This is a genomic window from Anaerofustis sp. LCP19S3_F7, assembly GCF_052119445.1.
GTDB lineage: Bacteria > Bacillota > Clostridia > Eubacteriales > Anaerofustaceae > Anaerofustis > Anaerofustis butyriciformans.
The window spans coordinates 1-114,902 of sequence record NZ_JBQKFF010000003.1; the positions used below are offsets into that span (position 1 = coordinate 1).

Here is a 114,902-nt window from a genome sequence, read left to right on the forward strand (position 1 = left end):
CAAGTATATATATTATTTATAAATAAGTTTTTTTAAGAATATCTTATTTTTAAGCTACTTATATTTTAAATAAGATTTGTTTAAAATATAATGAATAATTAAAAAAAAAGGAAGTTTGTCATGATTAGGCTAAATTTAAAGTATTTACTACAAAAAGAAAACAAAACAAGATATTGGTTAATGAAGCAGTTAAACAGTAACTATACAACTGTAAACAAACTCGTTGAAAACGAGACTACAAAAATTACTTTCGATATGCTTGAAAGATTGTTAAAAGTATTTGACTGCAAAATTGAAGATTTGTTAATCGATGATGAAGAAAACAAAAACGAATAAAAAACTCCTTATGGAGTTTTTTTATTTACTGTAAGATATCAATATCTTTTAAAAATCGTTTAAACATGCTATAATAAACCATCAAAACATATATGAGGAAAGAATATGAAAGATTTAAAAAAATATTTATTTGAAAATATTTTACCTTACGTAGAAAAACCATCAAGATATATCGGAGATGAATTTAACAGCGAAAAGCCAAAGGAAAATCCTGTGGTTAGATTTGCTTTTTGTTTCCCTGATATATATGAAATAGGAATGTCACATCTTGGAATGAAAATACTTTATGAAGTATTAAATAATATGGATGATGTAATGTGTGAAAGAGTATTTGCTCCAAACATGGACATGGTTAACCTTATGAGAGAACACAACTTCCCATTATATACTTTGGAAAGTTTCTCAAAAGTATCAGACTGTGATTTTGTAGGTTTTACAATACAATTTGAAATGTGCCTTACAACAGTTCTTTTAATGCTTGACCTTGCAGGAATTCCATTCCTTGCAAAAGACAGAACTGAAGATGATCCTCTTGTTGTTTGCGGAGGTCCCTGCACATGTAATCCAGAACCATTTGCAGACTTTTTTGATTTGATGATGCTTGGAGAAGGAGAAGAAGTATTACCTCACTTAATGGAATTATATAAGAATTCTTCTTCAAAAAAAGAATTTCTTATAAAAGCCAGTGAAGTTACGGGAGTATATATTCCAAACATTGAAGAAATAAAACAAGAAAAAGTAGAAAAATCTATTATTGAAAGTATGAACAACGTATACACAATAAAAAAGCCGGTTGTTCCATACACTCCGGCAGTACATGACAGAATAACACTTGAAGTAATGCGTGGATGTTTCAGAGGATGTAGATTTTGCCAAGCAGGAATGATATACCGTCCCGTAAGACAAAAATCTCTAGAAAACTTACAAAAAGAAGCAAAAGCTTTAATAGAAAATACAGGGTATGAAGAAATGTCTCTTTCAAGCCTTAGCACAACAGACCATTTTCATTGTATGGATTTAATAAAACATCTTGTTTCAACTTATAAAGATAAGAAAGTAAATATTTCTCTTCCATCTCTTAGAATGGATCAATTCTCTCTTGAATTATCTGAAGAACTTGGAAATCAAAAGAAAGGTTCTCTTACTTTTGCCCCTGAAGCAGGCAGCCAAAGAATGAGAAATATAATAAATAAAAACTTAACCGAAGAAGAAATCTTATCAACAATAAAACAAGTATTTGAAACAGGATACTCAAAAATAAAACTTTATTTTATGATAGGCCTACCATACGAAACAGACGAAGATATAAAAGGTATTGCAGACCTTGCACAAAAAATAATTGATGTATATTACAGCATAGATAAAAAGAAAAGAGCAAAACCATTTAAACTTACGGTAAGCACATCGTGTTTTGTTCCAAAACCTTTTACGGCATTTCAATGGTTCCCTCAAAATACAATGGAAGAATTTCACAGAAAACAACAATATCTAAAATCTGTAATGCCAAAGCAGGTAACATATAATTACCATGACAGCAAACTTTCAATGCTTGAAGCAGTGCTTGCAAAGGGAGACAGGAGCTTGTCACAGGCCATAATAAACGCATATAATAACGGATGTGTATTTGACTCATGGTTTGATCATTTCAACTATGAAGGCTGGATAAAAGCCTTAAAAGATATGGGAATAGATGCACAGGAATATGCATCAAGAAAGCTTAGTTATGAAGATGAACTTCCTTGGGATAAATTCGATTATCATGTAGATAAAGAATTCTTAATAAGGGAAAATGAAAAAGCAAAAAAAGAAACCACAACCCCGCCTTGTCATAAACAATGTTCGGCTTGTGGAATAAGCAAAGCATATGGGAGGTGTAAATTTGAAGTATAGACTTAAATATATAAAAGTAGATAATCTCGTTTTTATATCTCATCTTGATATACTAAATGTAGTACAAAGAGCATTTAGAAGAGCAGGAATGGATCTTGAACATTCAAAAGGTTTTAACCCTCATCCAAAAGTACACTTTGCCCCACCGCTGCCTTTATTTACGTCTTCTAAGGGAGAATATATGGATGTTGAAACTAAAGAAGATTATGAAACTAATGAACTAATGGAAAGATTAAACAATGCTCTTCCTGATAATCTTCAAATAATAAAGGCAGAAAAACTTGAAGAAGGTTCAAAAACACTCGGGAAAGTTCTTGACAGTGCCATATATCAAATAAAAATATATATAAGTGAAGCAAATAATAATCTTGATGATAAAATAAATGACTTTATAAAAAATTCCAGTGAATTAAATATAACAAAAATAAATAAAAAAGGAAGAGAAGTAACAAGAGACATAAAACCAAATATATTTGATTTTACATGTGAACAAGAAAATAATGTATTAATTATAAACACTACTCTTTCTTTAAGAATAAATGAAATTTTATCACCAAATGATTTATTAAAACTTTTAAGAGAAAACTTTGAAGAAATCGAAAAAGCAAACAAAGTAAAGTTGGAAAAAAAAGATACAATACTATTTCCAAACTAAAATATGTATGCTATAATAAATTGAATATGTGAAAAATAATAGGTTACAAAATATATGGAGGTATATAATTTATGATTTCAGCAGGCGATTTTAGAAATGGTGTAACATTTGAAATGGACGGAGACGTATTTACAATTGTTCAATTTCAACATGTAAAACCAGGAAAAGGAAGCGCTTTCGTAAGAGCAAAAATAAAAAACATTAAAACAGGTTCAACTGTAGAAAAAACATTCTCACCAAACGAAAAATATCCAAAAGCAGAAATTACAACAAAAGAAATGCAATATTTATACAACGATGGTGAATTATACTATTTCATGGATGGTGAAACTTTTGACCAAATTCCACTTAACTACGACCAAGTAGCAGATGCTATTATCTACTTAAAAGAAAATGATAATGCTACAATCAGATTCCATGCGGGAGAAGCTTTCAGCGTGGCACCTCCATTATTTGTTGAATTAGAAATAACTCAAACAGAACCTGGTTTTAAAGGTGATACAGCTCAAGGTGCAACAAAACCTGCAACTGTAGAAACAGGCGCTCAAGTTAACGTTCCTTTATTCGTTGAAGAAGGAGATATCATCAGAATCGATACAAGAACTGGTGAATACATGGAAAGAGTTAAATAGTAAAAAATATAAGACCGCAATATGCGGTCTTTTTTAATTAAAGAAATTACCATTTAAAGATAATAAAAAACAATTTACTTGATTTTATAGACCTTTTTAGATATTATTAATAAGTAAATAATTAGGAGTGGTATCGAAGTGGTCATAACGGGATTGATTGGAAATCAATTGTACTCTTATCGGGGTACCGTGGGTTCGAATCCCACCCACTCCGCCATAATTTATAAGCCTTAGGGCTTTTTTTATTTATCATAAAAACATAAGAAAAGACTGTTAAGAATTCTTAACAGTCTTTTTTATTTTTATAAATATATAAACTTTCTATTGCCATTAAAGATATTATAAACAAAGTAACATAAGCTATAACATTATTCTCATCTGATGTATTAACAGAAGAAGCTGTTGTTTTATCGTTTCTATCACCGTTTGAGATAATATAATCAGGGTCTTCGTATCCACAAACACTGCATTTTCCGTTTACATAATTATGAGCTTCAAATACAGCAGTAATTATAACATCACTATTTGGCATTGTAAATGTAGTTTCTACTGCATTTATATTTAAAAAAACAATATCGTTTCCTCTCGTTATGCCCCATGAAGTAAAATGTCCGTTCTTATTATTATCATTTGCTTTTATGCTTACTATTTCACCTTCTCCAAAATTACCGCTTTCACTTCCATTTTCAACGGTTAATTTATATATTCCTTTGATTATATCTTTATAATTGATCCAGTCATTTGAGCTTTTATATTCTTCAACCAAAGCAGAAGGAACATAAATAACAGAAAGACTATTACAATTATAAAAATATCATCTCCAATAGATACAGGAGTTTCACTCAATAAATAAACCTTTTTAAGCAAAGTACAATTTTCAAATGCATATCTTTCTATTGATGTAACATTCTTTGGAATTGTTATTTCACTTAAAGAACTACATCCATCAAAAGTATATTTACTAATTGATGTAACTCCATCCGGTATGTTTATCTTTGTTAATGAATAGCAATTTTTAAATGCAAATGTACCTATTGATGTTACACTATCTGGTATATTTATTTCTTCTAGTGCTTCGCATGATTGAAATGCATAATCGCCTATTTTCGTTACATTACCTAAAATGTTTACTTTACTTAAGGCTTTACACTCAAAAAATGCATAATTACTAATAGAGGTTACCCCCTTAGGTTAGGTATTGTTATTTCATTTAATAAGATACACCCTTGAAATGCACTTTTCTCAATAGACGTTATATTATCAGGTATAGTTATTTTATTAAGCCCCGTACAAGAATGAAAAACTCCTTCACCAATTAATGTTATACTACTAGGGATACTTACTTCTGTTAGCCTGATACAATTATAAAACGCCCAATCGCTAATTGATACAATCCTATATTCTTCTCCTGAAACATCCTTTATTTCTCCTGTTAAATCAATAGTAGTAAAACTTCCATTTTCATTATTCCCAATTGTAAGCTCGTTGCCATTTGCCGTTACATTGTTTATTACTGTACCTTCTTCATTTGTTAAAGTTGCAGCCTGTTCATCATAAATCTAGTCTCCTGAAGCAGCAAAACTCTCCCTTGGAATAAATACAAAAGCAAAACATAAGACAAACATAAATAAATATTTGAGAATTTTCTTTTTCATGGCTTTCTCCTTAAATTTTAACGTTATAATTATTTTATCATGTTTAGTACTTATTTGTATATTACCCATTTTTTGCCAAAAATGGGTAATAATAACTATATAACTTTTCTTAATTTAATTATTATTTCTTCATTTATTAAATAAGTTTAAAAACAAAACTTATTTCTACAAAAAAAGAGCTTATAATAAGCTCTTTTTTATTGTTTTTTTCTTCTGTTAAATTCTTTTAAAGGAATAGTACTTCCGTCTTCTCTTTCAACAACAATATTATCAACGGTATTTTTGAAATTTCTTCTAATATTACCAAGATAAATTTTATATAGTTCTTGTTGTTCTTTTAATTCTTCATCTGTAAGTCCAACAGTTTTCTTCTTTTTTGCAAGTTCGTTTATTCTATCAATTTGTTTTTTATCCATTATTCTTCCTCATCAACAACTTCAATGCCTAGTTCTTCAAGTTGTTCTTCACTTACGATACTTGGAGCATCTGACATTAAACAAGAGTGGTTTTGAGTTTTAGGGAATGCAATAACGTCTCTTATGTTTTCTGTTCCAACTAAAAGCATGATCATTCTGTCTAAACCAAATGCTAAACCACCATGTGGAGGTGTTCCGTATTTTAAAGCTTTTAACAAGAAACCGAATTTATTTTCAGCTTCTTCATCAGAGAAACCAAGAACATTGAATACTCTTTGTTGTACATCGCCTGAATGAATTCTGATACTTCCTCCACCCATTTCAACTCCATTTACTACAAGATCATAAGCTTTTGCTCTTACACTTGCAGGATCACTTTCAAGTTTATCAAGATCTTCATCCATTGGAGCAGTGAAAGGATGATGCATTGCTTTAAATCTCTTTTCATTTTCATCATATTCAAACATTGGGAAGTTTGTAACCCATAAGAAATTAAAGCCTTCATCCATTTTAATATCTGCTTTTTTAGCAATATGAAGTCTTAAGTTTCCTAAAGAATCGTAAACAACCTTATTTTTATCTGCAACGATAAATACGATATCTCCGTTTTCTGCTTTAGCTCTTTCTAAAATACCATTTGTTTCTTCTTCACTTAAGAATTTTGTAATTTGAGATTTAATTGAACCGTCTTCATTTACAGCAATCCAAGCAAGACCTTTTGCACCATATGTTTTAACATAATCAACTAATGCGTCAATATCTCTTCTAGAGAAGAAACTTGCAAGACCTTTTGCGTTTATTGCTCTTACGCTTCCGCCGTTTTTGATTGGACCTGCAAATACATTAAATTTACAATCTTTTAAAATATCACTTAAATCAAAAAGTTCCATTCCAAATCTTGTATCAGGTTTATCAGAACCAAATCTATCCATTGCTTCTTGATATTCCATTCTCATAATAGGAGTTTCAATATCATAATCAATGATTTCTTTGAAAATCTTTTTAACAAGTCTTTCATTTACGTCAATAACATCATCAACATCAACAAAACTCATTTCAAGGTCAATTTGAGTAAATTCAGGTTGTCTGTCTTGTCTTAAGTCTTCATCCCTGAAACATTTTACTATTTGATAATATCTATCCATTCCAGCAATCATTAAAATTTGTTTAAATAATTGTGGTGATTGTGGAAGTCCAAAGAATTTTCCTTTTCTTACTCTACTTGGAACAAGGAAGTCTCTGGCACCTTCAGGTGTAGGTTTTCCAAGGAATGGAGTTTCAATTTCTAAAAATCCTTCACTATCTAAGAAGTTTCTTACAATAGAACATGTTTTTGCTCTTGTAATAAGATTATTTTTAATACCTTCTTTTCTAAGGTCTAAGAATCTATATTCAAGTCTTGTTGACTCGTTTGCATTATCTGTTTCATCGATATAAATAGGTGGTGTATTTGCTGTATCAAGAACTTCCATTGTATCAAGTTTAAGTTCAAGTTCACCTGTTTCAATATTTGGGTTGAAGTTTTCTTCATCTCTTAAAACAACTTCACCTGTTACTTTAAGTACATATTCATTTCTAATGTGTTCTGCTTTTTCAAATACTTCTTTATTAAGTTCACTGTTTGCAACTAATTGCATAATACCGCTTCTGTCTCTTAAATGAATGAAAATAACCCCGCCAAGGTCTCTTCTTCTTTGTACCCAACCTGCAAGGGTAACTGTTTTTCCTAAATCTTCTTTTGTTATTTCTGCACACATGCATGTTCTATAACTTGTTTTTCTCTTCATCTTACTCTCCTAATTTTTCTTTTATATATTCAAATAAATTTTCTATATTAACTTCTTCTTGTTCTTTCGAGCGCATATCTCTTAGAGTATAAACTCCTTTTTGAAGTTCATCTTCACCTAAAATTGCAGTATATTTTGTATTAACTTTATTTGCATATTTCATTTGAGCCTTTAAGCTTCTATCCATAACATCGATACTTGCTTTAATACCGCTATCTGTAAGTTTCTTAAATGTCTTAAAAGCAACTTTTGAAGCTTCTTTTCCAACAGGAGCCAAATATACATCAATCTCATCATCTTCTAAGTCATTTAAAAGTCCTTGTTCTTCCATAATAAGCATTAATCTTTCAAGTCCAAGTCCAAACCCAACTCCAGGAGTATCAGAACCGCCTATCATCTTAACAAGACCGTTATATCTTCCTCCGCCACATACTGTTCCTTGTGAGCCTAAGTCAGTAGAAACAAACTCAAAAGCCGTTTGTGTATAATAATCAAGTCCTCTTACTATTTTAGGATCTACAACAAACTCAATTTCAGCATTTGTAAGATAATCTTTTACACTTTCAAAATGTTCATTACATTCTTCACATAAATAATCAACCATTAAAGGTGCATCTTTAAGAAGTGTTTTACAATGTTCGTTTTTACAGTCTAAAATTCTCATTGGATTTTTATTAAGTCTATCTCTACAGTCTTCGCAAAGTTCATTTTCAAATGGTTGTACATATTCTTTTAACTTTTCATAATATGCGCTTCTGCATTTTGGACAGCCTACACTGTTTATTCTAAGTTGTAAGCCTTTTATTCCAAGTTTTTTAAATAAAGTGCTTACAAGCATTATTACTTCTGCATCCATACTTGCAGAATATGAACCTATTGCTTCAATACCAAATTGATGGAATTGTCTTTGTCTTCCTTTTTGTGGTCTTTCACTTCTAAAACATGATGTAATATAATATAGTTTAGTAGGTGTAATTCCACTTGACATACCATGTTCAATATAAGCTCTTATTACTGAGCTTGTTCCTTCCGGTTTAAGAGCAAATACATCTTTACCTCTGTGATTTAGAGTGTACATCTCTTTACTTACAATATCTGTACTTTCTCCTACCCCTCTGTCAAAAAGTGCATAATGCTCAAAATCAGGCACTCTGATTTGCTTATAGTTAAATGTTTTGCATATTTCTTTTATTTTACCTTCAACCATTTCCCAAGCTTTTACTTCATCAGGTAAAAGGTCTCTTGTTCCTTTAGGTGCAAATATTTTACTTCCCATTTTATTTCCCTTTCTATATAAAATAAGCCCCTGACATAAAAATTATGTCAGGGACGAGAATTCATTTCCCGCGGTGCCACCCCTATTGGTATAATACCCGCTTTTTATTAAATTGTTAAGCGTATGTGTAAGTTGTTTTTCAAAGTAACAGAGCATAAAAAATGCTTCCAGTCACGGCATTTTCTCCCTGATATGATGTTAAATCTACTCTTCTTACCACTTATAATCAAGTATTTTTATTATAGTTTTATTAAGCCCTATTGTCAACAAATAAGAATAAAATTATAGAGTTATTTTTTATTTATATTTAAAATTAAAAATTTTACTTGTAAATAAATCCTTTTAATAAATTAAATTATTTTGATCTGATGTATTAACAGAAGAATTATTTTGTGTAGTTTCACTTGTATCAGAACTTACAATATCATTATTCTTATCATCATCTTTTGTTGGAACATAATTAGGGTCTTCATACCCGCAAACACTACATTTTCCATTAACATAATCATGTGCTTCAAAATTTGCCAATACAGTCGTGTCATAGTTAGGCATTGTAATAGTTGTTTCTCTTGCATTTTCATTTGCAATAATACTATTTACTATTACTTTTAGGAGAAGCAAATACACTCCAAGATGAAAAATGTTCTTTTTCATTATCTTCATTTGCTTTTATTGTTACAATTTCTCCATCTCCATAATTTCCGCTACCTGTTCCATTTTGAACTGTTAATTTTGTTTTTATGTAATCTACACTATCTATGTATTTAGACCACATAGGATCATTTTTATATTTTTCTAAATTACTATATGGAATATAAATTTTTGCTTCATTAAAAGAACCTAGTATTTCATCTACAATAAAAGGTGGATTTTCACTTAATAAATAAACAGCTTTAAGAGAATCACATGAAGAAAAGATATCTATACCCATATTTGTTACACTTGCAGGAATAGTTATTTCTTCTAATGAATCACAATAAGTAAAAGCACACATTTTTCTATTGTGGTCAAATTATCAGACAAAATAACTGTAGATAATGAACTACATCCAGAAAATGTCCATTCTCTAAGTATTGTTATATTATCTGGTATTGTTATTTTTTCTAATGATGCACAAAATTTAAAAGCTCCATCCCCAATGGATGTTAAGCTATTAGGCAAATTTATTTTATTTAACTTTTCACAATTATAAAATGCACTACCACCAATTGAATTTATACTTTCAGGTAAAACCATCTCTTCCAATAAACGATAATTAAAAAAAGAATTTTCTCCTATTTCTAAAATTTCATATTCTTTTTCAGGATTAGAAGCATCTGTTATTTTTCCCGATAAATCAATGCTAGAAACAGTTTTTAAATTATCATTAAAACGATTATCACCTATTGTAAGCATTCCTTCATTTTCTGTTACATTTTATATTACTACTGACGAATCTTCACTATTTATTAATGTTCCATTTTCATATTTCCAATCATTAGTTGCCGCAAAACTTTGCGTAGGCATAAAAAGAAATATAAATAAACTATTATTTCAATTTATTATAACAAAAAATTATACATTTTTTTATTTAAAATTAAACAATTTTATTTAAACGTTTAAATAAATATATGATATAATATAGAAAATAAACTAAGGGGAAAATTATTATGCCAGAAGTAAACGAAATTTTAGTATGTACATTTGCAGCAGAATGCCCTATTCCTGCGGATGTATAAGAATTACTTGTAGAATGAGAACAACCTGTAGCGGCATATAAAACAATAAGAGACAGTGCTGTTTTTACAACAAAAAGGCTTATTGTAAGAGATGCTCAAGGACTTAAAGGGAAAAAAGTAGAAATATATTCTCTTCCTTATACATCAATAGACATGTGGAGCACAGAAAATGCAGGCGGATTTTTAGATATGAATGCTGAAGTAGAATTATGGACAAAAGTCGGACATATTAAAGTTAATTTAAAAAAAGGTGTGGACATAAGAAAATTTGACAAATTAATATCAAATGCAGTTCTAAAATAAATTTTTTTATGTTTATTGACAATATTTTATTATAATGATAATATTTAATAAAATAATAAATAGCAGGGGAGCTTACGCGTAGGCTGAGAAAAAAAACGATCGAATTTTGACCCTTAACTTCGTATGGATAATGCCATGATATGTATGCTAATAATATTGTTAATTTTAAGCTTATCCATTTGGATAAGCTTTTTTATAAAAGGAGAAAACAAATGAATTACACAACACAAATGGATGCGGCAAAAAAAGGTATCATAACAAAAGAAATGGAAATCGTCGCAAAAAAAGAACATATGGATATTAACAAATTAGTTAAGCTTGTTGCTGAAGGAAAAGTTATAATTCCATGCAACAAAAACCACAAATGCATTGATCCAAACGGAGTAGGCTCTATGCTTACAACAAAAATTAATGTAAATCTTGGAGTATCAAGAGACTTTAAAGATATGGATCTTGAAGTTGAAAAAGTAAACAATGCTGTAAAAATGGGTGCAGAATCAATCATGGACTTATCTTCTTATGGAGATACAAGAAAATTCAGAAGAAGACTTACAAGTGAATGCCCTGCAATGATAGGTACAGTTCCAATTTATGATGCGGTTGTATACTATCATAAACCTCTTATAAAAATTACTGCAAAAGAATGGCTTGATATTGTAAGAATGCATGCAGAAGACGGTGTTGACTTTATGACAATACACTGCGGAATTAATAAAGAAACAATAACTAAATTTAAAAGAAACAAAAGACTTACAAATATCGTATCAAGAGGTGGTTCAATCATCTTTGCATGGATGGAAATGACAGGAGAAGAAAACCCATTCTATGAATATTATGATGAAGTTTTAGATATTTGTAGAGAATATGATGTAACTATGAGTCTTGGTGATGCTTGCCGTCCAGGTTCAATAGCAGATGGAACAGACGCAGCTCAAATCGAAGAACTTATAACTCTTGGAGAACTTACAAAAAGAGCATGGGAAAAAGATGTTCAAGTAATGATTGAAGGTCCTGGACATATGCCTCTAAATCAAATAGCAGCAAATATGGAGATACAAAAAACACTTTGTCACGGTGCACCTTTCTATGTACTTGGACCTATAGTAACCGACATAGCTCCTGGATATGACCATATAACATCTGCTATAGGTGGTGCAATAGCTGCTACATACGGAGCAAGTTTCCTTTGCTATGTAACACCTGCAGAACATTTAAGACTTCCTAACTTGGATGATGTTAAAGAAGGAATAATCGCAACAAAAATCGCAGCTCATGCTGCTGATATTGCAAAAGGAATTCCTCATGCAGCTGACTGGGATAACGAAATGAGTACAGCAAGAAAGAAACTTGATTGGGAGAAAATGTTTGAACTTTGTATAGATCCTGAAAAAGCAAGAAGATATAGAGAAGAATCAAAACCGGAAAAAGAAGATACATGTTCAATGTGCGGTAACTTCTGTGCTGTAAAAAATACAAACAGAATTTTGGAAGGCGAAATCGTAAGTATCTTTGATGAATAAAATAAAAAAGACAGTTTAAAAACTGTCTTTTTTTATTTGGCTTTTCTTTTTACATATACTAATAAACCTAAAATACAAACGCTGGCAGAACAAAGAATTGCACTCCATAAGAACAGTTGACTATTGTCACTTGTTTGAGGATTTAATGTTGTATCATTTGTTTCATTGAAATTATCATCAACAGATCCAGTATTGGATGATACATTTTTATCATTATACCCTAAAGCATATGTTGAAAATTTAGAAGTACTAAATGTAATTACATCATCTTTTGTTATAGAATCCAACTTTTCAGCAACCCCATCATGTATACGAACAATAAAGAATTCTCTACCTTCTTTAATTAATTTTTGAGGAATGACAATATTGAAATCTGTAGATTTATTTAAACTATTAATCTTTCCAATTATTTCATCATCTGCTCTTATTACAATTGAAAAATCAAAATATTGTTCAATTACTTCTTTTCCTTCTAACGTACCTTTAATTAACTCTTTTTCATCATATGAAACATTATTTTTTTATCAATTACTACGTCAACAGAAATATCTGCTCCATCAGCTATTGCATTTTCTAATTTTACAATAGTATCTTTATCTACAGAAGTAATCTTATCCAAATTACCATTTTCAATATTATTTATAATATCTGAAATTTCATCTAATACAATATTTACATCACTTTTATCTATTCCAACTTGAATACTTTGAGATGGTTTAGAAGTATCTATAGAAGGAGTTTCTATTTGTATTTTTTCATTACATATACTGCAAACTCTATCTACATAAGAATGACCTGTAGCTGGTATTATAACTTCACTTTTGGTTACTTCTTCTGTACAATTTTTGTCTAAGAAATATTTATCTAAAGCTTCTACATACCAATATTCTCTATTTCCATCTTGTGTGCAACTAGCAACTTTTTCTGAAACTTGTTGTACACCATATACATTATAATTATTACCATCTTTAAAAGAAATTTTCTGCTAAAAAGTTTTTTGCTGGATTTTCAGTTAAACTATTTGAAGGATCAAAATTTTCAAATGTTCCACCTTTAACTGCGATTGTGGCATTTGAATTATCAATAAGGTTTAGATGCCAGTATGTTCCACTATACTTTACATCTGCTTTAAATGTTCCTCCATTTATTATAACATAAGAATCACTACCTGCTTGTACACATGTAAGTCCTGCATGATATACATTATCTTCAAGAATAACTTTGCTGCTTCCATCTATTCTTATAGCATAACCTAAAGAGTAATTACTATTCATATATCCACTATTGTCATCTGAATTATATGTTATTGTACCATTACCTTTTATTGTTACATCCGCATTACCAGATATATCAATAAGACCTGCATCCTTAGTATCTTTAATCGCACCATAAGTTAATGTATAACCATTTAAATCTAATATAACATTATTATCTATATTTAAAGATTTACATAATGTTATATCATTACTTAATACAACTTCTCCACCATTTTTAACAGCATCTATCAATTCATCTTGTGTCGATACACTCGTTGCAGCAAAAACATTACAAGGCAATATTGATAATACCATTAATATTACAGTAAAGATTGAAAAAAGTTTTTTCTTTAACATAAATTTCTTCTATTAATCCTTAAAAATGTTTTATAAATTATATAATAATAACAAAAAAAGCAGAAAACTGCTTTTTTTGTTAAAATTTTAAACTTTATTTAAAATTGATATTTTTATAAACTTCTTTTTTTATTATAAATAACTGTTCCTCCGAAGCCAACTAGGCCTACACAAAGGATAGCAACCCATAATACAATATTATTTTCATCTGATGTTTTTGGGCTTAATGTTTCATTTGCATTTGTATTATCATCAACATCACCTGATCCTGTGCTATCAGAGATAACAGGGATTTCAACTGCAGCTAATTTATATCCGCAAACAGTACATTCTTGATGTTTTGAACCTTTTTCAGTAGTAGTTGCTTCTTTATCAATTACCCATTTATATGTATGAGCTGCAAATTCTGTTTTTTCATCACAACCATTACACTCTTTCCAGTGATTTGTTTCATCATTTTTCCATTCATTTGAATATTCATGTTCATGAATTACATAATTACCATCAGAATCTTGAACAAGTCCTGCATTTTCTGGATTTTCAAAAGTAACATTTGCTTTTTCATCTTCTCCTACAGTTGGATAAATTGCCAATGGAACAAAATCTTCAATATCAGATTGTAAAGTTACATCTTCAACAAAGCTTACTGTTACATCTGTTTTTGCTGAATTTTCAACAACGATTCCAGCAGGATTTGTTCCTTCAAATGTTACGTTAGAACCTGCTACAAAAGAAAGATGACCTTCTACAAAACTACCACCTATACTTCTGCTATCAACATTAACTGCATACCAAGAAGTATTACCAGTAATTAATTTAAAACTTCCATCTACAGTTACATTTGAAGCTCCTACAATTAGAGGTGCACCACCAAGAGTAGCATTAGCACCATTAAGAGTTAAATCAGAAAGAGCTACATTTTGAGCATTCCACACATTTAATGTATGGTTGTTCTTTTCCCCTGCAACTAAAGAACCATTTTTAACACTTACATTATTAGCTGTTATATCTATTAAGTGAGCAGAATTACCACTACCTGTAAAAGAATCTGAACCAGAAATTTCTTTACCGGCTAAATCAAGAGTAACACCTTCTACATTAATTGTTAACATAGATTCTAATTCTACATTTTCAAGTAATGTAATTGTTTCATCTGCCTTTACAGCTGCAACAGCATCTTCTAAAGTTGCATAAGTAGTTTCCCCAATTTGGGCTTCATCTCCTTCAGCAGCAAAACACCTGAAGGTAAGATTGTCATTACCATTAAAATGGCAACAAATACAGAAAAAATTTTTTTCTTTAACATTTAAACATCCTCCCTTTTATTTATCGGGAAGACTTTCTGCACCTCTTCCAGTATTAATACCTTTATCTATATCAAAAGGTATCTTTTTGTAACTAGTAAAAAATATTTATTAGATTTTCTTATTATTTTTTTATCTTTATTATGCAAAATAAAATATATATATATTATTTTTTACAGTTACAACGCCGTATTTTGTTTATCCCATATTTTTACGAAATATTCAAGTCTATCATTAAAATTTTACATATCTAATCCACTTATAAAAACTAAATATACATTTTAAAATTTCTATAAAAAAACTATTATTATTTTATCAAATTATTTTCTTTTTATTTTAAATATAAAAAGTTTTTACTGTATTATTTTCTTCATTTTAGCTTTAGTAATTTACCCCATAACTTTTCTCTATTAATATCTTTTCAGCAATATTATTATATCAAAATCAGAATATAAGCTTACAGCTTCATCCAATGAATTATAACGTTTATTATCTATTTTATTTCATGCTATTGCGCATAAATAGAAAAATAAAATAAACACATTATAATAAATATAACAGAGTAATAATTTTTTTATTTTCGATATAAAACTTTTTTATAAATTTTTTATAATTAATTAACTTGTTGATTTTATATAAAATTTAAAACAATTCATCATTTTTTTATAAAGAATTTTATTTGATAATTTTTAGCATAAAAAAAGAGATATACATTAAAATTTATATCTCTTTATAATTTAAATTTTATTCAAAAATAGATACTACACTACCATCATATTTTTCATCAATGAAATTTTTAACAGTATCTGATTGAAGCGCTTTAAGTAAAGCTTTTGTTTTATCAGTTTCTTCATTTCCGGCTTTTACACAAATAATGTTAGCATATGTTTTAGCAGCTTCACTATCAGCTGTTTCAATTGCAATAGCATCTTTATTTACGCTTAAACCAGCTTCCATTGCATAATTACCGTTAATTACAGCAAAGTCAACATCTTGTAAACTCTTTGGAATTTGAGCAGCTTCTAATTCTTGAATTTTTACATTGTGAGGATTGCTTTCAATATCTTTAGCTGTTGCATTTAATCCAGCATCTTCTTTAAGTGTGATTACATCATTTTTTTCAAGAAGAAGTAATGCTCTTGCTTCATTTGTTGTATCATTTGGAACTGCTATTGTTGCACCATCAGGAATATTTTTTAAATCTTTAGATTTTCCAGGATAAATTCCAAGAGGTTCATAGTGAACTGTTCCTACTGATACAAGATTTGTACCTTGTTCTTCATTGAAAGAATCCATATATGGTTTGTGTTGGAAGAAGTTTGCATCCAAAGAACCATCTTCAACGGCTTTGTTTGGTTGTACATAATCAGTAAATTCTGTAATTTCTAGTGTATAGCCTTCTTTTGCTAAATCTTCTTTAACTGCATTTAAAATTTCTGCATGAGGAACTGCTGTTGCTCCTACTTTAATAACTTTGTCATCTGAACTTGAACTACTTCCGCATCCAGCAAATAAGCCGAATACTAAAGCTCCGGTTAATAATACCGCAAATAATTTTTTCATATCTTTTCTCCTTTTTCTTTTAAATTTTATATTCTTTTATCAATCTTCCTTGCAATAATTGTTCCCATTGCCTGAAGAACTTGAACTATTAAAACTAACAATACAACGGTAATAATCATTATTGTTGATTCATATCTGTAATATCCGTAACGTATTGCTATATCACCAAGTCCACCGCCTCCTACAAAACCAGCAAGAGCAGAGTAACTAAGTATAGTTGTTATAGAAATTGAAAATCCTACCATTAAAGAAGGCATTGCTTCTTTAATTAAAACCTTTGTTACTATTTGGTAAACTGATGCACCCATTGAAAGTGAGGCTTCTATAACCCCTCTATCAACCTCCTTAAGTGAAGATTCAACTATTCTTGCAATAAATGGTGCCGCTCCTATAACAAGAGGAACGATTGTTGCTGTTGAACCTATTGTTGTTCCAACGATTAATCTTGTAAAAGGAATTAAAACTACAAGTAAAATCAAAAACGGAACACTTCTTAAAACATTTGTAACAACGTCAAGTATCTTAAATATAACCTTGTTTTCTTTTATTCCTCCTTTTGCGGAAGTTACAAGCAACACTCCCATTGGAAGACCTATAATATATCCTAAAAATGTGGAAACAATGGTCATATATAGTGTTTGAAGAATACCGACACCTATCATTTGCCATTCAGCACTGCCTAACATATTAATCTTCCATCCTTTCCACTACTAAATTTTTACCTTCAAGATATTCCATAACTTTTCTTTTCTCTTCTTCATCTTTTGGAATTTCTATAACAATTTGTCCAAGAGCTTTTCCTTCTATATCTTTTACGTTTGCATAAAGAATAGAAACTTTAACTCCTGTATCTAAAATCATGTTTGATATAACCGGTTCATGTGTTGTACTTCCGTCAAATACAATTCTAAGAGAATTATTCTTCAAATCTTGACTCATTTTTTTACTGTCAGGATTAATTGTATTTTTAGCCCAGTTACTCTTTGGATGTGTGAATATTTCTTCAACACTTCCTGTTTCTGTAATCATTGAATTTTCGATTACAGCAACATGAGTACAAATTTCTTCAACAACACTCATTTCATGAGTTATTATAACTATTGTTATACCAAGTTTTTTATTTATGTCTTTAAGCAAATCCAAAATTGACTTTGTTGTATTCGGGTCAAGAGCTGATGTTGCTTCGTCACAAAGTAACACTTCCGGATTTGATGCAAGAGCTCTTGCTATTGCAACTCTTTGTTTTTGACCACCACTTAATTTTGCAGGATAAGCATTTTCTTTTTCACTTAAACCTACCATTTCAAGAAGTTCTAAAGCTCTCTTTTTTGCATCCTCTTTTTTTACTCCTACAATTTCAAGAGGAAACATAACATTTTTTATTACTGTTTCTTGCATTAAAAGATTAAATTGTTGAAAAATCATTCCAACATGATGTCTTGTTTCTCTAAGTTCTTTATCACTTAACTTTGATAAATCTTTACCTGAAATATAAACTCTTCCTTTTGTAGGTTTTTCAAGATAGTTTATACATCTTACAAGGGTACTTTTTCCTGCACCACTCATACCAATTATTCCGTAAATATCACCTTTGTTTATTTCAAGGTTAATATCTTTTAAGGCGTTTACTTCTCCGTCTTTGGAATAAAAAGTCTTATGTAAGTTTTCGATTTTTATAATCGGACTATTATTTTTTTCTAACTCCATATCTTCCAATTCCTCATTTTTTTATTAAATACGCGCTATATTATACCATAAAATTTTTCAATTTTATTTTAAAAATAAAAAAACCTTATCGGTAATTTCTTATAGTATAACACATCTTTTTATTATATGATAATTCTTGTTTTTCATAGCTTGTTATAACTAAAAGTTATACAATAAAAAAAACGCCTTAAGGCGTTTTAATATTCTTTAAACTTATTTGCTATTTTCCCTATTGCCTTTTTTTCTATTCTCGAAACATATGACCTTGAAATATTATACTTCTTAGCTATTTCTCTTTGCGTATAATTTTTACTTCCTTTTAAGCCATATCTTAAATATATAATTTCCTTTTCTCTTTTAGTTAAAACTTCATCTATAATATTATATAACCTTTCACTTTCTACTTTTAAATTTACTTTAGAATTAACATCATCTTCATCAGTTGATAAAATATCTATAAGGGATATGTTATTTCCCTCTTCATCAAAACTTATATAATCTTCTAAAAAAACATTTGATGATATTTTACTTTCACTTCTAAGTGCCATTAATATTTCATTATCTATGCACCTTGATGCATATGTTGCAAACTTTGTTCCTTTGCCATAATCGAAAGAATTTATTCCTTTAATGAGACCTATTATCCCAATTGAAATAAGATCATCTTTGGGAATATTTGAAGAAGAATATTTTTTACTTACATGAGCAACTAACCTTAAATTATGATTAATAAGTTTTTCTTTTGCATTATTATTATTCTCTTCCTTAAACTGCTTGAAATACTTAAGCTCTTCATCCTCTTTTAGCGGGTTTGGAAAAGATTCGTTTGAAGATAAGTAACCAAGAAAAACAAGGACTTGTTGAAGTAAATCAAGAATACCTAAAAATCCTAACATAAAACATCACCCCCATAAAATATATGAGGGTAAAAAATAAATTTGCTTGTACTTTTAAATATATTTTTTTATCTCCATCCATTCATTCAAAAGCATCTCAAGAGAATATCTTGCATTTGCGGGGCTTGTGGAAGGTAATTTTTTATAGCTTATATCAATATCCTTATTATATTTTTTATAAAGATTAAAAGCTGTTCCACCATTTAAAAATATATTTTTTATTTTTGAATTATCAATAATAACTTTTAAATCGTTTGCCTTAACATTTTTTATTGAACTGTCAGAAGAACCTACAATATCACAAGATTCTATTACATCAAAAACAGCTATATGACTTTCTAATAACATTTCTTTCTTTTCTTTTACAGTTTTAGGAAGTGGATAATTTATAATAGTACTTATAACCTTCCAAAACCTGTTTTGAGGATGTGCATAAAAGAATTCCTCTTCCCTTGACTTTACAGAAGGGAAAGAACCTAAAATAAGTATTTTTGAATCTTTATTATATACAGGTTTTATATTATGAAATTCCATTTTAACTCCTCTAATCAATCAAAATAAACTCTTTCTCTATCTGGATGTTCTCCTGACCATCCTATTTGCGGAAGACACATTAAATAATACATATCGTCTCTTTCAATACTAAAATCAAATATATCCAAATTTTCTTTCATTCTATATGTAGATGAAGATTTTATTATTGGCATTATTCCTAATTGATATAAAAATCTAATACAAAGCTGTGGTACTGTTTTACCATATTTCTCTGCCATTTTCATTAATGATTCTTCACCTAAAACTCTTCCTCTGCCAAGAGGTGACCAAGCCTGAACTAAAATATCATTTTTCACACAAAAATCTAATGCTGTTTTTTGCAAATATCCTATATGCGACTCAAGCTGATTTACCATAGGTTTTATTTCGCAATTCTCCATTAAATTTATAAGATGGTGTGGAAGAAAGTTACTTACTCCTATTACTTTAATACGACCGGCTTTATATAATTCTTCCATTGCTTTCCACGTTTTTATATCCTTTTGTTTCCAACTTACATCAAAGGGATTTTCTTTTGGCCAATGAATTAAATAAACATCTAAATAATCGGTATTTAATTCTTTTAAAGATTTCTCAAAGGCTTTCATTGTTTCATCATATCCAAGATCTTCTCTCCATACCTTTGAAGCTATTATTAAATCTTCTCTTTTTACGTTTGAGTTTTTTATTGCTTTTGCAATATCACTTTCATTTTTATAAAAAGCAGCAGTATCAAAGTAGGTATATCCCGAATTTATTGCATCAATAACCGCACTTTCACAATTTCCATTTCCTGCTTTATAGGTTCCAAATCCGATTTTGGGTATTGTAATTCCGTTTGTTAGTTTAAAATTTTCCATTTTTCTCTCCTTTTAATAACATCTTTTACAAGGAGTAAGTCCCTTTTCTTTTGCTTCTTTTAAAGTAATTTTTTCTGCATTCTTCATATTTGAACAATCTGCTTTAGAATGATATTTACTTCCAGACTTTGAAATATAAACATATGTTTTTTCTTCGCTGGAATCATCGGCATTATTATAATTAACATCTTCTTTTACATCTTCACTTTTTTCTTTATTATTCTCATCAATGACTTTTATATTTATTTCATTACTTTGTGTTTTACTATTTTTAGAAATTATTTTTAAAGTTGCATTTCCTTCTTCATAACTTTTTATATAAAATTTACCCGCCTGTTTATATATAGTGGCAACATCTTCATTTGAAGAATAAAACTTTATATCATCTTTGAAAAAAGTATCAGGTGAAATATCCACATTTATTTGATAAGTAGAATTAATATTCATTTCTTTTACATTGGAAGACATTTTTATCGAGTTAATTTTTGGAGTAAAAATAACAAAAATATTAATTACAAAACATACCAAAATACATAAAATTATCAATATACTTCTCTTGTTTTTTAATTTATTATCATCATCGCTTTTCTTTAAATAAAAATATAGAAATACTATAAGAGGTATCCATGAAAATGGAAATATTAATATTAAAAACAAAATGCCAAGCATCATAAACAATTTAATTTTATTATTTATTTTCATTTCTTTATCCTTATGATTTTATATACATTATTTTACTACAAAAAATAAAAATACAATAAAAAAACTATGGATTATTCCATAGTTTTTTCATCATTTAAAATCTTCATAAATTCTTCACCTGTAATTGTTTCATGTTCATATAAATATTTTGCAATTTCATGAAGTTTCATAATATTGTCATTAAGGATTCCTTTTGCTTTTTCATATTGTTTATTAATTACTTCAACGACTTTTTTGTCAATTTCTCTTGCTGTTTCGTTTGAACAAGCAAGGGAAGTATCTCCACCAAGATACATATTGTTTTGTGTCTCTAATGCAACCATACCAAATTCTTCACTCATACCAAATCTTGTAATCATCGCTCTTGCAAGCTTTGTTGCTTGTTCGATATCATTTGAAGCACCGGTTGTTATTGAATTAAATATAATCTCTTCACTGGCTCTTCCACCTGTAAAAGTTGCAATTTTATTTTCAAGCTCTTCTTTGCTCATTAAGTTATGTTCTCCTTCATCAACTTGAAGTGTATAACCAAGAGCCCCTGAAGTTCTTGGAATTATAGTGATTTTTGTTACAGGAGCAGAATTTGTTTGTTTCGCAGCAACAAGTGCATGCCCTACTTCATGGTAAGCAACAATAAGTTTTTCTTTGTCAGAAAGAACTTTATTCTTCTTCTGATATCCTGCAATTACAGTTTCAATGCTTTCTTCCAAGTCTTGTTGTGTAACTTCGCTTCTTCCGTTTCTAACCGCATGAAGTGCAGCTTCATTTATTATGTTTGCAAGTTCTGCCCCGCTTGCACCTGCAGCGGTTCTTGCAATAACTTCAAAATCAACATTTTTTGCTATCTTGATATTTTTAGCATGAACTTTAAGTATCGCTTCCCTGCCTTTTAAATCTGGAAGCTCAACAGGAATTCTTCTATCAAATCTTCCGGGTCTTAATAGTGCAGGATCAAGAGAGTCAGGTCTGTTTGATGCTGCCAATATGATTACACCTTTTGAAGAATCAAAACCGTCCATTTCTGTAAGCAACTGATTAAGAGTCTGTTCTCTTTCATCATTACCGCCTATATTGGCATTTCCTCTTTTCTTTCCTATAGTATCTATTTCATCGATGAACACTATGCAAGGAGCCTTTTCATTTGCCTGTTTAAACAAATCTCTTACTTTTGCAGCTCCCATACCTACAAACATTTCCACAAATTCTGAACCGGAAATTGAGAAAAATGGTACGTTTGCTTCACCTGCCACAGCTTTGGCAAGAAGTGTTTTACCTGTTCCTGGAGGTCCTACAAGCAATGCACCCTTTGGAATCTTTGCTCCGATTTGTTGATATCTGCCGGGATTATGTAGGAAATCTACTATCTCTGTTAAAGCTTCTTTTGCTTCATCTTCTCCCGCAACATCCTTAAATTTTACTCCGTCAGTTGATTTAACGTATACTTTTGCATTACTTTTTCCAAACTGCATTGGACCAAATCCACCGGAACCCATACGTTTTACCATCTTTTTATTTAAGAAGTTAAAGAATATAGTAAATATTATTATAGGCAATATAAACCAGATAAAAAAGTTAGAAAAAGCAGAATTTTGTTCTACAATTTCACTACCAAACTTTGCACCGCTTTCTTGTAATCTCTCAACTAGCTGTGTATCTGTACTTATAATACCTGTTTTATAAATATGCTTTGGTTCAGACTTATCTGTAAATAATATTTTATTTGATGTAATTTCTACTTCGTCAATTTGCTTTTTTTCTGTCATAGTAATAAATGTACTGTAATCAACTTCTTTAATCTGTTTTGCACTTAAAGAAGGAATTACAAACATATTCATTAAAATAATGAAGATAAGTATTGCACCATAAATTTTTAAAGTACGTTTTGTTCCATTATCCATTTTTTTCATAATTTTCTCCTGTCATTTATAATTTATATATAATATTTTCACATAAAATTTTAAGAAGCCTTTCTAGCTCAGATATTTCTTCATCTGATAATAAACTTTTTATATGCTCTTCTATTGCATTTTTTTTCGCATACATTTTTTCTTCTGAATCTGTTACTTTTTTTGTAAGAATAATATTTCTTTTCCTTTTATCCTTTTCACTTCTTTTAATTATAATTAAATCTTTTGATTGTAGTCTTTTTAATATACCTATTACTGTTGGATGAGAGAGGTTAAAATGTTTTTCAATATCCTTTTGATATATTTCTTCATTTTTTCTTTCACATAAAAACTGTAAAATTTCCATTTGAGAAAAAGTTAAATCTAATTCTTTAAGTTCATTGTTTACATAAGATATTAGTGCGTCATTTATTCTTTTAAAATAAAATTCTAAGTTTTCTTCTTTCATAATCTTCCCTCTTTATATTATGTACCATGCTACACATTTTAATCTAATATTTATATAAAGTCAATAATTCTAAAGATTTCTAATGTAATTTTAATTGACAAACAAAATATAACTTAATATAATATATTTAGATTGTGATTACCACAAGAAGGGGTACACCACCACGGGTGTAGATTCTTCTTGTGGTATTTTTTTTACGAAAAAGGAGGAAATATGATAAAGATAAACGGTCAAGATACAAAATTCTCTGATATTTCTTTAAAAGAACTGCTGGAAAAGTGCAATTTTGATAGTGAAAAAGTAGCAGTGGAACTTAATGAAGAAATAATAAGCAAAAAAGATTTTGATAAGATCAAAATAAAAGACAATGACAAAATAGAAGTAGTAAGTTTTGTAGGAGGAGGCTGATGAATAAAGTACCTACAAAAGAAGAAATAAACCAAATAATAGACATAAGATTTTCAAATGAAATACATGAAAAATTAAAAAACGCAAAAGTCGCAGTGGCAGGACTTGGAGGACTTGGTTCAAATATAGCAATAATGCTTGCAAGAAGCGGAATAGAAAATATTCATATAGTCGATTTCGATAAAGTAGACTTAAGTAATTTAAACAGACAAAATTATTATATAAAACATCTTGGTATGAAAAAAACAAAAGCAACAATAGATATATTAAAAGAAGTAAATCCATACTTAAATATTAAAGCTGACGATATAAAGATAAACGAAACAAATGCAGCCGAAATATTTAAAGATGACGATATAATATGTGAAGCTTTTGACAATGCAAAAAATAAAGCTATGCTAATAACTGCTATTCTAAGTGAATATAAAGACAAAAAAATTATTTCAGGAAACGGTATGGCAGGATATGACAGTTCAAATCTCATAAAAACAACGAAAAAAATGAAAAACTTATATATTTGCGGTGATGAGAAAAGCGATATAAATAATGGTATCGGACTTATGGCACCAAGAGTAAACATATGTGCAGCACATCAAGCAAACATGGCAGTAAGACTTATTTTAGGAAAAAAAGAAGTGTAAAGGAGAAAAACAATGCAAAACAAAGAAGACAAACTTATAATCGGAGGAAAAGAATTTTCTTCAAGATTTATCCTAGGTTCAGGAAAATACGACTTAAACTTAATTGATGCGGCAATTAAATACGCCGACGCACAAATAATAACCCTTGCTTTAAGAAGAGCAAACACTGTAAAAGGAGAAAATATACTTGATTTTATTCCAAAAGGAGTAACTCTTCTACCAAACACATCAGGAGCAAGAAACGCAAAAGAAGCCGTAAGAATAGCAAAGCTTGCAAGAGAACTTGGATGTGGAGACTTTATTAAAATAGAAGTTATACATGAATCAAAATATCTTTTACCTGATAATTACGAAACAATAAAAGCAACGGAAGAATTAGCAAAAGAAGGATTTATTGTAATGCCTTATATGTATCCTGACTTAAACGCAGCAAGGGATATGGTAAATGCGGGAGCAGCTTGTGTAATGCCTCTTGCTTCTCCTATCGGTTCAAACAAAGGACTTTCAACAAAAGAATTCATAAAAGTACTTATAAACGAAATAGATGTTCCGGTAATAGTTGATGCAGGTCTTGGAAGACCAAGTGAAGCTTGTGAAGTAATGGAAATGGGAGCAGATGCCGTAATGGTAAATACTGCGGTAGCAACAGCAAAAGATATTCCTCTAATGGCAAAAGCATTTAAAGATGCAATAAATGCCGGCAGAAATGCTTATCTTGCAGGTCTTGGAAGGGTTATAGAAGACGGAGCAGTTTCATCTTCTCCACTAACAGGATTTTTAAGAGACTAAGGAGGCAAAAATGAAAAGCATCGAAGAAATGAGAAAAGTAAGTCATATGGAATATATGGAAGATATGGAACAAATACCTTCCGATATTATGGATAAAGTAATAAACGAAATAGAAAATACAAATTTTGATATATATACAAAAGAAGACGTAATAAGAGCTTTAAATAAAGACGAAAAATCCATAGAAGACTTTAAGGCTCTATTATCTCCAGCAGCTCTTCCTTTTCTTGAAGATATAGCAAAAGCTGCTACAAAAGAAACAAGAAAACATTTTGGGAACTCAATATATCTTTTTACTCCTCTTTATATATCAAATTACTGTGAAAACTATTGTATATACTGTGGATTTAACTGCTACAATAAAATTAAGAGAGCAAAACTTCCATATGAAGATATTGAAAAAGAAATGGAAGCAATAAGTAAAACAGGTATAGAAGAAATACTTATACTAACAGGCGAAAGCAGAAAAATGTCTGATGTTGAATACATAGGTAAAGCCTGCGAAATAGCAAAAAAATACTTTAAAAACGTAGGTATTGAAGTTTATCCTATGAATAGCGATGAATACAAATACTTACACGAACACGGTGCAGATTTTGTAACGGTATTCCAAGAAACATACAATTCAGATAAATATGAAACACTTCATTTAATGGGGCATAAAAGAATTTTCCCTTATAGATTTAATGCACAGGAAAGAGCCTTAATGGGTGGAATGAGAGGAGTTGCCTTTGCAGCATTGCTTGGTCTTGATGATTTTAGAAAAGACGCTCTTGCAACAGGACTTCATGCATACTATCTACAAAGAAAATATCCTCATGCAGAAATATCTTTCTCCTGTCCTAGACTTAGACCTATAATAAACAACGACAAAATAAATCCAAAAGACGTACACGAACCACAATTACTTCAAGTTATGTGTGCATATAGATTATTTATGCCTTTTGCAGGGCTAACTATCTCAACAAGAGAAAGAGCAGGTTTTAGAGATAATGTTCTTGGAATGTGTGCAACAAAAATATCAGCAGGAGTAAGTACGGGAGTTGGAAGTCATACTGATGAAGTAGAAGAAGAAGGAGACGACCAATTTGAAATCAGCGATTCTAGAACTCTTGATGAAGTTTTAGACGCAATTAAAAATAGAGGTCTTCAACCCGTAATGAATGATTATGTATACTTATCATGATTTAATCTGCATCACAAACAGACATTTATGCAATATAGATTTTTTACAAAGAATAGAACAAATATGTAAAAAAAATCCTAAAGCTATAGTTTTAAGGGAAAAAGACTTAAAAGAAGACGAATATAAAATACTTGCTATGGAAGTAATAAAAATATGTGATAAATACAGCACAGATATAATACTTCATAATTTCATTGATACAGCAATATCCTTAAATCAAAAGAAAATACATCTTCCTCTTTGGAAAGCAAAAGAGGAAAAAGAAAAGCTTAAATATTTTGATATTATTGGAATTTCAACACACAGCACTAAAGAAGCAATAGAAGCAAAAAAGTTTGGAGCAACATATATAACAGCAGGACATATTTTTGAAACGGACTGTAAAAAAGGTCTTAAAGGAAGAGGTCTTGACTTTTTAAAAGGAGTAACAGAATGTGTCGATATTCCTGTATATGCAATAGGCGGAATTAATAAGGAAAATATTGATACAGTTATTAATATGGGTGCAAAAGGTGCTTGCATAATGTCAGGATTTATGAAAGGCATGTTCTAAAATATATTATAAAAAAACAGCTGATTATTCAGCTGTTTTTTCTATTAAATAGTTCTTTTCTTTTAATGCATTTTCAACAAGATCCAATACTTCTTCGCTGTCACTTTCCACTGTATGGTAATGATAGTTTGAAGTAGTATTTTTAAGGGGCGCAGATTTACCTTTGTTTATTCCGTCAATAAAATTCATTACATCCCTTCTGGAAGAAACATCAAGTTTTGCTGTTAACTTTCCGTAAACTTTATGATTTACAAACACATCTAAAACTCTTGCTCCAAGGTCTACAATAGTATTAAGTTCATCTATTATTTCATCATCGCTGTGATAGACCTTAAAAACTCTTTTAAAAGTGTTTCCTCCGTTTATGATATAACCTCTGTGTGTAGAAATAATATCGTTATTTTCGGCTCTAAGGAGCGCTATATCCTGAACTATAACCTGTCTGCTGACATTTAGCTTTTTTGCTAACGCACTGCCTGAAACAGGTTCCATATTATATTTAATTATATTTAATATTTCTTTCCTTCTGGTTTTTGCATCCATTGTTTTTTCCTTTATAAAGCTCTCAAATTTTTCATAGACAAATCAAGAATTTTTGCCGAATGAGTAAGAGCACCACTTGAAATATAATCAACACCAATATCAGTTAAATTTTTTATATTTTCTTTTGTTACATTTCCAGAACATTCTGTTTCGGCTTTTCCCTTACACATCTTTACAGCTTCTATCATATCATTTTTTTCCATATTATCAAGCATTATTATATCGGCTCCAGCATCTAAGGCTTCCTTTAACATATCCAAATTTTCAACTTCAACTTCAATTTTTCTTACAAAAGGAGCATATTCTTTTGCCATAATAACAGCTTCTTTAACGCCGCCTGCAGCTGCAATGTGATTGTCTTTTAAAAGTATACCATCTGAAAGATTGTATCTATGGTTATATCCTCCCCCAACTTTAACAGAGTATTTTTCAAATATTCTCATATTCGGAGTTGTTTTTCTCGTATCTAAAAGTTTTGTTTTTGTTCCTTTAAGCATTGATGCGACTTTATTTGTATAAGTTGCAATACCGCTCATTCTTTGAAGATAATTAAGTGCTGTCCTCTCCCCTGAAAGAAGAACTCTTATATCTCCCGTAATTTTACCTATAAGTTGTTTATTCTTTACTTCTTGTCCGTCTTTTACATAAAATTCAACTTTTGTATCTTCATCTAAAAGTTCAAAAGTTCTTTTAAAAACATCAAGTCCGGCAATAATCCCGTCTTCTTTACATATAAGCTCAACTTCACCTTTTTTATATTCTTTCATTACGGCATTTGTAGTTATATCTTCACTTGTTATATCTTCTCTTAAAGCCTGCATGATGAGATTGTCCATATTTAATTTCATACTAATTTGCTCTTTCATGTTCTTTCTTGTTCCTTTCGACTTCTTTAAGCACCTTTTCTTTATATTGTTGTTTTAATGAAGTATAATCCTTGTAATTATCTAAATTGATATTTATATCAATTTTATTTAATTTTTCATCTTTTTCAGTTATTTCCTTTGCTGCTCTTTTGGCAAAAACCAAACTTTCAAGCAACGAATTACTTGCAAGTCTGTTCTTTCCATGAACTCCGTTACAGCTTGTTTCTCCGACTGCATATAAATGTTCCATAGAAGTTTTTGAATTATAATCCACCTTTATTCCTCCCATGAAATAATGCTGAGACGGAACAACAGGAATAGGCTCTTTTGTAACGTCATAACCTTCTTCAAGGCAATGTTTATATATATTAGGAAAATGTTTTTTTATTACCTCTTTATCTATCGGTTTCATTGATAGCCATACATAAGGCATATTATCCTTTTTCATTTGTTTTAAAATTTCTTTTGAAAGAAGATCTCTTGGTAAAAGTTCATTTGCAAATCTTTCCATGTTTTTATTTAAAAGAATTGCCCCTTCCCCTCTTACTGATTCGGAAATCAAAAATCTTCTTCCTTTCTTCTTAGAATAAAGAGTGGTTGGATGAATTTGAATATAATCAATATTCTTAAGTTCTATTCCCCTGTTAATTGCAATGGCTATTGCATCAGCTGTAATGTGAGGAAAATTTGTGGAGTTATCATAAAGCCCACCAATTCCTCCACAAGCAAACACAGTATAATCTGCATTTATAAGAAAAACTTCATTTTCTTCATTTCTTGCTACAATACCATAACATATATTATCTTTTGAAATAACATCAACCATTGTAACATGTTCCATTATTGTTATGTTTTCTCTTTTTTCTGCTTCTAAAAGCAGCTTAGATGTAATTTCTTTTCCCGTTGTGTCTTCATGAAATAATATTCTTTTGGAAGAATGAGCACCTTCTCTTGTATATATATAATGATTACCTTCTCTTGCAAAATCTACATTATATTTTTCCAAATCTTTTAATATATCAATAGAAGATCTTATCATTATATCAACGGACTTTTTATCATTTTCATAGTGTCCGGCTTTCATTGTATCTTCAAAATAATTATCATAATCATCTTCACTTTTTAAAACACACATTCCGCCTTGTGCCAAAAAAGAATCGCTGTTTTTTGCATCATCTTTAGTTATTATAATTATATTTTTTTCTTTAGGTAAATTAAGTGCGGCAAAAAGTCCTGCCGCACCTGTACCCACAATCACTATATCTGTTTTCATTATCTCTTCCTTATTTCCCAAGTTCAAGCATTTTTTCCAAAGGTAAATATGCTTCCTTCATTAAATTTTCATCTAGTACTACTTCACCACTGCCATTTTCAAGACAGTTAAGTATTTTATCAAGAGTAATTTTTTTCATATCAGGACAAATTTGTTCACATGAAATAGTATAGAATTTTTTATCTTTATTCTTTTCTTTTAACTCATATAAAACACCGGTTTCTGTTACTACAATAAATTCATTACATGAAGAATTTGTGGCATAATCAATAATACCGGCTGTACTGCCTATGTAATCAGCAAGTTTTAATACATCTTTTGTACATTCAGGATGAACCAAAACTTCAGCATTTTCATGAAGCTCTTTTGCCTTTAATAAACTTTCTTTATCCATTTTTTTATGTATAGGACAATATCCGTCATTTAAAATAATGTTTTTATCTTTTACTTTTTCTGATACATATCTTCCTAGATTTTCATCAGGAATAAAGAAAATATTTTTATTTGACAAACTTTCAACAATTTTTAATGCATTTGAAGATGTTACGCATACATCAGAGTGTGATTTTAATTTTGCACTTGAGTTTACATAACATACAACTGCCAAATCATCGTATTCCTTTTTCATTTGTTCTATTTTTTCTACACTTGCCATATGTGCCATTGGACAATCTGCACTTTCATCAGGCATTAAAACTTTTTTATTTGGATTAAGTATCTTTGCACTCTCTCCCATAAAAGATACTCCGCAGAATACTATTATTTCTTCTTTTATTTTTGTTGCTACCTTTGCAAGATAAAATGAATCTCCAACATAATCTGATATTTTTTGTATTTCATCATCCACATAATAATGCGCCAATATAACTGCATTTTTTTCTTTTTTTAATTTCTCGATTTTACTAATAACTGTATCTCCCATTTTATACTCCTTAATTGACTTGTCACATATTATAGCACCAAACTTTACATATGACAAGACAGTTGTAAATAATATTAAAAATACTTTATTACTATTAGAAAAAAACAATTTTTATTATATAATTATGGTAGACTTTTTATGTTAATATATGTTACCATAAACTAACATAATACAATTTAAGGAGAGTTACATGCTATTACATTCTTTGGAACATGCTTTTACCGACAGCATTAAAATATTTCCGTTCTTACTTATTACATATATAATACTTGAATTTATTGAACATAAAACAGAAGATAAATTTAATAAGATAATTGAAAAAGCTGGTATATTCGGTCCAATTGTAGGGGCTGTGCTTGGAGCAATACCACAATGCGGGTTTTCAACCGCTGCATCAAATTTTTATGCAGGAAGAATAATTTCTCTTGGTACCTTAATTGCAATCTTTTTATCAACATCAGATGAAATGCTTCCTATAATGATTGCAAGTGCTGCTCCTATTTCTTTAATACTTAAGATAATTTTTTCAAAAGTAGTAATCGGAATATTTTTTGGTTTAATAATAGATATATTACTTAGAAAATCAGACATAGATCATAAAGTTAATATGGGACACAGCGACAACCATATGCATGATGATTGCAAAGAAGAAGAAAGTTTTTTGTTTTCTGCAATTAAACACACTATAAATATTTTTATTTTCATATTTATATTTACATTTGTACTAAATATTTTTATTGAATTTATTGGAGAAGAAAATCTTTCAAACATTATTTTAAATAAACCTATAATAGGTTCATTAATTGCCGGTATTGTAGGACTTATACCTAACTGTGCAGGTTCAGTAATAATAACAAATTTATATTTAAGTGGAGGACTCGGCTTTGGAGCCATGATGTCAGGACTACTGGTAAGTGCAGGAGTTGGTCTTTTGGTTTTATTTAAGGTTAACAAGGACAGAAAAGAAAACATTAAAATTCTTATTCTTCTCTATCTAATAGGTTCACTTTGTGGAATAATAATTGATTTATTTTCAAACTTTATATAAAAAAAGGTATATCAAACTGATATACCTTTTTATTTTTATAGTGTAAATATAAATTTATGTGTTATTGCAACTTCAGTAAAAAACAAAAGAAAGAGCTAAAAGAATATATATTAATCGCTGTAGAATTCTTCTTGTGTTTCTATGCAATATGCCGCCAACTTTCCTCCATATACACAACCGCAATCTATGGCAATATGCCCATTTTGTTTGTATATATGAGGTTTTCTGTCATCATTAATTAACATAGTCGGAGTATGTCCGCTTATAAAAAAAGTATTTTCATCTTCAAGATATCTTTTTGAATAGTCACTTCTTCCTTCTATATAATCAAATATTTCATATTCACCGATTTCTTTATCTTTATCAAAATTTTCAAGTCCGGCATGAGTAAGAATATAATGTTTATTGTCATGATATATTTCTTCATATAAACTTGCATTTTCTATATAATCAGCCAATGCTATCTTTTCTTCTTTACTCATCTTTTTAAATTCATTCATTGTTATTTCCCCGCCGCTTTTGCTCCATACAAAATATAAATCAATATCGGCAGAAGATAAATTTTTCTTATCTTTATCTTTTAAATCATTGTCAAATTTTTTTATCATTTCATAAAAAAGAAAATCATGATTTCCTAAAAGATAAACAACATTTTTCCTATTCATTATATCTTTAAATACATACATTGGTTTTGATCCTCTGTCCACTACATCACCTAAAATATATAATGTATCTTTGTCTTTCAAGTTTATTTTATTAATTAAATCCATGTACTCATCATAACAACCATGTATATCACTTATTATATATCTCATAAAAACCCTCTGATTTTATTTTATATAGTAATTTTATCATAAAATATAAATTTATAATGTTTTATAATATTAATTTTTTTTAATAAAAAAACACCCTTAATAAAGGGTGTTTTAATTTCGTTAATCTTAAATTACATCATTGGAGGTGTCATTTGAGGAGCATTGTCTTCTGATTTAATATCAGCAACACTAGCTTCTGTTGTAAGGAACATAGCACTTACACTTGCAGCATTTTGCATAGCTGATCTTGTTACTTTAGTTGGGTCTACGATACCTGCTTCAACCATGTCTTTGTATTCAAAGTTAAATGCATCGTAACCTTTACCTTTTTCTTCATTTAATAATTTATCAACTACTACGCTACCTTCAACACCGGCATTGTAAGCAATTTGTCTAAGTGGAGCTTCAACAGCTTTTCTGATAATTGCAGCACCTGTTTTTTCATCTCCTTCTAGAGAGTTTACAAGTTCGTCTAATGCTGGAATTGTAGAAATCATTGCACTACCACCACCAGGAACGATACCTTCTTCTACAGCTGCTCTTGTAGCATTAAGAGCATCTTCGATTCTGTATTTCTTTTCTTTCATTTCTGTTTCTGTTGCAGCACCTACTTGAATTACTGCTACACCGCCAGAAAGTTTAGCAAGTCTTTCTTGTAATTTTTCTTTGTCATATTCTGAAGTTGTTTCAGGAATTTGAGCTTTAATTTGGTTTCTTCTGTCTTCGATTTTTTCTGGATCACCGTGACCTTCAACGATGATTGTGTTTTCTTTGTCAACTCTGATTTGTGTTGCTCTACCAAGCATATCAAGAGTTGTAGATTTAAGATCCATACCTAAATCATCACTTATTACTGTACCACCTGTTAAAATTGCTAAATCATCAAGCATAGCTTTTCTTCTATCACCAAATCCAGGAGCTTTTACTGCTACACAGTTAATTACACCTCTAAGTTTATTTACGATTAATGTAGAAAGAGCTTCGCCTTCGATATCATCAGCAATGATAAGTAAGTTACCTGCAGCTTGTTGTAATTCTGTTAATAAAGGTAAGATTTCTTGCATATTAGTGATTTTTTTATCTGTTAATAAGATGTATGGTTTGTCATATACACATTCCATTTTTTCTACATCTGTTGCCATGTATGCTGATAAATAACCTCTGTCAAATTGCATACCTTCTGTGAATTCAAGTTCAACTTTCATTGACTTTCCTTCTTCGATTGTAATAACACCGTCATTACCAACTTTTTCCATAGCTTCTGAAATAAGTTCACCTACTGTTTCATCAGCTGAAGAAATTGCTGCTACTTGAGCAATAGCTTTTTTACCTTCAACAGGTTTAGAAATTTTCTTAAGTTCTTCAACGAATTTATCTACTGCTTTTTCGATACCTTTTTTAAGTACCATTGGGTTTGCTCCTGCTGCAACGTTTTTAAGACCTTCGTTAATGATTGATTGTGCAAGAACAGTTGCTGTTGTTGTACCATCTCCTGCTGCGTCATTTGTGTTTGTTGCAACTTCTTTTACAAGTTGTGCACCCATGTTTTCAAAGTTATCTTCAAGTTCAATTTCTCTTGCAATTGTTACACCATCATTTGTAATGATTGGAGAACCAAAGCTTTTACCAAGAACAACATTTCTTCCTCTTGGTCCTAATGTTACTTTAACTGTATCAGCTAATTTATCAACTCCGGCTTTTAAACCTTCTCTTGCTTCAATTCCGTATTTAATTTCTTTTGCCATTTTATATCACCTTTCCTTATCTACTAATTATTAAAATTATTTAACAATAGCTAAAATATCGTTTTGTCTTAAAATAAGATATTCTTCGCCTTCTAATTTTACTTCTGAGCCTGCATATTTTGAATAAATAACAGTATCGCCTTCTTTTACATCTAAAGCAACTTTTTTACCGTCTACGATTTCGCCTGTACCAACAGCGATTACTTCACCCATAACAGGTTTTTCTTTTGCTGTATCAGGTAAAATGATACCTGTTGCTGTTTTATTTTCTTCTTCTTTTACTTTTATTACGACTTTGTCGCCAAGTGGTTGTAATTTCATGATTAACTCACGCCTCCTAAAATATATTTTATATTAGTTATAATCAATCTCGTTAGCACTCCTCTTTCCTGAGTGCTAATAGTATTTTAGCACACTTATATATATTGTCAATAGTATTTATGAAAAAAATTAATTATCTTTTAAAATTTTTCTCTAATTTCATGTTAAAGATAATTATGTTAAATAAAAAGAACCGAGAAATTAAAATTCTCTCGGCTCTGAATTTAAAATATATTCTCTTTTTACTCTTTTATTTATACAACATAAAAGCTCATATGGAATTGTTTCACATATTTTAGCTAAATCTGAAACGCTTATATTTTCTCCGAATATTTCAACGCTGTCTCCTATGTTTATGTCTGTATCCATAGGAATTTCAAGCATTGTCATATCCATACAAACATTTCCTATCACATTACATTCATATTTGCCATTAACAAGCACCTTCCCTTTATTGGAAAGCTTTCTGTTATATCCGTCTGCATACCCTACACACATTACGGCAACTCTTGTTTTTTTATCAGCTGTAAAAGTTCTTCCATAACCTATGGTTTCTCCTTTTTCCACTGTAAAAATATTGCTTATGCTTGTGTGGAAAGACATAACAGGTTTATATGGATTAACCTCGGGTTTAATCTCTGAAGGATAAATTCCATAAAGAACAATACCAGCTCTTACACCGTCAAGATAATATTCATCTAAATCTGTTATTGCGGCAGAATTTGCTATGTGTTTTATCTTTATGTCAAAACCATATTCTTTAGCTTTATTTATTGCATATTCAAATATTTCATATTGCATTTTGCTATAAGTTTTATCAACTTCATCACTTGTTGCAAAATGAGAAAATATCCCTTCAAATTCAAGATTTTTAAGCTCCTTTAAAACGGCAAAAGCACTGTCAATTTCATGCTTTTTAAATCCAAGTCTGTTCATGCCTGTATTAATTTTAATATGTACTCTTGCTTTTGTATTGTTTTTTAAAGCTTCTTCATTTAATTTCTTTGCAAAATCAAGATTGTATATTGCAGGAATAATATTATTTTCTAAAATTTTATTAATCTTTCTATCCGGAACATAACCAAGGATTAATATATCACTGTCAATACCATACTCTCTTAGACACATAGCTTCATACACACTTGAAACAGCAAATAAATCAGCTCCTTCTTCCATTAGAACTTTTGCACATATTTCTGCACCGTGTCCATATGCATCAGCTTTAATTACAGGTATTACCTTTTTATCTCCAACTTTATTTTTTATTACTCTGTAATTATTAATTAAATTATCTAAATTTATCTTTACACCCGTTTGAAATCTTTCCATTTTCAAATTACTCCATAATATTCATTTTTTGATAAAATTTTACAAAATATAATGAATTTGTTATCTTTTCTACAAATTTATACACATATCAACAGACTTATCCACAGTTTTCCACAATTATTCACATTTAAAAGTACTTATTTTAAGGGATTTTGTCTATTTTATACACATGAATTATCAACAATTTTATTATATTTTACATTGATGATGTTTAAAAATCCACAAAAAATGTTGATAATTTTTATTACATTTTTATTAACTTATTAATTGTATATTACAATTTTAAGTCAGGATTTGCATTTAAAATCAGACTGTCTTTTTTGTTATTTATATAATTAAAATATCCACTGCATCCAATCATTGCAGCATTGTCCGTACAATAAACTTTATCCGGAATAAATAATTCTATGCCTTCTTCTTCGCATCGTTTTTTTAGTTCATTTCTTAGCATATCGTTACAAAGAACACCACCACCAACACAAAGAGTTTTCATGTTTTCTTTTTTCAGTGCTAACATTGTTTTATTTACTATTGTATCTACAACACATCTGTTAAAACTTGCACAAACATTATCTATGTTAATCTCTTTATTTTTCATTTTCTTGCTGTTTAAATAGTTAAGTACTGCACTTTTTAGTCCGCTAAAACTAAAATCAAGATTATCCTTACCCATCATAACAATAGGAAAATCAATGCTGTGTTCATCTCCTTCTTTTGCATGCTTATCTATTTGAACTCCTCCCGGATAAGAAAGTCCAAGACTTCTTGCAACCTTATCAAATGCTTCTCCTGCAGCATCATCTTTAGTAGAACCAAGAAGTTCAAAATCAGTATAGCTATTAACCTTTGTTATATTTGTATGTCCTCCGCTTGCCGTTAAACATACAAAAGGAGGTTTTGCCCCCATAAGAAAACTTGCGCTTATATGTCCTGCCATATGGTTTACACCAACTAAGTCTTTATTTAAACTAAAAGCAAGAGCTTTTGCATAAGATAAACCTATAAGCAAAGCTCCAACAAGCCCTGGTCCTGTGGTAACACTTATAAAATCAATATCATCAAAAGTTACACCTGCATCTGATAGTGCTTTATCTACAACACTTGAAATCTTCATTAAATGATTTCTAGATGCAATTTCAGGAACAACCCCTCCGTAAACTTTATGAATATCAATTTGTGTGTGAATTACGTTTGACCTAACTTTTATACCGTCTTCAACAACTGCAACACTTGTTTCGTCACAGGAAGTTTCAATCGCTAAAGTTAAAATACTACTCATCTTCTTTATCCTCTTTTTTATTTATATCTTCAGTTTCTTCTTGTTTTTCATTATCATCATTTTCTTTTAGAGTTTCTTCTCTTTTTATCATTGCTTCTTCAAATTTTCTGCTTTTCATTTGTTCAAATTTTTGTTTAGTTCTGATTATATCTTCTCTGCTGTCATTAATACTCATTAGTGTTATATATTCTGTCTTTTCCCTTTTCATTTGGAAACGCAAATATAGTGAAACAAGCATTACAATGCTTCCTATTCCTATTAAATTAAATACAAATATAATAAGTGAACTTAATATACCTATAGACAAAAATTCCAATGCAAGCAGAATAAATACACCAGTAAGCATTTTACTAGATAATTTTTGACCTTTTACAAAAAGTCCGCCAATAACAAGAGCAGTTGGAATAGTTGCAATATAAGTTAAGTTAAAATATAAACTTAACAAATGAAGCGCAACAGGAATGCCGACAACTGTCATTATTAATATAAACATAAGAGGAGTTATTACAAGCATTGTAAGAGCCCCCATGCTTAAACATTTTAAAATATTTCTTCTTGCAAATATCTCTACTTTTAAAGCACTTATAGGGAATAATTTTATAAGAATTAAGCCTATGATTAAAATTGTTATCTTGCTTAAATTATTATAGTATCCAAGGAAATCTGCAAGCACACTGCTATCAGAAGTCGTAATGCTTTGAGGAATATTAAGACCTAAATCTTTTTTTTCTACTCCTCCTTTTATTTTACTTTCTTTTGTCTTAACTATAGGATTTTCACTTTCGTATATAAGTTTACCTTCTATCTCAGCTTCTTTTCCTATTACAAGTTCATTACATCCAACCTTAACATCACCATTTATTTTACTGTTAATTGTTATGCTATCCCCAACAATAAAAACATCTCCGTTAACAGTTCCTTTTAAAAGAACATCATCCACAAATACATTTACATCTTCTTTTATAAATGTCTTTTCGTTTGTAATTAATTTATCTCCATATACAATTAAATCACCGTTTATTGTAGCATTATTTAGATATAAATTATTATAAAAACCTATTAAATCTTTATTGATTGTACCTGTAGAATTAAATTCAGGTGAAAATGATATAACACTTCCATCAATGTATCCCTTATTTTCCATATTGTTTGTAAGTGCTATTACATTGTCGTTTATCTTTCCTTCATTTACTATATTTGTATAAACTCCCATAAAAATGGATTTATCATATGTATCTTTTTTATTTAATGAAAAAAAGGTTCCTGTTGTATTTGTTTTTATTTCTTCTGTCCCATCAGTTTTTGATGCAGCAAGAATAAATGAAGGCACCATACAAAGCACCAATATAATTAATATAAAAATATTTATCTTATTCTTAAATTTTTTTGTCATTATATCTCCCCAAAATTATTCTTCAAATCGCCACATTATATAAGCATCTTCATGATTGTCCGCATAATAATTTTTTCTTTTTCCGTAAATTTTAAATCCAGCACTTTCATATAAATTTATTGCAGGCTCATTAGATTCCCTAACTTCCAAAGTCATTTCGTTAATGCCTTTTTTCAATGCGTGCTTTATAAGGATAAGTAAAAGGTCCTTTCCATACCCTTTTCCTCTTCTGTTTTCCTTTATACCCATTGTCGTAATATGCCCTTGACCGACAATATCCTGATAACCTCCAAAAGCTATAAGCTCATCTTTATCATAAAAAACTATATAATAACTTTTATCGTTTATAAGCTCTGAAAAAATAGAATTATCAGACCATGGATTTGCAAAACATCCTTTTTCAAATTCAATTATATCTTCAATATCGGTAATCACCGCTTCTCTTACCAAAATACTCATATTTACACTCTATTCTTTTCTAATCTTTGTTCTTCAGCTGCAGAAGGTCTTATATAATTCGGCAAGAAATTGTCATAACGGTAAATATTTTTATTTTCCTTTAAATGTTCTTTTGCTACTATCGCAACCCCGCTTGCCTTTGGAAGATAATTATAAGTAGTGGCAAATATAGCTTTATCTTTAAGTTTTTCCTTAATTTTATCTTTATATTTTAGTATTCCGTCTCCAGCAAATAAAACCCTATCGAAGTCTTCTGCCTTTGAAATAACCTCTTCAATATTTTTTATTCCATCTTCATATTGAGCTGATAATTTAGAATCTTTTTCAATAAACATATTAAAATAAGTATCATTTCTTTGTGCATCAAAAATAACAAAAATAACATCATTTAGTCCTTTTACATTGTTTGCACAAGCTTCCAAAGAGGAAACAGAAATAATAGGCTTATTTTTTGTTTGAGAAAATGCCTTAACTGTAGCTGCCGCTATTCTAAGTCCCGTAAAAGACCCAGGACCATTGCCTACAGCAAAATAATCAATATCATCAATAGTAAGTCTTACGTCTTCAAGAAGATGTTTTATCATAGGAAGAAGTTTTTCAGAATGTTTAAGTTTATACGCAGTATATTCCTCCCCAAGTATTCTATCATCTTCCAAAACGGCAACGCTTGCCGCAACCGTTGAAGTATCTATTGCAAGTATTCTACACATACATTTCCTCCAATTTATCTATAATATCTTTAGACTCTTCATCTAAAGCTTTTATATTTATATTTCTTTCATTAAAATCATTTGTTGATTTTTCTATATTTACAATAATACCGCTGTTATCAAGTTCATCCATTATCATGTCTGCCCACTCAATTATCATTTTATTTTTTTTATAAATATCATAAAATCCTATATAATCAAGTTCGCTTATATCTTCAATTCTATAAGCATCCATATGATAAAGAACGTTATTTCCATCTTTATATTCGTTTATTATGGTATAAGTTGGAGAAGAAAATTCTGATATTAATCCAAGACTCTGGGCGATCCCTTTACTAAGCTGAGTTTTACCGCTTGCCATTTCTCCAATCAAATAAACAATCGTATTATCCTTTAAAAGTTTCCCTATATTTTCTCCAAGTTTCGTAGTTTCAATATCATTTTTTGTTACTAAATTCATAAACTTTTCCTATTCTATTTTAAACTTAAAGTATATTATATCAAAAAATAATATATTAATAAATATATAACGTATATTTCATAAATAAAAAAGAAGCGGTTAACCGCTTCTTTAAATTGATATTTTATTCAAATTCTATTAATAATTGACCGGCTTTTACATTGTCAAGTTCTTGAACCAATACGTCTTTTATTACTCCGTCACATGGAGCAACAACTTCAGTTTCCATCTTCATTGCTTCGACAACACATACAGATTGGTTTTTCTTAACTTCTTCACTGATTCCAACATTTACTTTAATTACAGAACCAGGAATTGGAGAACCTATGTGTTTTTCATTTTTAGGATCAGCCATTTCAATTATTTTATCAGTTGTTTGATTAACCACAAAGTTTGGATCATTTACATATAAAACTCTTCTGAAGCCGTCAACTTCATAAACCATTCTTCTTGTTCCGTCAGGATGAGTATTACCGATTCTTACAAGTTTAATTACATGGCTCTTACCTTCTCCAAAGAATATTTCTGTTTCTTCACCTTTTGCAAGACCTGTAAAGAAAGCATCTGAAGGCATATAAGTTAAATCACCATAATCTTCTTTGAATTTTAGATAATCTTTATAAACTTTCTTATAAAGCGCTGCAGAAAGAACTTGTTTTTCATTTAATTCCATACCGAATTCTTCTCTAAATTCTTCTCTTATCTTATCGAAGTCTTCATCAGGAAGAAGTTCACCTGGACGTTTTGTAATATATTCTGCACCTTTAAGAACAACTTCTCTTAATTTTTCATCAAAGCCCCATTCAGGTTGACCAATCATTCCTTTAAAGAAATCTACAACACTGTCTGGGAATGCTAAGTCTTTTCCTTTTTCATAGATATTTTCTTTATCTAAATCATTTTGTAGCATAAAGATTGCAAAGTCACCTACAACTTTTGATGTTGGAGTTACTTTGATTATATCACCAAGAAGTTCATTTGCTTGTTTATATTTTTCAAGAACATCTGTAAATCTATGTCCAAGTCCGAAACTTTCAACTTGAGATTTAAGGTTACTGTATTGTCCTCCAGGAACTTCATATTTATAAATTTGAGTTGTTCCTGTTTTTAAGCCTGATTCAAATCCTGTATAGTATTTTCTTGCTTTTTCATAGTAGTCACTTACGATTTGAATTTCATCTAAATTAATATTACTTTGTCTTGGAGTATATTCAAGACCTGCAACTATTGCTTCAAGAGAAGGTTGTGATGTAGTTCCACTCATTGAAGAAAGAGCACCTTCTACAATATCTACTCCTGCTGCACTTGCCATTAACATACTTGAAACACCGTTTCCGGCAGTATCATGAGTATGGAAATGAATTGGAATATTTACTTCATCTTTTAATGCTTTTGCAAGTTTCATTGCTGCAGCAGGTTTTAATAAGCCTGACATATCCTTAATTGCAAGAATATGCGCACCCATTGCTTCAACTTCTTTTGCTTTTTTAATGTAGTAATCCAATGTATATTTAGTTTTATTTTTATCTAATATATCCCCAGAATAACAAATCGCAACTTCTGCAACTTTTCCAAGTTTTAATACTTCTTCAACAGAAGGTTTAATTTGATCTAACCAGTTAAGAGCATCAAACACTCTAAATACATCAACACCGCTTTTTGCACTTTGTTTGATAAATTCTTTAATTACATTATCAGGATAGTTTTTATATCCTACAGCATTTGAACCTCTAAGAAGCATTTGGAATAAGATATTTGGTATCATTTCTCTTAAGAGTTCTAGTCTTGCCCATGGGGATTCTTTTAAGAAACGATAAGATGTATCAAATGTTGCCCCACCCCATACTTCAAGAGCATAAACATCTTTTTCATAGCGGCTTACGCTTTCTGCTATTTTCAAGAAATCAACGGTTCTCATTCTTGTTGCAAATAAAGATTGTTGCGCATCACGCATAGTTGTATCCATGAATAAAAGTTGTTTTTGATCTTTTATCCATTTTACAAGTCCGTCAGGACCTTGTTCATCAAGAATTTGTTTTGTTCCTCTAAGAGCAGGCATGTCTTTAAATCTAGGAACTTCTATTTTTGGTATAATTTCTTTATTTTGATTATCATGTTTTAATGTTGTTTCAGATAAATATGTAAGAACTTTTGCAAGTTGATCGTCAAATTTTTCGATGTTGAAAAGTTCAGGATGATCTTCAATAAAGTTTGTATTACATATTCCTTTTTTAAAGTCAGGATGTTTTAAAACATTGATAAGGAAATCTTTGTTTGTTGAAACACCTTCAATTTCGTGTTCCTTTAAAGTTCTTATCATTTTCTTTCTTGCTTTGTCAAAGTCTCTTGCATATGTTGTTGTTTTAACAAGAAGACTGTCAAAGTAAGGTGTTATTTCAGAACCGGCAAAACCATTACCACCGTCAAGTCTTACCCCTGGACCTGCACCTGTTTTGTATATTGTGATTTTACCTGTATCAGGCATAAAGTTATTTAATACATTTTCTGTTGTAACCCTACATTCAATTGCCGCACCACTCATTTTTATATCATCTTGAGATTGAATGTTTATTTCTTCATCAGTAAGTTTATATCCTTCGGCAATTAAAATTTGAGCTTGAACCAAGTCTACGTTTGTTACAAGTTCTGTAACAGTATGTTCAACTTGGATTCTTGGGTTAACTTCCATAAAGTAGTGTTTTTCATTTTCATCAACCAAGAATTCAACTGTACCTGCATTTGTATATCCAACGTGTTTTGCAAGGTTTACTGATTCTTCACAAATTGCTCTTCTTGTCTCTTCACTGATTGATTGTGAAGGTGAAAATTCAATAATTTTTTGATGTCTTCTTTGAATAGAACAATCCCTTTCAAAAAGATGAACGATATGACCGTATTCATCGGCTAAGATTTGAGCTTCAACATGTCTTGGAGAACGAACATATTTTTCAATAAAAACTTCTCCATTGTTAAAAGCTTTTTTTGCTTCTCTTACGGCAGATTCAAATTGACCTTTTAAATCTTCTTCCCTTTCACAAACTCTCATGCCTCTTCCACCGCCGCCAGCACTGGCTTTTATTATAACAGGGTATCCGATTTTTGCACTAATGTCTTTTGCTTCTTCAACCGTATCTACTTTTATACCATCAAGAACACTAACTCCGGCTTCTATCGCTGCATTTTTGGCATTAACTTTATTTCCAAGAAGTTCGATAACTTTTGAATTTGGACCGATAAATTTAATACCGGCCTTTTCACATTCTGCCGCAAATTCAGGATTTTCTGATAAAAATCCATATCCTGGATGTATTGCATCAATATTTTTAGCCTTTGCAAGTTCAATTATTGCTTCTATGTTTAAATAGGCGTCCGTTGGTGAATTAGTACCTTTAATTAAATAAGCCTCATCTGCTTTACTTCTAAAAAGTGATAATTTGTCTTCTTCGCAGTAAATACAAATAGCTTTCATTCCAAGTTCTTGTACCGCTCTTATGATTCTAATTGCAATTTCACCACGGTTTGCGATTAAAACTCTTTTAAAATTTTTCATCATGCCCTCCTCTTTCCATATATTCTAAATATTATACTAAATTTTCTTAATTTTTAAAAGACTTTTTATACCATTATTATAAAAAAATATATATTTATTAATTTTTTGTAATATTTATGCATAAATTATCTAAATTATATAAAAAAAGCAGCTTAAAGCTGCTCTTTTATTTCCTAATTTGTCCATTACCGGTAATAATATACTTAATTGTTGTAAGTTCATTTAGTCCCATAGGACCTCGTGGAAGAGTTCTTTGTGTTGCTATTCCAATTTCACTTCCAAAGCCAAACTCTTCTCCGTCAGTGAATCTTGTAGACACATTTACATAAACACAAGCACTATCTATTTTTGATGTGAACATATTCATTCTTGAAATATCATTTGTAACTATACATTCTGAATGTTTTGTAGAATATTTATTTATATGATTTATTGCTTCTTCAATACTTTCAACAACTTTTACAGCAATGATATAATCATTGTATTCTGTTTTATAATCATCTTCAGTTGCTTTTTTAACAGCCTTGCTTCCAAGGATTTTTATTGTCGTTTCATCTCCCCTGAATTCTACATTATGTTCTTTTAATCTATTATATATCAAAGGAAGAACTTCTCCTGCTTTCTTTTCATGAACAAGTAATGTTTCAAGAGCATTGCATACACTTGGGCGTTGCGTTTTCCCGTTATCTGTTAAGTTCACAGCCATTTCATTATCGGCAAACTCATCTATATATATATGACAGTTTCCTGCTCCTGTTTCAATAAAAGGAACTGTTGCAATGTCTTTTATTGATTTTATAAGTCCTGCACTTCCTCTTGGAATTAAAACATCTATATAATCTGTTAATTTCGCCATTTGTGAAACATATTTTCTGTCCGTATCTGTAACAAGCTGTATAATATCATGATTAAGACCTACTTTTCTAATTGCTCCTCTCATAATTTCCACAAGCTTTGTATTTGTATTTATAGCCTCTTTACCACCTCTTAAAATACAAGCATTACCTGATTTCAAACATAAACATCCGGCATCAACCGTAACATTAGGACGAGACTCAAAAATAATTCCAACAACCCCATAAGGAACTCTTTTTATTACAATTTCCATTCCATTAGGCCTTTTAGATCCTCCAGAAACAATCCCAACAGGGTCGCTTAAATTTATAACTTTATCAATAGAGCCTGCAATTGCTCTTATTCTGTCTTCGTTAAGCATAAGCCTATCCACCATAGACTCTTTTATTCCGTTAATTTTCGCAGCAGAAATATCTTCTGTATTAGCTTTTATTATTTCTTTCATGTGAAGAATAAGTTCTTCTTTAATGCTTCTTAAAGCCTCATTTTTTTTGTCTGTATTCAAATCCATAAGACTTCTGCTTGCAATTTTTGCTTTCTTTCCCAAGCTTACCATATTAAACATTACAATCACCTCACCTTAAATAATGTTCCTTTGTTTTCACCATCGAATAAACTATATAAATCATCTGGATTTTTAGATGAAAGAATAACCATATCAAAATTATTTTCAAAAGCAATTTGTCCTGCTCTTATCTTTGTAATCATTCCTCCTGTACCAAGGTTATTTACAGCCCCACCACAGCAATCTATAATCTCATCAGTTATTTCTTCAACAACTTCAATTTGTTTTGCATTTTTATTTTTCTTTGGATTATCAGTATAAAGTCCATCAATATCCGTAAGAATAACAAGAAGATCTGCTCCTATTATTGAACTTACAACGGCAGATAAAGTATCATTATCACCAAATTCCAACTCTTCTGTACTTACCGTATCATTTTCGTTTACTATTGGAATTACATTATATTTTAGAAGCTGTTCAAAAGTATTATATATATTTGAAATATCAGCATTTTCACCAACAACGTCATTTGTCAAAAGAACCTGCGCTACATTGTGGTTATATTCACCAAACAACTTATCATAAAGATACATCAATTCACATTGTCCGATTGCCGCAAGCGCCTGTCTTTTTGATATTGTTTTGGGCTTTTTATCAAGACCAAGCTTTCCCATTCCAACCCCAACAGCACCTGAAGAAACCAACACAATTTCTTTTCCTGAATTTTTAAGGTCAGAAATAATCTTTACCAAATGTTCCACTCTTCTTATGTTTATGTTCCCAGTTTTGTGAGTCAAAGTGGATGTTCCGATTTTAATTACGATTTTTTTTGCTTTTACTACGTTTTCCATATTATGTCCTTATTTTTATTTTATATTAATTTTATTATTGATAAATTAAAAAATACCTTTATTGTATTTAAACTGTCCGTAAAGCATGATAACTAGCCCAATTATTATCCCTAATACAACTAAGAGCTCAATTATGTCAGTTTTAAAAGCAAGTTCAAAAACAGCACAAACGACAAAAGAGAACCCTATTATTAAACTTCCAATCCCCATACATTTTCCATATTTAGGAATATCAGCTTTTACAACTTTTCTCCTGTTATAACTATGAATAGTGGAAATATTTCCCCTTATATTTAATATACCGCATACTAAAAGAATAATACCAATAAGAATAAATGTAATAAATTTTTCCATTGCTTTTCCCTTTACTAAAAATCAAAAATTAATATGTTATTTATTATAAACTTTAAAACAAATACGGTTTAAATATAGTCATACAGATTTTTATTTATTATATAAAAATTCACTAATAAAGTAAAGCAAGAAGAAATAAAATAAAAACTTGGCAAAACCAAGTTTTTAATATGTTATGTAATTTTTTATTACGTTTCCTTCATGATGATTCATTAAAGCTTCTTTTACATCTTCAAGCTTATATTCATTATATACAAAATCTTTTTCATCTATTACTTTCATTTTCAAAAGTTCAAATGCTTGATTTACGTATAAAGGCGTAGTATGGTAAAGACCTTTTATTGTAACTTGTGAATAATGAAGAAGTTTTGTGTCAACACTCAAAACTTCCCCTGCTTTTGTTCCGCCGTATAATAAAACAAAACCTCCAGGACGAACCATATTAATTGACATTTCCCAAACTTTTACGCTTCCTGCTGCTTCAATTGCTGCATCAACACCTCTTCCTTCAGGTGTAAGATCTTTTACAGCCTGAACTTGATCTTCTACTTCATCTATATTAATCACATCATAAGCACCAAGTTTTTTTGCTGTTTCAAGTCTAACTTTACTTCTATCACAAGCTATAACTCTCGCACCTTTTAAATATAGAAGTCTTATAAACATAAGACCTGAAGGTCCACATCCGTTAACTGCAACATAATCCCCTTGTTCAACAGGAACTTGAGAAACCCCATATACTGCACAAGCAAAAGGTTCTAATAAAGCTGCTTGTTTAAAACTCATATCATCTGGAATATGGAACATATTTTGTTTAACAATTCTTTCAGGAATAAGTTGATATTCACTAAAAGCACCATTTTTCAACTGATTTGCAAGGAAATCTTCACACATACAATGAATACCTTTTTTGCAATAATAACATTCATTACATGGCGCAGAATTATGAGCAACAACTCTATCTCCAACTTTAAACTTAGTAACCCCTTCCCCTACACTATCAACAATACCGCTTGCTTCATGTCCAATATTATAAGGAGGTGTATGTTTTGCATATCCTCTTAAATAACTTTTTACATCAGAACCACAAGTAAGAGAAACTTCGTTTTTAATTAAAACTTCGCCCTTTCCAGGTTTTGGCTTCTCACATTCAATAATTCTTAAATCACCTGGTTCATACAACATTACTTTTCTCAATTTAACGTACCTCTCTTTAAATTAATATGCTATTCATAGTTTATCATTAAACGGTATCATTCATCAAGAAATAAATTTATTAAATTTTACAAAACTACTGTTAAAATGTTTAGGCTAAATGTTAAAATACATTTAGGTGGATATTATGAATTTAAGGATAGATACAAAAGCGGAATACATTTTAAATAAATTAAAAGAAAATGGATTTGAAGGTTTTATTGTCGGCGGATGTGTCAGAGATTTAATTTTAGGGAAAACGCCAAAAGATTATGACATAACAACAAATGCAAAGCCAGAGAAAATAATAGAAACATTCAAGGACCACAAAACAATATTAACGGGAATAGAATACGGGACCGTTACGGTTTTAATAAACAGGATACCTTTTGAAATAACAACATATAGAAAAGAACAAGAATATATAAACAACAGAAAACCAAAAGGTGTTGTATTTTTATCTTCAATAGAAGAAGACTTATACAGAAGAGATTTTACAATAAATTCCATGGCTTATAATAATGATAAAAAACTAATAGATTTATACGGTGGCGTAAATGATATACAAAAAGGTATTATAAGAGCAATTGGAAATAAAGATAAAAAATTTGAAGAAGATGCAATTAGAATTTTAAGAGCATATAGATTCGCAGGAAGATATGATTGGGAAATAGAAGAAGAAACAAAAAATGCAATGATAAAAAACATGAATTTACTTAATAACATTGCAAAAGAAAGAATCATACCTGAGCTTAAAGAAATATTTGAAAGCGGTATGGATATTAACAAAATGGAATTTATTACAACTTTATTCCCTGTAATAAAAGATTGTTTTAATACATATCAAAATAATAAATATCATATGAGAAGTGTTGGAGAACATATTTACAATACATTTAACAATATAGATAATGTATTTCATTTAAAAATGACAATGCTTCTACATGATATAGGCAAAGTATATACTAAGACAACAGATCAAAACAATGTTGACCATTTCTACAATCATGCAGATATTTCCCGGGAAAAGTCAAAAATAATTCTAAATGAATTTAAATTCGACAATAACACAAAACATAAAATACTTACATTAATAGAAAATCATGATAAGTATATGGCACCTGAACCTAAATATATAAAAAAAATGTTAAACAAAATAGGCGAAGATTTGTTTTTTGATTTAATTAAAGTAAGAATTGCCGATGATAGTGCAAAAAATCAAGAATTGGTAAAAAACAATATAAAGATTTTCAATGAAACTTTAACTCTTACAAAAAAAATCATAAAAGAAAAACAACCTTATAGTATTAAAGGCCTTGATATTTCAGGCAAAGACCTTATGGAACTTGGATATGAAGGTAAAGAAATTGGAGAAAAATTAAATTATCTATTAAATAAAATAATTGAAGCCCCATCTTTAAATAAGAAAGAAACATTAAAAAATTTAATAGCAAAAAAATAAAAGCCTGTTATTCAGGCTTTTTATTTTCTAGTAATGGCGGTTTATTTTCATCTTTTCTGTCACTAAGCCACTGAGAAACCAAAATTTTAAGAACCGCAAATATAGGTATACCTATAACCATACCTACGACACCAAACAGACTTCCACAGAAAATAATAGATACGATAACCCAGAAACCATTAAGCCCAACTACATCACCAAGAATATTTGGAGCAAGAACATTTTGGTCTATTTGTTGTATAAATATAATAATAAATACCATTATAATTCCCTGAACAGGTCCACCGGAAATCATTGCAAAAATAGAACAAGGTATTACGCTGAAAATTGGACCAAATAGTGGAATCATATTTGTTATTGTTATTATAAAAGCAATTAATGTTGCATATTTAATTTTAAACAATGTTGCAAGAGCAAGGCCCATAGCACCAACAATTAAAGAACAAATAGCTTTCCCTGATAAAAATTTAAAGAACATGTAATCCATAAGCCCTAAAACATAGGATGTTGTCCCATACATTCTTTCCGATAAAATAGCTTGAGAAAAACGCTTTAATTGACTTAATAAGACCTCTTTGTCTATAAGCATATATAAAGCTATAAAAATAGCAATAAATACATTATATATTGTTTTTCCAAGACTCATTGTCGCATTAAATAAATTTGTACCAAGTCCTTCAACCCAAGTTTTAAAGAAACTTAAAGTATCGAGTATTGTAGCATTCATTCCATTTGAGGTAGATATGTCTATATTGAATATATTACAAATACTAACAAACACAGGATGATTTGCAAGTCTTGTTATAAAACTTTCAATCTGTCCCATATTTTCCTGAACAGAAGCTATAAGAGAGCTTATACTTGCGATTGTACTTGGTAAAACTATATAAACAATTAAAGTAATTATCAAAAGAGCAATAATCATTACAATAAGAGAAGATAGAACTCTTTTGGTTCCATCTTTTTTAATATTTGTCTTTTTATCTAAAATTTCATGAAGTTTATCAACAGGTTGATAAAGGAAAAATGCAATGATAAAACCTATTAAAACAGGCTTTAATGGAATATAAAATATATTCCATATACCTTTTAATTCTTCAAGAAAAGAAGATATGTTTTGAATCCCAAAATAAAAAGCTATTATGAAACAGACTGAAAGAGTAAATAAAACCGCATACTCTTTATATTTTTTGTCTATGTCTTTACATTTTCTCATTGAACCACTCACTTTTTCATATTTAACAATAACATTATACCATACTTATCAATTAAAATATTTAAAAATCCTATTTTTAAATATAATTTATGATATAATTAAAAAAGTTTTAATAAATTAAAAAGAGGTTGAAATGATTTATTATTTAATTGTAATTTTGTGCATAATTATAGATCAAATAAGTAAATATATCGTTATAAATAATTTAAAACCTATTGGAAGCATACCTATAATAGAAAATGTTTTTCATCTTACTTACTGTGAAAACACTGGCGCTGCTTTTAGTATGTTTTCAAAAAACACAGCAATGTTAACAGCCGTAAGTTTAGTATTTATTTTTCTAGTATTTTTCTTTTTATTAAAAAGCATCAAAAAGGGAAAAACATCAAAAATCATGTCTTTCGGGCTTGCTTTTATATTAGGAGGCGCAATTGGAAATTTCATAGATAGATTCTTCCATGGTTTTGTTACAGACTTCTTTGATTTTAGACTTATAAATTTTGCTATTTTTAATGTAGCAGATATATTTATTACAATCGGGGCAATACTATTTTGTATATATGTTATTTTTACAAAAGACGAAAAAATATTTTAGAAAGAATAGACAAAAGTTTATTCTTTTTATTTTAAACATAAAAGAACAAATGTTCATTTTGTTATATACTTTATAAAAACTATATGATAAAATATGTTAATAAAATATTTTTAAAAGGAGAAAAAATGCCAAAATTTAAAGTACATTCACCTTTTGATCCTTCAGGAGGACAGCCTGAAGTAATAGAAAAATTATCAAACAGCATATTAAACAATGAAAGAGATCAAACACTTCTTGGTGTTACAGGCTGCGGGAAAACTTATATTATGGCAAAAATAATAGAAAAAGTTCAGCGTCCTGCTCTCATAATGGCACATAACAAAACATTAGCAGCTCAACTTGCAAATGAGTTTAGAAGTTTCTTTCCTGAAAATGCGGTAGAATATTTTGTAAGCTACTACGATTATTATCAACCGGAAGCATATGTTCCCGGCAGAGATTTATATATAGCAAAAGACTCAAGCATAAACGATGATATAGATAAACTTCGTCACTCAGCAACATCTGCATTATTTGAAAGAGATGACGTAATAATCATTGCATCTGTAAGCTGTATATACGGACTTGGTAGTCCAATTGACTATAAGGAAATGGTTTTATCATTAAGACCCGGAATGATAAAAGAACGAGATAATGTAATAAGAAAGTTAATTGATATACAATATACAAGAAATGATATTGATTTTCACAGAGGAACTTTCAGAGTAAGAGGAGATAGCGTAGAAATATTCCCTGCAAACAGCAGTGAAGAAGCAATACGAGTTGAATTCTTTGATGATGAAATAGACAGAATCGTTGAAATAAACTCCATTACCGGAGAAATTTTAAGAAGTTTAAAACATGCTTTTATTTACCCTGCAAGCCACTATGTTACAAACGAAGAAAACATAAACAGAGCAATAAAATCAATAAGCGAAGAGTTAAAAGTAAGGGCAAAGGAATTTGAAGATAATGGGAAATTACTTGAAGCACAAAGAATAAGGGAAAGAACTAATTATGATATTGAAATGCTAAGAGAAATCGGTTCTTGCAAAGGAATAGAAAACTATTCAAGACATATAAACAATCTTCCTGCGGGAGCACCTCCTTATACTCTTTTAGACTACTTCCCTAAAAATTATGTAACTTTCATAGACGAATCCCATGTTACCGTCCCTCAAATAAGAGGAATGTATGCAGGAGACAGAGCAAGAAAAATGAATCTTGTTGATTATGGATTCAGACTTCCTTCAGCTTTAGATAACAGACCTCTAAACTTTGAAGAATTTGAAGAAAGAATGAATCAATTAGTCTATGTATCTGCAACTCCTAATGATTATGAAAAAGACTTATCAACAACAATAGCAGAATGTATTGTTCGTCCAACAGGTCTTATTGACCCTAAAATTACCGTTAAGGAAACAAAAGGGCAAATTGAAGATTTAATAGGAAGAATAAAAGAAAAAACTGCTAAAAAAGAAAAAGTTCTTGTAACAACTCTTACAAAAAGAATGGCAGAAGATTTAACAACATATTTAAGTGAAGTGGGAATAAGAGTTGAGTATCTTCACTCTGATGTAGACACAATAGAAAGAATGAAGCTTATTAAAGACTTAAGAGATGATGTTTTTGATGTTTTGGTAGGTATAAACCTTTTAAGAGAAGGACTTGATATACCGGAAGTATCCTTAGTTGCTATTTTAGATGCCGATAAAGAAGGATTTTTAAGAAGTGAAACATCACTTATTCAAACAATAGGAAGAGCCGCAAGACATTTAGACGGCGAAGTTGTAATGTATGCAGACACAATAACAGCTTCCATGGATAAATCCATAAAAGAAACAGAAAGAAGAAGAAAAATACAAACAAAATATAACAAAGACCATAACATTACACCTAAAGGAATAGTAAAATCTACGGATAATGCTATGTCTGCACTGTCAATGGAAGATATCGAAGATAAAAAATCAGCTAAAATCCAAAAGAGAAATAAAAAAGACTTTAACAAAGATATTGATAAAGAAATTGAACTTCTTACAAAACAAATGAAATTATATGCTAAAAATCTTGAATTTGAACTTGCTGCAAAAGTCAGAGATGAAATTGAACAATTAAAAAAATTAAAAACAAAATAAACTCCATAAGGGAGTTTTTTTGTTCTATTTTTTTATAAAGCCAATATATATTAATAAATAATATTTTTAGGAGAAAAACTATGGACAACAAAAATATAACAGATCAAAGACTTGAATTATACAACAGAGGCAATTTAAAAATAAATGATTGTCTTGATGTTCATAACTTTAATGACGAAACGGTGGTTCTTGAAACATCTCTTGGAATTCTTACCATAAACGGAGAAGAATTAAAAATTGAAAAACTAAATTTAGAAGAAGGAGAAATTGCCTTAAACGGAAATATTTATGCTCTAAATTATGACGATGATATAACATTTATGGAAAAATCCTCAGGATTATTTTCAAAGATATTTAAATAATGACTGATACAATTTATTCACAATACCTAATCCTTTTTGAAACCTTTTACGGAGGTTTCATTTTGGGCGTTATGTATCACACAATAACTATAATAGTTTATGCCATAACAAAAAAAATAAATTTATCAGATTTATGTTTTTGTCTTGTAGGTGCAGTATTTACCATTGATTTATTCTTTAAGACCACATATTTTGATTTAAGATATTATAGCATTTTAAGTTTTATCTTGGGATTTGTCGCTTATTACTTTATAATATCCCCCATCTATAAAAAGTTTCTGTTTTTTATCACCTCAAAAATAGGGCTTACAAACAAAAAAATAAAAAGAAAAATAAACATCAAAAAAAATAAAATAAAAAAGAAATACAAAGGGCCTATAATAAAAATTAAAACTTTATTAAAACATATTTTATCTATTCCAATAAAAATAAAAATAAGTTATAATAATTTTAAAATATATAAAAAAGAAGGAATAGGTATTAATGAGAAGAGAAAATTATTCTTTACAAAATACCAACAGCAGCATAGATGCAAAAAGAAGAATAGTAAAAAGGAAAAAAAGACGTGCAGGTAAGAAAAAAAGAGTTATAACTTTAATTCTAATTGTTATCTTTGTTCTTTTTGCGGGCAGAATGCTTACACTTGAGTATAAATATTATACTTTAAACAAAACAAAAGAAGAACTTTCTCAGAAAATAGAAGAAGAAAATTTAAAATCAAAAGAATTAAGTGAAGAACTTGAGAATTCAAACAGCAAATCATATATAGAATACCTTGCAAAAAAATATTTGGGACTTATTTATCCTGATGAAAAAGTATACGTAACAAACGAAGGGGACAATAAAAGTGAGTAGTTTTTTATTTGACACACATGCACATCTTAACGATGAGGCTTTTGACGAAGACTTAACAGTTGTAATAAAAAAATTACAAAGTGAAAATATAGAAGGGGTTGTAAATGTTGGTTATGATCTTGAGTCCTCAATAAAAGCCATTGAACTTAGTAAACAATATAAATTTTGTTATGCATCGGTAGGACTTCATCCTCATGATAGCAAAGACTATAACAAAATCCTTGAAAATGAATTTATTAAATTTACAAAAGAAAATGATAAAGTAGTTGCCTACGGAGAAATAGGACTTGATTATTATTATGATAATTCTCCAAGGGACATACAAAAAGAAGTATTTATAAAACAAATCAAAGTTGCAAATGAGTTGAACAAACCTATCATAATACATTCAAGAGATGCCGTAAAAGATACATATGATATTTTAAAAGAATATTTAGGTAGTAATACAGGAATAATTCATTCTTGTTCTGCTTCGCCAGAAATGGTAAAAGAATATTTAAAACTTGGGCTTTATATCTCTTTTTCAGGAAGTGTTACATTTAAAAATGCAGAAAATGTAAGAAATGCAGCAAGAGCAGTTCCTTTAGACAGACTTCTTATTGAAACAGACTGTCCTTACTTAACCCCTGTACCTCATAGAGGAAAGAGAAATGATCCTTCATATGTAAAACACACTGCAAAACAGCTTGCAGACATTAATAATATAAGTTATGAAGAATTAGTTGAAATTACAAATAATAATGCAAAAGAAATATTTGGAATAAAATAAAAAAAGGAATGCAAAACATTCCTTTTTTTATATAAAATTTTTTAATAAACACAAATTATTCAGTTTAATCAAATACTAATTATTTGAACTTTATTTTATATTATTGTAATACTATTTTAGCAATATCAGATGGTTTATCTGCAATATGAGTTGGTTTGCAATTTTCGATTTCTTCTCTTTCTCCATAACCATAAGTTACACCGATTGTATCAAGACCATTTTCAACGCCGCCTTCAAGGTCGTTGTATCTGTCTCCTACCATACAAACCTCACTTTTATCCTCTACACCCATATGTTCCATAGCCATTCTTATAAAATCACCTTTTGAACCTCTGGTTTGAGTCCAGTTGTTTCCAACAATAATATCAAAATATTTTGCAAGATCTAAATGTTTTAATTGTAAAACAGAAGCCTCTTCCGGTTTATTTGTAGCAATAGCCATTTTAACGCCATTATCAAATAAAGTCTTTAACATTTCAGGAATTTCTTCATATATTTTACATTCATAAATCCCTTTTTCTTTAAGTCGTTTCATATGTATTTTCATGGCTGCTGCACCGTCTTCTTTGCTAAAACCATATTTTGTAATAATTGTTTTAGATAAAGGAGGCCCAAGAAGTTTTCTTATATTATCAACGCTTTCTTCAACCCCATATGCTTTAAGTGCTTTTTGAAAGCATTTGCAAATACCTTCATGAGAATCTAAAATTGTACCGTCCAAATCGAATACCACATATTTATATTTCATATTATTACCTCATAATTTATTATTTAAGTACAATATCAGCTATTTCAAGAGGTGTTTTTGCAATATAAGTAGGTTTGCAATTTACAATTTCTTCTTCAGAACCATAACCATATGTTACACCGATTGTATCAAGACCGTTTTCAACGCCACCTTCAAGGTCATTGTATCTATCCCCTACCATTACAGCATCTTTTTTATCTTCGACACCAATAGCTTCCATTGCCCATTTGATAAATTCTGCTTTTGTTCCTCTTGTTTGTTCTTCATTGTTTCCAACAATAAAATCAAAATAATCTTTTAATTTTAAATGTTCAAGTTGTTTTATTGAAATTTCTTCAGGTTTGTTTGTTGCTATTGCAATTTTAATTCCGTTTTCTTTTAATTTATCAAGCATTTCAAACATTCCATCATAATACTGTGCATCATAAATACCTTTTGTTTTAAGATAATTCATATGAAGTTTCATAGCAGCTTTGCCGTCTTCTTCGCTAAAACCATATTTTGTAATAATTGTTTTAGAAAGAGGTGGTCCAAGAAGTTTCTTTATGTTTTCTAAACTTTCTTCAACTCCATAAGCTTTTAAAGCTCCTTGAAATCCCTTACAGCTTCCAAGCTGTGAATCAACGATTGTTCCGTCAAGATCAAATATTACATATTTGTACCCCATTTTACTTCTCCTTTTACTACTTGATTTTTTGTTTTAAATATGATAACGCTTTTTGCAACTGATTGTCTTCATCAAGCGTTAATTTACTTATTGCTTTGTCGCTCTCAGCCTTAACAATAACATCAGGAGTAATGCCTTTTTGATGAATTTGATGTCCTTTTGGGCTTAAGTATTCATCAATTGTTATTGTAATGCCCGAACCGTCATTAAGAGTTTTTACCTCTTGTATAATACCTTTACCATAAGATTTTTCACCTATAATGGTTGCCACTCCATTATCTTGTAAAGCGCAAGATAATATTTCAGAAGCAGATGCAGAATTCCCGTTTACAAGAACAACAACAGGAACTTTTGCATATTCATCCGTAACATCTTTTTCTGTTTGTGTTTCACCTGTTTTATTGGTTGTTGAAATTATTGTCATATCTTTTTTTAATAATAAATTTGCTATATCCGTTGCCTCGTTTACAAGTCCGCCAGGATTATCTCTTAAATCTATAACAAGACCTTTCATATTTTTATTACTAAATTCATCATAATATTTTTCAAAATCACTGGCAACATCACTGGCAAATTCATTTATTCTTATATAACCTATTTCATCATCCATCATTTTGCCCGTAACATATGTTGCTTTAACTTTATCTCTTGTTATTGTCATTTTTATTTCTTTATTATTTCTTAAAACAACAACATTTACTTTTGTACCTTTTTTACCTCTTAGTTTATTTGAAGCTTCTGATACACTTACGTTTGAAGAATCAAAATCATCAATTTTTATAATAATATCTCCTGCTTTCATTCCAGCTTCTTCAGCAGGAGAACCTTGGAATACTGAGTCAACCAATACCGCGCCATCTTCATTGTTCATAATTTGTACGCCAATACCATAAAACTCACTGTCAAGTTCTGAAGTATATTCTTCAAACTCTTCTTCAGTATAATAATTTGTATACAAGTCTCCTGTACCTTTTGCAAGACCTTTAAATGCATAATCCCATAAATCTTGTTCGTCTAATTCTTTATAATAATCTTCCTGTATTAATTCTTCCAGTGCAATTAACTTTGTGATATTTTTTGCACTTGTAGAACTTGGAGTATTTATAAGCACCTTATTACCAATTGCCATATTACATGACGCCGTTACAAGAAATGTTAAAAGATTTGTTATAATAAGCAAACCCGTAACAACGGCTATTACAATTATTTTACCTTTATTCTTTTTGTTTTCCATATTTACTTTCCTTTATGTCTATTTAACTACTATATTATATGTCATCACTTTTTTAATATCAATATTTAAAAATAAAAACCTAATTTTTTAATTTTTTAAATATATAATAATCATTTTATCACTTTAAAAATTAATTCTTTTCTGATAAACTTTATTTTGATAATTTATAAAAAAGGAAATTTCAAATGAATAAATTAAATATAGTTGCTACCTGTACATTTGGTCTTGAAAGAGCATTAAAAAGAGAAATTATAGATTTAGGATATGATATAGACAAAGTCGAAGATGGGAAAATATATTTTAAAGGAAACTACAATGATATGATGAAAGCAAATCTTCATCTTAGATGTGCCGACAGAGTTCTTATTTTCCTTACAAGCTTTGATGCTTTTTCTTTTGATGAACTTTTTGACAAAACAAAAGATTACCCTTGGGAAAACATTTTTGATAAAAATGCAGGATTTAATCCTACAAAAATAACAACGGTAAAATCAAAACTTTATTCAAAAAGAGACATACAAAAAATAATCAAAAAAGCAATAGTAGAAAGACTAAAAAATAAATATCATACAAAAAAACTCAACGAAGAAGGAGCATATTATCAAATAATCGTAAACATAAAAAAAGATAAAGTAAGTTTATTTTTAAATACTTCCGGAGAAGGTCTTCATAAAAGAGGATACAGAGAAAACGCACTAAAGGCCCCATTAAAAGAAACATTGGCAAGTGGAATAATAGAACTAAGCGGATATAGAGGAGACAGACCATTTAGCGATATAATGTGTGGAAGCGGAACAATAATAATAGAAGCAGCAATGAAAGCAAAAAACATTGCCCCGGGACTTAACAGACATTTTGCTTTTGAAAATTGGAAAGAATTTAACAAAAAAGAATTTGATTTAATTAAAACACAGGCAAAAGAAAATATTATACCTGCTCCTATAAGGCTACTTGGGAACGACATAGATTACAAAGCAATAAAAGTAGCAAACGAAAATGCAAAAAAAGCAGGTGTTGATGATGCTGTAGCATTTCAAAAAATGGACATGAGAGAATTTAGATCAAAAAAGAAAAACGGAACAATGATTGTAAATCCGCCTTATGCAGAAAGAATTGGAGAAGAAAAAGAAGTAATAAAATTATATAAAGATTTCGGCAAAGTATATGAAAACTTGGAAGATTGGAAACTATTTGTACTTTGTGCACATCCTCTTTTCCAAAAACACTTTGGTAAAAAAGCAGATAAAAACAGAAAACTGTTTAATGGCAACATGCTTTGTTACCTATATCAATATTATCCAAATAAAGGAAATAAATAAAATGATAATAAAAGAAGCTCTTATGAAAGCAAGTAAAAAACTTGAAGAAAATAATATTCCAGGTTCACTAAACGAAGCAAAATATCTTTTAAAATTTCTGTTAAAAAAAGATGATATATACTTTATTACAAATTTAGATAAATCTTTAAATGACGATGAGCTAAAAAAATATAAAGAACTGGTTAACAAAAGATGTAAACATGTTCCTTTCAGCTATATTACAGGAGTAAAGGAATTCATGGGACTTGAATTTTTTGTAAATAATCAAACTTTAATACCTCGTCCAGAAACAGAAATTATAACAGAATATGTAATAAATAATTTTAAAGATAAAAAACTTGATATTTTAGAAATTGGTGTTGGAAGCGGATGCATAAGCATATCCATAGCCAAATATTTAAGTAATGTAAATATTTTAGGCGTAGATATAAATGAAAAAGCAATTGAAGTTGCCAACAAAAATATTAAATATAATAATGTAGAAAATAAAGTTAATTTTATAAAAAGCGACTTATATAAAAATGTAAAAGGAAAATTCGATATAATCATTTCAAATCCGCCTTACATCAAAAGCGATGTTATTGAAACCCTTGAAGATGACGTAAAAAAATACGAACCGATTTTAGCTTTGGATGGAGGAAATGATGGGCTTTACTTTTATAAAAAAATAATAAATGATGCAGATAAATTTTTAAAAGATAATTCCTACATTATTTTTGAAATAGGTTACGACCAAGGTGAAGATGTAAAAACACTTTTAGAAAAAAAACAATTCAAAGAAATAGAAATAATCAAAGACCTTGCAGGTTTTGACAGAACAATAATTGCAAAAAAATAAAAGACAGCTAAATGCTGTCTTTTTAAAATATCACAAAACATAACACTTATATTAATAAAAAACTTTCTTAAATTTATAGTGATATTTTTAATCTTATTCTTTTCAGAAAAATATAAATAATAAAACAAACACATTATTAGTTTTCTTCTTTCATCCAACGTCTGCCTTTTTTGCCTGTCGGAGGAAGTCTATCCCCTTGTTCAATATTAACTATTCTTCCATTTTCAATATAAGAACCGTCTTTTTCTACTTCTCTGTATTCACCTGCAGGTAAATCATCAGTACCGGGTTTATATAAATTACTCATAATCTTTTCCTTTCATAATTTATTCTCGGTATTATTTTTCATCAATTTTTGTTAATTATTCAAAAAATATGATGTTAAAATTTACAAAAAAAAGATATCCTTAAGATATCTTCCTTTCACTTTTTTCTTTTATTATTTTACAAACGGGAAAAATAAGTCCGCCAATACTGTTACCCAAAGTTATTACTAAAATTGAAATAAAAGTATTAACATTCCATATTCCGGCAACAGAAAAATAGAACATATCGGCAATACTATGTTCAAAGCCACATAGTATAAAACCCATAACTCCAAATATAAGCCCTAAATATTTACCTATTTCCGTTTTATTGCTTTTATAACCGTCAACTGCTATGTAAATAAGAATATTACAAAGTATTGCAAGAATAAATAAGCTAAGCAAATCCCCTCTTAACTTTGTATTACAAAGATTTACGGCACTCTCATAAAGATTGACAGTTGAGCCAGGAGTATTAAAAAATCTTGTAAGTTTAATCATATTAGCAAGTAAGAATGCTCCAATAAAATTGCCAATCCAAACAATTATTAAATTAAAAGCATACTTTTTATCATTTTCAAATAAATACAAAACTTTTCCAGTAAATAAGTTAAGCTCAAAAGTACAAACACTAAAAAGTCCAACGGAAAAGAGAAACGCACCTATTACATGGTTTTCCATATATAAATAAGCACATCCACCAATTCCTATCATAATTCCTGCTAAAACTGCATATATAAATACAACTAATCTACTTTTACTCATTTTTACCTCTTTATTTTTGCAAAACAAATTTCAGTGAAATACCACTGAACTTTGTTAATTATTCTTCTATTATTTCTATTTTCTTTATTTTTCTTTCTTCAAGAGGTTTATCCATATAATCTGTAGGAGTTTTTGCAATTTCATCAAGAACATCAAACCCTTCAGTAAGTTTACCAAAAGCAGCATATTCACCATCTAAGTGAGGTGCATTTTGATGCATTATAAAGAACTGACTTCCTGCAGAGTTTTTATCCATGCTTCTTGCCATAGATATAACGCCTCTTTCATGTTTTAAATTATTTTCAACTCCGTTTGAAGCAAATTCACCTTTAATTGTATGCCCAGGGCCACCCATTCCATTACCGTTTGGACATCCTCCTTGAATCATAAAGCCTTCAATTACTCTATGAAAGATTAATCCATTATAAAATCCGTCTTTTACCAAATTAATAAAATTTTCGCATGTTATAGGAGCAATATCTTCATATAATTCAACAACCATTACTCCGCCGTTTTCCATTTCTATTTTAGCTTTTGTCATAATAATCATTCCTTTCCTGTTGTATGATGTATTTTACCATATATATTAAATAAATAAAACAAATTTAAAATTTTTGTGTACTTTTTTCAACTTCTTTATTATAATGTTGGTTGGGTGATTATATGGAAAAGAAAAATAATAATGTATCTGCTTTAATCCTTGCAGGAGGATTAGGCACAAGAATGAAATCAGAAAAACCAAAAGTTTTACATGAAATATGTGGTGAAACTTTACTTAAACACGTAATTTTAAACCTTGAAGAAGCAAACATTGACGATATAGGTGTAGTAGTAGGATACAAAGCCGATATGGTTAAAGAAGTTACTGGAGAAAAATACAGTTATTATCTTCAAGAAGAACAACTTGGAACAGGTCATGCAGTAATGATGGCAAAAGAATTCCTAAAAAACAAGAAAGGAAAAATTCTTGTTCTTTGTGGAGATGCTCCTTTAATCAATAAAAACGTAATAAATGATTTTATAAATTATACAGATAAAAATAACTTGGATCTTTGCGTTCTAACTGCAATATTAGATGATGCAAAAAGCTATGGAAGAATAGTTAGAAAAGATGGCAGACTTGAAAAAATCGTAGAACTAAAAGATGCAAATGAAGAACAAGCAAAGATAAAGGAAGTTAATTCAGGTACTTACATTTTTGATGTGGAAAAACTTTTAAAACATTTGGATAAACTTTCAACAAACAATGCTCAAAAAGAATATTACATTACAGATATGATTGAAATATTCAAAAATAACGATTATAACGTTGACGCATTTGCAGCAAAAGAAAGTAGTATAGTTGAAGCAGCAAATAACAGATACGAACTTTCAAAATGCGAAGAACTTTTAAGAGAAGAAATTAATAAACAACATATGCTTGAAGGCGTTACAATCATAAATCCAAAAGCAACTTACATTGATAGAAACGTTAAAATCGGTGTTGATACAGTAATTTATCCAAATACAATAATAAAAAAAGGAAGCATCATCGGTAAGAGAAACGAAATATATGCTTCAAGAATAGAAAACAGCTGTATCGGAGACGAAAATAAAATAGATAACTGTGTAATAACAGATGCAAAGGTAAGTAACCAAAACCAAATTGGTCCTTATGTACATTTAAGACCAAATGCTGATATAAAAGACGGTACAAGACTTGGCAACTTTGTTGAAATTAAAAACTCAACAATCGGAAATGGCACAAAAGTAAGCCACTTAACTTATGTCGGAGATGGTGAAATCGGAGAAAACACTAACGTAGGATGCGGTGTTGTATTTGTAAATTATGACGGTAAAAATAAATATAAAACAAAAGTAGGAAACAACTGTTTTGTAGGATGTAATGTAAATCTTGTTGCACCTATAACAATAGAAGATAATGTATATATAGCTGCAGGTTCTACCTTAACAGATGATGTGGAAAAGAACTCTCTTGCTATTGCAAGAAGCAGACAGACTATAAAAAAAGATTATAAAAAATAATAAATTTTAGATTTAACAATTTAAAAACATATAAAATTTTGTTATAATGTGTTTATAAATAGTTTAAAACTATTTTAAATAAATATAATTTATGGGGAGTAGAAAATGATAGAATCTTTTTCAGACATTTGTTTACTTGCAGGTAATTCAAATAAGGCTTTAGCACAAGAAATAGCAGACAATTTAGCATTACCTCTATGTTTAGCAAAAATCGGGAAATTCTCTGATGGAGAAATTAATGTTACAATTAACGAATCTGTAAGAGGAAGAGACGTTTTTGTTATTCAATCGGTTTGTTCACCGGTAAATGATAATTTAATGGAATTATTAATTATCATTGATGCATTAAAAAGAGCTTCAGCAGGAAGAATAACTGTTGTTATGCCATACTATGCTTATGCAAGACAAGACAGAAAGGAAAAAGGAAGAGTTCCTATTACTGCAAGACTTGTTGCAGATATGCTTACAACAGCAGGAGCGGACAGAGTAATTTCAATTGATTTACATGCCGACCAAATTCAAGGATTCTTTAATATACCTTTTGATAGATTATTCGGCAGACCAATCATTGCAAACTACATTCAATCTCAAAATGAATCAATGGAAAATGTAGTTGTTGTATCTCCTGATGCAGGAAGCGTAAAACGTTCAAGAAAATTAGCCGAAGACTTAAATGTACCTTTGGCAATCATCGATAAGAGAAGACCTAAAGACAATGTTGCGGAAGTAATGAATGTTATCGGTGAAGTAAGAGGCAAAAAAGTTATAATGATTGATGACATGATAGATACGGGAGGCACTATAGTTGGAGCTGCAAATGCTTTAGAACAACTTGGAGCAGGCAGAATAATTTGTGCTTGTACACATCCTGTTTTATCAGGACCAGCTGTGGAAAGGATTGAAAATTCTGCTATTGACAGATTAATAGCAACAAATACTATCCCATTAACATCTGATAAGAAAATTGACAAGATTACCGTATTATCTGTTGCACCGCTGCTAGCAAAAGCAATTAAGATTATACATACAGGTAAATCTATTAGCTCAATTTTTTCATAAAAAATATAAAATGAAAGGAAATAAAAATTATGGATTTAAAAACAATTGCTAGTAATGTCAGAGTTGGCATTATTACAGAAGTAGCCGCTGCACAAAGTGGACATCCAGGTGGATCTTTATCAAGTGCGGACATCGTTACATATCTTTATTTTGAAGCTATGAACATCAATAAAGATAATCTTGACGATCCAAACAGAGACAAATTTATTTTAAGTAAAGGACATGCATCACCTGTTTTATATGCTGCTCTTGCAGAAAAAGGAATCATCGAAAGAGATGAACTTAAAACATTTAGAAAAATCAACACAAGACTTCAAGGACATCCAGCTATTCATAAATGCCCAGGCGTTGATATGACAGCCGGTTCTTTAGGTTTAGGTTTCCCTGTTGCTGTTGGTCTTGCTCTTGGTAACAAACTTGACGGAAAAGATTCAACAGTTTACTGCTTATGCGGTGATGGTGAAATTCAAGAAGGTTCAATTTGGGAAGCTGCTATGGCTGCAAGCCACTACAAATTAGATAACTTAATCTTATATGTAGATAACAACAACTTACAAATTGATGGACCTATAACAGAAGTTATGTCTCCATACCCAATTGATGAAAAATTTGCTGCATTTGGTTTCAATGTAATCAATGTAGAAGATGGTCATGATTTTGATCAACTTAGAGAAGCAAACGAAAAAGCTAAAGCTTGTAAAGGAAAACCTAGCGTAATTGTTTGTAAAACAGTAAAAGGTAAAGGTGTTTCATTCATGGAAAACCAAGTAGGTTGGCATGGAAAAGCTCCTAGTGAAGAACAAGCTAAAGAAGCTATTGAAGAATTAGGAGGTTGGAAATAATGAGTAAAATTGCTACAAGAGAATCTTACGGAAACGCTGTAACAGAACTTGGTAAAGAAAATCCTAATATCGTTGTATTAGATGCTGACTTAGCAGGTGCTACAAAATCAGGCGTATTTAAAAAAGCTTTCCCAGAAAGACATTTTAACGCTGGTATTGCAGAAACAGATATGGTTTGTTTAGCTGCAGGTTTATCTCTTGCAGGAAAAATTCCATTCGTTTCTACATTCGCTGTATTCGGTACAGGTAGAGCTTATGACGCTGTAAGAAACGCTGTATGTTATCCAAAATTAAATGTTAAACTTGCTTTAACTCATGCTGGTTTAACAGTAGGTGAAGACGGTGCTACTCACCAAATGTTAGAAGATATCGCTTTAATGAACGCTCTTCCAAACATGACAGTTATCGTTCCAGCTGATGATACAGAAGCTAGACAAGTTGTTAAAGCTGCTGTTGAAATCGACGGACCTGTATTCATGAGATTTGCAAGAGCTGCTACTCCAGTAGTATTCGGCGATGACTATAAATTTGAAATCGGTAAAGCTGCAACAATTAAAGAAGGTAATGATGTTACATTAATCGCTTGCGGTATCATGGTTCAAAAAGCTTTAGAAGCTGCTGATGAACTTGCTAAAGAAGGAATTAACGCAAGAGTAATCAATATGGCTACTATCAAACCTCTTGATAAAGATGCTGTAATCAAAGCTGCTAAAGAAACAGGTGCTATCGTAACATGTGAAGAACACTCTATCTACGGTGGTCTTGGAAGCGTTGTTTCTCAAGCTTTAAGTAACGAATGCCCAGTTCCTATGGAATACGTTGCAGTAAGAGATACATTTGGAGAAAGTGGTACACCTGATGCATTACTTGCTAAATACCACATCGATACTCCAGACATTATCGAAGCTGCTAAAAAAGCTGTTGGTAGAAAATAATGGACAAAAAACGGATTACTAAAGTATCCATAATAACTTTGATTATTATCGCTTTATGTATATTCGTTATAGACAAAGTAGGGTACGGTTTCTTTACCGACCCTACAAAACTAAAGGAGTTCATTTCCGGCTTTGGCATATGGGCACCTTTTGTTTTTTTTAGTTTGCAGTTTTTACAGGTTATTATGGCCTTCATTCCGGGAAATGTTCTTGGAGTGGTTGGAGGCGGGTTGTTTGGTCATTTTAATAGCTTTTTACTTAATTCAAGTGCCATTTTTTTTGGAAGCATTGTAATGTTTATGCTTGGAAAACATTTTAGTGAAAAAGTTGCATTAAAGTTTGTAAAACAAGAAACCTATGATCACTACTTGGAAATAGTGTCCGGTAAAAAAGGTAAACTTACATTATTTATTGCATTTTTATTACCCTTTTTCCCAGACGATGCTTTATGTTTAATTGCCGGAAGCAGTAATTTAACATATAAAGAATTTCTTATTTTTTTATTTCTTGGCAGAACTCCGGGAATAATCTATCCTTCCTTCTTGGGAGCCGGAATAATGGGAAAAGATTATAAATTGTTAGTTGCAATAAGTATTGTTTATGGTATTATATTATTTATAATATATATTTTTAGAAACAAAATAATAAAAGATGATATAAAAGATGAGTAAGGAGTAAAATATGCAACCGTATTATATTTTTGTAACAGGTGGAGTAGTTTCATCACTAGGAAAAGGCATCACAGCAGCAAGTTTAGGAAGACTTTTAAAAGCAAGGGGAATTAATGTTTTTATTCAAAAACTTGATCCATATTTGAACTTTGACCCTGGTACAATGTCTCCTTTCCAACATGGGGAAGTATTTGTAACAGAAGATGGTGCCGAAACTGACTTAGACCTTGGACATTATGAAAGATTTATAGATATTAATTGTTCAAATAAAAGTAATATTACTACAGGTAAAATATACTGGTCAATAATCTCTAAAGAAAGAAAAGGAGATTTCCTTGGTGGAACAGTACAAGTTATACCTCATATTACAAATGAAATTAAAGATTTTATTAAAGCAGCAGGAGAAGAATCAGGTGCTGATGTTGTTATTAGTGAAATCGGTGGTACGGTTGGAGATATAGAAAGCCAGCCTTTCCTTGAAGCAATCAGACAAATGAAAAGTGATTGTCCGGGAAGAGTGTTATACATTCATGTTACTCTTCTTCCATATCTTGGCAAAGCAATGGAACTTAAAACAAAACCTACACAACATTCTGTAAAAGAACTTAGAAGTATAGGTATTCAACCAAACATCATAGTTCCAAGAAGTGAACTTCCTGTAAGTGATTCAATCAAAGAAAAAATCGCTTTATTCTGTGATGTTCCAAAAGAAGCTGTTATCCCTAACTATGATGCAGAAACTCTATACGAAGTACCAATGTCTCTTGAAGATGAAGGTCTTGCAGATTATGTTATAAAATGCTTAAACATTCCATCTAAAGAACTTGATTTAAGTGAATGGGAAGAAGTAGTAGGCAAAGTTAAATCAATGAACAAAAAAGTTAAAATTGCTCTTGTAGGTAAATATGTAAGCCTAAGAGATGCTTATTTATCTGTTGCTGAAGCTTTATACCATGGTGGAATAGAAAACGGTACAGAAGTTGAAATAGACTGGATAGATTCAGAAGAAATAAATGAATCAAACGTTAATGATATTCTTAAAGATGCAAACGGAGTTATTGTTCCTGGAGGATTTGGCATAAGAGGAATAAAAGGAAAAATGCTTGCATGTAAATATGCTAGAGAAAATAAAGTTCCTTTCCTTGGACTTTGTCTTGGAATGCAAGTTGCTGTTATCGAATTTGCAAGAAATGTTCTTGGAATAAAAGATGCAACAAGTTCAGAATTTGATGAAAACACAAAAAATCCTGTAATAGATTTAATGCCTGAACAAAAAGATGTTGATAAAAAAGGCGGTACAATGAGACTAGGTTCTTATCCTTGTGATTTAAAAGAAGGCACAAAAGCCTATGAAGCATATGGAGAAAAACATATCTCAGAAAGACATCGTCATAGATATGAAGTAAATAACGAATATAAAGACAGATTGGAAGAAGCAGGAATGATTATTTCCGGTCAATCACCAAACAGACTATTAGTTGAAATGGTAGAACTTAAAGATCATCCTTGGTATGTAGCAACACAAGCTCATCCTGAATTTAAAAGCAGACCTAACAGACCTCATCCTTTATTCAGAGAATTTGTCAAACATGCACTAAACAATAGTGTACAGTAATAAAATCAAAGACCGTTTAATATAACATTAAACGGTCTTTTTCATATTTTCATCATTAAATACTAATTTTGCTTTAAATAAATCTTTATCAATGGATATAGAAAAATCAATATTCATTAAATCTGTAAAGCTCTGTACGATTGATAAACCTAGTCCAAAACCTTCCAAATCTCTAGCTTTATCGGCTCTTACAAACCTTGTTAAAATTTCTTCACTCGTAAAATTCATTTCATAATTTGAAATATTGCTTATGATTATACAAGGTTTATCCTCTTCCCTTTTAAGATCAATATATATTCTTGACTCTGTTAGAGAATATTTAACTGCATTTTGTATTAAATTTTCAAGAATTCTTCCAAGTTTTTCACCATCTGTGTAAACAACAAAATCATCTTCAAAATCAACTTTAACTGTTAATCCATTTTCTTCGATTTTATCGCTAAATTCTCCAATACTTTGGTTTATTATGCTTTTTAAATTTATATCACTATTATTTAATTTAATGTTTCCGCTGGAAGCTTTTGATATTTCAAAAATATCTTCTACCAGTTTTTTTAATTTTTGAGATTTACTATCCAAAATTTCTAAATATTCTTTTGCTTTATCAGGCTTAATATCCTCTCTTTTCATTAAGTCCACATAGTTTATTATAGATGTTAGCGGAGTTTTTAAATCATGAGAAACATTTGTAACAAGTTCACTTTTCATTTTTTCGCTTTTAACTTGTTCCTCAACAGTAGTTTTAATATGATCTTTAAGGCTATTTAAACTATATTCAATTTCTTTATAATAACTCTCATCATTCAAATGTATATCACTATACAAACTTCCATCCCCTAGACTTTTTATATAATAATAAACTTCATCTATATCTCTAACGCTTTTTATAGAATAAACATATAACTTAACAATGGAATATAATAAATATATTAAACAGGCAAAGAAAAATCCTGTCATTAAATCGCTGTAATATCCTATTCCTGCAATAAGCAAAATTAATATTATAAAAGATAGTCCTCCCGATATAACACATCTTGTTATAGAACCTATCATTTTTGAACGTACTTTTTTACTGAAATTTGCTCTAACCCTAGTTGTTTTATATGAACTTGTTATATATTTATATAAACTGCAAGATATAATATTTGTATAATCATATTTAATAGCACAAAGTGTAAGAATTGCAAAAATAATAAGTACTATTTTAAATTCAAAAGCATTTATATTCATTAAAACAAAAAGTAAAATTAATATTCTTATTTCAATAAATGTATCATTAAATAATTTACCTAAAACTTCAAAAGTTTCTTGTAGACCAAATTTATCTTTTATAACTTTAAATAAAACAATTGAAAGTATCAAAAAGAAAATAAAATTAGATATGTTCATATAGGCATTTTTTCTATAATCGTTTAAACTTGAACCAAAGTATCCGTCTTCACTAAAATCATGACTTACGGCAACATAAACAGTTGGAGGTTTTACATTATCTCTCAGAAAATAATTATCTGCATTATTCATATCAAAATTATTTGAAAGATTATATGATACACTTATATACTTTTGGACATTATTTATATAAACATCTGTTGCATTATTGGTAGTATTTATGAAAGTATATCCCTTTTTCTTATAATTACTTTCAAAGGTTTCGAGTGATGCTAAAGTAGTATTTGTATAAATTTCTCCGTTATTATTATCTACAATAAAATATAAAACTTCTGCTCCATAGTTTTCAATTGTGTTAAGCTTTATTGAAGACCTTAGAGTTGGAGATAATTTTTTTATTTCAGCATTTTTATCTTTAACGGAAGTATCAACATATACTTGATAATACTGATAATAAATACTATTATTTAAATTTGCATGAAGATTATCAAGCTGAGAAGCATATTCGGAAGAATTCAAATATCCATTTGAATTTACAACCTCATAAGAACGATTACTAATTATGTCGGCAAAAGAATTAATCATTATCAGCACCGATAAAAACATTAATAAACATATAGAAACGTGGCTAAATAATGTTTTGTCTTTTCTAATTCTTTTCAATTTTATATCCAATTCCCCACACCACCTTTAAATATTTTGGATTTTTAGGATCTATTTCTATTTTTTCTCTTATATGCCTAATATGAACCGCAACGGTATTGTCTGTCATATAAGAAATTTCACCCCATACACTTTCATAAATTTCTTCAATTGAAAAAACTTTATTAGGTCTATTCATAAGTAATTTTAAAATTTTATATTCTGTACTGGTAAGTTTAACCTCCTCTCCATCAATAAAAACCTGTGCGGTTTCTGTATTTAAACTTAATCCCCCAATTGTTAAAATATTACTCGTTTCATCTTTTGTCATATTTCCTAAAACCGTATATCTTCTTATTAATGATTTAACTCTTGCAATAAGCTCCAATGGATTAAAAGGTTTTGTAACATAATCATCGGCACCTATATTTAGTCCAATTATTTTATCGGTATCTTCTGACTTTGCGGAAAGAAAAATAACAGGAACATTCTTTTCTTTTCTTATCTTTGTAAGTGTTGATATTCCATCTAATTTTGGCATCATAATATCCAATACAATCAAATGAATTTCTTCGTTCTTTACTATTTCCAAAGCAGAATACCCATCATATGCTTCAAATATGTTATAACCTTCATTTGAAAGATATATGTTTATAGCTTTTACAATTTCCTTATCATCATCTACAACTAAAATATTATATCTGTCCATTTTCTGTCTCCTAATAAAATTTTAATATGATTATAAAACAAATTTTTTAATATTCATTATGGAAAATATTAATATTTTATTAATATTTTAAAATTTTAAGTTCAATTTTAATTCACTTTAATTTTTTTACTTTTCAACTTTATTTCATTTTAAATTTTTTTATAGAATATATTACCACTGTAAAATTATTAAAATTCGACAATTTAATTGATAATGTAACAAATTATGCTATAATATTTTAATAAATATCTAATAAAATTTCTTAAAAATTAGATGTGTATTTTTGGTATTCAAAAAAACAGGACAGGAGTAAACATGATTACTTTAAAAGACGTATCTTTAATATATGAAGGAGGAGAAAATCCTGCTCTTAAAGACGTTAATATTAACATTGACAAAGGTGAATTTATATTTGTTATAGGTAAGAGCGGTGCAGGAAAATCTTCATTAATAAAATTAATTTTAAAAGAAATTGCACCTACAACAGGCGAAATTACAGTTGCTGGTTACGATTTAAATAAACTAAAAAGCAAACAAGTTCCATTCTTAAGACGTCATGTTGGAGTTGTATTCCAAGATTACAGACTTCTTGAAAACAGAACAGTTTATGAAAATGTAGCTTTTGCAATGGAAGTTATGCAACACAAACAAAGTAAAATACAAAAAAGAGTTCCAAACGTTCTTAGAATGGTAGGACTAAAAGATAAAGCTAGAAAATATCCCAACCAATTATCAGGTGGGGAACAACAAAGAGTTGCAATTGCAAGAAGTATTATAAACAATCCTAAAATACTTATTTGTGATGAACCTACAGGAAACTTAGACCCACAAACCTCAATTGGTATTATGAAACTTCTTCATGATATTAATAAAAGAGGTACAACTTTACTTGTTGCCACACATGATAAAACCATCGTTGATGCTATGCAAAGAAGAGTTATAGCATTAAAAGACGGAGTAATAATTGGAGACAGAAAAGGAGGATACGGCCATTAAACCATCAACTTTAAAGGTTTTTATAAGAGATTCCTTTCAAAATATAAAAAGAAATTCATTAATGAGTGTTGCTTCTATATTATCGGTAGTTGCCGCACTTATTATAATCGGTGTATTTTTGGTATTTGCTCTTAACTTAAACTATATGACACAAGGTATTGAAGATAACCTTGAAATAAAAGTTTATCTTAATGATAACTTAACAGATACACAATTAAATCAAATAAAAACTCAGCTTGAAAGCAGTAAACTTTGTAAAAGTGTAACTTATGAATCAAAGAACGATGCTTTAACAAATTTTAAACAAGACTTTGGGGATAAATCATATCTGTTAAATGGATATGAGGGAAAAAACAATCCTCTACCAGCATCATATATAGTTAAAGTTACAGATTCAACAAGACTAAAAGATATGTATGAATATGCAAAAAATATTGAAGGTGTAAAAGACGTTGTTTACGGTGAAGAAGTTGTTGATAATTTACTTAAATTCAACGATATGGCAAGTATCGTATGCATAGTTATTTTTATAGTTTTAAGTATTGTAAGTATATTTATTATTTACAACACAATTAAATTAACTGTTTATGCAAGAAGAAATGATATCACCGTTATGAAATACGTTGGTGCTACAGATTGGTTTATAAGATTCCCATTCTTAATAGAGGGAAGTATCCTTGGATTACTAGGTTCAAGTATATCAATTTTAATTATAAGAAATATTTATTACTATATAGTAGGATTTATTCAAGGTGGAGGAACAGGGCTTCCAATAGGAAGCAGTATAGCACCTCCGGGATTTATCATGGGGGAAGTTACAATTCTTTTCATAGTATATGGAATTATTATAGGTGCGGCAGGAAGCGCATTCTCAATTAGGAAATTCTTAGACGTATAAAGGAGATAGACATGCAAAAGAAGATAATCCCCTTAATTTTAGTAATGGCATTTATTACAACTTTGGTATTTTCTCCCAATATAACAAACGCCAAAACTAAAAAGCAACAACTAAATGAAGTTGAAAATCAACTTGATACAAAAAAAGATTCTTTGAAAGACAAGGAAAGCACCGCAAGTGATTTAGAAAGTCAAATTGAAAGCTTTGATACAAAAATTTCTAATTTAACAGAAAAAATTAATGAACAAGAAAAAAATAAAGAAGAAATTGAAAAAGAATTAGAAAAATCGCAAAAAGAACTTAGAGAAGCAAAAGAAAAAAGAAAAGAATATCAAGATTTACTTTCAGAAAGAATGGAAGTCATGTATATGTATGGAGACACAGGATATCTTGACTTAATCTTCTCATCAAAAAGCTTTTCTGATTTAATAGGAAAAATATCAACAGTAAAATCACTTGTCAGCTATGATCAAAATATAGTAAGTGAACTTCAAGAAGTTGAAAATGAAATAAACACAAAAACAGAGAAAATTGCAAAAAATAAAGAAGAGTTAGAAAAAGTCATTGCAGACTTAACAGAAAATAAAGAAAGTTTAGATACATTAAGGGTTGCAAAAAATGCAGAACTCACAAATGTTAATGGAGATATTGATGATCTAAAGGCTGAAATTTCAAAACTTGAAGCAAAAAAAGCAGAACTAGATAGTGAAATAGCAGCACAAAGCGGTTCATCATCAAATAATAATTATAATTCCGGAACAGGAAAAGGTGTTCTAGGGTGGCCTACTCCCGGAAATTATTACATAACAAGTTACTTTGGATACAGAGATCAACCTACTGCAGGAGCCAGTACAAATCATGGTGCAGTTGATATTGGAGTAAGTACAGGAACACCTGTATTATCACCTGGAAATGGAGTTGTTACATACTCAGGCTGGAATGGTGGTTATGGTTACGCCGTATCAATAGACTGTGGTAATATAGGCGGAGATCATATTACGGTTCTGCTTGCCCATAACAGCTCACTTGCTGTATCTACAGGTCAAAAAGTATCAAGAGGACAAGTAGTTGCATACAGCGGCAGTACCGGAATTTCAACAGGACCACACCTACATTTTGCAGTATATTGCAACGGTTACGCAGTTGATCCATTAAATTACGTAGACATTTAAAATTTTAAATATAAATAAAAAGGGGTTTTGAATAAATTCATTACCTCTTAAAATGCCTTTTAAAAGCGGAGGGGAAAATGTTAAAAAAATTTATTTCATTTGTATTAATTTTATCAATGATAGTTTCTGTTACATTTCTTCCAAATAATGTAAGTGCAAAAACCACACAAGAAAAACTAAATGAAGTCGAAGAACAAATCGACAACAAAAAAGGAACGCTAAATTCAAAAGAAGATACAGCAAATATCTTAATAACAGAAATTAGCGACTATGAAACAGCTATAAGCGAACTAACAACAACAATCAAAGCACAAGAAGAAAAACAAACAAGTCTTGAAAAACAACTGGCAACATTACAAGAGGATTTAAAAGAAGCAAATGCAAAGAAAGTAAAATATCAAGGTTTGTTTTCTGAAAGAATGGAAACAATGTATATGTACGGAAATACAGGATATCTTGAATTAATATTTTCTTCAACAAGTTTTTCTGATTTAATTAGCAGAATTGTAACAGTACAATCTCTTGTAAGTTATGATCAAAATATTATTTCTGAACTTGAAAAAGTTGAAAATGAAATCAACACAAAGACAAAGCAAGTTGCATCTGATAAAGAAGAACTTGATACATTGGTTTCAAATTTAGAAAAGAACAAAGAAACAATGAACATGGTTAAAGTTGCTAAAAACGCAGACTTAACAAATGTAAATGGAGATATAAATAGCTTAAAGAAAGAAATAGAAAGTCTTGAAGCAAAACAAGAAGCCTATAGTAATCAATTATCTGCAGAAAGTGCTGAGGATACAGATACTGTTTATGATGGAAATGACAGCGACAAAAATGACGGTTCAAGTTCATCAGGAGGTTCTTCAAGTGGAGGCTCAAGCAGCTCAGGAGGTTCTTCAAGCGGCTCAAGCAGTAAGCTTTTATGGCCAACACCTGGAAATTATACTGTAACAAGTGAACAAGGAAGCAGATACTGTCCTTATCATGGATATGAAACACATTCAGGTATGGATATAGCTTTAAGCGTTGGTGATAAAGTAATTGCTCCTGCAAGCGGAAAAATCACACAATCAGGCTGGAATGGTGGATATGGAATATCAGTAACCATTGATGCAGGAAAGATAAACGGAAAACATGTTGTTATTTTACTTGGACATAATTCTAGAGCAGCTGTTTCAGTTGGACAAACAGTAAAAAAAGGACAAGTAGTAGCATATGGAGGAAGTACCGGAAACTCAACAGGACCTCATTGTCACTTTGAAGTTCATGCAAACGGTGCGTTACAAAATCCAAGAAACTGGCTATAAAAAAGAGGTTTAAAAAACCTCTTTTTTTATAGTACATCTTTAAAAACTCTAAGTGCATTTCTATAAAACAATTTTTCTATTTCATATATATTAAAACCTCTTTTTTCAAGAATAGGAATAAGCGTTGGCATACCTGAACAATCTTTCATTTCAAGTTTACAGCTTATACCGTCAAAATCACTTCCAAGAGCAATAACATCGCTTCCACCAATATTTTTTATGTACTCAATATGTCTTACAATATCTTCGTTTTTACTTTCAAAATTTGACATTAATTTATCCAACGCATCATAATCTTTTGCCTTTAAAAGAGCAAATAAACTTTTTTTAGTATTTTCATCTATATCACTTAAAAATAAGCTATAAAAATTTATTCCTATTATTCCCCCTTTATCTGCAATTTTTCTTATCATATCATCTGTTAAATTTCGTGAGTTGTTACATAAACTTCTGGCACAAGAATGAGAAGCAATAAAAGGATATTTACTTATATCACAAACATCATAAAATCCACCGTCATTTAAGTGAGATACATCTACAATCATACCAAGTTCATTCATATATTCTACAGCTTCCCTACCAAACTTTTTAAGCCCTAAACTTTGATCCATTGTATTAGGATAACCTATACAATTTTCATAATTCCAAGTAAGAGCAGCCATTCTAATCCCACAGTCATAATAATATTTAATATTATCAAAACTATTATCCACACTTCCCATATCTTCATTTGAAAGTATGATATTCTGCTTATTATCTTTTATATCTATCATAGATTTTATAAAGTTTATTTTTTCTTCATTTTCTTTTATCATTTTATGAGAAAAGTTTATTAGCTTTTTATAATTATCAATTTTATAATCTGATTTATCTTTTTCATCGAATAATGCAAATACTTGAATAAATGAATCCGCTTTTTTTAGTTTATTTAAATCAATATGAAAATTATTATTGTCAAAATCCAAAATATTTTCATAATACATTTTAGAAAAAGTATCACAATGTAAATCTATTAATTTCATACAACCACCTTTTTTTAATCTATTTTATATTTTTATTGAAATATATACCTATATATTATATCATTATATCTCATATAAAACACAAATAATTACATTATCAAAATATAAGATAATTTGAAAAAAATCCATAAAAATAGTATACTAAATTTAACGAGGTGATTATATGGACTACATGATAAGAGGAAATTTAAAAAATAGACCAATAAGATTTTTTGTAATTTCTGCAAAAGAAACAATAGAAAAAATGAGACAAATACACGAGGCAATGCCTAACGCTTCCGCTTGCGCAGGTAGAAGTTTAATGGCAACTGCATTAATCGGATATACAATGAAAAATAATGATGACATAGTTACTACAATTTTAAACTGTGACGGAGAAATTGGTAAAGTAACATGCACAGCAAACAACAAAGGACAAGTTAAATGCGATATAATAAATCCCAAAACAAATATATATTTAAACGAACTTGGGAAATTAGACGTAAAAAAAGTTGTTGGTAACGGAACTTTAAGGGTAATAAAAGATATTGGTTTAAGAGAACCATATGTAGGAGAAACAGATATTGTAAGCGGTGAAATTGCTCAAGATTATACTTACTATTTTGCAATGAGTGAACAAACACCAAGTGTAGTATCTCTTGGTGTACTAGTTGATAAAGAAAAATTTGATATAATGTATGCCGGCGGGCTTATAATACAATTACTTCCTGGTAATACAGAGAAAGATATTGAATATCTTGAAGAAAAAGTTTCTCATTTAAAATATATGACAACACTTTTAAGCGAAGGTAAAACTCCGGAAGATATTATTAAAGAAATTTTTGATGATGAAGAAATTGAAATAACAGACAAACAAGATGTCGTTTATTATTGCAATTGCTCAAGAGAAAAAATTGAAAAAGTTGTAATTGCACTTGGGAAAAAAGAACTTGAGGATATTATTGCTACAGATCATAAAATAACTTTAAAATGTCATTTCTGCGGTAAGGAATATACATTATCAGAAGAAGAATTAAATAATTTACTAAAAGAGGCTTAATATGAATAAAGCTGACTTACATGTCCATACAATAATGTCAGACGGTATGCATACCGTAGAAGAGCTTATAAAAATGTGTAAAGCAAGAGGTGTCACAACAATTGCAATAACTGACCATGACACAACAAAAGCCTTACAAAACATTCCTTCTTCATCTGATGTAAACATAATAAACGGAATTGAACTTTCCACAACATTTGACAATAAGAGCGTGCATATTTTGGGATACTATATTAATCCTGAAGATAAAGCTTTAAACGAAAAACTAAAATTTCTTAGAGAAAAAAGGAAAACCAGAGCAAAAAGAATGGTTGAAAAGCTGAAAGAAATTGAAGGTATAAACATTGATTATGAAGAAATAAAAGAAAAGAATCCTAAAAGTGCAATTGGAAGAGTTCATATAGCAAAAGAACTTTTTCAAAAACATTATGTCAAAAATATTGCTGAAGCATTTGAAAAATATATAGGAGATGATTCTCCATGTTTTATCAGAAACGAAAAACTTACTATAAAAGAAGCTGTTAATCTTATTAAAAATGCAGGAGGTATAAGCTTTTTAGCTCATCCGGGATTAATAAAAGACATGGAAAGTTTTGAGGAAATTCTAAACTATGGAATAGAGGGAATTGAGGTATTTTATCCTAAACACTCTGAAAAACAACGTAAGTTCTTTTATGATTTAGCAATAAAAAATAACCTTTTAATAAGCGGAGGCAGTGACTTTCACGGTCTAAAAATGAAAGGGAAAAATAAGCTTGCCAGTGCGTATCTTACAGATAAATATTTAAATCAAATAATAAATTACCATAATAAGATTTAATTTATTTTAATAAGGAGAAAAAGAATGTTAAATGAATTAAAAAATATTGATAATAATAAGGATTTTATTGTAAATGCTTTTATCAAAGCTAAAAATTTAAAAGTAAAAAGAATAACATATATATCAAACGAAGGATATGGCAGCGGAGTAAATATATATATTGCAAAGAAAGATAAATCTTTATTACCTGTTGAAGTTTTTTTAGGACTTTGGCTTAAAAATACATTATGGGAAGAAGAATTAAACGACTTTAATTACACAAAAAGTGAATGTGAAAGCATTTTTGAAGAATTGTTTAAAGATATTGCAAAAGAATATACATTAAAAAAATTAGCACCTAAAGATGCTTCAATAATTCTTGCAAAAGCTATTAAAAATGAACTTGACAATATAAAAAAAGAAAATATTAAAATAGAAAATCCAGAAGATGTAGAATTTTTAGATGTATCCGGTGTTTATGTAAATAAAAAATATACACTCTCTACCCCTTTAATTTTAAGAAATACAGATGAAATAATAGATGCAATTGAACTTTTCTCTAATGATATAATGGGGCAATATGAAGAAATGTTTTTGGAAAGTAAAGAAAGATACGTATATTTCTTTTAGGTAATAAAATGAAAAAACTTATATCAATTTTAATGATAGTTTTTTTAGTATCATTTTTTTCCGGTTGTAATAATTTAATTAATGATGAAAACGGGAGAATACAAGATAACGATATTGCTCATAAATATATTGACGGAGAATACTATATTTTTTCATCTAAATTTGATAATGAATCAAAAGCTGCCTATATAGCATTAACAGTAAAAAACAGAATTATTACCAATATCGACTTTAATTATATATATCAAGATGGAAACTTGTATATAAACAAAGAAAACATTAGCAATGAAATAACATTTTATGTTAACTCTTTAAATACACAAGTTCTTCAAAACCAAGATTCAATAAAAAATACAAATCAAAATTTTGAAGAAATATTTTCAGACTACTCAAAATTATTAGCCGAAGGTCTTAATTTGGCAAAAGAAGGTACAATTAAGTTAAGTTATATTAATATTGATTATACTTATAGTGCTAAAACGAGCAAGTATGATAAAAATGGGTACGATGGAGAATTGATAGTCGCATATAAAAATGGACTAATAAACAGTATATTTTATACAAAAAGAAATAGTGAAAATGAAGTTGTTACATCAAACAATGATTTTTTAAGAACATTTAAAGATGCAAATAATATAAATTATCAAAAATACATTCAAAATATTATTGATATGTCAATAGAAAAAGAAAGTATTGTTTTATCTACAAATAATTTAGATATAGATAAAGAATACAACAGTCTTGCAAATAAAATAAACGAAAAATCAAAAGACTTCGATTATACAAAATATAAAATATTTAACAATATTGGAGAAAAAATTTAATATGGCACAATTATATTTTAGATATTCTACAATGAATGCAGGAAAATCAATTGAAGTATTAAAAATAGCTCATAATTACGAAGAACAAGAGAAAAACGTACTATTATTTACTTCTGAGCTTGATAATAGATATGGAAAAGGATTTGTTGCATCTAGAATAGGAATGAAAAAAGAAGCTATTGTTTTTAATGATAAAACAGATTTTAAACAAATTGTTCAAATGCAGGAAAAAGAAATTCATTGTATTTTAATTGATGAAGGTCAATTTCTAACAGGACAACATGTTTTAGATTTAACACAAATAGTAGATTATATGAATATACCTGTTATTGTATATGGATTAAAAAATGACTCTCAAAATAATTTATTTGAAGGAAGTTTAAACCTGCTTATTTATGCCGATAAAATAGAAGAAGTTAAAACAGTTTGCTGGTTTTGTAATAAAAAAGCAACAATGAATTTAAGAATAATAGATGGAAAACCTAATTATTCAGGAAAACAAATCCAAATTGGAGACAATCAAAATTATCTTCCGGTTTGCAGAAAATGTTATGGAAATCCTAAATTATAAACAATTTAAAAAGCTCCTCTTTTGAGGAGCTTTTTATGATAAAATGAGGGAATGATATGAAAATTTATTTACATATCATTTAGGGGAAATTATGAAAAAGTTTTTCAACTTTTTACTCTGTTAGTATACTATTATAAATTGATATCATATTGTTTTTAATGTGAAAATTTTAAGAACATTTTATGTCTTTTATTCTACATTTTATTTAGAAAACATATCATATTTTTTTTAATATACTAATATTTTATATGATTGACCAATTAAATATTTTTAGTACAAACATTAATAAATTCTTTGTTGTTTCTTGTCTTTTTCATTAAGTTAATTACTCTTTCGGAAAGTTCCAAACTATCCATAGAGTTTCTTCTTAAAATATTAGCACAGTTAAGTTCATCTTCCCTTAAAAGAAGATCTTCCCTTCTCGCTCCTGATTTTACGATATCAATTGCAGGAAAGACCCTTCTTCTTGCAAGAGATTTATCAAGTACTAGTTCCATATTCCCAGTACCTTTAAATTCTTCAAAAATAACATCATCCATCCTACTGCCCGTTTCAACCAATGCAGTAGCTAAAATCGTAAGACTTCCGCCATTTTCTATATTTCTTGCCGCACCAAAAAATTTCTTAGGATAATAAAGACTTTCCGGATCAAGTCCTCCAGATAAAGTTCTTCCTGAAGATGGAACAACAAGGTTATTTGCTCTTGTAAATCTTGTAATACTATCCATTAAAATTACAACATCTTCACCTATTTCAACAAGTCTTTTAGCTCTGTCTAAGACCATTTCAGCCGCTTTTATATGATTTGCAGGGTTTTGATCAAAGGTAGAATAAACCACGTCAGAATCAATGCTACGTTGTATATCAGTTACCTCTTCAGGACGTTCATCTATAAGTAAAACTATTAAATGTATATCAGGGTTATTTCCTCTTATTGCCTTTGCTATTTGTTTAAGAAGGATGGTTTTCCCTACCTTTGGAGCTGCTACTATAAGTCCTCTTTGTCCTTTTCCGATAGGAGAAAAAATATCTATCAATCTGGTTGAAATAATATTTTTTTCTGTTTCAAGATTTATTCGCTCGTCAGGGAAAATAGGTACAAGTTTTTCAAAATCTTTTCTTCCTACAATACTCTCAGGAGCTTTTCCATTTACTTGTTCTACATATAATAGCGCATCGAACTTTTCACCTTCTCCCGAAAGTCTTATTCTTCCTCTTACCAAATCCCCTGCTTTAAGTTTATACTTTCTTATATGCTGTGGAGCCACATATATATCATTTTCACCTTGAAGATAATTATTTGTTCTTAAAAATCCATAACCGTCTGATAAAATATCCAAAACCCCTTCATGAGCTTCTGAATAGAGAGTCATATCTTTTTCATCATTTTTTTGAAGTTTTTGTTTTTCTTCTTTTAGAATATCACTTGTCTTTCTTCCGTTTACGCCTTCTAGGAAAAGCATAGCATAATACTTTTCACCTTCTTTTGGAGGTCTTACCTTTCCTGATAAAATATCTCCGGTTTTAATTTTAAACCTTTGAACCTGACTTGCAGCAACATAAACAGCATCTTCAGGCTTTTTCATATCCTTAGGACGTAAAAAAGCAAAACCTTCAGGTAAGACTTGAACTTCACCTTCCATATTAAAACTATTTGAAATTGGATCTTTAAGTTTTGAATATCGTTTATTTTCTTCTTCGTTTATTTTTTCTAATATTAAATCAATAATTTCTTGTTTTTTTAATCCACTTGTTTTGGTAATACCATATTCACAGGCTTTTTCTTTAAGCTCTGCTACTTTTAATTTTGATAAATCACTACTATTCATAAATACCTCCGGGAAAATGAAAAGAATAAAAAATAAATATATAAATTTTTGAAATTTAATATAAGATATCTACTATTTTACTATGATAAAAAAAATAAATCAATCAAATTGTTCTTATTTAAGTTTTTGTTAATATAATTTATAAAGGAGAAAGAAATGTGGATAGGAATTAATATTAATAAAATTATTTTTTATATACTTTTTTTAATAATACTTTATTATTTTACAAAAAAAATATTATTAAAAAGATAAATTACAAATTATTTAATATTCTAATCTTTTTTTAATAAAAAAAGTGTATTTTTTTCCTTTTTTTTTCACAATTAAAACAACAAAGTATCATAGCATACGATTATACTAAACACTGTAAAACAAATAAGTTTTACAAGTACAATTTCCCCTTTAATTTTAAAAATGTTATGATTTTCTTTAATTTAGGAAAATATCCTTATAAATAGGAAGAAATAAATAACAAAAAAAAGACCAAAAAGGTCTTTTTTTATTCTGTATATTCTATAATTAAATGTCTGTTTGTACCTTCATCAACAGAATATGTTGTTATATGTTCCCTGCCTTGAAGATATGAATGAATAATTCTTCTTTCATATGGATTCATTGGTTCAAGTTCAACATTTTTTCTTCTTTTTACGGCTTTAGTAGCAAGTTTATCTGCTAAATTTTCCAATGTTTCTTTTCTTTTTTCTCTATAATTGTTTATATCTAGAATTACCCTAATATAATTTTCAGAACTCTTATTTACAACAAGACTTGTTAAATATTGTAAAGAATCTAATGTTTGACCATGTTTTCCAATTAATACACCTGTATTTTCTATATCAAGAGAAATAAACATATTTTCATCTTCTTCATCATAATCAATGCTTATAGAATGTTCAATACCCATTTTATTTAAAACACTGTCTAAGAATTCTTTTGCAATTTCATCAAATTTTTCAATTAAAAATACTTCTACCTTAGCACTTTTTGCACCTATTCCCATAAAACCTGAAGTAGGCATTTCTAAAACTTTTGTATCAACTTCTTCGCTTGTTGCATTAAGTTTTTCAAGAGCATCTTTTATTGCATCTTCAATTGTCTTACCTTTTCCTATTGCGCTTTTTCTTCTTTCCATTAGATACCTCCGTATAATTACTTATAGGTTTTACATGTAAAGATTCAGCTGTTACAGGCATAAATTTATACATAATTTCTGTTTGTAAAATACCAAGTAATGTCGTTGCTGCCCAGTATATAGCAAGAGCTCCTGGGAATGTTAAAGACATCCAGCCTATCATTAATGTCATAACAAAATTCATCATTTGCATACTGCCACCCATTTCATTTGGTTGGTTAGCCATTGATTGTTTCATTTGAATATAAGTAGCTAAAGTAGTAATCATAGGAATAATTAGGGCATATAAAGTATCAAGAGAAAATCCGGTTGTTCTAGCAATATCCATTGCAGATATACTTATATCTTTTAACCAGAAAAATGACATAGAGATATTTGTCATTCCCTCAGTAAAAACATATGCTTCTGGTTGTCTTATAACACCAAATAAACCAATGATTATAGGAAATTGAATTAACAAAGGAAGACAACCACTCATTGGATTATAATTATATTTTTCGTAAACTTTCCACATTTCTTCGCCTTGTTTGGCTTTATCATTTTTGTATTTCTCCTGAATTTTCATAACTTCAGGATTGATAACTTTCATAATTTGTGTTGATTTGATTTGTTTGTATGTAAGTGGAAGCAAAATGATTTTTGCAAATACAGCAAAAAGAATAATTGCAAGGCCATAGTTACCTATAAAATTATATAGAAACAGTAAAACCTTTCCAAATAACATATATAAATACGACATGTTTTTTCTTTTTTCCTCCTATAGAAATTTTTCCGGTACCGGGTCGTATCCCCCTTTTGAGAAAGGGTTACATCGTAAAACTCTGTACACACTTAATATAGTGCCTTTAAAAAAACCATGTTTTTTATAAGCCTCAATGGCATAATTTGAACATGTCGGTATATATTTACAACACGGTCTTTTTAAACCAGATAAATATTTTTGATAGAAGATTACCAGTTTTGTCATCAATTTAGCCATTTTCATTCACCTTTAATAATCCAAGTTTTTTAATCAAATGAAGAAATGAATTATTCAATGTTTGATAATCAATATCTTTTGCTTTAACTCTGACAATGCATATTATATCATAGCCGTCTTCTATTTGGTATGCATTTAACCTAGAAATTTCCCTAAGTCTTCTTTTTATTTTATTTCTGGTTACTGCATTGCCAACTTTTTTACTTACCGAAAAACCTATCCTGCTTTCATTATCGGTTTTTAAAATATATAAAACCAAATGTCTGTTTGCAAAAGATTTTTGGTTATTGTAAACTTTTTTAAAATCTATACTGTTTTTTAATCTTTGCATAATCTACCCTTATCATATATAAAAAAAGGCTACATTTACAGTAGCCCTAGCAGTTAATATCTAAGCAGATAATTGTTTTCTACCTTTTCTTCTTCTATTTCTGATTACATTTTTTCCGCCTGGAGTAGACATTCTGCTTCTGAAACCATGATTTTTCTTTCTTTTATGATTGTTTGGTTGAAAAGTCCTTTTCATAAGAATATGCCTCCTTCTATATTATACTTAGTCCAAATTGTATCTTTTCTTAAATCTATCAACTCTACCGCCTGTATCTACAAGTTTTTGTTTTCCTGTATAGAATGGATGACATTTTGAACAAATTTCCACACGGATTTCGTCTTTTACAGAACCTGTTTCAAAAGTATTTCCACAAGCGCAAGTAACTGTGCATTTACCATAGTTTGGATGGATTCCTTCTTTCATTTCTTTCACCCCTTTTGACCAATTATTATATAAAAAATAATTTTATATTCTTTACTATATTCGTAGCCTAATAAGTATACTATTTTTTTTACAATAATGCAAATGTTTTTTTTATTTTTTATAATATTTTTTTATCATACTTTTACTTATGTTTATTTTATGGTAAAATTTATTAGCATTATTATAATAATATAAGGTGAAAGATGAAAAGTAAACAAGAAAGAACAAGAAATTTTTGCATTATTGCACATATTGACCATGGTAAATCAACCTTGGCAGACAGATTAATAGAAAAAACAGGCTTAATAGCCAAAAGAGATATGACAAGTCAAGTTCTTGATAAAATGGACCTTGAACAAGAAAGAGGAATTACAATTAAACTTCAAGCTGTAAGACTTGTTTATGAAGCAAAAGACGGAGAAGAATATTATCTAAATCTTATAGACACACCGGGACACGTTGACTTTACTTATGAAGTGTCACGTTCTCTTGCTGCATGCGAGGGTGCAATATTAATAGTAGATGCTACACAAGGAATTCAAGCACAAACAATGGCAAATGTATACCTTGCTCTTGAAAATGACCTTGAAATTATCCCTGTAATAAATAAAATAGACCTTCCAAGCGCCGATCCTGAAATGGCAAGAAGAGAAATTGAAGACTATATTGGTCTTCCTGCAGATGAAGCACCTCTTATTTCAGCAAAAGAAGGAATAAATATAGAAGATGTTTTGGAAGCAATAGTAAAAGATATCCCATCTCCAAAAGAAAACAACAAACAACCACTAAGAGGACTTATTTTCGACTCATATTATGATCAATATAAAGGGGTTGTTATAAGTACAAGAATAGTTGACGGTAAAATAAAAAAAGGCACAAAAATTAGATTTTACGCAACAGGAAAAGAATTTGAAGTTGAAGAAGTTGGAATTTTTACAAGCACTTTAACTCCTGTAAAAAAACTGGAAAGCGGAGATGTAGGATATGTATGTGCCAGCATTAAAAATGTTGAAGACACCAGAGTCGGAGACACAATAATGGATGCTGATAATATGGCAAGTGAACCGCTACCTGGATATAAAAGCATTACTCCAATGGTTTACTGCGGTATCTATCCTGCTGACGGAAGCAAATATGAGGACTTAAAAGAAGCTTTAGGAAAACTTAAATTAAATGATGCTTCTTTATTATATGAACCTGAAACTTCGGTTGCACTAGGATTTGGTTTTAGATGTGGATTTTTGGGACTTTTACACTTAGAAGTAACACAGCAAAGAATAGACAGAGAATATAATATAGATATTGTAACAACAACTCCAAGCGTTATATATCATGTAACAAAAACAGACGGTAGTGAACTTAAAGTAGACAACCCTACAAACCTTCCTCCAATTCAAGAAATAAGTTACATGGAAGAACCTTTTGTTGATGCCAATATAATGCTTCCAAGTGAATATGTTGGAGCTGTTATGGAAATTTGTCAAAATAAAAGAGGCATTTACAAAACAATGGACTACATTGATGAAAACAGAGTTAACTTAAAATATGAAATGCCTTTAAATGAAATTATTTACGATTTCTTTGATACATTAAAATCAAGAACAAAAGGATATGCTTCTCTTGATTATGAACTACTTGATTATAGAAAGTCAGACCTTGTAAAACTTGATATACTTCTAAACGGAGAAATGGTAGATGCACTTTCATTTATCGTTCACCGTGACAAAGCTCAAGCAAGAGGAAGACTTATTGTAAAAAAACTTAAAGAAGAAATTCCAAGACAAATGTTTGAAATACCTATTCAAGCAGCAATAGGCGGAAAAATCATCGCAAGAGAAACCGTTAGAGCTTTAAGAAAAGACGTTTTAGCGAAATGTTACGGCGGAGATATTTCAAGAAAAAGAAAACTTCTTGAAAAACAAAAAGAAGGGAAAAAGAAAATGCGTCAAGTTGGTAAAGTTGAAGTACCTCAAGATGCATTTACGGCAGTGCTTAAATTAGATGAATAATATTTCAATATATATACACACACCATTTTGTAAACATAAATGTTATTACTGTGATTTTGCTTCTTATGCAAATAGCGAAAGCTACATTAAAGATTATTATGAAGCATTAGGTAAAGAAATTCTTTTAAAAAAGGAACAGCTAAAGAGTAGAAGTATTTCTACTCTTTATTTTGGCGGAGGAACTCCTAGTTATATAGACAGCAAATATATAGGTGAAATCATAAATATCATTAAATCAAATTTTAATTTTGAGGATAATGCTGAAATAACAATAGAGCTTAATCCCGAAAGTGTAACAAAAGAAAAACTTCAAGATTACAAAAATTTTGGTTTTAACCGCTTAAGTATGGGATTACAATCTGCAAATAATAAAACTTTAAAAAAGATAGGAAGAATTCACACAGTAGAGAAATTTAAAGAAGCTTTTCTCCTTTCAAGAGAAGAAGGCTTTAACAATATAAACGTAGATTTAATGTTTTCTCTACCGAATGAAAAATTAATAAATTTTATTGATTCTTTAGAATTTGTATTATCCCTTAATCCAGAACATATTTCTACCTATTCTCTTATATTGGAAAAAGGTACAAAGCTTTACGATTATTATACAAACAACAATATAGAGCAAAATGATAATTTAGACAGACAAATGTATCATTATTTAATACAAAAATTAAATGAATATGGATATAATCAATATGAAATTTCGAACTTTGCAAAAGATGGATATGAAAGCAGACATAATTTAAGATGTTGGGACTTTTATGATTATGTAGGATTTGGGAGCAATGCTTCAAGCTTTAATGATAATAAACGAAGTACAAATAAAGAAAATATAAAAGATTATATTGAAGACATAAAAAAAGATACTATTCCAATAAAAGAAGAACATATACTTACAAATGAAGAATTAATTGGAGATTATATTATGCTAGCATTAAGAAAAACAAAAGGCTTAGACATAGATGATTTTAATAAAAAGTTTAATTTAGATTTTGAGGATGTATATAAAGACAAAATAAATAAATTTAAAGAAATGGGACTTGTACAAATAAAAAACAATCATTTTTCTTTAACATATAAAGGACTGGATTTTGCAAATGTTGTAATGATGGAATTCATATAAAAAAAGCACTGAAATCAGTGCTTTTTTTATTTTGATTTAAAATGAACATATTCTCTTTCAACATAATTACTTGTCATTGCCGCAAGAGCTGCACCATAATCAAGTTTAAAAGATATTACATCACCAAGCTTATACATCTTATCGGCATTTGTTAAATCAAGTATAGTATGGTCGCTGCTTGCTCCCAAAATTTCTATATCACTATCAACAGGCTGCATTCCCTCTGTTTTTACATCTTGTCTTCCAATGGCAACAATTGCTCTTCTCATTGTTCCTTTATTCGTAAATTCAGGAGTATTCCCAAATGCATCCATACCAATTTCTCCAATTGGAACAGAAGGTTTTTCTTTTAATTCCACTATTTGAGCTTCTAAAATAAAGTTATCATGATAAAGCCCCTCTACAGGTTTTCCATAACTTGTTTCATTCCCAAGCAAAATGACTTCACCAAGTCTTAAATTATTTATTCCGCTTATCATCTCTCCACTTTCAACTAAAGTATAAGAACTTGAATTACCTCCTGAAACAACTTTTAACTCAATATCAAAATCTTCTTCGATTCTTTCTTTAATTTTAACAAGTTTTGAAAGATTATTAGGTATTGGAATAACACCACCAAAACAAGTAAGATTTGTTCCTATTCCATAAAGCTCAATATTTTTAAGCTGTAATATTTTATCTATATCACTATATAAATCATCAGTACTAAAATAACCTTCCCTTAAATCCCCAAGATCTACCATTAAAATAACTTTATGTACTTTATTTTGTTTATATGCTTCTTTATTTAATAGTCTTATTGTTTTTAATTCACTATTTAAAGATACATCGCTATATCTGATAACATCTTCTATTTCACATTCCATAGGAATTCGTATAATCCATTTTTGCATATTGAAACAACTTAACTTTTTAAGATTTTCAATTCTGGAATCACCAAATGCATTTGCTCCACCTGTAACAAAACATTCTGCAATATTTTCGTCTGCCAAAAACATCTTTGTTACAGCCGTTACATTAATATCGTACTTTGCACATTTTTCACATACTTTTGAAGTATTCTCCCTTATTCCTGCTAAGTTTATTTTAATTTTGGGAAACATAATATTACTCCTTTTATATAAAGTTTTATAAAATTTTTTCAATCTTGTTTCAATACCATGTTATAATATGTTAATATATTACAGTATAGATATTATTATATCAAAAAAAAATAAAAAAAGTAGGTTATTATGGATAAATTATTAATTAACAATGAAATTGGTAAGTTAAAAAAAATATTACTTCATAGACCGGGCTTTGAACTTGATAGAATTACACCTGACGATCTAAAAGAAGTTTTATTTGATGACATCCCATGGATGAGCAGAATGAGAAAAGAACATGACGGTTTCGCAAATATCCTAAGACAAACAGGAACGGAAGTATTATATGTAACAGATTGTTTACTTCACGTTATAAGTAATAATAAACAAGCAAAAGAAGAGCTTGTTGACATTGTATTAAGAGAGGTACAATATGACGATATAACTGTTATGGGACTTAGAGAATTTTTATTAAGCCTTGATAATAAAGAGCTTATTAGATGTGTTATTGCAGGACTTAGCGAAAGCGAAATAAAATCAAACAGAGTTACATTATCTGATTATATGCAAGATAAATACCCTTATTATTTTAAACCAATACCAAATCTTTACTTCATGAGAGATGTAGGGGTTGTAATAAAAAACGGTGTTGCTTTTTCTAAAATGAGAACTCATATCAGAAGAAGAGAAAGTTTAATAATAAGGCTTATTTATAAATATCATCCTGATTTTTCAGGTTCCCCTATATATTTTGACAACGAAAGAGAGAGAATGACACTTGAAGGCGGGGACGTTCTTATTTTAAGTAAAGAATGTGTTCTTGTAGGTTTTTCAGAAAGAACATCTCTTGAAGGAATAGATAGACTTGCACAAAATCTTTTAACTTCAGGTAGTGGAGTTAAGAAAGTATTAGCCGTAAAAATTCCACATGAAAGAGCATTTATGCATCTTGATACGGTATTTACAATGGTAGACTATGATAAATTCATAATCTTCCCTAATATTTTAAAAGACATTGAAGTGGTAAGTATAACAGCAGGAGAAAAAAACACATTAAAATACGAACAAGAAGAAAACTTAAAGACTGCACTTGCAAAGGCTTTAAATCTTCCAAGCGTAAAACTTATAAAAAGCGGTGGCAGCAGCAGTGTTATTTCAGCCAGAGAACAATGGAATGACAGCACAAACACACTTGCCATTTCCCCTGGAGTTGTTATAACATATAACAGAAATGAAATTTCAAACGAAATACTTGACAGAAATGGTATTAAAGTTCTTTCAATAGAAGGAAGCGAACTTGTAAGAGGAAGAGGCGGCCCAAGATGTATGAGCATGCCTTTAGTTAGAGAAGACATAGAATTTTAGGAGGAACAAATGAGCGTTAATTTAAAAGGAAGAAGTTTTTTAACACTTAGAGACTATACAACAGAAGAAATCAAATTTTTACTTGATTTGGCAAAAGAACTTAAAGCAAAGAAAAAAAGAGGAGAAATCGGTGATTTACTAAGAGGTAAAAACATCGTTTTACTTTTTGAAAAAACATCAACAAGAACAAGATGTGCATTTGAAACAGCAGCATATGATGAAGGTGCTCATGCAACATTTTTAACAAATTCACAAATGGGTAAAAAAGAATCTTTGGAAGATACAGCAAAAGTTCTTGGCAGAATGTTTGATGGTATTGAGTTCAGAGGTTTTAAACAAGAAACAGTTGAAGACCTTGCCAAATATTCAGGGGTTCCTGTTTGGAATGGACTAACAGATTTATATCATCCAACACAACTTCTTGCAGATGTTCTTACAATGTATGAAAACATAGATAAAGACAACAACAACGACATGAAACTTACTTATGTTGGAGATGCAAGAAATAACGTATCAAATTCTTTACTAATAGGATGCGCAAAACTTGGAATAAATTTTGCTGCGGCAGCCCCAAAATCTTTATGGCCTGATGAAAATCTAGTAAAAGAAATGGAAGAAATCGCAAAAGAAAACGGAAGTACAATTCTTATAACAGATAATGTTGATGAAGCCGTTAAAGATGCCGATGCAATATATACAGATATTTGGGTATCAATGGGTGAAGAAGATAAATTTGAAGAAAGAATCAATCTTTTAAAAGATTATCAAGTTAACATGGATATGCTTAAAAAGACTGGAAATGAAAATGTAATATTCTTACACTGTCTACCTTCTTTCCATGACTTAAATACTGAAATAGGAAAAGATGTTTATGAAAAATATGGATTAAAAGAAATGGAAGTAACTGATGAAGTATTCAGAAGTAAACATTCCAAAGTATTTGACGAAGCAGAAAACAGAATGCATACAATTAAAGCAGTAATGTGTGCTACACTTTCAGATAAATTATATGAATAAGATAAAAAAAGAACAGCTAAGCTGTTCTTTTTTTTATTCTTCAATATTTTCTTCTTCATGAGTTCTTCCAAGAACTTCATCTAATACTAAGTTTTCTATAATCTTAGCAGTTTCCGGATTATCTTTAAGGAATTGTTTTGCCTTATCTCTACCCTGTCCTATTTTTTCATCTTGATAAGAATACCAAGCCCCTGCCTTTTTGATAATACCGTATTTTGCCGCCATATCAACTATATCGCCTTCTCTTGATATTCCTTTTCCATACATAATATCAAATTCAGCAATTTTAAATGGTGGTGCAACTTTATTTTTTACGACTTTAACTTTTGTTCTGTTACCTATAATGTCTTGACCGCTTTTTATTGAATCAACTCTTCTTACCTCAAGTCTTACTGAAGAATAGAATTTAAGAGCTCTACCTCCTGGTGTAACTTCAGGATTACCAAACATTACCCCTACTTTTTCTCTTAATTGATTTATAAATATAGCTGTTGTATTTGATTTATTTATTGCTCCCGCAAGTTTTCTCAAAGCTTGAGACATAAGTCTTGCTTGTAAACCTACATGACTATCTCCCATATCTCCTTCGATTTCAGCTTTTGGAACCAATGCAGCAACAGAGTCCACAACTACAACATCAATTGCAGAACTTCTTACAAGTGCTTCTGTTATTTCAAGAGCTTGTTCTCCTGTATCTGGCTGAGAAACAATTAATTCATCTATATTAACACCAAGAGCTTCTGCATATACAGGATCAAGAGCATGCTCAGCATCTATAAAAGCGGCAACTCCACCGGCTTTTTGTGCTTCTGCAACAACGTGTAATGCTACTGTTGTTTTACCTGAAGACTCAGGTCCATATATTTCAATAATTCTTCCTCTTGGAAGTCCTCCTACTCCAAGGGCAGCATCAAGAGAAATTGAAGATGTAGAAATGGTATCAATGGTAACAGCCGGCTTATCACCAAGCTTCATTATCGCACCTTTACCAAAACTGCTTTCTATATTTTTCATTGCAAGCTCTAAGGCTTTTTCTTTATCTGGATTCATATCTCAACGTCCTTTCAAACATTTGTTCTTGCATATTATACAATTACTTTAAAAATTAGTCAATATTTTCATCAATTATTTTTAATATATTATTAATTGCATAATATGCACTTCTTGTTTGAACTCTCTTTCTTTCACCTGTTATGTTGTAAAGTTTTGAAGTGACTTTTCCATTATAATAAAATCCCATATAAACTGTTCCTACAGGTTTCTCTTCACTTCCTCCTCCCGGGCCTGCAATACCGCTTATAGAAATTGCAACATCAGTATTAAAACGTTTGGCACATCCCAAAACCATTTCTTCTACGCAGTTTGCACTTACCGCACCGTATTGTTTTAGAGTTTCTTCTTTTACACCAAGAAGTGAGTGTTTTACTTCGTTTGTATATGTAACTGCACTACCCATAAAAACTTCACTTGCTCCTGCAATTTCTGTAATATAGCTTGCAAGGAGACCTCCCGTACAAGATTCTGCACAAGAAAAAGTAAGTCCTTTTTCTTTTAATGTTGCAATTAATTTTTGAGGAAGAGTTTCTCCTTTAACAGAATAAATATATTCTTTAAAGTTACTTGTTATTATTTCATCTACCTTGTCCAAGTTTTCAACAGCATGCTTTAAGTTATCAGCTTTTGAAACGGCTTTAACTTTTACACCGCTGTCATTAAAGTATGTATTTACGTTTACTCCTTCAATATCAGGAAGCAAATCTCTTAATCTATATTCTATTTCAGATTCACCAATACCTGAAGTCATATAATCTTTTACGGCAAAAAATTTATTTAATTTATTAACTAAGTATTCTTTAATATGTTTATAATACATATTTGTATTTTCTCTTGGTGGTCCCGGAAGCATAATAATCATTTTACCGTCTATTTCTAGAAGCGCTCCCGGAGCAGTTCCTCTGTCGTTATCTAAAATTTTTGCTCCTTTTGGAAATAATGCTTGTCTATAATTATTAGGTGTTAAAACATAATCTTTTCCTTTTCTGATAAAATAACTTTCAACGTGTTTTCTTGCTTCTTCATTTTCTTCCAAAGGTCTGTTTGTAACCTTTGCAATGGCTTCTTTTGTCATATCGTCCAAAGTTGGGCCAAGACCTCCTGTTGTAATGATAACATCACTTAATTTAACCGCATCCATAAATGCGCCTTCTACCATATCTTCGTCATCACTTACAACAACATGTTTAACAACTTCAATTCCTATTTCAGTAAGTTCTTTTGCAAAAAAAGTACCATTTGAGTTTAATACATCTCCACATAAAACTTCATCGCCTATGCACATTATTGTCGCTTTCATATCTTCTCCTTTAACACATAAATTTACATTGCTTTTTTAAATTATACTATTTAAAAATTCAAAATTACAGTATATATAATTAAATTATTCATTATTTTTATAAAAAAGACTCTATTAAAAGTCTTTTATTTTAATATTTTCTTTAGATATTGTCCCGTATAACTATTTTTAACTTTAGCAACCTCTTCTGGTGTTCCTGTTGCAATAACTTCTCCTCCGTTATCTCCTCCGTCAGGACCTAAATCAATTATATAATCTGCACATTTTATAACATCAAGATTATGCTCTATTATAAGAATAGTATTTCCACCTTCTCTTAACCTATAAAGAACTTCAAGAAGTTTTTTTACATCTTCCATATGAAGACCTGTCGTAGGTTCATCAAGAATATATAATGTTTTTCCGGTTTGACGTTTTGATAAATATGTTGCAAGTTTTATTCTTTGAGCCTCTCCTCCCGATAGAGTTGTAGAAGGCTGTCCAAGTTTTATATAACCAAGCCCTACATCATAAAGAGTCTGTACTTTTGATTTAATTGAAGGGATATTTTCAAAGAAATCAAGAGCTTCTTCAACACTCATATCTAATACATCAGCAATGGTTTTCCCTTTATATTTTATCTGTAAAGTTTCATCGTTATATCTTTTCCCACCGCAAACTTCACAAGGAACATAAACATCAGGTAAGAAGTGCATTTCAATTTTTATTATTCCATCTCCCTTACAATGCTCACATCTTCCTCCTTTAACATTAAAACTAAAACGTCCTTTTTGATAACCTCTCATTTTTGCTTCATTTGTTGATGCAAAAACATCTCTTATCATATCAAACATTCCCGTATAAGTTGCAGGATTTGACCTTGGCGTTCTTCCTATCGGAGATTGGTCTATGTCTATTATCTTATCAAGATACTCTGCCCCTTTTACTTCCTTATGTTTTCCCGGTCTTTCAAGGGAACCAAAAAGCTGTTTCCTTAAAGATTTAAACAGTATTTCATTTACAAGAGTACTTTTTCCTGAACCTGAAACACCTGTAACACAAGTCATTTTACCAAGTTCTATTTTTACATCAATATTTTTAAGGTTATTTTCCTTTGCCCCTATTATTTCAAGATACTGACCGTTTCCTTCTTGTCTTTGTTTTGGAACCTCTATTTTCTTTCTTCCTGAAAGATAATCTGCCGTTATTGAATTCTTATTATCAATAATTTCTTCAAGAGGACCGCTTGCAACAACCTCTCCCCCATGAATTCCAGCTCCAGGACCTATATCAACTATATAATCCGACTCACGCATTGTATCTTCATCATGTTCTACTACTATTACTGTATTTCCAATATCCGTTAAATCACGAAGTGTTTTTAATAATTTATCATTATCCTTTTGATGAAGACCAATACTTGGCTCATCTAAAACATAAAGTACTCCCGTAAGTTTTGAACCAATTTGTGTAGCAAGTCTTATTCTTTGGCTTTCACCACCTGATAAAGTTGATGCAGCCCTGTCTAAAGTAAGATAATCAAGTCCAACATCTATTAAGAATCCCAGCCTTGATTTTATTTCTTTTAAAATAAGTTCCGCAATCTTAGCTTCGTTTTCCGTTAAAGTTAAATTATCAATAAATTTCTTACAGTCTTTTATTGACATTTCCGTAAGCCCAATTATGTTTACTCCGTTTATCTTTACTGCAAGAGAATTTGGATTAAGCCTTTTCCCGTGACATGAACTACAAGTTATGTTTGACAAGAATTTAGCAAATTTCGCTTTTATATATTCACTGTTGCTTTCAAAATATCTTCTTTGAATATTGTTTATTATTCCTTCAAACTCTACTTCTCTTTCTTTGTATCCTCCAAAATGAGAATTAAATCCTATTTTAATTTTACCTTTATCTCCATATAAAAGAGCATTCATAAATTCATCGCTTGCTTCTTTTAAAGGTTTATCCATAGAAAATTTATACTTCTCAACCAATGTTTTTATTATTACAGAATAATAAGTACTGTCATCTGAACTTATAAAGTTAGAAAGAGCTCCTTCTTTTATAGAAATATCTTTATTTGGAATAACAAGGTCTGGATCTATGGTTTGATGATACCCTATACCATTACAATCCATACACATCCCAAAAGGAGCATTAAAAGAGAAGTTTCTTGGCTCAAACTTTTCCATTGCAATTCCACAATCCATACATGCAAACTTTTCCGAATAAAGTTTATCTTCATCGTTAAATTTACATACAACTAAACCATCAGTAAGTTTTAATGCCGTTTCAACAGAATCATTAAGTCTTGATTTTATTCCTTCTCTTATTTTAAGCCTGTCAATTACAACGTTTATGTTATGTTTTTTATTTTTTGAAAGTTTTATGGAGTCATCTAGGTCAAATATTTCCCCGTCAATAAATGCTCTTAAATAACCGTCTTTTTTTAAATGTTCTATTAAATTTTTATGAGTTCCTTTTTCTCCTCTTACTACAGGAGCCAATATTTGAACCCTTGTACCCTCTTCATGAGATAATATATCTTTAATAATAGTATCTATACTTTGACTTTCTATTTTTTTCCCGCATTTTGGACAGTAAGGTATACCTATTCTTGCATATAAAAGTCTGAAGTAATCATATATTTCTGTTACCGTTCCAACGGTAGAACGAGGGTTTCTGTTTGTTGTCTTTTGATCGATAGAAATAGAAGGACTTAAACCTTCTATGCTCTCTACATCTGGTTTATTTGTCTGCCCTAAAAACTGTCTTGCATATGCAGACAAACTTTCAACATACCTTCTTTGTCCTTCTGCATATATAGTATCAAAAGCAAGAGATGATTTACCGGAACCTGAAAGTCCCGTAAAAACAATGAGTTTATCTCTTGGAATTGTTAAATTTATATTTTTTAAATTGTTTTCTTTAGCGCCTCTTATAACAATTTTATCTGACATTGTCCCCTCCTTTTTTACATTAAACTGATATTATCATAAAAATTTTTTATTTACAATAATGAGAAAAATTTTCCTTATTTCTTTTTATTATTCCCCTATAAAATATAAGAATGTACAAAGAAATAAATCAATGTACATTCAAATTTTTATTTTAATATATCGCTGTTTTTTATGCTTTCAATTGCTTTTTTCATCTCAACTTCATCTTGAACAAGTGCCATTCTCACATGGCCTTCTCCCGATGGTCCAAAAGCACTTCCGGGAGTAACCAAAACTCCGGTTTTATCAAGAAGTTCTATACAAAATTTCTCTGAAGAAGTATACTTGCTTGGAATCTTTGCCCATACAAACATTGTTGCAGGACATCTATTCATTTTCCATCCTATTTCATTTAATCCGTCACAAAGAATATTTCTCCTGTTTTCGTATGCTTTTCTTACGGTTTCAACACAAGATTGATCTCCTGTTATAGCAGCAATTGCCGCCTTTTGAACAGGTAAAAACATACCATAATCCATATTTGACTTTAAATTTGATAAGTTTTTAACTACTTCTTTATTACCAATACAAAAACCTACCCTTGCCCCTGCAAGTCCATATGTTTTTGACAAAGAATTGAATTCTACCCCTACATCTTTTGCACCTTCATAACAAAGAAAACTTCCACAGGTATTCCCGTCAAAAACCAAATCGCTGTATGCATTGTCATGAAGAACAATAATATCATATTTTTTTGCAAAAGCTATTAGCTTTTTATAGAAGCTGTCAGGCGCCATAGCTGTTGTTGGATTATTAGGGTATGAAACTACCATAAACTTAGCTTCTCTTCTTATATCCTCCGGTATCTCGTCTAAATCAATTATATAACCATTCTCTTCTCTTTGAGGCATATAGTATAGCTTTGCCCCTGCAAGTCTTGGACCATCGGCAAAAACAGGATAGCATGGATCCGGAACTAAAACAGTATCTCCAGGATTAACTATTGAAAGTGCTATATGAGCAAGACCTTCTTGTGAACCAAGTAAAGATGTAACTTCACTTTCAGGATCAATATCAACGCCGTATCTATTTTTATACCATACTTTCACAGCCTGTTTTAAATCTTCTTTATCATTTAAAGGATACAAATAACTTTCCAAATTCCCGGCTTGTTTTATTAAAGCATCTACAATATGCTTTGCAGGCGGAATATTTGGAGCGCCTACGCTTAAATCAATTACATGCATTCCCTCTTTTATTTTTTCTTCTTTTAAATGAGCAAGTTTGGAAAAAATCCCTTCTTGGAACATATCCATTCTATCTGCAAACTTCATTATTACCCCTCCTATTCAGATACTTGCTTCAAAATAATATAGCAAAATATATGCCATATCTATGTATTATATTCGTTTTTTTTAATAAAGTCCACTAATGCACAAATTTAATCAAATTTTTTTATGATATAATATAAAAGAGGTAATAAAATGCAAAATAAAAACATAGAAAAAGCACTAAAAATTGCATATAAAGCACATGAAAACCAATTTGATAAAGGAAGGGAGCCCTATATAAACCACCCTCTTCATATTGCAAAAATGCTACATAACGAAGATGAAATAATTACTGCACTTTTACATGATGTAATGGAAGACAGTAATATTACAAAAAAAGATTTAATAGACTTTGGCTTTAATAAAAATGTAATAAATGCTTTATCTTGTTTAACAAGAAAAAGAAATGAAGATTATTTTTCTTACATAAATAAAATTAAATCAAATACACTAGCTAAAAAAATTAAAATCTTAGACCTTGAACATAATCTTGATGTAAATAGATTATCTAAAATTACAAACAAAGATTTACAAAGGATAGAAAAATATAAGAAAGCACTTACTATATTAAAAAAAGACCGTTAAAGCGGTCTTTTATATTGAATAAAATCCTAATACTTTTAATCCATATTGTTTTTTTACATTATCCAACGATTTTTTTACTATTTCAATTTGATCATTTTCCCCGTCAATTTCCAAATAAAAATTATATTTACCCATATCTTTTTTTGTTGGTCTGGACATTATTGCAACCAAGTTTATTTTATTTATGGAAAACTCATGTAATATATCAAAAAGAATTCCGGGTCTATCAACATTTGGCATAATATACATAGGAACTTTAAAATGTTTATTATTTTGAGCCGTACATTTATTTTCGCCTTTTTCCACAACAACAAATCTTGTCAAATTATTAGATGCATCTGTTACATTATCTATTTTATATTTTGCATTTGCATATTTTAGCATATGCATAGGTATTATACCGCCTTCTGCCAATATCCCCTTACTTACGTTATTATAAGATTCCATATTGCTGTCAGTTGTAATAATATTTACACCCTTCAAAGAGTCTAAAAACTTTCTGCATTGTCCGTTTGTTTTAAATTGAACATATATTTTTTTTATTTGCTCAATATTTTCACTGTTACCTATAAAAGAAAACTGAACAGGAACACTTATCTCTCTTACAATATGAACATCCATTTCAAGAAGTAAATCGAGTGTTCTTTGAACAAATCCATCAAGTGTATTTTCTATTGGAATTATTCCCATATCACATTCTTTACCAATGCTGTGAAAAGTTTCATCAATAGTATTATAATATAATACATCAAAATCTTCCTTTTCCTCACTTAAAAACACGCTGCAAGCATTATCGCTGAATGTTCCCTTTGGTCCAAGTACCGCTAATTTTCTCAAATTCTTTCTCCATATTTTAAATTGATATAAAAAAGGATATCAAAAATATACATTTTATTCAATAGCAAGTAAAATAAAAAACATCCATAAGGATGTTTTTTATTTTACTTTTACTTTATATACTTTTGAGAAAGAACCTTTTGAACTTCCGTTTACGGCTCTTACTTTGTAGTAATAAGTTTTCTTTGATGTAAGTTTTTTATTCACATATTTTGTTGATTTCACAGTTGCAACTTTTTTAAATCCTGTTGATTTATTTGTTGATCTGTAAATTTCATAATATTTTGCATTTGAAGCTTTTGAAATTGTTATTGTTGCATTTTTCTTTCCACTTTTTATTTTTAATGAATTTACTTTTCCAACTGTAATTTTCTTTTTTGGTAGATTAACTTTAACATTGCAATATGCTATTTTCCCATCTTTTGTTTGAGCTTTAATAACTGCGCTTCCGTCTGCAACAGGTGTAATTTTACCATTTTCAACTTTTGCAACTTTTGTATTGCTACTGCTCCACTGTATTGTCTTATCATCTGCATTTGAAGGATAAACTTCTCCTGTTAAATATACAACATCAGTCAATTTATTTAATTGTACATTTGTTTTATTTAATTTAACACTTTCTGTTTTAACTTTATTTACATTAATACTGCAAACAGCAATAATATTTCCATTTTCTTTAGAAATTGCTTTAACTTTTGTATTTCCTGAATTTTGAGCTGTTACAACTCTATTTTCATCTACATTAGCAATATTAATATTTTCACTTTCCTATTTTACATCTTGATTTTTAGCATCTATTGGATAAATTGATGCATTTAATTTTACAGTATCGTCTACATCTAATGTTACATTTTCTTTATCAAGAGAAATACCTGTTACCTTTTTTGGTGAAACATTTACTTCAACTGTTTTTACAATATAATTTACTGTACTTGCAGTAATTATTGTTTTCCCTTCTTTAATTGCTTTTATTTTACCATTATTATCAACTGTAGCAATTTCAGGATTACTGCTTTCCCATTTTACTGTTTTATCAGTTGTATTCTTAGGCAAAACTTCATATTTTATAACTTTTTCTTCATCTTTAAATAAATTTAAAGTATTGTAATCAAGTCTTAAAGAACTTGCCATAACAGGTTTTACACTAACTTCAAAAGATGTACTTACACCATTTCCCATGTTAACTGTTATTGTTGTAGTACCCACTTTTTTTGCTGTTAGCTTAAAGCTGTTTGAACTGTAGAATGATTTTGGATATGATACAATATCTTCATTTGATGATGTTAAAGTAACGTATCTGTCTGTAGTATTTGAAGGTAAATATTTAATAAAGTAATAATCTCCACCACCCATGTAAATACTTTCAGGACCTATTACATTAACTCCATTAATTTTAACTTCATTTACAGTTACTTTACATTCTGCTTTTTTCCTTTTGCTGTCATTGCAAAAATAGTAGCTGTCCCAACCCCTGAAGAAACAACAACACCATCTGCATCTACACCTGCAACATTTTTATCAGTACTGTTCCAGTAAATTAAGTCTTTATCATATGACGCAGGCTCAATCGCTGCCTCTAATTTAAATGATTCTCCTATACCGTTTAATACTAATTCATCTTTGTTAAATGTAATATTTGTAGCATTAACGTTTTCTTCGTTAGATGCATAAATAGGGGTTATAATACTAAATACTAGCATCACTGTAAGAAATATACTTAATATTCTTTTCATGATTCCCTCCACTTTTTTTCAATATGTTTTTCAAAATTTTTATATCCTACCATATTTGTAGGAAAAAGTAAACCCCTTTTTCAATTTAAAAACATTCAGAATATTTATATTTTCGTAATAAAAAAAGAACAGCCATAGGCTGTTCTGTATATATAATATATTATCTTTTTGAAAATTGTGGAGCTTTTCTAGCTTTCTTAAGACCATATTTTCTTCTTTCTTTCATTCTTGAATCTCTAGTTAAGAAACCTGCTTTTTTAACTTCTTTTCTTAAGTCAGGATTTTCTGCAACTAAAGCTCTTGAAATACCATGTCTGATTGCTCCTGCTTGACCAGAAATTCCGCCGCCATATACATTTACACTTACATCATATTTATCAGCATTATCTGTTAAAACTAATGATTGTCTAACAATTACTTTAAGTGTATCATTACCGCCGAAATATTCTTCTATATCTCTACCATTAATAGTTATTTTTCCACTACCTTGTTTTAAAACTACTCTTGCAACAGAATTTTTTCTTCTGCCTGTAGCCATAACTTGTTCTGCCATCTATTCCTCCTACTTAATTTCAAGTACTTCAGGTTTTTGTGCTGCATGTTCATGTTCGCTACCTGCGTATACTTTTAATTTCTTAAATTGAGCTCTTCCAAGTTTATTTTTTGGAAGCATACCTTTAACTGCTTTTTCGATTACAAATTCTGGTTTATTAGCAATTAAATCTTTGTACATTACTTCTTTTCTTCCACCAGGATATCCTGTGTGTCTGTAATATTTTTTGTCTAATAATTTATTTCCAGTAAGATGAATTTTTTCTGCATTAATTACAATTACATAATCCCCAGTATCAATATTAGGTGTGTAACAAGGTTTGTTTTTACCTGTTAATACTTTTGCAACTTCACTACATAATCTACCAAGTGTTTTGCCTTCAGCATCTACTACATACCATTTTTTATCAATTTGTTGGGGTTTAGCAATACTAGTTGACTTTGTTAACATTTCGTTAAACCTCCACAATACATATAATATTTTTTATTTTAAATTATCTGCTCTACATTTTCCATGCACGGGGCTAACGATACACGAAAAATATCTAGCCTATATATTTTAGATTATTTTACCTTTTATGTCAATATATTTTTTTATAATATGTAAGTTTTTAGTAAAAAACTTCCTTTAAATAAAGCCCTTCAGCAGGTGCCGTAACATTTGCCATGCTTCTGTTTTTACTTTCTAAGATTTCATCTATTCTATTTTCGTCAAATCTTCCTCTTCCTATATCAATCAAGCTTGCAACAATGATTCTTACCATATTATATAAAAAGCCATTGCCTTTTATTTTGAAAATAATTAAATCATCTTTTTTAGTTATTTTAATATCATATATTTCTCTTATGGTACTTTTAACATTACTGCCACTTCCCATAAATCCAGCAAAATCATGCTCACCAATAAGTTTTTTTGAGGCTCTAGTCATCTTATCCAAATCAAGTTTATAAAAAACATGAGTGGCCCTTCCTATAAAAAGAGGATTCATTATACTGTTATTATAAATTAAATACATATATTCTTTCCCCGTGGTATCATATCTGGCATGAAAATTCTCATCTTTTTCTTCTGCCTCTATTACCCTTATATCCTTTGGTAAAAATGCATTAATACCATAAGGAAATTTTTCTATAGATATATTTGAATTTGTATAAAAATTGGCTCTTTGTCCTAAAGCATGAACACCGCTGTCAGTTCTTCCGCTTCCGTAAAGTTTAATCTCTTCTTTTACAAGACTTTCAACAGCCGTCTTTATTTTCTCTTCAACACTTATTCCGTTATTTTGCATCTGCCAGCCAACATAATTTTTACCGTCATATTGTATTGTAAGGAGTATATTTCTCATTAAATAATCCCCTTCGTATAAAGAATATTTGTTACTACTACAAAAATTATCATGAATACAATATATAAATAAGTATAAAAATCATTTTTTGTATACTTTAATTCTTTCATTCTTGTTCTGTTTTCTCCACCCGTATAACATCTTGCTTCCATTGCAAGAGCTAAATCTTCGGCTCTTTGAAAAGCAGATAAGAATAAAGGAATTAAAACCGGAATAAAAGCTTTTGCTCTGTTTATAAGATTCCCACTTTCGAAATCTGCACCTCTTGATTTTTGAGCATTAATAATCCTTGTTGTTTCTTCCATAAGCGTTGGAATAAATCTAAGTGCAATACTCATCATCATAGATAATTCATGCGCATATTTTTTTAATAAAGGTACTTTTTTCATTAGCCTTTCTAAGCCATCAGTAAGGGATATAGGAGATGTTACAAGTGTTAATAAAGAAGTACCCGTAACAAGCAAAACAAGCCTTACAGCCATTAATATGGCATTATGAAGTCCTTTATCAGTTATCTTTAAAAAGCCTAATTGATATATTACATTACCGGGTGTCATAAACATATTAAGACAAACGGTAAATAAAATAATAATAATCAGCGCTTTTAAACCTCTAAGAAGATATCCTACCGGAACTTTTGAAATAATTAAAGGAATCAATAATAAAATAAACATTCCCAAAAATCCAATAAAAGACTTAACAAAAAAAAGTAAAATCATATACAAAAAAGTAGCCATTATTTTACTTCTCGGATCTAATTTATGAATCATCGATCCGGTTGGATAATATTGTCCTATTGTAATATCATTTAGCATATTTTTTCCCTTATATAACTCTTTCTATTTCTTTTATTACTTCAGCAAATGTAAATAAATTTGTATCTACATCAAGTCCTTTTTCTTTAAGTTTTAACATAAGCTCTTTTCCTTCAGGAACATTTAAGCCTATGCTTCTTAAAAGTTCAACATTTTTAAAAACTTCTCTTGGTGTATCATAAAGTTTTAATTCTCCCGAAGAAAACACCATTATTTTACTTGCATATTCACAAACATCGGTCATTGAATGTGACACTAAAAAAGTAGTCAAATTATTTTCTTTATGAAGTTTATATATATTGTCAAGTATCTCTTTTCTTCCCACAGGGTCTAATCCACTTGCAGGTTCGTCCAATATAAGTACATCTGGATCCATAGCAATAACACCTGCTATTGCAACTCTTCTTTTTTGTCCCCCTGATAAATCAAAAGGAGATTTATCTTTATAGGTTTCAAAATCCAACCCAACCATATCCATTGCTTTTCTTACTGCCCCGTCGATATCTTCCATGCCTATATTTTTAGGACCAAAAGCAATATCTTTATATATTGTTTCTTCAAATAATTGATATTCAGGGTATTGAAATACAAGCCCTACTTTTGAGCATATATCTTTCATTAATACACCTTTTTCATTTATATTAAGATCATCTAAAAATATATCCCCGCTTGTAGGTGTTAGTAACCTGTTTATATGTTGAATTAAAGTGGATTTCCCGCTTCCTGTATGACCTATAATTCCAACCAATTCCCCATTATCAACTTCAAAATTTATATTTTTTAAAGCCTTAAATTCAAATATACTGTCTTTACCGTATGTATGACATAAATCTACAACTTTTACTGACATATTTCCTCCACTAATTCATCTAACGTAAGGATTTTATCGTTTTTTATTTTTCCTTGCTTCTTTAATTCATAAGCAACTTTAGTAGCATATGGTGGTTCAAGCATTAGTTCTTTTAAAATATCACCCTTTGCAAAAACCTCTCTTGGTTCATCTTCAAGAACTTTTACTCCTCTATCAAGAATTATTACCTTATCGGCACTTACTACTTCTTCCATATAATGAGTTATTAATACAATTGTTGTACCTTTTTCATTTAATTTTTTTATTGTATTAATTACTTCAGTTCTTCCTTTTGGGTCTAACATTGCAGTAGGCTCATCTAAAATAATGCATTCAGGATTCATTGCAAGAATTCCTGCTATTGCAATCCTTTGTTTTTGACCACCTGAAAGTTCATGAGGTTTTTTATCTCTAAACTCACTCATGCTTACGCTTAAAAGCGCTTCATCGACTCTTTTTCTTATTTCACTTGGCTCAACACCTAAATTTTCAGGTCCAAAAGCAACATCTTCTTCTACTATTGTTGCAACCATTTGATTATCCGGATTTTGAAATATCATACCCGCTTTTTGTCTGATATCCCATATCTTTTTTTCATCTTTGGTATTCATTCCGTCAATTAAAATATCGCCGCTTTCAGGAAGTAAAATTCCATTTAATAGTTTTGCAAGGGTTGATTTTCCAGAACCGTTTCTTCCGATTATACCAACAAAACTTCCCTTTTCAACACAAAAAGAAACATCTTTCAATGCTTCTACAATCGTCTTACCTTCATTATCCTTATAAGAATAATTAACGTTTTTTATTTCTATCATTTCGCTCATATTTTTTCTCTCTTATATATATTATAAACTTACACAATTTCAAATTATACAAATTTATAATATATATTATATAGAGCTAAAGGAACAGTGCTTATACTGTCCCTTTGTACTATATTTTATTAGATTATTCACTTACTAACTCTAAAATCGCTGTTTCAGCGCCGTCACCACGTCTTGCACCAAGTTTATAGATTCTTGTGTATCCACCGTTTCTGTTTTCATACTTTGGAGCAATTTCATTGAATAATTTATCAACTACACGTTTGTCATAAATGTAAGCAAGAGCTTGTCTTCTAGCATGTAAATCGCCACGTTTACCTAAAGTAATCATTTTATCAACGATTTTTCTTGCTTCTTTTGCACGAAATAGAGTAGTGTTTATTCTTTCATATCTAAGTGTATCTGTTACTAAACCTCTTAGCATAGCTTTTCTTTTATCACTAGCTTTACCAAGTTTTCTATATCCTGACATTATAAACCTCCTTTATTAGTGTTTACTATTCATCACCTTGTCTAAATGATAAACCAATTTCAGCAAGTTTCTTTTTAATTTCATTTAAAGATTTCTTACCTAAGTTTCTTACTTTAGACATATCTTCTTCACTTCTTGAAATTAATTCTTCAACCGTATTTATACTAGTTCTCTTTAAGCAGTTGCTTGAACGAACAGAAAGTTCTAATTCGTCAATTGACATTTCTAAAACTTTTTCTTTTTCGTTTTCTTCTCTTTCAACCATTAAACTAGCATTTGGTAAATTTGCATTCATATCTATAAATAATTGAAGATGGTCATTGATTACTTTTGCTGCAAGTGAAACAGCTTCTTCCGGAGAAATTGTTCCGTCTGTCCAAACTTCAATATTTAATTTATCATAATCAGTAACATTACCAACTCTTGTATTTTCAACAGTAAAGTTTGCTTTTTTTACAGGTGTGAAAATACTATCTACAGGAAGTGTACCTATTGGCATATCTTCCTTTTTATTCTTTTCGCTTGGAACATATCCTGTACCGCTATCAATAGTAATAGTCATATCAAGTACAGCATCATTCATAAGTGAAGCTATATGCAAATCAGGATTTACAATTTCAACATCGCTATCGCAAATTATATCTCCCGCAGTTACTTCTCCTTCTCCTTCAGCGTGAATATGAACATCCACAGGTCCATCAGAATGTAACTTTACAGATAGTTCTTTTAAATTTAGAATAATTTGCAATACATCTTCTGCTACACCATCAACTGTAGCAAATTCATGTAATACATTTTCAATTTTAATGTTTGTTACAGCAGCACCAGGTAATGATGATAACATAATTCTTCTAAGAGAATTACCGATTGTCATACCATAACCTCTTTCAAGTGGTTCTACAACAAACTTACCGTAAGTTCTATCTGCACTAATTTCCGCAATCTCAATATTAGGTTTTTGAAATTCTAACATATATAAAACCTCTCAATTCCTTAAATATAACCAACAATATATCAAAACTATATCTTATCTAGAATATAATTCGACAATTAAAATTTCATTTACAGGAACATCTATTGCTTCACGTTTAGGAAGTTCTTTGATAGTTCCGCTTAATTTTTCAATGTCTACATCTAGCCATTCAGGAACTACACGTGAACCAGTCACTTCAACAATTTCTTTATATCTTGGAGATTTTTTATGTTTTTCTTTAATTTCGATAACATCTCCTGCTTTTGTTAAGTATGATGGAATGTTAACTTGTTTACCGTTAACAAGTACATGTTTATGATCAACGATTTGTCTTGCTTCACGTCTTGTTCTAGCAAATCCCATACGGAAAACGATGTTATCAAGTCTTGATTCTAATAAAGTCATTAGATTTTCACCTGTAGCACCACTCATTTTTTCAGCTTTTTTGTAGTAATTTCTGAATGGTTTTTCTAATACTCCGTAAATGAATTTCGCTTTTTGTTTTTCACGTAATTGAAGACCGTATTCGCTTAAATTACCAGATCTTTTTGCTTGTCTGTTTGACTTTTTATCAATTCCTAAATATACAGGATCTAAATCTAAAGATCTGCATCTTTTAAGAACAGGAACTCTATCTACAGCCATATTAATTTTTTCCTCCTACAAATTTTCAATTCTTTATAATACAAATTTAACTAACCCAAATTAGACTCTTCTACGTTTAGGTGGTCTACAACCATTGTGAGGGATAGGAGTAACGTCTTTAATTGAAATAACGTTTAGTCCAGCAGCTTGAAGTGCTCTGATTGCAGCTTCTCTACCTGAACCAGGTCCCTTTACAAATACATCAACAGTTTTTAAACCATGTTCCATAGCTCTTTTAGCAGCTTCTGTTGCAGCTGATTGAGCAGCATATGGAGTACTTTTTCTTGAACCTTTGAAGCCTAATTCTCCGGCACTTGACCATGCCAAAGCATTACCTGCAACGTCAGTTAAAGTAACAATTGTATTGTTAAAAGTAGAGCGAATATGCGCTTGTCCTTTTTCAATGTTTTTCTTAACTCTCTTTTTTCCTCTTCTAACTACTTTCTTTGCAGCCAATTTTAAATCCTCCTTAATTTGTGAGAATAATAATCTATCTATTTATTTATTTTTTTCTACTTACAGTTTTCTTAGGACCTTTTCTTGTTCTAGCGTTTGTTTTACTTTTTTGACCTCTAACAGGTAATCCTCTACGATGTCTAAGTCCTCTGTAACTACCAATTTCCATTAGTCTTTTTATGTTAAGTGAAACTTCTCTTCTTAAGTCACCTTCAACAGTTACTTCTTCATCAATTAGAGCACGAAGTTTGTTAACTTCATCTTCTGTTAAATCTTTAACTCTTGTATCAGGATTGATTCCTGCTTTTGCCAAAAGATTATTAGAAGTAGCTTGACCAATTCCGTAGATATAAGTTAAACCTATTTCTACTCTTTTATCTTTAGGTAAATCCACGCCGGCTATTCTCGCCATCAATCGCACCTCCGTATGATTTTTTAAGTTTAATGTTTAACTATTATTTTCTAAAAATTTATATATATAAAAGATTTTGTCAGATAAATTCCAGCCGCGACAAAATACTTTATACCAAATTAATTAACCTTGTTTTTGTTTGTGTTTAGGATTTTCACAAATAACCATTACTTTGCCTTTACGTTTAATAACTTTGCATTTTTCACAAATAGGCTTAACACTAGGTCTTACTTTCATTATTTTTTCCTCCTACTATATAGTAATTTTATTTACCTTTTTCTCTCCAAATGATTCTACCTTTTGTTAAATCATATGGGGAAATTTCTAAAATTACTTTATCTCCCGGTAATATTTTAATGTAGTTCATTCTTAATTTTCCAGATATATGTGCTGTAATTTCGTGTCCGTTATCCAACTTTACTTTAAAAGTAGTATTAGGCATTGCTTCAACAACAATTCCTTCTGCTTCCACATAATCACTTTTACTCACTTAAAACACATCCTCCTACAATTCTTCTTTAATTCTCTCAATTTCTTTTCTAATAAGTGCATTGGGAATTTTTTCATTATATTTTATTTTATCACAAATTAATGTACTTTTTACATTTATTTTGGAAATATGTTTAATTTTTTTTAGTTTCGGCTTTTCTATTTTTCTTGATTTTCCATCAGCAAGAAAAACCATTTTATCATCCAAAACACCAACCACAATTAGAAAACTTGATTTATCTCTTCCGGCTTTTGATAACACCAAATCGCCTATTTCATATTTCATATTTCACCTTATAATAAAGTTAAAATTATGGGTTCACCATCCGTAACAGCTACGGAATGCTCATAATGGGCAGAAAGTTTACCATCATCGGTAACAACTGTCCAACCATTATCCAAAACATGAACATCGTATGTTCCTTGATTAACCATTGGTTCAATGGCTATAGTCATACCTTTTTGAAGTCTTGGACCTTTTCTCATTCCAACATAATTTGGAACTGAAGGATCTTCATGCATGTTTTGTCCAACTCCATGACCTGTATAATCTCTGACCAAACTAAAACCATAACTTTCAGCGTAATCTTGAATAGCTCTTGATACATCACTTATTCTGTATCCTTCTTTTACGAATTTCAAACCTTCATAAAAGCTTTGTCTTGTTACTTCTACAAGTTTTTTTGCCTCTTCAGACACATTGCCTACCATAAAAGTTTTCGCTTGATCTCCAACATAACCTTCATAAGTCGCTCCGATATCAACACTAACTATGTCTCCATCTTTAATGATAACATCTTTGCTTGGAATTCCATGTACAACTTCATTATTAATTGATGCACATATATTTCTTGGATAATCCATATATCCTTTAAATGTTGGTATAGCATTATTAGATAAGATAACATCTTCAACTATCTTATCTAATTCAAGAGTGCTCATACCAGGTTTAATATATTTTTTTACAGCTTCATGAGCCTTTGCTGTTATCTTTCCGGCTTTTTTCATAAGCTCTATTTCATGATTCGATTTTAATATAATCATTATTTACACTCATCAAGAATTTTTGAAATATCTTCAAATACTTCTTCAACTGTTCTTGACCCATTTACTGTTTTTAGTATATTTTGTTTTTTATAATAATCTACTAGAGGTTGTGTCTTTTCTTCATATTCTTTCAATCTTTTTACTACAGTATCTTCTTTATCGTCGTCTCTTTGGTATAATTCTCCACCGCATTTATCGCAAATACCTGCAGTTTTTGGTGGTTGAAATTCTACATGATAAGTTGCACCGCATTTGCACATTCTTCTGCCAGTAATTCTCTTTGTAAGTAGTGAATAATCTGCTTCGATACAAAGGGCCAAATCTAATTTTTCACCATTTTTTTCAAGAATTTTATCCAAAGATTCTGCTTGAGAAATTGTTCTTGGGAAACCATCAAGCATATAGCTTCCTTCTATATCATCCCAAGATAATCTATCTTCAACCATTTCAACCGTTACATTATCAGGAACAAGCAAACCTTTATCCATATATTCTTTTGCTTTTTGACCAAGAGGAGTATTTTCACTTAAATTTTTTCTAAAAATATCTCCTGTAGAAATATGAACTAAATTATATTTATCAACAATTTTGCTTGCTTGTGTGCCCTTTCCAGCTCCTGGAGGGCCTAAAAGTATTAATTTCATTTTAATCACCTACTATTTTAAGAAACCTTTGTAGTTTCTCATAATCATTTGTTGTTCTAATTGATTTACAGTTTCAAGAGCAACACCTACAACGATAAGCAAACTTGTACCACCAAATTGTAAACTTAAATCCATTACATTACCTACGATAATAGGAAGTACAGCTATAACAACTAGGAATAAACTTCCGGCAACCATAAGTCTGTTTAATGTTCTTTTTAAATAAACAATCGTAGAATGACCGGGTCTGATACCTGGAATAAATCCACCGTATTGTTTTAAGTTTTTAGCAACATCATCAGGATTAAATGTAACAATAGTGTAAAAATATGTGAAGAATATTATTAACACTATATAAAGTATAGTAGAAGCTGTTCCTCCCCATGCTAAAGCTTTGCTTAGCCATGCTGAAAATCCCCAGTTAGGGAAGAAAGATGCAAGTGTTGATGGGAACATTGTAATTACACTGGCGAAGATAATAGGCATAACCCCTGATTGATTTATCTTTAGAGGAATATGTGTATTTTGTCCACCATACATTTTCCTACCAACAACTCTTTTTGCATATTGAACAGGAATTTTTCTAACTCCTTGATTTATTTCTACAACTCCCGCTACAACTAAAATAGCGAATACTAAGAATAGTATAAGCATTACTGAACTAATCGCACCAGAAGTTACTTGTTCATACAAGTAACCTAAAGCTGATGGAATATTAGCTATAATACCGGCAAAGATAAGAATTGATATACCATTACCGATACCATGTTCAGTTATATTTTCTCCAAGCCACATTAAGAATGTTGTACCAGCTGTTATTGTAAGTGCAACCATAACCATTGCAAGTGCTGAATCACTAGTTAAAATTTCTTTAAAACTAAATGAAATTCCAAGTGCTTGAATTAATGCCAAAACAACAGTCAAATATCTTGTATAAGAAGAGATTTTCTTTCTTCCTTCTTCTCCTTGGTGAGAAAGTCTCTCTAACGCCGGAATAGCTATTGTCAATAATTGCAAAATAATTGATGCATTGATGTAAGGTGTAATTGACATAGCAAAAATAGAAAATGTTCTAAAGTTATTACCAGAGATAATATTTAAAAGTCCGAACATTGAATTGTTATTTACCATTGAATCTACTGCAGCTATATCGATAAACGGAACGGTTATAAAACCGCCAAGTCTAAAGATACAAAGCATAGCAAGTGTAAATAAAATTCTTTTTCTTAATTCTGGGATATTCCAGGCATTTTTGATAGTTGTAAGCATTCTATTATACCTCTACTTTCCCGCCTGCTGCTTCTATTTTTTCTTTAGCTGATTTACTTACTTTATCAACTTTAACAGTTAAAGGAACAGTAATTTCTCCGTTTCCTAAAACTTTAACATATTCATATTTATTTTTAACCATACCTAGTTCTTTTAAAAGATCATTAGTTACAACGCTGTCTTTTTCAATTTCATTTAATCTGTCAAGATTAACAACAGCAAATTCTTTTTTGAAAGGATAGTTAGAGAAACCTCTTTTAGGAACTCTTCTTGTTAGTGGCATTTGACCACCTTCAAATCCAGGTCTTACTCCGCCGCCTGAACGTGATTTTTGTCCGTCTTGACCTCTACCTGCAGTTTTACCTCTACCTGTAGCTGTACCTCTACCTTTTCTAATAGTCTTTCTTGTTGAACCTTCAGCAGGTTTTAGCTCGTGTAATCTCATTATTGCTAACCCCCTATTATATTTCTTCAACGTCTAACATGAAGTCCATTTTTTGACAAATACCTCTCATTTGAGGATTATCTTGTTTTACAACGCTTTGACCGATTTTTCTTAGTCCTAAAGCTTCAATACTTTTTCTTTGTTTTTCATTTCTACCTATTAAGCTTTTCTTAAGCGTAATCTTTAATTGTTTTTCTCCAGCCAATTCTCTCACGCTCCTTATCCTAAGATTTCTTCTACAGTCTTACCTCTTTTTTTAGCAACTTCTTCAACTGTTACTAAACCAGATAAACCTGCTAATGTGGCTTTTACCATGTTGCTTGCATTGTTTGAACCTAAAGATTTAATTCTGATATCTTTGATTCCAGCAAGTTCGATTACTGCACGGGCAGGACCACCAGCGATAACTCCTGTACCTTTAGCAGCCGGTTTCATTAACACTTTTCCGGCACCAAATCTTCCGATTGTTTCGTGAGGAATTGTTGTGCCTGATAAAGAAACTTCAATCATGTTCTTTTTAGCATCAGCAATGCCTTTTCTGATTGCTTCAGGAATTTCAATGGCTTTACCAAGGCCTACACCTACGTGGCCGTTTTCATCGCCTACTACTACAAGAGTACTAAAACGGAAATTTCTACCACCTTTAACAACTTTTGTTACTCTGTTTATGGCAACAACTTTATCTTTTAAATCTAATTCTTCAGGATTAAAATTTTTATTCATTCTTCCCTTTAGCCTCCTTAAAATTCAAGTCCAGCTTCTCTTGCACCTTCAGCTAGAGCTTTTACTCTACCTTCATATACATAACCGCCTCTGTCGAAAACGCATTCGCTAATGTTATTTTCTTTAGCATTTTTAGCGATTTCTTTACCAACCAATGTTGCACTTTCAAGTTTTGGTAACTTAGCGCATTCTTCTTTGATTGTAGCATCTAAGCTTGAAGCAGCTGCAAGAGTTACTCCGTTTACATCGTCAATAAGCTGAGCATAAATTTGCTTATTGCTTCTAAAAACATTTAGTCTTGGTCTTTCAGGAGTGCCGCTAATCTTATTTCTTACTCTAAGATGTCTTTTCTTTCTGATTTCATTTTTATTAACTTTTGATATCATCTATTCGCCCTCCTATTTACCTGATTTTCCTTCTTTAATTCTTACTCTTTCGTCAGCATATCTAACACCTTTACCTTTGTATGGTTCAGGACTTCTTTTAGCTCTGATATTAGCAGCATGTGCGCCAACGAATTGTTTATCAATACCTTTAACGATAACTGTGTTTTGTCCTTCAACAACAGTTTCGATACCTTCTGGATCTTCCATTTCTACTGGATGAGAATATCCAAGGCTAAGTACTAATGTTTTACCTTGTTTTTGTGCTCTGTAACCAACACCAACAATTTCAAGTTTCTTTTCAAAACCATCAGTAACACCAATTACCATGTTTTGAATTAAAGCTCTTGATAAACCATGAAGTGAACGATGTCTTTTATCTTCACTAGGTCTTTTTACTTCTAACACATTATCATTAATTTCAATAATGATATCTTTATCTATAGCTTGTGTTAATTCACCTTTTGGGCCTTTTACTGTAACTACGTTATTTTCGTCAACTTTTACATCAACTCCAGCTGGTAAATTAACAGGTGCATTTCCTACTCTAGACATAATCTATTTCTTCCTCCTATTTTTTCTACCATACGTAGCATATTACTTCGCCGCCAACGTTATTTTTTCTAGCTAATTTGTCTGTCATAACGCCTTTTGAAGTTGATATAATTGCTACCCCTAAACCATTTAAAACTTTTGGTAAGTCTTCATTTGAAGCATAAATTCTAAGACCTGGTTTAGAAATTCTCTTTAAGCCTGCGATTACTTTTTCACCGTTTTGACCGTATTTCAAAGTAATTTTAAGCATGCCTTGTTTATTATCTTCTATAAAATCTACTTTCTTTATATAACCTTCTTCTAATAAAATGTTTGCGATAGCTTTTTTAATATTAGAAGCTGGAACCATTACATCTTTGTGTCCTGCGTTATTTGCGTTTCTAATTCTAGTTAGCATATCCGCAATTGGATCTGTCATAGACATATTAGAAAACCTCCTTAATTACTTTCTTTAAAATTATTTCTACCAACTTGCTTTCTTTACGCCAGGGATTTCACCTTTGTAAGCAAGTTCTCTAAAACATATTCTACAAATACCATATTTTCTTAGGTAAGCATGAGGTCTTCCGCATATTTTACATCTTGTATATGCTCTTGTTGAATACTTTGGTGTTCTTTTTTGCTTTTCTACCATTGCTTTTTTAGCCATATCTTATCCTCCTATGCTTCTTTGAAAGGCATACCCATTAATTTAAGTAATTCATAGCCTTCTTCATCTGTATTTGCTGAAGAAACGAATGCGATATCCATTCCTCTTAATTTTTCAATTTTATCATAATCTATT

132 protein-coding genes, 1 tRNA gene and 1 pseudogene (1 of these 134 running past the window's edge) are annotated in these 114,902 nt (G+C 29.9%); 42 read left to right on the forward strand and 92 right to left on the reverse strand.

Annotated features, from left to right (window positions below):
• Positions 1 to 120 precede the first annotated feature (120 nt).
• The 5 genes from ACTQYZ_RS04690 (at position 121) to ACTQYZ_RS04710 (ending at position 3,730) form a co-directional block, all read left to right on the forward strand.
• Positions 121 to 336: a helix-turn-helix domain-containing protein gene (locus ACTQYZ_RS04690; RefSeq protein ID WP_138268155.1), complete on the forward strand. Its 216-nt coding sequence runs from the start codon at positions 121 to 123 to the stop codon at positions 334 to 336.
• Between the two features lie 105 nt (positions 337 to 441).
• On the forward strand, positions 442 to 2,226 hold the full coding sequence (locus ACTQYZ_RS04695) for a TIGR03960 family B12-binding radical SAM protein (RefSeq protein ID WP_441416116.1): 1,785 nt from the start codon (positions 442 to 444) through the stop codon (positions 2,224 to 2,226).
• Positions 2,216 to 2,881 carry a TIGR03936 family radical SAM-associated protein gene (locus tag ACTQYZ_RS04700; protein WP_329383315.1) on the forward strand — a complete coding sequence of 222 codons (666 nt, stop codon included), beginning with the start codon at positions 2,216 to 2,218 and terminating at the stop codon, positions 2,879 to 2,881. The genes ACTQYZ_RS04695 and ACTQYZ_RS04700 overlap by 11 nt, the downstream gene beginning before the upstream one ends.
• Positions 2,882 to 2,952: 71 nt before the next feature.
• Positions 2,953 to 3,513, forward strand: coding sequence for an elongation factor P (gene efp / locus ACTQYZ_RS04705; RefSeq protein ID WP_138268158.1), 561 nt, complete (start codon positions 2,953 to 2,955; stop codon positions 3,511 to 3,513).
• Positions 3,514 to 3,637: 124 nt separating this feature from the next.
• A tRNA-Ser gene (locus ACTQYZ_RS04710) sits at positions 3,638 to 3,730 on the forward strand.
• 66 nt (positions 3,731 to 3,796) lie between these two features.
• Here ACTQYZ_RS04710 and ACTQYZ_RS04715 read toward each other — a convergent pair.
• From ACTQYZ_RS04715 to ACTQYZ_RS04755, 9 genes are all read right to left on the reverse strand, one after another.
• Entirely contained in the window at positions 3,797 to 4,279 is a 483-nt protein-coding gene (locus tag ACTQYZ_RS04715) for an InlB B-repeat-containing protein (RefSeq protein WP_441416117.1), read from the reverse strand.
• A complete protein-coding gene (locus tag ACTQYZ_RS04720; protein ID WP_441416174.1) occupies positions 4,228 to 4,686 on the reverse strand; it encodes a leucine-rich repeat domain-containing protein in 459 nt (152 codons plus the stop codon). Before ACTQYZ_RS04720 ends, ACTQYZ_RS04715 begins: the two co-directional genes overlap by 52 nt.
• Positions 4,687 to 4,691: 5 nt before the next feature.
• Entirely contained in the window at positions 4,692 to 5,072 is a 381-nt protein-coding gene (locus tag ACTQYZ_RS04725) for a leucine-rich repeat domain-containing protein (RefSeq protein ID WP_441416175.1), read from the reverse strand.
• Positions 5,073 to 5,365: 293 nt separating this feature from the next.
• Entirely contained in the window at positions 5,366 to 5,584 is a 219-nt protein-coding gene (locus ACTQYZ_RS04730) for a DUF896 domain-containing protein (RefSeq protein ID WP_329383323.1), read from the reverse strand.
• Entirely contained in the window at positions 5,584 to 7,371 is a 1,788-nt protein-coding gene (gene aspS, locus ACTQYZ_RS04735) for an aspartate--tRNA ligase (RefSeq protein ID WP_441416118.1), read from the reverse strand. The genes ACTQYZ_RS04730 and aspS overlap by 1 nt, the downstream gene beginning before the upstream one ends.
• A 1-nt stretch (position 7,372) precedes the next feature.
• Positions 7,373 to 8,647 (reverse strand): histidine--tRNA ligase, encoded by a 1,275-nt coding sequence (gene hisS, locus ACTQYZ_RS04740; protein WP_441416119.1) that lies wholly within the window; start codon positions 8,645 to 8,647, stop codon positions 7,373 to 7,375.
• Positions 8,648 to 8,989: 342 nt separating this feature from the next.
• A complete protein-coding gene (locus ACTQYZ_RS04745) occupies positions 8,990 to 9,301 on the reverse strand; it encodes a hypothetical protein (RefSeq protein ID WP_441416120.1) in 312 nt (103 codons plus the stop codon).
• On the reverse strand, positions 9,240 to 9,641 hold the full coding sequence (locus tag ACTQYZ_RS04750) for a leucine-rich repeat protein (RefSeq protein WP_441416121.1): 402 nt from the start codon (positions 9,639 to 9,641) through the stop codon (positions 9,240 to 9,242). Before ACTQYZ_RS04750 ends, ACTQYZ_RS04745 begins: the two co-directional genes overlap by 62 nt.
• A complete protein-coding gene (locus ACTQYZ_RS04755; RefSeq protein WP_441416122.1) occupies positions 9,611 to 10,042 on the reverse strand; it encodes a leucine-rich repeat domain-containing protein in 432 nt (143 codons plus the stop codon). Before ACTQYZ_RS04755 ends, ACTQYZ_RS04750 begins: the two co-directional genes overlap by 31 nt.
• 254 nt (positions 10,043 to 10,296) lie before the next feature.
• On the opposite strand from ACTQYZ_RS04755, the pseudogene ACTQYZ_RS04760 reads away from it, so the two are divergent.
• Together ACTQYZ_RS04760 and thiC are read left to right on the forward strand one after the other, a co-directional pair.
• Positions 10,297 to 10,668 (forward strand): annotated as a pseudogene (locus ACTQYZ_RS04760) (PH domain-containing protein).
• A gap of 212 nt (positions 10,669 to 10,880) precedes the next feature.
• The gene (gene thiC / locus ACTQYZ_RS04765) at positions 10,881 to 12,188 is read left to right on the forward strand and encodes a phosphomethylpyrimidine synthase ThiC (protein WP_441023200.1); all 1,308 of its coding nucleotides are present in this window, start codon (positions 10,881 to 10,883) and stop codon (positions 12,186 to 12,188) included.
• A gap of 32 nt (positions 12,189 to 12,220) precedes the next feature.
• Here the strand turns inward: thiC and ACTQYZ_RS04770 are convergent, their stop codons facing one another.
• The 14 genes from ACTQYZ_RS04770 to ACTQYZ_RS04835 form a co-directional block, all read right to left on the reverse strand.
• Positions 12,221 to 12,475, reverse strand: a complete 255-nt coding sequence (locus tag ACTQYZ_RS04770) for a sortase B protein-sorting domain-containing protein (RefSeq protein ID WP_441416123.1) — start codon at positions 12,473 to 12,475, stop codon at positions 12,221 to 12,223.
• Positions 12,476 to 12,675: 200 nt separating this feature from the next.
• Complete coding sequence (locus ACTQYZ_RS04775) at positions 12,676 to 12,807, reverse strand: hypothetical protein (RefSeq protein WP_441416124.1); 132 nt, start codon at positions 12,805 to 12,807, stop codon at positions 12,676 to 12,678.
• 349 nt (positions 12,808 to 13,156) lie between these two features.
• The gene (locus ACTQYZ_RS04780; RefSeq protein WP_441023206.1) at positions 13,157 to 13,801 is read right to left on the reverse strand and encodes a hypothetical protein; all 645 of its coding nucleotides are present in this window, start codon (positions 13,799 to 13,801) and stop codon (positions 13,157 to 13,159) included.
• A gap of 113 nt (positions 13,802 to 13,914) precedes the next feature.
• Positions 13,915 to 14,913 carry a hypothetical protein gene (locus tag ACTQYZ_RS04785; protein WP_441416125.1) on the reverse strand — a complete coding sequence of 333 codons (999 nt, stop codon included), beginning with the start codon at positions 14,911 to 14,913 and terminating at the stop codon, positions 13,915 to 13,917.
• A 68-nt stretch (positions 14,914 to 14,981) separates the two neighbouring features.
• Complete coding sequence (locus ACTQYZ_RS04790; RefSeq protein WP_441416126.1) at positions 14,982 to 15,107, reverse strand: hypothetical protein; 126 nt, start codon at positions 15,105 to 15,107, stop codon at positions 14,982 to 14,984.
• A gap of 742 nt (positions 15,108 to 15,849) precedes the next feature.
• Entirely contained in the window at positions 15,850 to 16,668 is an 819-nt protein-coding gene (locus ACTQYZ_RS04795) for a MetQ/NlpA family ABC transporter substrate-binding protein (RefSeq protein ID WP_441023211.1), read from the reverse strand.
• 26 nt (positions 16,669 to 16,694) lie between these two features.
• Positions 16,695 to 17,354: a methionine ABC transporter permease gene (locus tag ACTQYZ_RS04800; RefSeq protein ID WP_441023213.1), complete on the reverse strand. Its 660-nt coding sequence runs from the start codon at positions 17,352 to 17,354 to the stop codon at positions 16,695 to 16,697.
• A gap of 1 nt (position 17,355) precedes the next feature.
• Positions 17,356 to 18,375 carry a methionine ABC transporter ATP-binding protein gene (locus ACTQYZ_RS04805; RefSeq protein WP_138268171.1) on the reverse strand — a complete coding sequence of 340 codons (1,020 nt, stop codon included), beginning with the start codon at positions 18,373 to 18,375 and terminating at the stop codon, positions 17,356 to 17,358.
• Between the two features lie 197 nt (positions 18,376 to 18,572).
• A complete protein-coding gene (gene sigK, locus ACTQYZ_RS04810) occupies positions 18,573 to 19,271 on the reverse strand; it encodes an RNA polymerase sporulation sigma factor SigK (protein WP_441416127.1) in 699 nt (232 codons plus the stop codon).
• Positions 19,272 to 19,325: 54 nt separating this feature from the next.
• Positions 19,326 to 19,805: a DNA-deoxyinosine glycosylase gene (locus tag ACTQYZ_RS04815; RefSeq protein ID WP_441023218.1), complete on the reverse strand. Its 480-nt coding sequence runs from the start codon at positions 19,803 to 19,805 to the stop codon at positions 19,326 to 19,328.
• 14 nt (positions 19,806 to 19,819) lie between these two features.
• Complete coding sequence (locus tag ACTQYZ_RS04820) at positions 19,820 to 20,665, reverse strand: aldo/keto reductase (protein ID WP_441416128.1); 846 nt, start codon at positions 20,663 to 20,665, stop codon at positions 19,820 to 19,822.
• 12 nt (positions 20,666 to 20,677) lie between these two features.
• Positions 20,678 to 21,367 carry an Ig-like domain-containing protein gene (locus tag ACTQYZ_RS04825; RefSeq protein ID WP_441023222.1) on the reverse strand — a complete coding sequence of 230 codons (690 nt, stop codon included), beginning with the start codon at positions 21,365 to 21,367 and terminating at the stop codon, positions 20,678 to 20,680.
• A gap of 71 nt (positions 21,368 to 21,438) precedes the next feature.
• Positions 21,439 to 23,274: an ATP-dependent zinc metalloprotease FtsH gene (gene ftsH, locus ACTQYZ_RS04830; protein WP_441416129.1), complete on the reverse strand. Its 1,836-nt coding sequence runs from the start codon at positions 23,272 to 23,274 to the stop codon at positions 21,439 to 21,441.
• A gap of 16 nt (positions 23,275 to 23,290) precedes the next feature.
• Positions 23,291 to 23,722, reverse strand: a complete 432-nt coding sequence (locus ACTQYZ_RS04835; protein ID WP_441023226.1) for a MarR family winged helix-turn-helix transcriptional regulator — start codon at positions 23,720 to 23,722, stop codon at positions 23,291 to 23,293.
• Positions 23,723 to 23,935: 213 nt separating this feature from the next.
• Between ACTQYZ_RS04835 and thiS the strand changes: the two genes are divergently transcribed.
• From thiS to ACTQYZ_RS04860, 5 genes are read left to right on the forward strand one after another with little or no spacing between them, the layout of a single operon-like run.
• Positions 23,936 to 24,130 (forward strand): sulfur carrier protein ThiS, encoded by a 195-nt coding sequence (thiS, locus tag ACTQYZ_RS04840; protein WP_329383367.1) that lies wholly within the window; start codon positions 23,936 to 23,938, stop codon positions 24,128 to 24,130.
• Complete coding sequence (thiF, locus tag ACTQYZ_RS04845; protein ID WP_441023228.1) at positions 24,130 to 24,771, forward strand: sulfur carrier protein ThiS adenylyltransferase ThiF; 642 nt, start codon at positions 24,130 to 24,132, stop codon at positions 24,769 to 24,771. The genes thiS and thiF overlap by 1 nt, the downstream gene beginning before the upstream one ends.
• A gap of 12 nt (positions 24,772 to 24,783) precedes the next feature.
• The gene (locus ACTQYZ_RS04850) at positions 24,784 to 25,560 is read left to right on the forward strand and encodes a thiazole synthase (protein WP_329383373.1); all 777 of its coding nucleotides are present in this window, start codon (positions 24,784 to 24,786) and stop codon (positions 25,558 to 25,560) included.
• Between the two features lie 10 nt (positions 25,561 to 25,570).
• Positions 25,571 to 26,746, forward strand: a complete 1,176-nt coding sequence (gene thiH / locus ACTQYZ_RS04855; RefSeq protein WP_441023230.1) for a 2-iminoacetate synthase ThiH — start codon at positions 25,571 to 25,573, stop codon at positions 26,744 to 26,746.
• On the forward strand, positions 26,730 to 27,299 hold the full coding sequence (locus ACTQYZ_RS04860) for a thiamine phosphate synthase (RefSeq protein WP_441416130.1): 570 nt from the start codon (positions 26,730 to 26,732) through the stop codon (positions 27,297 to 27,299). The genes thiH and ACTQYZ_RS04860 overlap by 17 nt, the downstream gene beginning before the upstream one ends.
• Before the next feature lie 24 nt (positions 27,300 to 27,323).
• On the opposite strand, the gene ACTQYZ_RS04865 is transcribed toward ACTQYZ_RS04860, so the two are convergent.
• Genes ACTQYZ_RS04865 through nadA form a run of 4 tightly spaced genes read right to left on the reverse strand, consistent with a single transcriptional unit; the run spans position 27,324 to position 30,903 of the window.
• Positions 27,324 to 27,842, reverse strand: a complete 519-nt coding sequence (locus tag ACTQYZ_RS04865; protein ID WP_253230182.1) for a transcription repressor NadR — start codon at positions 27,840 to 27,842, stop codon at positions 27,324 to 27,326.
• Positions 27,843 to 27,853: 11 nt separating this feature from the next.
• The gene (gene nadC / locus ACTQYZ_RS04870; RefSeq protein WP_441023236.1) at positions 27,854 to 28,708 is read right to left on the reverse strand and encodes a carboxylating nicotinate-nucleotide diphosphorylase; all 855 of its coding nucleotides are present in this window, start codon (positions 28,706 to 28,708) and stop codon (positions 27,854 to 27,856) included.
• Entirely contained in the window at positions 28,692 to 29,981 is a 1,290-nt protein-coding gene (locus ACTQYZ_RS04875; RefSeq protein WP_441416131.1) for an L-aspartate oxidase, read from the reverse strand. Before ACTQYZ_RS04875 ends, nadC begins: the two co-directional genes overlap by 17 nt.
• Before the next feature lie 10 nt (positions 29,982 to 29,991).
• Positions 29,992 to 30,903, reverse strand: coding sequence for a quinolinate synthase NadA (gene nadA / locus ACTQYZ_RS04880; RefSeq protein ID WP_441023240.1), 912 nt, complete (start codon positions 30,901 to 30,903; stop codon positions 29,992 to 29,994).
• A 190-nt stretch (positions 30,904 to 31,093) separates the two neighbouring features.
• Between nadA and ACTQYZ_RS04885 the strand changes: the two genes are divergently transcribed.
• Positions 31,094 to 31,951: a putative manganese transporter gene (locus ACTQYZ_RS04885; protein ID WP_329383393.1), complete on the forward strand. Its 858-nt coding sequence runs from the start codon at positions 31,094 to 31,096 to the stop codon at positions 31,949 to 31,951.
• Between the two features lie 110 nt (positions 31,952 to 32,061).
• Here the strand turns inward: ACTQYZ_RS04885 and ACTQYZ_RS04890 are convergent, their stop codons facing one another.
• The 14 genes from ACTQYZ_RS04890 to ACTQYZ_RS04955 all read right to left on the reverse strand — a co-directional run bounded on the left by ACTQYZ_RS04890 (position 32,062) and on the right by ACTQYZ_RS04955 (position 47,762).
• Entirely contained in the window at positions 32,062 to 32,766 is a 705-nt protein-coding gene (locus ACTQYZ_RS04890) for a metallophosphoesterase (protein WP_441416132.1), read from the reverse strand.
• Positions 32,767 to 32,897: 131 nt separating this feature from the next.
• On the reverse strand, positions 32,898 to 34,511 hold the full coding sequence (groL, locus tag ACTQYZ_RS04895; RefSeq protein ID WP_441416133.1) for a chaperonin GroEL: 1,614 nt from the start codon (positions 34,509 to 34,511) through the stop codon (positions 32,898 to 32,900).
• Between the two features lie 36 nt (positions 34,512 to 34,547).
• A complete protein-coding gene (gene groES, locus ACTQYZ_RS04900; protein ID WP_138268192.1) occupies positions 34,548 to 34,832 on the reverse strand; it encodes a co-chaperone GroES in 285 nt (94 codons plus the stop codon).
• 201 nt (positions 34,833 to 35,033) lie between these two features.
• Entirely contained in the window at positions 35,034 to 36,161 is a 1,128-nt protein-coding gene (gene alr / locus ACTQYZ_RS04905; RefSeq protein ID WP_441023248.1) for an alanine racemase, read from the reverse strand.
• 274 nt (positions 36,162 to 36,435) lie between these two features.
• Positions 36,436 to 37,440 (reverse strand): tRNA (adenosine(37)-N6)-threonylcarbamoyltransferase complex transferase subunit TsaD, encoded by a 1,005-nt coding sequence (gene tsaD / locus ACTQYZ_RS04910; RefSeq protein ID WP_441416134.1) that lies wholly within the window; start codon positions 37,438 to 37,440, stop codon positions 36,436 to 36,438.
• A complete protein-coding gene (locus tag ACTQYZ_RS04915) occupies positions 37,433 to 38,833 on the reverse strand; it encodes a hypothetical protein (RefSeq protein WP_441023252.1) in 1,401 nt (466 codons plus the stop codon). Before ACTQYZ_RS04915 ends, tsaD begins: the two co-directional genes overlap by 8 nt.
• Positions 38,834 to 38,848: 15 nt before the next feature.
• Positions 38,849 to 39,292, reverse strand: coding sequence for a ribosomal protein S18-alanine N-acetyltransferase (gene rimI, locus ACTQYZ_RS04920; RefSeq protein ID WP_138268196.1), 444 nt, complete (start codon positions 39,290 to 39,292; stop codon positions 38,849 to 38,851).
• 2 nt (positions 39,293 to 39,294) lie between these two features.
• Complete coding sequence (gene tsaB, locus ACTQYZ_RS04925) at positions 39,295 to 40,002, reverse strand: tRNA (adenosine(37)-N6)-threonylcarbamoyltransferase complex dimerization subunit type 1 TsaB (protein WP_441023254.1); 708 nt, start codon at positions 40,000 to 40,002, stop codon at positions 39,295 to 39,297.
• Entirely contained in the window at positions 39,995 to 40,462 is a 468-nt protein-coding gene (tsaE, locus tag ACTQYZ_RS04930) for a tRNA (adenosine(37)-N6)-threonylcarbamoyltransferase complex ATPase subunit type 1 TsaE (RefSeq protein WP_441023256.1), read from the reverse strand. Before tsaE ends, tsaB begins: the two co-directional genes overlap by 8 nt.
• Positions 40,463 to 40,586: 124 nt before the next feature.
• Positions 40,587 to 44,012, reverse strand: coding sequence for a pyruvate carboxylase (locus tag ACTQYZ_RS04935; protein WP_441023258.1), 3,426 nt, complete (start codon positions 44,010 to 44,012; stop codon positions 40,587 to 40,589).
• Positions 44,013 to 44,178: 166 nt separating this feature from the next.
• Positions 44,179 to 45,432, reverse strand: a complete 1,254-nt coding sequence (locus ACTQYZ_RS04940) for a glutamate-5-semialdehyde dehydrogenase (RefSeq protein WP_441023260.1) — start codon at positions 45,430 to 45,432, stop codon at positions 44,179 to 44,181.
• Between the two features lie 5 nt (positions 45,433 to 45,437).
• Positions 45,438 to 46,223 (reverse strand): glutamate 5-kinase, encoded by a 786-nt coding sequence (gene proB, locus ACTQYZ_RS04945; protein WP_441023262.1) that lies wholly within the window; start codon positions 46,221 to 46,223, stop codon positions 45,438 to 45,440.
• Between the two features lie 45 nt (positions 46,224 to 46,268).
• Positions 46,269 to 46,577, reverse strand: a complete 309-nt coding sequence (locus tag ACTQYZ_RS04950; RefSeq protein WP_441023264.1) for a hypothetical protein — start codon at positions 46,575 to 46,577, stop codon at positions 46,269 to 46,271.
• 165 nt (positions 46,578 to 46,742) lie between these two features.
• Positions 46,743 to 47,762, reverse strand: coding sequence for an alcohol dehydrogenase catalytic domain-containing protein (locus tag ACTQYZ_RS04955; RefSeq protein WP_441416176.1), 1,020 nt, complete (start codon positions 47,760 to 47,762; stop codon positions 46,743 to 46,745).
• 157 nt (positions 47,763 to 47,919) lie between these two features.
• Here ACTQYZ_RS04955 and ACTQYZ_RS04960 point away from each other — a divergent pair, with 157 nt between their 5' ends.
• Positions 47,920 to 49,233, forward strand: coding sequence for a CCA tRNA nucleotidyltransferase (locus ACTQYZ_RS04960; RefSeq protein ID WP_441416135.1), 1,314 nt, complete (start codon positions 47,920 to 47,922; stop codon positions 49,231 to 49,233).
• 7 nt (positions 49,234 to 49,240) lie between these two features.
• Here the strand turns inward: ACTQYZ_RS04960 and ACTQYZ_RS04965 are convergent, their stop codons facing one another.
• A complete protein-coding gene (locus tag ACTQYZ_RS04965) occupies positions 49,241 to 50,449 on the reverse strand; it encodes an AI-2E family transporter (RefSeq protein WP_441416136.1) in 1,209 nt (402 codons plus the stop codon).
• Between the two features lie 133 nt (positions 50,450 to 50,582).
• Between ACTQYZ_RS04965 and lspA the strand changes: the two genes are divergently transcribed.
• The 6 genes from lspA to ACTQYZ_RS04995 all read left to right on the forward strand — a co-directional run bounded on the left by lspA (position 50,583) and on the right by ACTQYZ_RS04995 (position 55,144).
• Entirely contained in the window at positions 50,583 to 51,044 is a 462-nt protein-coding gene (gene lspA / locus ACTQYZ_RS04970) for a signal peptidase II (protein ID WP_441023270.1), read from the forward strand.
• A 125-nt stretch (positions 51,045 to 51,169) separates the two neighbouring features.
• On the forward strand, positions 51,170 to 53,158 hold the full coding sequence (gene uvrB / locus ACTQYZ_RS04975) for an excinuclease ABC subunit UvrB (RefSeq protein WP_441416137.1): 1,989 nt from the start codon (positions 51,170 to 51,172) through the stop codon (positions 53,156 to 53,158).
• A gap of 80 nt (positions 53,159 to 53,238) precedes the next feature.
• The gene (gene yabP, locus ACTQYZ_RS04980; protein ID WP_138268206.1) at positions 53,239 to 53,520 is read left to right on the forward strand and encodes a sporulation protein YabP; all 282 of its coding nucleotides are present in this window, start codon (positions 53,239 to 53,241) and stop codon (positions 53,518 to 53,520) included.
• Complete coding sequence (yabQ, locus tag ACTQYZ_RS04985) at positions 53,520 to 54,095, forward strand: spore cortex biosynthesis protein YabQ (protein WP_441023276.1); 576 nt, start codon at positions 53,520 to 53,522, stop codon at positions 54,093 to 54,095. Before yabP ends, yabQ begins: the two co-directional genes overlap by 1 nt.
• Positions 54,004 to 54,375, forward strand: a complete 372-nt coding sequence (locus ACTQYZ_RS04990; RefSeq protein WP_441023278.1) for an FtsB family cell division protein — start codon at positions 54,004 to 54,006, stop codon at positions 54,373 to 54,375. The genes yabQ and ACTQYZ_RS04990 overlap by 92 nt, the downstream gene beginning before the upstream one ends.
• Positions 54,368 to 55,144, forward strand: coding sequence for a TatD family hydrolase (locus tag ACTQYZ_RS04995; protein ID WP_441023280.1), 777 nt, complete (start codon positions 54,368 to 54,370; stop codon positions 55,142 to 55,144). The genes ACTQYZ_RS04990 and ACTQYZ_RS04995 overlap by 8 nt, the downstream gene beginning before the upstream one ends.
• Positions 55,145 to 55,244: 100 nt before the next feature.
• Here the strand turns inward: ACTQYZ_RS04995 and ACTQYZ_RS05000 are convergent, their stop codons facing one another.
• The 3 genes from ACTQYZ_RS05000 to ACTQYZ_RS05010 are packed head-to-tail and all read right to left on the reverse strand — an operon-like array spanning position 55,245 to position 57,793.
• A complete protein-coding gene (locus ACTQYZ_RS05000) occupies positions 55,245 to 55,892 on the reverse strand; it encodes an HAD-IA family hydrolase (RefSeq protein WP_329383481.1) in 648 nt (215 codons plus the stop codon).
• Between the two features lie 19 nt (positions 55,893 to 55,911).
• Positions 55,912 to 56,559, reverse strand: coding sequence for an HAD-IA family hydrolase (locus ACTQYZ_RS05005; protein ID WP_329383484.1), 648 nt, complete (start codon positions 56,557 to 56,559; stop codon positions 55,912 to 55,914).
• A gap of 16 nt (positions 56,560 to 56,575) precedes the next feature.
• The gene (locus tag ACTQYZ_RS05010) at positions 56,576 to 57,793 is read right to left on the reverse strand and encodes a S41 family peptidase (RefSeq protein ID WP_441416138.1); all 1,218 of its coding nucleotides are present in this window, start codon (positions 57,791 to 57,793) and stop codon (positions 56,576 to 56,578) included.
• A 185-nt stretch (positions 57,794 to 57,978) separates the two neighbouring features.
• Here ACTQYZ_RS05010 and ACTQYZ_RS05015 point away from each other — a divergent pair, with 185 nt between their 5' ends.
• Both ACTQYZ_RS05015 and prmC read left to right on the forward strand, forming a co-directional pair.
• Positions 57,979 to 59,112: a THUMP domain-containing class I SAM-dependent RNA methyltransferase gene (locus ACTQYZ_RS05015; protein WP_441416139.1), complete on the forward strand. Its 1,134-nt coding sequence runs from the start codon at positions 57,979 to 57,981 to the stop codon at positions 59,110 to 59,112.
• A 1-nt stretch (position 59,113) separates the two neighbouring features.
• Entirely contained in the window at positions 59,114 to 59,950 is an 837-nt protein-coding gene (prmC, locus tag ACTQYZ_RS05020; RefSeq protein WP_441416140.1) for a peptide chain release factor N(5)-glutamine methyltransferase, read from the forward strand.
• Positions 59,951 to 60,086: 136 nt separating this feature from the next.
• Here prmC and ACTQYZ_RS05025 read toward each other — a convergent pair whose 3' ends face one another.
• From ACTQYZ_RS05025 to ACTQYZ_RS05035, 3 genes are all read right to left on the reverse strand, one after another.
• The gene (locus tag ACTQYZ_RS05025) at positions 60,087 to 60,257 is read right to left on the reverse strand and encodes a YjzC family protein (RefSeq protein ID WP_138268216.1); all 171 of its coding nucleotides are present in this window, start codon (positions 60,255 to 60,257) and stop codon (positions 60,087 to 60,089) included.
• 100 nt (positions 60,258 to 60,357) lie between these two features.
• On the reverse strand, positions 60,358 to 61,047 hold the full coding sequence (locus ACTQYZ_RS05030; RefSeq protein ID WP_441023289.1) for a formate/nitrite transporter family protein: 690 nt from the start codon (positions 61,045 to 61,047) through the stop codon (positions 60,358 to 60,360).
• Positions 61,048 to 61,078: 31 nt separating this feature from the next.
• On the reverse strand, positions 61,079 to 61,561 hold the full coding sequence (locus ACTQYZ_RS05035; protein WP_425353955.1) for a peptidylprolyl isomerase: 483 nt from the start codon (positions 61,559 to 61,561) through the stop codon (positions 61,079 to 61,081).
• Positions 61,562 to 61,683: 122 nt separating this feature from the next.
• Here ACTQYZ_RS05035 and glmU point away from each other — a divergent pair, with 122 nt between their 5' ends.
• From glmU to ACTQYZ_RS05065, 6 genes are all read left to right on the forward strand, one after another.
• A complete protein-coding gene (glmU, locus tag ACTQYZ_RS05040) occupies positions 61,684 to 63,045 on the forward strand; it encodes a bifunctional UDP-N-acetylglucosamine diphosphorylase/glucosamine-1-phosphate N-acetyltransferase GlmU (protein WP_441416141.1) in 1,362 nt (453 codons plus the stop codon).
• A gap of 105 nt (positions 63,046 to 63,150) precedes the next feature.
• Positions 63,151 to 64,104, forward strand: a complete 954-nt coding sequence (locus ACTQYZ_RS05045; RefSeq protein ID WP_441023293.1) for a ribose-phosphate diphosphokinase — start codon at positions 63,151 to 63,153, stop codon at positions 64,102 to 64,104.
• Positions 64,105 to 64,124: 20 nt separating this feature from the next.
• Positions 64,125 to 64,946, forward strand: a complete 822-nt coding sequence (locus tag ACTQYZ_RS05050; RefSeq protein WP_425353956.1) for a transketolase — start codon at positions 64,125 to 64,127, stop codon at positions 64,944 to 64,946.
• Positions 64,946 to 65,881 (forward strand): transketolase family protein, encoded by a 936-nt coding sequence (locus tag ACTQYZ_RS05055; protein ID WP_441023295.1) that lies wholly within the window; start codon positions 64,946 to 64,948, stop codon positions 65,879 to 65,881. Before ACTQYZ_RS05050 ends, ACTQYZ_RS05055 begins: the two co-directional genes overlap by 1 nt.
• A complete protein-coding gene (locus tag ACTQYZ_RS05060; RefSeq protein ID WP_441023296.1) occupies positions 65,881 to 66,552 on the forward strand; it encodes a TVP38/TMEM64 family protein in 672 nt (223 codons plus the stop codon). Before ACTQYZ_RS05055 ends, ACTQYZ_RS05060 begins: the two co-directional genes overlap by 1 nt.
• 10 nt (positions 66,553 to 66,562) lie before the next feature.
• Entirely contained in the window at positions 66,563 to 68,167 is a 1,605-nt protein-coding gene (locus ACTQYZ_RS05065; protein ID WP_441023299.1) for a CTP synthase, read from the forward strand.
• Positions 68,168 to 68,194: 27 nt separating this feature from the next.
• Here ACTQYZ_RS05065 and ACTQYZ_RS05070 read toward each other — a convergent pair whose 3' ends face one another.
• Together ACTQYZ_RS05070 and ACTQYZ_RS05075 are read right to left on the reverse strand one after the other, a co-directional pair.
• Positions 68,195 to 70,231 (reverse strand): sensor histidine kinase, encoded by a 2,037-nt coding sequence (locus ACTQYZ_RS05070; protein ID WP_441416142.1) that lies wholly within the window; start codon positions 70,229 to 70,231, stop codon positions 68,195 to 68,197.
• Complete coding sequence (locus ACTQYZ_RS05075) at positions 70,206 to 70,907, reverse strand: response regulator transcription factor (RefSeq protein ID WP_441416143.1); 702 nt, start codon at positions 70,905 to 70,907, stop codon at positions 70,206 to 70,208. The genes ACTQYZ_RS05070 and ACTQYZ_RS05075 overlap by 26 nt, the downstream gene beginning before the upstream one ends.
• A 315-nt stretch (positions 70,908 to 71,222) precedes the next feature.
• Here ACTQYZ_RS05075 and ftsE point away from each other — a divergent pair, with 315 nt between their 5' ends.
• From ftsE to ACTQYZ_RS05095, 4 genes are all read left to right on the forward strand, one after another.
• Positions 71,223 to 71,903, forward strand: coding sequence for a cell division ATP-binding protein FtsE (gene ftsE / locus ACTQYZ_RS05080; RefSeq protein WP_441023306.1), 681 nt, complete (start codon positions 71,223 to 71,225; stop codon positions 71,901 to 71,903).
• On the forward strand, positions 71,872 to 72,801 hold the full coding sequence (ftsX, locus tag ACTQYZ_RS05085) for a permease-like cell division protein FtsX (protein WP_441416144.1): 930 nt from the start codon (positions 71,872 to 71,874) through the stop codon (positions 72,799 to 72,801). The genes ftsE and ftsX overlap by 32 nt, the downstream gene beginning before the upstream one ends.
• 11 nt (positions 72,802 to 72,812) lie before the next feature.
• The gene (locus ACTQYZ_RS05090; RefSeq protein WP_441023310.1) at positions 72,813 to 73,973 is read left to right on the forward strand and encodes a murein hydrolase activator EnvC family protein; all 1,161 of its coding nucleotides are present in this window, start codon (positions 72,813 to 72,815) and stop codon (positions 73,971 to 73,973) included.
• Positions 73,974 to 74,050: 77 nt separating this feature from the next.
• Complete coding sequence (locus ACTQYZ_RS05095) at positions 74,051 to 75,283, forward strand: murein hydrolase activator EnvC family protein (RefSeq protein ID WP_441023311.1); 1,233 nt, start codon at positions 74,051 to 74,053, stop codon at positions 75,281 to 75,283.
• 26 nt (positions 75,284 to 75,309) lie between these two features.
• Here ACTQYZ_RS05095 and ACTQYZ_RS05100 read toward each other — a convergent pair whose 3' ends face one another.
• Positions 75,310 to 76,305, reverse strand: coding sequence for a dipeptidase (locus ACTQYZ_RS05100; protein ID WP_441023313.1), 996 nt, complete (start codon positions 76,303 to 76,305; stop codon positions 75,310 to 75,312).
• Positions 76,306 to 76,468: 163 nt separating this feature from the next.
• Here ACTQYZ_RS05100 and hslO point away from each other — a divergent pair, with 163 nt between their 5' ends.
• The 5 genes from hslO to ACTQYZ_RS05125 are packed head-to-tail and all read left to right on the forward strand — an operon-like array spanning position 76,469 to position 80,168.
• Positions 76,469 to 77,344: an Hsp33 family molecular chaperone HslO gene (gene hslO / locus ACTQYZ_RS05105; protein ID WP_441023315.1), complete on the forward strand. Its 876-nt coding sequence runs from the start codon at positions 76,469 to 76,471 to the stop codon at positions 77,342 to 77,344.
• A gap of 1 nt (position 77,345) precedes the next feature.
• Positions 77,346 to 78,164, forward strand: coding sequence for a PHP domain-containing protein (locus tag ACTQYZ_RS05110; protein ID WP_441023317.1), 819 nt, complete (start codon positions 77,346 to 77,348; stop codon positions 78,162 to 78,164).
• Positions 78,165 to 78,188: 24 nt separating this feature from the next.
• A complete protein-coding gene (locus ACTQYZ_RS05115) occupies positions 78,189 to 78,773 on the forward strand; it encodes a hypothetical protein (protein WP_441416145.1) in 585 nt (194 codons plus the stop codon).
• Positions 78,774 to 78,781: 8 nt separating this feature from the next.
• Positions 78,782 to 79,597: a hypothetical protein gene (locus tag ACTQYZ_RS05120; RefSeq protein WP_441416146.1), complete on the forward strand. Its 816-nt coding sequence runs from the start codon at positions 78,782 to 78,784 to the stop codon at positions 79,595 to 79,597.
• Position 79,598: 1 nt separating this feature from the next.
• The gene (locus ACTQYZ_RS05125; RefSeq protein ID WP_441023323.1) at positions 79,599 to 80,168 is read left to right on the forward strand and encodes a thymidine kinase; all 570 of its coding nucleotides are present in this window, start codon (positions 79,599 to 79,601) and stop codon (positions 80,166 to 80,168) included.
• A gap of 260 nt (positions 80,169 to 80,428) precedes the next feature.
• Here the strand turns inward: ACTQYZ_RS05125 and rho are convergent, their stop codons facing one another.
• From rho to rpmE, 7 genes are all read right to left on the reverse strand, one after another.
• Complete coding sequence (gene rho, locus ACTQYZ_RS05130; RefSeq protein ID WP_441023325.1) at positions 80,429 to 81,997, reverse strand: transcription termination factor Rho; 1,569 nt, start codon at positions 81,995 to 81,997, stop codon at positions 80,429 to 80,431.
• 499 nt (positions 81,998 to 82,496) lie between these two features.
• Positions 82,497 to 83,129 carry an RNA-binding cell elongation regulator Jag/EloR gene (gene jag, locus ACTQYZ_RS05135; protein WP_441023328.1) on the reverse strand — a complete coding sequence of 211 codons (633 nt, stop codon included), beginning with the start codon at positions 83,127 to 83,129 and terminating at the stop codon, positions 82,497 to 82,499.
• Positions 83,095 to 83,868, reverse strand: a complete 774-nt coding sequence (locus tag ACTQYZ_RS05140; RefSeq protein ID WP_441416147.1) for a YidC/Oxa1 family membrane protein insertase — start codon at positions 83,866 to 83,868, stop codon at positions 83,095 to 83,097. The genes jag and ACTQYZ_RS05140 overlap by 35 nt, the downstream gene beginning before the upstream one ends.
• Before the next feature lie 18 nt (positions 83,869 to 83,886).
• Entirely contained in the window at positions 83,887 to 84,108 is a 222-nt protein-coding gene (gene yidD / locus ACTQYZ_RS05145) for a membrane protein insertion efficiency factor YidD (protein WP_138268553.1), read from the reverse strand.
• Complete coding sequence (rnpA, locus tag ACTQYZ_RS05150) at positions 84,101 to 84,439, reverse strand: ribonuclease P protein component (RefSeq protein WP_441023332.1); 339 nt, start codon at positions 84,437 to 84,439, stop codon at positions 84,101 to 84,103. The genes yidD and rnpA overlap by 8 nt, the downstream gene beginning before the upstream one ends.
• A 60-nt stretch (positions 84,440 to 84,499) precedes the next feature.
• On the reverse strand, positions 84,500 to 84,634 hold the full coding sequence (gene rpmH / locus ACTQYZ_RS05155; RefSeq protein ID WP_138268555.1) for a 50S ribosomal protein L34: 135 nt from the start codon (positions 84,632 to 84,634) through the stop codon (positions 84,500 to 84,502).
• A gap of 27 nt (positions 84,635 to 84,661) precedes the next feature.
• Entirely contained in the window at positions 84,662 to 84,862 is a 201-nt protein-coding gene (gene rpmE, locus ACTQYZ_RS05160) for a 50S ribosomal protein L31 (protein WP_138268556.1), read from the reverse strand.
• Positions 84,863 to 85,065: 203 nt separating this feature from the next.
• Here rpmE and lepA point away from each other — a divergent pair, with 203 nt between their 5' ends.
• Together lepA and hemW are read left to right on the forward strand one after the other, a co-directional pair.
• Positions 85,066 to 86,871 (forward strand): translation elongation factor 4, encoded by a 1,806-nt coding sequence (gene lepA, locus ACTQYZ_RS05165; protein WP_441416148.1) that lies wholly within the window; start codon positions 85,066 to 85,068, stop codon positions 86,869 to 86,871.
• Positions 86,864 to 87,994 carry a radical SAM family heme chaperone HemW gene (gene hemW, locus ACTQYZ_RS05170; RefSeq protein ID WP_441023337.1) on the forward strand — a complete coding sequence of 377 codons (1,131 nt, stop codon included), beginning with the start codon at positions 86,864 to 86,866 and terminating at the stop codon, positions 87,992 to 87,994. The genes lepA and hemW overlap by 8 nt, the downstream gene beginning before the upstream one ends.
• A 26-nt stretch (positions 87,995 to 88,020) precedes the next feature.
• Here hemW and orr read toward each other — a convergent pair whose 3' ends face one another.
• Positions 88,021 to 89,097: an ornithine racemase Orr gene (gene orr / locus ACTQYZ_RS05175; protein WP_441416149.1), complete on the reverse strand. Its 1,077-nt coding sequence runs from the start codon at positions 89,095 to 89,097 to the stop codon at positions 88,021 to 88,023.
• Positions 89,098 to 89,226: 129 nt separating this feature from the next.
• Between orr and ACTQYZ_RS05180 the strand changes: the two genes are divergently transcribed.
• Positions 89,227 to 90,444, forward strand: a complete 1,218-nt coding sequence (locus ACTQYZ_RS05180; protein WP_441023341.1) for an arginine deiminase — start codon at positions 89,227 to 89,229, stop codon at positions 90,442 to 90,444.
• A 9-nt stretch (positions 90,445 to 90,453) separates the two neighbouring features.
• The gene (gene argF / locus ACTQYZ_RS05185; protein WP_441023343.1) at positions 90,454 to 91,461 is read left to right on the forward strand and encodes an ornithine carbamoyltransferase; all 1,008 of its coding nucleotides are present in this window, start codon (positions 90,454 to 90,456) and stop codon (positions 91,459 to 91,461) included.
• Between the two features lie 33 nt (positions 91,462 to 91,494).
• On the opposite strand, the gene recA is transcribed toward argF, so the two are convergent.
• The 4 genes from recA to ACTQYZ_RS05205 all read right to left on the reverse strand — a co-directional run bounded on the left by recA (position 91,495) and on the right by ACTQYZ_RS05205 (position 98,066).
• Complete coding sequence (gene recA / locus ACTQYZ_RS05190) at positions 91,495 to 92,511, reverse strand: recombinase RecA (protein WP_441023345.1); 1,017 nt, start codon at positions 92,509 to 92,511, stop codon at positions 91,495 to 91,497.
• 55 nt (positions 92,512 to 92,566) lie between these two features.
• Complete coding sequence (locus tag ACTQYZ_RS05195; protein ID WP_441416150.1) at positions 92,567 to 93,814, reverse strand: competence/damage-inducible protein A; 1,248 nt, start codon at positions 93,812 to 93,814, stop codon at positions 92,567 to 92,569.
• 125 nt (positions 93,815 to 93,939) lie between these two features.
• Positions 93,940 to 96,753 (reverse strand): excinuclease ABC subunit UvrA, encoded by a 2,814-nt coding sequence (uvrA, locus tag ACTQYZ_RS05200; protein ID WP_441416151.1) that lies wholly within the window; start codon positions 96,751 to 96,753, stop codon positions 93,940 to 93,942.
• Between the two features lie 146 nt (positions 96,754 to 96,899).
• The gene (locus ACTQYZ_RS05205; protein ID WP_441416152.1) at positions 96,900 to 98,066 is read right to left on the reverse strand and encodes an aminotransferase class I/II-fold pyridoxal phosphate-dependent enzyme; all 1,167 of its coding nucleotides are present in this window, start codon (positions 98,064 to 98,066) and stop codon (positions 96,900 to 96,902) included.
• Positions 98,067 to 98,216: 150 nt separating this feature from the next.
• On the opposite strand from ACTQYZ_RS05205, the gene ACTQYZ_RS05210 reads away from it, so the two are divergent.
• Entirely contained in the window at positions 98,217 to 98,648 is a 432-nt protein-coding gene (locus ACTQYZ_RS05210; RefSeq protein ID WP_441023354.1) for an HD domain-containing protein, read from the forward strand.
• Positions 98,649 to 98,657: 9 nt separating this feature from the next.
• Here the strand turns inward: ACTQYZ_RS05210 and ACTQYZ_RS05215 are convergent, their stop codons facing one another.
• The 29 genes from ACTQYZ_RS05215 to rplE all read right to left on the reverse strand — a co-directional run.
• On the reverse strand, positions 98,658 to 99,485 hold the full coding sequence (locus ACTQYZ_RS05215) for a prephenate dehydratase (protein ID WP_441023357.1): 828 nt from the start codon (positions 99,483 to 99,485) through the stop codon (positions 98,658 to 98,660).
• 99 nt (positions 99,486 to 99,584) lie between these two features.
• A complete protein-coding gene (locus tag ACTQYZ_RS05220; RefSeq protein ID WP_441023444.1) occupies positions 99,585 to 100,241 on the reverse strand; it encodes an Ig-like domain-containing protein in 657 nt (218 codons plus the stop codon).
• Between the two features lie 12 nt (positions 100,242 to 100,253).
• A complete protein-coding gene (locus ACTQYZ_RS05225; protein ID WP_441023359.1) occupies positions 100,254 to 100,838 on the reverse strand; it encodes an Ig-like domain-containing protein in 585 nt (194 codons plus the stop codon).
• Positions 100,839 to 100,894: 56 nt separating this feature from the next.
• Positions 100,895 to 101,218, reverse strand: coding sequence for an Ig-like domain-containing protein (locus tag ACTQYZ_RS05230; protein WP_441416153.1), 324 nt, complete (start codon positions 101,216 to 101,218; stop codon positions 100,895 to 100,897).
• Positions 101,219 to 101,378: 160 nt separating this feature from the next.
• Entirely contained in the window at positions 101,379 to 101,771 is a 393-nt protein-coding gene (gene rpsI, locus ACTQYZ_RS05235) for a 30S ribosomal protein S9 (protein WP_138268569.1), read from the reverse strand.
• Positions 101,772 to 101,780: 9 nt separating this feature from the next.
• Positions 101,781 to 102,221: a 50S ribosomal protein L13 gene (gene rplM, locus ACTQYZ_RS05240; RefSeq protein WP_441023364.1), complete on the reverse strand. Its 441-nt coding sequence runs from the start codon at positions 102,219 to 102,221 to the stop codon at positions 101,781 to 101,783.
• A gap of 160 nt (positions 102,222 to 102,381) precedes the next feature.
• The gene (gene truA / locus ACTQYZ_RS05245; RefSeq protein WP_441416154.1) at positions 102,382 to 103,116 is read right to left on the reverse strand and encodes a tRNA pseudouridine(38-40) synthase TruA; all 735 of its coding nucleotides are present in this window, start codon (positions 103,114 to 103,116) and stop codon (positions 102,382 to 102,384) included.
• Positions 103,116 to 103,931 (reverse strand): energy-coupling factor transporter transmembrane component T family protein, encoded by an 816-nt coding sequence (locus tag ACTQYZ_RS05250; RefSeq protein WP_329383601.1) that lies wholly within the window; start codon positions 103,929 to 103,931, stop codon positions 103,116 to 103,118. The genes truA and ACTQYZ_RS05250 overlap by 1 nt, the downstream gene beginning before the upstream one ends.
• Before the next feature lie 10 nt (positions 103,932 to 103,941).
• Positions 103,942 to 104,781, reverse strand: coding sequence for an energy-coupling factor transporter ATPase (locus ACTQYZ_RS05255; RefSeq protein WP_441023368.1), 840 nt, complete (start codon positions 104,779 to 104,781; stop codon positions 103,942 to 103,944).
• Complete coding sequence (locus ACTQYZ_RS05260; protein ID WP_329383608.1) at positions 104,772 to 105,605, reverse strand: energy-coupling factor transporter ATPase; 834 nt, start codon at positions 105,603 to 105,605, stop codon at positions 104,772 to 104,774. Before ACTQYZ_RS05260 ends, ACTQYZ_RS05255 begins: the two co-directional genes overlap by 10 nt.
• Positions 105,606 to 105,729: 124 nt before the next feature.
• Positions 105,730 to 106,077 carry a 50S ribosomal protein L17 gene (gene rplQ / locus ACTQYZ_RS05265; protein WP_138268575.1) on the reverse strand — a complete coding sequence of 116 codons (348 nt, stop codon included), beginning with the start codon at positions 106,075 to 106,077 and terminating at the stop codon, positions 105,730 to 105,732.
• Positions 106,078 to 106,102: 25 nt separating this feature from the next.
• The gene (locus tag ACTQYZ_RS05270) at positions 106,103 to 107,050 is read right to left on the reverse strand and encodes a DNA-directed RNA polymerase subunit alpha (RefSeq protein ID WP_138268576.1); all 948 of its coding nucleotides are present in this window, start codon (positions 107,048 to 107,050) and stop codon (positions 106,103 to 106,105) included.
• A gap of 54 nt (positions 107,051 to 107,104) precedes the next feature.
• Positions 107,105 to 107,695, reverse strand: a complete 591-nt coding sequence (gene rpsD / locus ACTQYZ_RS05275) for a 30S ribosomal protein S4 (RefSeq protein WP_138268577.1) — start codon at positions 107,693 to 107,695, stop codon at positions 107,105 to 107,107.
• Positions 107,696 to 107,755: 60 nt separating this feature from the next.
• Positions 107,756 to 108,151: a 30S ribosomal protein S11 gene (gene rpsK / locus ACTQYZ_RS05280; protein WP_138268578.1), complete on the reverse strand. Its 396-nt coding sequence runs from the start codon at positions 108,149 to 108,151 to the stop codon at positions 107,756 to 107,758.
• A gap of 46 nt (positions 108,152 to 108,197) precedes the next feature.
• Positions 108,198 to 108,563, reverse strand: coding sequence for a 30S ribosomal protein S13 (rpsM, locus tag ACTQYZ_RS05285; protein WP_138268579.1), 366 nt, complete (start codon positions 108,561 to 108,563; stop codon positions 108,198 to 108,200).
• 123 nt (positions 108,564 to 108,686) lie between these two features.
• A complete protein-coding gene (rpmJ, locus tag ACTQYZ_RS05290) occupies positions 108,687 to 108,800 on the reverse strand; it encodes a 50S ribosomal protein L36 (protein WP_002509257.1) in 114 nt (37 codons plus the stop codon).
• Between the two features lie 28 nt (positions 108,801 to 108,828).
• Positions 108,829 to 109,053, reverse strand: a complete 225-nt coding sequence (gene infA / locus ACTQYZ_RS05295; protein ID WP_138268580.1) for a translation initiation factor IF-1 — start codon at positions 109,051 to 109,053, stop codon at positions 108,829 to 108,831.
• A 15-nt stretch (positions 109,054 to 109,068) separates the two neighbouring features.
• Positions 109,069 to 109,338, reverse strand: coding sequence for an RNA-binding protein (locus ACTQYZ_RS05300; RefSeq protein ID WP_441416155.1), 270 nt, complete (start codon positions 109,336 to 109,338; stop codon positions 109,069 to 109,071).
• Positions 109,339 to 109,346: 8 nt separating this feature from the next.
• A complete protein-coding gene (gene map, locus ACTQYZ_RS05305; RefSeq protein WP_441416156.1) occupies positions 109,347 to 110,096 on the reverse strand; it encodes a type I methionyl aminopeptidase in 750 nt (249 codons plus the stop codon).
• On the reverse strand, positions 110,096 to 110,743 hold the full coding sequence (locus tag ACTQYZ_RS05310; protein WP_441416157.1) for an adenylate kinase: 648 nt from the start codon (positions 110,741 to 110,743) through the stop codon (positions 110,096 to 110,098). Before ACTQYZ_RS05310 ends, map begins: the two co-directional genes overlap by 1 nt.
• A 12-nt stretch (positions 110,744 to 110,755) precedes the next feature.
• Positions 110,756 to 112,012, reverse strand: a complete 1,257-nt coding sequence (gene secY, locus ACTQYZ_RS05315; RefSeq protein WP_441023380.1) for a preprotein translocase subunit SecY — start codon at positions 112,010 to 112,012, stop codon at positions 110,756 to 110,758.
• A 4-nt stretch (positions 112,013 to 112,016) separates the two neighbouring features.
• A complete protein-coding gene (gene rplO / locus ACTQYZ_RS05320; RefSeq protein ID WP_138268585.1) occupies positions 112,017 to 112,457 on the reverse strand; it encodes a 50S ribosomal protein L15 in 441 nt (146 codons plus the stop codon).
• Positions 112,458 to 112,473: 16 nt separating this feature from the next.
• Positions 112,474 to 112,671, reverse strand: a complete 198-nt coding sequence (rpmD, locus tag ACTQYZ_RS05325; RefSeq protein ID WP_329383628.1) for a 50S ribosomal protein L30 — start codon at positions 112,669 to 112,671, stop codon at positions 112,474 to 112,476.
• Positions 112,672 to 112,676: 5 nt separating this feature from the next.
• Entirely contained in the window at positions 112,677 to 113,180 is a 504-nt protein-coding gene (rpsE, locus tag ACTQYZ_RS05330) for a 30S ribosomal protein S5 (protein WP_138268587.1), read from the reverse strand.
• A 17-nt stretch (positions 113,181 to 113,197) separates the two neighbouring features.
• Positions 113,198 to 113,566: a 50S ribosomal protein L18 gene (rplR, locus tag ACTQYZ_RS05335; protein ID WP_138268588.1), complete on the reverse strand. Its 369-nt coding sequence runs from the start codon at positions 113,564 to 113,566 to the stop codon at positions 113,198 to 113,200.
• Between the two features lie 12 nt (positions 113,567 to 113,578).
• The gene (gene rplF / locus ACTQYZ_RS05340; protein WP_441023383.1) at positions 113,579 to 114,118 is read right to left on the reverse strand and encodes a 50S ribosomal protein L6; all 540 of its coding nucleotides are present in this window, start codon (positions 114,116 to 114,118) and stop codon (positions 113,579 to 113,581) included.
• Positions 114,119 to 114,143: 25 nt separating this feature from the next.
• Positions 114,144 to 114,542, reverse strand: a complete 399-nt coding sequence (rpsH, locus tag ACTQYZ_RS05345; protein ID WP_138268590.1) for a 30S ribosomal protein S8 — start codon at positions 114,540 to 114,542, stop codon at positions 114,144 to 114,146.
• Positions 114,543 to 114,581: 39 nt separating this feature from the next.
• Positions 114,582 to 114,767: a type Z 30S ribosomal protein S14 gene (locus ACTQYZ_RS05350; RefSeq protein ID WP_007050816.1), complete on the reverse strand. Its 186-nt coding sequence runs from the start codon at positions 114,765 to 114,767 to the stop codon at positions 114,582 to 114,584.
• Positions 114,768 to 114,778: 11 nt separating this feature from the next.
• Positions 114,779 to 114,902 carry the final stretch of a 50S ribosomal protein L5 gene (gene rplE / locus ACTQYZ_RS05355; protein ID WP_138268591.1) on the reverse strand. 419 nt of this gene lie beyond the right edge of the window, so 124 of the gene's 543 nt are visible here — the last part of the coding sequence; its start codon lies beyond the right edge, outside the window; it ends in the stop codon at positions 114,779 to 114,781.

Bases quoted from the DNA above. Each gene is read 5' to 3' on its own strand.
- ACTQYZ_RS04795 (WP_441023211.1), bottom strand. From the start codon at position 16,668: ATGAAAAAATTATTTGCGGTATTATTAACCGGAGCTTTAGTATTCGGC.
- glmU (WP_441416141.1), top strand. From the start codon at position 61,684: ATGGAAAAGAAAAATAATAATGTATCTGCTTTAATCCTTGCAGGAGGA.
- proB (WP_441023262.1), bottom strand. From the start codon at position 46,223: ATGGAAAACGTAGTAAAAGCAAAAAAAATCGTAATTAAAATCGGAACA.
- ACTQYZ_RS04950 (WP_441023264.1), bottom strand. From the start codon at position 46,577: ATGGAAAAATTTATTACATTTATTCTTATTGGTATTATTCTTTTAGTA.
- ACTQYZ_RS05310 (WP_441416157.1), bottom strand. From the start codon at position 110,743: ATGAAATTAATACTTTTAGGCCCTCCAGGAGCTGGAAAGGGCACACAA.
- groES (WP_138268192.1), bottom strand. From the start codon at position 34,832: ATGAAATTACAACCACTTGGCGACAAAGTCGTAATAAAAGTAAAAGAA.
- yidD (WP_138268553.1), bottom strand. From the start codon at position 84,108: ATGGCTAAATTGATGACAAAACTGGTAATCTTCTATCAAAAATATTTA.
- sigK (WP_441416127.1), bottom strand. From the start codon at position 19,271: ATGTTAGGATTTTTAGGTATTCTTGATTTACTTCAACAAGTCCTTGTT.
- ACTQYZ_RS05205 (WP_441416152.1), bottom strand. From the start codon at position 98,066: ATGAAGTTTGCAGATAGAATGGATATGTTCCAAGAAGGGATTTTTTCC.
- rpsE (WP_138268587.1), bottom strand. From the start codon at position 113,180: ATGAATAAAAATTTTAATCCTGAAGAATTAGATTTAAAAGATAAAGTT.
- ACTQYZ_RS04815 (WP_441023218.1), bottom strand. From the start codon at position 19,805: ATGGAATTTCATAATATAAAACCTGTATATAATAAAGATTCAAAAATA.
- ACTQYZ_RS05055 (WP_441023295.1), top strand. From the start codon at position 64,946: ATGAGTAAAATTGCTACAAGAGAATCTTACGGAAACGCTGTAACAGAA.
- hslO (WP_441023315.1), top strand. From the start codon at position 76,469: ATGGACTACATGATAAGAGGAAATTTAAAAAATAGACCAATAAGATTT.
- ACTQYZ_RS04790 (WP_441416126.1), bottom strand. From the start codon at position 15,107: ATGTTAAAGAAAAAAATTTTTTCTGTATTTGTTGCCATTTTAATGGTA.
- ACTQYZ_RS04885 (WP_329383393.1), top strand. From the start codon at position 31,094: ATGCTATTACATTCTTTGGAACATGCTTTTACCGACAGCATTAAAATA.
- ACTQYZ_RS05090 (WP_441023310.1), top strand. From the start codon at position 72,813: ATGCAAAAGAAGATAATCCCCTTAATTTTAGTAATGGCATTTATTACA.
- ACTQYZ_RS05075 (WP_441416143.1), bottom strand. From the start codon at position 70,907: ATGGACAGATATAATATTTTAGTTGTAGATGATGATAAGGAAATTGTA.
- ACTQYZ_RS05195 (WP_441416150.1), bottom strand. From the start codon at position 93,814: ATGAAAGCGACAATAATGTGCATAGGCGATGAAGTTTTATGTGGAGAT.
- ACTQYZ_RS04990 (WP_441023278.1), top strand. From the start codon at position 54,004: ATGAGAAGAGAAAATTATTCTTTACAAAATACCAACAGCAGCATAGAT.
- ACTQYZ_RS05140 (WP_441416147.1), bottom strand. From the start codon at position 83,868: ATGTCGTATTTATATATGTTATTTGGAAAGGTTTTACTGTTTCTATAT.
- truA (WP_441416154.1), bottom strand. From the start codon at position 103,116: ATGAGAAATATACTCCTTACAATACAATATGACGGTAAAAATTATGTT.
- ACTQYZ_RS04750 (WP_441416121.1), bottom strand. From the start codon at position 9,641: ATGTGTGCTTTTACTTATTGTGATTCATTAGAAGAAATAACTATTCCT.
- ACTQYZ_RS05125 (WP_441023323.1), top strand. From the start codon at position 79,599: ATGGCACAATTATATTTTAGATATTCTACAATGAATGCAGGAAAATCA.
- thiH (WP_441023230.1), top strand. From the start codon at position 25,571: ATGAAAAGCATCGAAGAAATGAGAAAAGTAAGTCATATGGAATATATG.
- rho (WP_441023325.1), bottom strand. From the start codon at position 81,997: ATGAATAGTAGTGATTTATCAAAATTAAAAGTAGCAGAGCTTAAAGAA.
- recA (WP_441023345.1), bottom strand. From the start codon at position 92,511: ATGAATCCAGATAAAGAAAAAGCCTTAGAGCTTGCAATGAAAAATATA.
- ACTQYZ_RS05005 (WP_329383484.1), bottom strand. From the start codon at position 56,559: ATGGGGTACAAATATGTAATATTTGATCTTGACGGAACAATCGTTGAT.
- thiS (WP_329383367.1), top strand. From the start codon at position 23,936: ATGATAAAGATAAACGGTCAAGATACAAAATTCTCTGATATTTCTTTA.
- ACTQYZ_RS05065 (WP_441023299.1), top strand. From the start codon at position 66,563: ATGCAACCGTATTATATTTTTGTAACAGGTGGAGTAGTTTCATCACTA.
- ACTQYZ_RS04865 (WP_253230182.1), bottom strand. From the start codon at position 27,842: ATGGATGCAAAAACCAGAAGGAAAGAAATATTAAATATAATTAAATAT.
- yabP (WP_138268206.1), top strand. From the start codon at position 53,239: ATGGACAACAAAAATATAACAGATCAAAGACTTGAATTATACAACAGA.
- rpmJ (WP_002509257.1), bottom strand. From the start codon at position 108,800: ATGAAAGTAAGACCTAGTGTTAAGCCTATTTGTGAAAAATGCAAAGTT.
- ACTQYZ_RS04825 (WP_441023222.1), bottom strand. From the start codon at position 21,367: ATGAAAATAAATAATAAAATTAAATTGTTTATGATGCTTGGCATTTTG.
- ACTQYZ_RS04835 (WP_441023226.1), bottom strand. From the start codon at position 23,722: ATGAAAGAAGAAAACTTAGAATTTTATTTTAAAAGAATAAATGACGCA.
- ACTQYZ_RS04960 (WP_441416135.1), top strand. From the start codon at position 47,920: ATGAATTTAAGGATAGATACAAAAGCGGAATACATTTTAAATAAATTA.
- rpmE (WP_138268556.1), bottom strand. From the start codon at position 84,862: ATGAAAGAAGGAATCCATCCAAACTATGGTAAATGCACAGTTACTTGC.
- ACTQYZ_RS05110 (WP_441023317.1), top strand. From the start codon at position 77,346: ATGAATAAAGCTGACTTACATGTCCATACAATAATGTCAGACGGTATG.
- ACTQYZ_RS04785 (WP_441416125.1), bottom strand. From the start codon at position 14,913: ATGTTAACAATTAATGTAGAAGGTGTTACTCTTGATTTAGCCGGTAAA.
- ACTQYZ_RS04695 (WP_441416116.1), top strand. From the start codon at position 442: ATGAAAGATTTAAAAAAATATTTATTTGAAAATATTTTACCTTACGTA.
- ACTQYZ_RS04690 (WP_138268155.1), top strand. From the start codon at position 121: ATGATTAGGCTAAATTTAAAGTATTTACTACAAAAAGAAAACAAAACA.
- ACTQYZ_RS04800 (WP_441023213.1), bottom strand. From the start codon at position 17,354: ATGTTAGGCAGTGCTGAATGGCAAATGATAGGTGTCGGTATTCTTCAA.
- ACTQYZ_RS04780 (WP_441023206.1), bottom strand. From the start codon at position 13,801: ATGTTAAAGAAAAAACTTTTTTCAATCTTTACTGTAATATTAATGGTA.
- rplR (WP_138268588.1), bottom strand. From the start codon at position 113,566: ATGATATCAAAAGTTAATAAAAATGAAATCAGAAAGAAAAGACATCTT.
- ACTQYZ_RS05180 (WP_441023341.1), top strand. From the start codon at position 89,227: ATGGATAAATTATTAATTAACAATGAAATTGGTAAGTTAAAAAAAATA.
- ACTQYZ_RS05270 (WP_138268576.1), bottom strand. From the start codon at position 107,050: ATGTTAGAATTTCAAAAACCTAATATTGAGATTGCGGAAATTAGTGCA.
- ACTQYZ_RS05035 (WP_425353955.1), bottom strand. From the start codon at position 61,561: ATGACAAAAGCTAAAATAGAAATGGAAAACGGCGGAGTAATGGTTGTT.
- tsaE (WP_441023256.1), bottom strand. From the start codon at position 40,462: ATGAATTTAGTAACAAAAAATGATATTGAAACTACGAAACTTGGAGAA.
- ACTQYZ_RS05250 (WP_329383601.1), bottom strand. From the start codon at position 103,931: ATGCTAAATGATATTACAATAGGACAATATTATCCAACCGGATCGATG.
- prmC (WP_441416140.1), top strand. From the start codon at position 59,114: ATGATAATAAAAGAAGCTCTTATGAAAGCAAGTAAAAAACTTGAAGAA.
- jag (WP_441023328.1), bottom strand. From the start codon at position 83,129: ATGGAAAGAAGAAAAAGCGCAATAGGAAAAGGTAAGACAATTGAAGAT.
- nadA (WP_441023240.1), bottom strand. From the start codon at position 30,903: ATGGGAGATACAGTTATTAGTAAAATCGAGAAATTAAAAAAAGAAAAA.
- secY (WP_441023380.1), bottom strand. From the start codon at position 112,012: ATGCTTACAACTATCAAAAATGCCTGGAATATCCCAGAATTAAGAAAA.
- ACTQYZ_RS05045 (WP_441023293.1), top strand. From the start codon at position 63,151: ATGATAGAATCTTTTTCAGACATTTGTTTACTTGCAGGTAATTCAAAT.
- alr (WP_441023248.1), bottom strand. From the start codon at position 36,161: ATGGAAAGATTTCAAACGGGTGTAAAGATAAATTTAGATAATTTAATT.
- ACTQYZ_RS04965 (WP_441416136.1), bottom strand. From the start codon at position 50,449: ATGAGAAAATGTAAAGACATAGACAAAAAATATAAAGAGTATGCGGTT.
- map (WP_441416156.1), bottom strand. From the start codon at position 110,096: ATGATTATATTAAAATCGAATCATGAAATAGAGCTTATGAAAAAAGCC.
- thiC (WP_441023200.1), top strand. From the start codon at position 10,881: ATGAATTACACAACACAAATGGATGCGGCAAAAAAAGGTATCATAACA.
- nadC (WP_441023236.1), bottom strand. From the start codon at position 28,708: ATGAAAGAGCAAATTAGTATGAAATTAAATATGGACAATCTCATCATG.
- rplQ (WP_138268575.1), bottom strand. From the start codon at position 106,077: ATGTCAGGATATAGAAAACTTGGTAAAGCTAGTGATAAAAGAAAAGCT.
- rpsH (WP_138268590.1), bottom strand. From the start codon at position 114,542: ATGTCTATGACAGATCCAATTGCGGATATGCTAACTAGAATTAGAAAC.
- ACTQYZ_RS05115 (WP_441416145.1), top strand. From the start codon at position 78,189: ATGTTAAATGAATTAAAAAATATTGATAATAATAAGGATTTTATTGTA.
- ACTQYZ_RS05010 (WP_441416138.1), bottom strand. From the start codon at position 57,793: ATGGAAAACAAAAAGAATAAAGGTAAAATAATTGTAATAGCCGTTGTT.
- ACTQYZ_RS05025 (WP_138268216.1), bottom strand. From the start codon at position 60,257: ATGAGTAATTTATATAAACCCGGTACTGATGATTTACCTGCAGGTGAA.
- rimI (WP_138268196.1), bottom strand. From the start codon at position 39,292: ATGAGTATTTTGGTAAGAGAAGCGGTGATTACCGATATTGAAGATATA.
- ACTQYZ_RS05255 (WP_441023368.1), bottom strand. From the start codon at position 104,781: ATGTCAGTAAAAGTTGTAGATTTATGTCATACATACGGTAAAGACAGT.
- ACTQYZ_RS05350 (WP_007050816.1), bottom strand. From the start codon at position 114,767: ATGGCTAAAAAAGCAATGGTAGAAAAGCAAAAAAGAACACCAAAGTAT.
- hemW (WP_441023337.1), top strand. From the start codon at position 86,864: ATGAATAATATTTCAATATATATACACACACCATTTTGTAAACATAAA.
- ACTQYZ_RS04820 (WP_441416128.1), bottom strand. From the start codon at position 20,665: ATGGAAAATTTTAAACTAACAAACGGAATTACAATACCCAAAATCGGA.
- ACTQYZ_RS04860 (WP_441416130.1), top strand. From the start codon at position 26,730: ATGTATACTTATCATGATTTAATCTGCATCACAAACAGACATTTATGC.
- ACTQYZ_RS04755 (WP_441416122.1), bottom strand. From the start codon at position 10,042: ATGCTTACAATAGGTGATAATCGTTTTAATGATAATTTAAAAACTGTT.
- ACTQYZ_RS05095 (WP_441023311.1), top strand. From the start codon at position 74,051: ATGTTAAAAAAATTTATTTCATTTGTATTAATTTTATCAATGATAGTT.
- ACTQYZ_RS05225 (WP_441023359.1), bottom strand. From the start codon at position 100,838: ATGGGTGGTGGAGATTATTACTTTATTAAATATTTACCTTCAAATACT.
- ACTQYZ_RS04915 (WP_441023252.1), bottom strand. From the start codon at position 38,833: ATGACAAAAAAATTTAAGAATAAGATAAATATTTTTATATTAATTATA.
- uvrA (WP_441416151.1), bottom strand. From the start codon at position 96,753: ATGTCAGATAAAATTGTTATAAGAGGCGCTAAAGAAAACAATTTAAAA.
- ACTQYZ_RS04890 (WP_441416132.1), bottom strand. From the start codon at position 32,766: ATGAGATATATAATAAGTGATATACATGGTTGTTATGATGAGTACATG.
- rpsI (WP_138268569.1), bottom strand. From the start codon at position 101,771: ATGGCAGAACAAGTTATGGCTACAGGCAGAAGAAAAAATTCTGTTGCA.
- ftsH (WP_441416129.1), bottom strand. From the start codon at position 23,274: ATGAAAAAAATGGATAATGGAACAAAACGTACTTTAAAAATTTATGGT.
- rpsD (WP_138268577.1), bottom strand. From the start codon at position 107,695: ATGGCTGTAGATAGAGTTCCTGTTCTTAAAAGATGCAGATCTTTAGAT.
- ACTQYZ_RS05000 (WP_329383481.1), bottom strand. From the start codon at position 55,892: ATGAAATATAAATATGTGGTATTCGATTTGGACGGTACAATTTTAGAT.
- ftsE (WP_441023306.1), top strand. From the start codon at position 71,223: ATGATTACTTTAAAAGACGTATCTTTAATATATGAAGGAGGAGAAAAT.
- ACTQYZ_RS04935 (WP_441023258.1), bottom strand. From the start codon at position 44,012: ATGAAAAATTTTAAAAGAGTTTTAATCGCAAACCGTGGTGAAATTGCA.
- ACTQYZ_RS05260 (WP_329383608.1), bottom strand. From the start codon at position 105,605: ATGAGCGAAATGATAGAAATAAAAAACGTTAATTATTCTTATAAGGAT.
- uvrB (WP_441416137.1), top strand. From the start codon at position 51,170: ATGCCAAAATTTAAAGTACATTCACCTTTTGATCCTTCAGGAGGACAG.
- orr (WP_441416149.1), bottom strand. From the start codon at position 89,097: ATGTTTCCCAAAATTAAAATAAACTTAGCAGGAATAAGGGAGAATACT.
- ACTQYZ_RS04805 (WP_138268171.1), bottom strand. From the start codon at position 18,375: ATGGAGTTAGAAAAAAATAATAGTCCGATTATAAAAATCGAAAACTTA.
- argF (WP_441023343.1), top strand. From the start codon at position 90,454: ATGAGCGTTAATTTAAAAGGAAGAAGTTTTTTAACACTTAGAGACTAT.
- rpsM (WP_138268579.1), bottom strand. From the start codon at position 108,563: ATGGCGAGAATAGCCGGCGTGGATTTACCTAAAGATAAAAGAGTAGAA.
- aspS (WP_441416118.1), bottom strand. From the start codon at position 7,371: ATGAAGAGAAAAACAAGTTATAGAACATGCATGTGTGCAGAAATAACA.
- ACTQYZ_RS05300 (WP_441416155.1), bottom strand. From the start codon at position 109,338: ATGAAATATGAAATAGGCGATTTGGTGTTATCAAAAGCCGGAAGAGAT.
- rplM (WP_441023364.1), bottom strand. From the start codon at position 102,221: ATGTTAACAAAGTCAACTAGTATTGCTAAACCCCAACAAATTGATAAA.
- ACTQYZ_RS04875 (WP_441416131.1), bottom strand. From the start codon at position 29,981: ATGAAAACAGATATAGTGATTGTGGGTACAGGTGCGGCAGGACTTTTT.
- rnpA (WP_441023332.1), bottom strand. From the start codon at position 84,439: ATGCAAAGATTAAAAAACAGTATAGATTTTAAAAAAGTTTACAATAAC.
- ACTQYZ_RS05120 (WP_441416146.1), top strand. From the start codon at position 78,782: ATGAAAAAACTTATATCAATTTTAATGATAGTTTTTTTAGTATCATTT.
- tsaD (WP_441416134.1), bottom strand. From the start codon at position 37,440: ATGAGTAGTATTTTAACTTTAGCGATTGAAACTTCCTGTGACGAAACA.
- rplO (WP_138268585.1), bottom strand. From the start codon at position 112,457: ATGAGATTACACGAGCTAAAACCTGCTGAAGGTTCAACAAGAAAGACT.
- lspA (WP_441023270.1), top strand. From the start codon at position 50,583: ATGATTTATTATTTAATTGTAATTTTGTGCATAATTATAGATCAAATA.
- ACTQYZ_RS05060 (WP_441023296.1), top strand. From the start codon at position 65,881: ATGGACAAAAAACGGATTACTAAAGTATCCATAATAACTTTGATTATT.
- thiF (WP_441023228.1), top strand. From the start codon at position 24,130: ATGAATAAAGTACCTACAAAAGAAGAAATAAACCAAATAATAGACATA.
- hisS (WP_441416119.1), bottom strand. From the start codon at position 8,647: ATGGGAAGTAAAATATTTGCACCTAAAGGAACAAGAGACCTTTTACCT.
- rpmH (WP_138268555.1), bottom strand. From the start codon at position 84,634: ATGAAAAGGACTTTTCAACCAAACAATCATAAAAGAAAGAAAAATCAT.
- ACTQYZ_RS04940 (WP_441023260.1), bottom strand. From the start codon at position 45,432: ATGTTTAATATGGTAAGCTTGGGAAAGAAAGCAAAAATTGCAAGCAGA.
- ACTQYZ_RS04850 (WP_329383373.1), top strand. From the start codon at position 24,784: ATGCAAAACAAAGAAGACAAACTTATAATCGGAGGAAAAGAATTTTCT.
- ACTQYZ_RS05210 (WP_441023354.1), top strand. From the start codon at position 98,217: ATGCAAAATAAAAACATAGAAAAAGCACTAAAAATTGCATATAAAGCA.
- tsaB (WP_441023254.1), bottom strand. From the start codon at position 40,002: ATGTGTAGAATACTTGCAATAGATACTTCAACGGTTGCGGCAAGCGTT.
- ACTQYZ_RS05015 (WP_441416139.1), top strand. From the start codon at position 57,979: ATGAATAAATTAAATATAGTTGCTACCTGTACATTTGGTCTTGAAAGA.
- ACTQYZ_RS04730 (WP_329383323.1), bottom strand. From the start codon at position 5,584: ATGGATAAAAAACAAATTGATAGAATAAACGAACTTGCAAAAAAGAAG.
- ACTQYZ_RS04745 (WP_441416120.1), bottom strand. From the start codon at position 9,301: ATGAAAAAGAACATTTTTCATCTTGGAGTGTATTTGCTTCTCCTAAAA.
- ACTQYZ_RS04955 (WP_441416176.1), bottom strand. From the start codon at position 47,762: ATGTTGTATGAACCAGGTGATTTAAGAATTATTGAATGTGAGAAGCCA.
- rplF (WP_441023383.1), bottom strand. From the start codon at position 114,118: ATGTCTAGAGTAGGAAATGCACCTGTTAATTTACCAGCTGGAGTTGAT.
- yabQ (WP_441023276.1), top strand. From the start codon at position 53,520: ATGACTGATACAATTTATTCACAATACCTAATCCTTTTTGAAACCTTT.
- ACTQYZ_RS05100 (WP_441023313.1), bottom strand. From the start codon at position 76,305: ATGAAATTAATAGATTTACATTGTGATACTTTTTCTAAAATGTATTAT.
- lepA (WP_441416148.1), top strand. From the start codon at position 85,066: ATGAAAAGTAAACAAGAAAGAACAAGAAATTTTTGCATTATTGCACAT.
- efp (WP_138268158.1), top strand. From the start codon at position 2,953: ATGATTTCAGCAGGCGATTTTAGAAATGGTGTAACATTTGAAATGGAC.
- ACTQYZ_RS05230 (WP_441416153.1), bottom strand. From the start codon at position 101,218: ATGAAAAGAATATTAAGTATATTTCTTACAGTGATGCTAGTATTTAGT.
- groL (WP_441416133.1), bottom strand. From the start codon at position 34,511: ATGGCAAAAGAAATTAAATACGGAATTGAAGCAAGAGAAGGTTTAAAA.